The following is a 92,247-nucleotide window of genomic DNA, read 5'->3' on the forward strand; positions in this document are numbered from 1 at the left end:
GTACGGCGACTCCTGCTGCCCGCCGCCGTAGCCGCCCTGCTGCGAGTAACCCTGCTGGTACTGCTGCTGGTACTGCTGGGCGGGCCAGTCGTCCTGCTGCCCCTGCTGCCCCTGTGGTCCCTGCGGTCCCCTGCGATCGCTCATCCGTCGGCCCCTCCGGGATCAGGTCCGGTGCGGCGCGTAGAGCGCCCGCTTGTCGATGTAGCGGACCACGCCGTCCGGGACGAGGTACCAGACCGGTTCGCCCTTGGCGACCCGGTTGCGGCAGTCCGTGGAGGAGATGGCCAGCGCCGGGACCTCCACCAGGGAGACCCCGCCCACCGGAAGCCCGGCGTCCGACAGAGTGTGCCCCGGCCGGGTGCAACCGATGAAGTGGGCGAGCGAGAAGAGCTCGTCGGAGTCCCGCCAGGAGAGGATCTGGGCGAGCGCGTCGGCGCCGGTGATGAAGAAGAGGTCGGCGTCCGGGTGCAGCGCGCGCAGGTCGCGCAGGGTGTCGACGGTGTACGTCGGGCCCTCGCGGTCGATGTCGATCCGGCTGACCGAGAACTGCGGGTTCTCCGCGGTGGCGATGACCGTCATCAGGTAGCGGTCCTCGGCGGGGGTGACGTGGCGGTCGCTCTTCTGCCAGGGCTGTCCGGTCGGGACGAAGATCACCTCGTCCAGGTGGAACGCGCTGGCGACCTCACTGGCGGCGACGAGGTGTCCGTGGTGGATCGGGTCGAAGGTTCCGCCCATCACACCGAGGCGCCTCTTCACCGGCGCCGACCCGCCGGGGTTCCCGGTCTGCTCTCCCATGGCGCCACACCTTACGCGACGCCCGTTACGGTGCGGGAACAGCCGGGGGCCGGGCCTCCGGGGCACGCGAACGGGAGCGGCCGGCGGCTCCGCCGGACGCTCCCCGTGCCGTCGGCCACCGCTCCCCGCCCCGGGAGCCGACGGCCCCCGCCGAGGCCCGACGGCCCCTGCCGAGGCCCGGCGGTGCGGTGCCCGTCGAGGCCCGGCGGTGCGTCGAGGCCTAGCGGTCCTTGTTGAAGCGGGTCGTCACGAAGAGCAGCAGCAGAAGGACGAACAGCGCGGCGCCACCCGTCAGGTACGGGTTGAGGCTGTCGTGGTTGCCCCCCTCGCCCTCGTTCGCGAGGAGGTTAAGGACGGGGAGTGCGGCGGCAGTGCTCATGGTCGGCGGGACCTTCTCGGCTCGGGTGGCGGGCAGGAGGTTTGTCGGGCCGGTGAGGGCCCACCTGTCATCGTACGGGGGGTTACACCGCAACCGCTCGGCGGCCCACCGCGTCTGAACCGCCGTGAGCCCGGTGCCCGCACACGGCCGTCCGGCCGGTCCGCCGGCAGCCGGTCAGCTGTTGCGGCCGGCCCGCAGCAGGAGCCAGGCGAGCAGGCCGACCCCGACGAACGAGGCCACCACGATGATCCGCAGGAAGAGCCCTGGGCCGTCCTCCCCGGAGATCGGGGTGGCCAGGCTGACAAGGGCTTCGGTGGACATCTGCGGGCTCCTCGGACTGCTCGGTGCCGCGGCCAGGTCTGGCTCGGCTCTCCCGGACATTCAGGGTAGACCGGCCTCACACCGGCGCCGCCCACCGCCCCCCGGCCCCGGGCGCGCGTCGCCGGACGGGACCCCCGGCGGCCGTTCCCGGCCCGCTCCGGGCGTTCGCGGGGACGAGTACGCAACCGCGGACGTTGCAGAGACAGTCGTTGCAGGCGAAGACCAGCGGGGGCCGGCCAGCGGCCGGGGCCGCCGTCGACCAGGAGGGACCCACACATGACCGACACGACCGCGAAGACCCCGAGCCGTCGCCGCCAGCGGTTCCCGGAGATCTCCACCCGGGCCTGGGAGCATCCGGCGGACCGCTCGGCGCTGGTCGCGCTGCGCAAGCTGACCGGCTTCGACGACGTGCTGAAGAAGCTCGCCGGCCTGGTGTCCGAGCGCTCGATCCGCCTGATGTTCCTGGCCACCGCCGTGAAGACCTCGGAGCGCCAGTTCCCCGAGCTGTACGACATGGTCCGTGACGCCGCCTACGTGCTCGACCTCGAACAGGTCCCGGACCTCTACGTCACCCAGGACCCGGCGGTCAACGCGTTCTGCATCGGCATCGACACGCCGATCATCGTGGTCACCAGCGGCCTGGTGGAGCTCCTGGACGAGGAGGAGCTGCGCTCGGTGATCGGCCACGAGGTCGGCCACGCGATGTCCGGCCACGCGGTCTACCGGACGATGCTGCTCATCCTCACCAACATCGCCGCCCGGATCGCCTGGGTGCCGCTCGGCAACCTGGCGATCATGGCCATCGTCACCGCGCTCAAGGAGTGGTTCCGCAAGGCCGAGCTCTCCAGCGACCGGGCCGGCCTGCTGGCCGGGCAGGACCTCCAGGCGTCCATGCGGGCCCTGATGAAGCTGGCCGGCGGCCACAACCTGGCCGAGATGAACGTCGACGCCTTCCTTGAGCAGGCCGAGGAGTACGAGAAGGCCGGGGACCTCCGCGACGGCGTGCTCAAGCTGCTCCAGGTGCTGCCGCAGAGCCACCCGTTCGCGGTGGTCCGGGTCGCCCAGCTGAAGAAGTGGGCGGAGGGCGAGGAGTACCGCTCGATCCTGGCCGGTGCCTACCCGCGGCGCACCGACGACTCCGACACCTCGGTCGGCGACCAGTGGAAGGCGGCCGCCGACCACTACACGACCACGGTGAAGGAGAGCAAGGACCCGCTGATGGGCCTGATCCGCGACGTCGCGGGCGGTGCGGCCACCGTCGGCGGCAAGCTCCGCGACACCTTCACCGGCGCCGCCCGCAACGGCAACGGCAGCACGGGCAACGGCAGCGGCAGCACCGGCAACGGCGACGGCTCCCGCGACGGGAGCTGAGCCGCTCCCCCACCCGTAGGACGCGCCCTCGCGACGCGCCCGCACGGCGCCGCACGGGACGCGCCCGCGTGACGGCCCCCGGCGGCTCGCCTCAGCTCCCCGCCAGCACCCCGCACACCTGCCACGCGGGCCGGGCGTGGTTGCCCGGGTCGACGGCCGGCGGCCCGGTGGGCGGCACCGCGGGCTCCGCACCCGCCAGCACCGGCAGGACGAAGCCGGCCAGCGAGCCGTCGCACGGCGCCGGCCCGGCCTGCAGCACCGAGTCCACCAGCCGCAGCCGCGCCGAGGCCAGGTCGGTCCGGTCGAACTCGAAGGTCAGCTGCCGCCGCACGGTCTCCAGGGTGACCGGCGCGCCGCTCGGCGCCCCGGCCGCCTTCAGCGCGTAGACGAAGGTGTGGTCGGTGGTGATCTGCAGCGTCCCGCTGTCCGCCTCGTCGATCCGCATCGCGCCCGCGACCTTCACGGTGTCGGCGGCCAGCGCGACCTGCGCCGGGTCGAAGCGGACCAGCCAGCCGGTCAGCGCGTGGTGCCGGTCGTCGGTCGGCTGGGCGACACTGGCGTCGAACTGGGCCTGCTCGCCGGGGGTGACGAAGGCCCGCACGTCGGAGGTCGCGCCCTGCACCAAGGTGGCGGGCGCGAGCGAGGAGGCGACCAGGTAGCGCTGGACGGTGTCGAGCGCCTTGGTCACCTCCACCCGCGTGAAGTGCCCGGTGGCGGTCCCGGTCGGCGTCCCGAGCCCGACCGCGCCGTCGCTGTAGCCGGGCGGCAGTCCGGCGAACGGGTTGGCCGGGTCGGCGACCGCCCGGACCCCCGAAGCCGGGCTCAACGCCACCAGGCTGACGGTCAGTTGGCTTCCCTCGGGCCGGGCGGTGGGGCGGGTCGGCGAGCTGACGCCGAAGTAGACGGCGGCCGCGAAGGCCAGCAGGATCACCAGCAGCAGCGCGAGCGCCTGCCGGGGCACGGTGCCCAGCGGACCGAGCCGGACCTTGGGCCGGGTGGCCCGGCCGTACGCGCCGGCCAGCCGCTCCCGGGCCGACAGTTCCTGGATCCGGGCAGCCCGGACGAACGATTCGTCGAAGACGACGGACCGGTACTCGTCATCGTTTCCGGAACCACCCTCGGGCACACCCTCCGGAGGCTCTCGCGGGTCACCCATGACACCAGGGTAAGCCGCATCATCGCCCCGCCACGAGGCCTCTGACACAGATCACCGGAAGCTCTCCGTGACCGTTGGCGGCCGCCCCGGGGCGCGCTCGGCCCGGGCCCCGCCGGTCGGCGGTTCAGCCCGCCGGAGCGGTCACCACCAGCGACGGCTCGGCCGGTGACGGCGACGGGTCGTTCCCCGGGCTGCTGCTGCCGGACTCGGGCCTCCGGGGGGCGCCACCGGCACCGCCCACACCCTGGTAGACGGCAGCGACCGCGACGGCGATCAGGCCCACGCCCATGATCACAGCGAGCACCCAGGCCACCGGCCGGTGCCAGCGCTGCTGGGCGACGTAACGGCCGCGCCGGGCACCGAGCGGGTCGAACCCGGTCCGGCCCCAGCGGCGCGACTTCCGCCCGGCGGCCCGGCCGGGGCCGGTCCACGGGTCGGGGTAGCGGTGGTCGTCGTCGAGTCCGCTCGGGTACGGGCGGAGCTCCAGCGGCACCCCGTCTCCGGCCGGGGCCTCGTAGCCCCAGGCCGGACCGGCCGCGTCCGGCTCGAACCGGGCCTCGGCGGCGGCGAGCTGCCGCTCCTTGGCCGTCGGCTCGTGCACGGCGGCGGACCGTACGAAGGCCTCATCGAAGACCACGGTGGCGAACTCGTCGTCCGCACCACCGTGGTCGGCGCCGTCGGGGTACGGCAAGCCCCCCACATCCTCAGCCACGGATTCAGCGTATTACCGGGAGGGCGATTTGTCTGTGGCTCCTCCCAGTTGGTCCATCACCCGTGTGACGCGGGCCGCCCCGGGCGGCCCGGCGGGGCCGCCCGGGGGCCGGTCAGCCGGCGTCGGCCGCGCCGCCCACGGTCTGCGTCGCCTCGCCCCGCACGTGCCCGTCACCAGTGACGATGTACTTGGTGCTGGTCAGCTCCGGCAGGCCCATCGGGCCGCGGGCGTGCAGCTTCTGGGTGGAGATGCCGATCTCGGCACCGAAGCCGAACTCACCGCCGTCGGTGAACCGGGTGGAGGCGTTGACGGCCACCGTGGTCGAGTCGACCAGCTGGGTGAAACGCCGGGCGGCGGCCTGCGAGGTGGTGACGATCGCCTCGGTGTGGCCGGAGGACCAGCGGCGGATGTGCGCGACGGCGGCGTCCAGCGAGGGCACCACGGCGGCCGCCAGGTCGTAGGACAGGTACTCGGCCCCCCAGTCCTCGTCGGTGGCGGGCAGCACGGTGGCGGCCGAGCCCTCGGCGGCCTTGAGGACCGCCTCGTCGCCGTGCACGGTGACCCCCGCCTCGGCGAGCGCCGCCAGGGCGAGCGGCAGGAAGTCGTCGGCGACGTCCTGGTGGACCAGCAGGGTCTCCGCCGAGTTGCAGACGCTGACCCGCTGCGCCTTGGAGTTGAGCAGGATCCCGACGGCCATCGCGAGGTCCGTCCGCGCGTCCACGTAGACGTGGCAGTTGCCGGTACCGGTCTCGATCACCGGAACGGTCGAACCCTCGACGACGGTGCGGATCAGCGAGGCGCCGCCGCGCGGGATCAGCACGTCGACGAGACCGCGGGCACGCATCAGCTCCCGGACGGAGTCCCGGCTCTCGCCCGGCACCAGCTGGACGGCGTCGGCGGGCAGCCCCGCCCCGGCGACGGCGTCGCGCAGGACGGCGACCAGCGCGGTGTTGGACCGGTAGGCGGAGGCCGATCCGCGCAGCAGCACCGCGTTGCCGGACTTCAGGCAGAGCGCGGCGGCGTCCACGGTGACGTTCGGGCGGGCCTCGTAGATGATGCCGACCACACCGAGCGGCACCCGGACCTGGCGCACGTCCAGGCCGTTGGGCAGGGTGTAGCCGCGGATCACCTCGCCGACCGGGTCGGGCAGGCCCGCCACGTCGCGGACGTCGGAGGCGATCGCGGCGATCCGCTCGTCGGTGAGGGTCAGCCGGTCGATCACCGACTCGGCGGTACCGGCGGCCCGGGCCCGGGCGACGTCCTCGGCGTTGGCCGCGGTGATCTCGCCGGCGCGGGCCACCAGGGCGTCCGCGATCGCCTGCAGCGCGGCGTCCTTCGCCCTGCGCGGCAGTGGGGCGAGGTCGGCGGCGGCCTCCCTGGCACGGCGCGCTACGGCGAGAACGGGGCTGTCGGCGGTGGCGGGATCGCTGCTCATGCGCCAAGGGTAGCGACTGCCCGGACGCCGCCCGCCGGGTATTTCGCCCGGTGAGACGGCACCCGCACCGCCCGCCCGGCCCGAGCGCGCCGGGCCCCCGGGAGGAGCCCGCCGGGGCTCAGTAGGGGTGGACCCCGCCCAGGTGCGGCTGCGCACCGCCGAACCCCTCGGCCACCCGCTTGTGGTACGTCGCCCGGTCCACCACCTCCAGGCCGACGATCTCCCACGGCGGCAGGTTGGCGGTCACCTTGTGCTCGCCCCAGAGCCGCAGCGCGATCGCCGCCGCGTCGTGCAGGTCCCGGGCCTGCTCCCAGTACCGGATCTCCGCGTGGTCGGCGGCGTAGCGGGCGGTCAGGAAGAACGAGTGGTCGTGCGCCAGCCGCTCCAGCCCGGCCCGCAGTGCGGAGAGCGGCGTGACCTGCCCGGCCACGCTGAGCACCACGTGCCAGAGCCGGGCCTGCTCGGGCACGGCGGGCGGCTCGGTCGCGTCGCGCCGGTCCGGCCGGAGCCGGTGCACCGTACCCGGCCCCTGGGGCGGCGGACCGGCCGGACCGGCGGGAGCGTCGTCCCCGCCGCCGTCGATGCTGCTCAGCCGCCGGCCTGCCGTCCCTCCGGTCAGCGCTGCCTCGCGCCTGCGTTCCACCGGCGGCCTCCTGTTCGGCGATGTCGTGTCGTCGTGCCCGCCGGCCCCGGCCCGACGCGTACGGCTGCGCCCCTCCTCGCCCGCGGCCGGGCGTGCTCCCCGTGCGGAGCCGCCCGTGGCCGACTGGTCGGCCGACCGGCCGGTCAGCCGCGCAGGACGACCAGGTCGTCGCGGTGGACGACCTCCCGCTCGTAGGCGGCGCCGAACTCCTGGGCCAGGTCTCGGGTGGACCGGCCGAGCAGGCGGGGCAACTCCCTCGCATCAAAGTTGACCAGTCCGCGCGCCACGATGTGGCCGTTTTCGGCAAGAAGGTCCACCGGATCGCCCGCGGCGAACTCGCCGTCCACCTTGACGACACCGGCGGGCAGCAGCGAGGCGCCGCCGGAGACGACGGCGCGGACGGCACCGGCGTCGAGGTGCAGGGCGCCGCGCGGGCTGCTGGCGTGGGCCAGCCAGAGCATGCGGTCGGAGGAGCGGCTGCCGGTGCGCAGGAAGAGGGTGCCGGTGGGGCGGCCGGACAGCGCGTCGGCGGCCTGGCTGGCGGCGGTGAGCACCACGGGGATGCCGGCGCCGGTGGCGATCCGGGCCGCCTCGACCTTGGTGACCATGCCTCCGGTGCCGACGCCGGCCTTCCCGGCGCTGCCGATCTCGATGCCGTCCAGGTCGTGCGGGCCGGCGACCTCGGCGATCCGGCTGGTGCCGGGGCGGCTGGGGTCGCCGTCGTAGAGGCCGTCCACGTCGGAGAGGAGGACCAGCAGGTCGGCCCGGACCAGGTGGGCGACCAGCGCGGCCAGCCGGTCGTTGTCACCGAACTTGATTTCGGCGGTGGCGACGGTGTCGTTCTCGTTGACGACCGGCATCGCGCCCATCGCGAGCAGCTGGTCGAGGGTCCGGTAGGCGTTGCGGTAGTGGGCGCGGCGGCTGGCGTCCTCGGCGGTCAGCAGCACCTGGCCGACCCGGATGCCGTAGCGGGCGAAGGAGGCGGTGTAGCGGGCGACCAGCAGGCCCTGGCCGACGCTGGCGGCGGCCTGCTGGCGGGCGAGGTCCTTGGGGCGCCGTTCCAGGCCGAGCGGGGCGAGGCCGGCGGCGATGGCGCCGGAGGAGACGAGGACGACCTCGGGGGCGTCGTCGCGGGCGCGCACCTTGGCGATGGCGTCGACGAGGGCGTCGACGCGGTCGGCGTCGAGGCCGCCGGCCGCCGTGGTGAGTGAGGAGGAACCGACCTTGACGACGATCCGGCGCGCGGTCAGCACCTCCGCCCGCAGGGAGTCCTCGCTCATCTCGCTGTTCGCCTCTCCGGTGTGGTGCGGTTACGGCGGGGCCGGGCCCGGCCGCCACCCCCGCAATCTACGCGATCGGTACGGACCGCCCGCAGCGCGTTCCACCCGCCGGACAGCGGCCGGGCAGCGGGGCGGGCAGCGGTCGGACGGCGGGGCGGGCAGCGGCGAGGGCACCGCCCGGGCCACGGCGCGGGCGGCCGGGCGCAGCCGGAACCCCGTCGACGAGCAGGCCCCCACCGCCCGTTCGGGCGATGGGGGCCTTGTGGTCCGGTACCGGCTCAGTCTTCCTCGTCGTCGCCCTCGATGGCGGCCTGGCGGCCGCTGGAGAGCGCCTCGAAGGCGAGGAACTCGGCCTCGGCGGCGTCCCGGCCCTTCTGCTTCTCGCGGCGGCGGTCGACCGCCGGGCGCGGGTTCTCGAAGCGGTGGTCCTCACCGCGGCGGCCGAGCATCTCCGCACCGGCGGCCATGGTCGGCTCCCAGTCGAAGACGACGGCGTTCTCGTCCGGACCGATGATGACGGTGTCGCCCTCGTGGGCGCCGACCTTCCAGAGCTTGTCCTCGACGCCGAGGCGGGCCAGCCGGTCGGCGAGGTAGCCGACGGCCTCGTCGTTGGAGAAGTCGGTCTGGCGGACCCAGCGCTCCGGCTTGACGCCGCGGATGCGGAAGGCGCCGTCCTCCTCGGTGATGGTGAAGCCGGCGTCGTCGACGGCGGCCGGCCGCAGCACGATCCGGGTCGACTCCTCGATCGGCTTGGCCGCGCGGGCCTCGCCGACGATCTGGGCCAGCGCGAAGCTCAGCTCGCGCAGGCCCTTGCGGGAGGCGGCGGACACCTCGAAGACGCGGTAGCCGCGCTCCTCCAGTGAGGCGCGGGTGAGGTCGGCGATGTCCTGGCCGTCCGGCACGTCGACCTTGTTGAGCGCGACCAGGCGCGGCCGGTCCTCCAGGCCGCCGTACTCGGACAGCTCGGCCTCGATGGTCTCCAGGTCGCTCAGCGGGTCGCGGCCGGGCTCCAGGGTGGCGCAGTCGAGCACGTGCACCAGCACCGAGCAGCGCTCGACGTGCCGCAGGAACTCCAGGCCGAGGCCCCTGCCCTGGCTGGCGCCGGGGATCAGCCCGGGGACGTCGGCGATGGTGTAGACGGTCTCGCCGGCGGTGACCACGCCGAGGTTGGGGATCAGAGTGGTGAACGGGTAGTCCGCGATCTTCGGCTTGGCCGCGGAGAGCACCGAGATCAGCGAGGACTTGCCGGCGCTCGGGTAGCCGACCAGGGCCACGTCGGCGACGGACTTGAGCTCCATGACGATGTCACGGGCGTCACCGGGCTCGCCGAGCAGCGCGAAGCCGGGGGCCTTGCGGCGGGCCGAGGCGAGCGCCGCGTTGCCGAGGCCGCCGCGGCCGCCCTGGGCGGCGACGAAGCTGGTGCCGTGGCCGACCAGGTCGGCGAGCACGTTGCCCTGGCGGTCGAGCACGACGGTGCCGTCCGGCACCGCGAGGACGAGGTCCTGCCCGTCGGCACCGGTGCGGTTGCCGCCGGCGCCGGGCTTGCCGTTGGTCGCCTTGCGCTTGGGCGAGTGGTGGTACTCCAGCAGGGTGGTCACCTGCGCGTCGACGGTGAGGATGACGCTGCCGCCCTCGCCGCCGTTGCCGCCGTCCGGGCCGCCGAGCGGCTTGAACTTCTCCCGGTGCACGGAGGCGCAGCCGTGGCCCCCGTTACCCGCGGCGACGTGGAGCTCGACGCGGTCCACGAAGGTGGTCATGGGGTGTGCCTCCAGTACGAAGAAGTCTGCGGTGCGATGTCGCTACCTGCGGTAAAGCACAGAGGGTGGACCGGAACATTCCGGCCCACCCTCCATTGTGAGTCTGGTGTGACTCAGGCCTCGGTGGCCACGATGTTGACGACCTTGCGGCCGCGGCGGGTGCCGAACTGCACAGCACCGGCGGTCAGCGCGAACAGGGTGTCGTCGCCACCGCGGCCGACACCGGCACCCGGGTGGAAGTGGGTGCCGCGCTGGCGGACGAGGATCTCGCCGGCCGAGACGACCTGGCCGCCGAAGCGCTTCACGCCGAGGCGCTGGGCGTTCGAGTCACGGCCGTTACGGGTAGAGCTTGCGCCCTTCTTGTGTGCCATCTCGCTATCCCCTTACTTGCTGACGGAGTCGATGCTCGTGATCCGCACAGCGGTGTGCTGCTGGCGGTGACCCTGGCGGCGACGGTAACCGGTCTTGTTCTTGTAGCGCAGGATGACGATCTTGTCGCCCTTGGTCTGGTCGACCACCTCGGCGTGAGCCTTCACGCCGGCCAGCACCCACGGGTCGGAGGTGACAGCTTCACCGTCGACGACCAGGATGGTGGAGAGCTCCACCGAGTCACCCGGCTTGGCCTCGATACGGTCGATCTCCAGCACGTCGCCGACGGCGACCTTGTGCTGGCGGCCGCCTGCGCGAACGATCGCGTACATGCGGTACCCACTTTCCTAACTCGGTCGGAGCTCCTGATGCCAGCCACCTGGGTACGGACACAGGGGCCTCTCCCGGGCATCTCTGACGAGGGGCCCGGAAGGTGATGTGCTCGGGAGCAAGGCGTAGACACGCCGATGGTCAAGAATACGGACCGGCCGCCTCTGGGGCAAACCGGCCCGTACGGGCCCGGGACGGACCGTGTCCGTCCCGGGCCGGGCACTACTCGGCCGCCGTATCACCCTCGGCGGCCGCCGCCTTCTTGGCCGCCGCGCTGGTCCGCTTGGTGGCGGTCTTGCGGGCGGTGGTCTTCTTCGCCGCCGTCGTCGTCTTCTTGGCGGCGGCAGCGGTGGTCTTCTTCGCGGCGGTCTTGCGGGCCGCCCGCTTCTTCGGCGCCGGCGCCTCCTCGGCGGGCTCCTCGGTCGCGCCCTCCTCGGCCGTCTCCTGGGCGACCGCCTCGGCGGCCTCCTCGGTGGCAGCCGGCTCGACGGCGGCCGGCTCGACGGCAGCGGACTCGGCGGCAGCGGACTCGGCAACCGGCTCGGTGACCGGGGCCTCCTCGACGGCCTCCTCGACCGGCTTCTCGGCGGCCGCGAGGGCCGACTCCAGCGCCGCCTCGGCCTTGGCCTGCAGCACCACGATCTCCGCCTCGCCCGGCGCCCCGGCCGGGGCCGTGGCCTTGCGCACCGCACGGCGGCGGGTACGCCCGGCGGGCGCCGCGACGGGCGCCGGCTCGACGGCCACCGGGGCCTGCGTGACCGGCTCCACGACGGTCTCGACGACCGGCTCGACCTCGGCGGGAGCCTCGGCCCCCGGCACCTCGATCGCCAGCTGGCCCTCGATCTCCTCGCGCACCGGCGCCTCGAAGGGCTCGACGTCGAACTCCTCGACGACCTCCAGGGCCTCCGCGGCCTCGACGGCCTGCGGCTCCTCGTGGGCCGCGCCGCCCTTGCCCCGGCGGCGGCGCTTGCCGCTGCCCGCGCCGGCCTCGACGGCGACCGCGCCGCCGTTGCCGTGGACGTGGCTGCTCGGCTGCTCCATGTGGACGATCACGCCGCGGCCGTTGCAGTGCACGCACGGCTCGGAGAAGGACTCCAGCAGGCCCTGGCCGACCCGCTTGCGGGTCATCTGCACCAGGCCCAGCGAGGTGACCTCGGCCACCTGGTGCTTGGTCCGGTCCCGGCCCAGGCACTCCAGCAGGCGGCGCAGCACGAGGTCCCGGTTGGACTCCAGGACCATGTCGATGAAGTCGATCACGATGATGCCGCCGAGGTCGCGCAGCCGCAGCTGGCGCACGATCTCCTCGGCCGCCTCGATGTTGTTCCGGGTGACCGTCTCCTCCAGGTTGCCGCCCTGGCCGACGAACTTCCCGGTGTTGACGTCGATGACGACCATCGCCTCGGTGCGGTCGATCACCAGCGAGCCGCCGCTGGGCAGCCAGACCTTGCGGTCCAGCGCCTTCATCAGCTGCTCGTCGATCCGGTAGGTCGCGAAGACGTCCACCTCGGAGGTCCACCGCTGGAGCCGCCCGGCGAGGTCCGGCGCCACGTTGGACACGTAGTCGTGGATGGTGTTCCACGCCTCGGTGCCGGAGACGATGACCTTGGTGAAGTCCTCGTTGAAGATGTCGCGGACGACCCGGACGGTCATGTCCGGCTCGCCGTACAGCAGGGCCGGCGCGTTGCCGCTGGTGGCCTTCTTCTGGATGTCCTCCCACTGCTGCTGCAGCCGCTGGACGTCGCGGGTCAGCTCCTCCTCGGAGGCCCCCTCGGCGGCGGTGCGCACGATGACGCCCGCGTCGTCCGGGACGATCTTCTTGAGGATCTGCTTCAGGCGGGCGCGCTCGTTCTCCGGCAGCTTGCGGGAGATGCCGGTCATCGAGCCCTCGGGCACGTACACCAGGTAGCGGCCGGGCAGCGAGATCTGGCTGGTCAGGCGGGCGCCCTTGTGGCCGATCGGGTCCTTGGAGACCTGCACCAGCACGGACTGGCCGGACTTCAGCACCGACTCGATCCGGCGCGGGCCGCCGTGGCCGCCCAGCGCGCCGAAGTTCACCTCACCGGCGTACAGCACCGCGTTGCGGCCCTTGCCGATGTCGACGAAGGCGGCCTCCATCGACGGCAGCACGTTCTGGACCTTGCCCAGGTAGACGTTGCCGACGTACGAGGTGGCCTGCTCCTTGTTGACGTAGTGCTCGACCAGCACGCCGTCCTCGAGGACGCCGATCTGGGTCCGCTGGCCGTTCTGGCGCACCACCATGACGCGCTCGACCGACTCGCGGCGGGCCAGGAACTCGGCCTCGGTGATGATCGGCACCCGGCGGCGGCCCAGCTCGCGGCCCTCGCGGCGGCGCTGCTTCTTGGCCTCCAGACGGGTGGAGCCCTTGATGGACTGCACCTCGTCCGGGTCGAAGGACGGCTCGCTGGAGCGACGGCGCGGCTCGCGCACCTTCACCACCGTGCGGACGCCGTCCTCGGTGGTCTCGGGGGCCTCGACGGCGCCGGCCTCACCGCTGCGGCGGCGACGGCGACGGCGGCGGCGGGAGGAGGACAGGCCGGCGGCGAGGTCGTCCTCGTCGTCCTCCTCGTCCTCGGCGGCCGCGAGCGCCTCGTCGGCGGCCTTCCCGGCCTCCGTGGTCTCGACCTCGGCCTCCTCGGCCTCACCGCGACGGCGGCGACGGCCACCCCGGCGGCGACGGCGCGACGGACGGCCGTCCTCCCACTCGTCCTCGGCCTCGGGGCCGGTGACGGGGGCCTCGGCGACGGGCGCCTCGACCGGCTCGGCGACGACGGCGCGCTTCTCCGCGACGGGCTTCTCCGCGACGGGCTTCTCGACGACCGGCTTCTCCGCGGCAGGCTTCTCCGCGGCGGCCCTCCGCTGCCGGGACGGGGCCTGCACCCGGACCTGGGTGCGGGTGCGGCGGCGGCGGCCGACTCCGCTGTACTCGAACTCGTCCTCCTCCGCGCGCAGCTGCTCCGGCGCCTCGGCGGCCTCGACCGGGGCCTCGGCCTGGGCGGCCGCCGCGGCAGCCGCGGCGGCGGGCTGCGCCGCGGGCGGGGCGACGTAGGGGGCCGGCTCCTGGAAGACCGGCGCCTGGAAGATCGCGGTGGACGGGCGGACCGCGCGGCGGCGCACCCGGCCGGTGACCGGCTCGGGCTCGGCGACCGGCGCGGGCGCCGCGGCGGGCTCCTCGGCGACGGGCTCCTCGACGGCCGGCTCCTCCTCGGTGACCGGCTCCTCGGCGGCCGGCTCCTCCAGCGGGGCCTCGGCGACCGGGGTCGCCTCGACCACCCGGCGGCGGCGGGCACGGCGGGCCGGCGCGGCGGGCGCCTCCTCCGCCGGGGCCTCGACCGGCTCGGCCTGGGCGGCGGCCGGCTCCTCGACGGCGGGCGTCTCCTCGGCGACCGGCGCCTCGACCGGAGCGGCCTCGGCCTTCTTCCGGGTCCGGCGGGCCCGCGCGGGCTTCTCGGCCTTCTCGGTGACCTGCTCCGCCTGGTCGGCGGAGCTCTCGGCCTTCTCGGTCTTCTCCGCCCTGGCGGCCTTCGCGGCCGGCTTCTCGGCGACCGGGGCCTCCGTCGCGCCGGCGTCCGGCGCGGTGACGACGATCGGGGTCGCCTCGGGCGCCCCGGCGGGCGCCTCGGCCCGCTTGCGGGTCCGGCGGGCGCGCACCGGCTTCTCCGCCGCCGGTTCGGCGGCGGACGGCTCGGCGGCGGGGGCCGGCGTCTCGGCCGGCTTCACCTCGGCCTCGGCCGGGATGACCGTCTCTGCGGCGGCCGCGGCCGCGCCCTGGGGCGTACCGGCCGGGCGGGACACCGCGCGGCGGCGCCGGCGCGGCGGCGCGGCGGACGCGCCCTCGCCACCGGTCACGGCGGTGTCGTTCTGTTCCGTCGCCGCAGACTGCTGCGGATCGGTGTTATCGAGCATGCGGGTGGATCTCCCGTCAGGCCCCCGGGCTCCGCATCCTGGCACGGCGGGGCACCGGTGGCGCCGGCCGGCATCACGATGATGCTCGGGCCGGACCCTTCACGGTGCCGCCGCGCGGACGCGAGGCCGCACAGGGGCTCGTAGTCTCGCTCGGCGCCCCGCACTCGGCGGGGTGTCGAAAGTCTTCTGGTCTGACCAGTCTTCTGAGGTTTTCCCAAGCTGCGCCGTCCCCCAACCCCGGGTGGCTCCCGGACGGGGTCCTCGGGCCCACCGACCATCGGGGTCGGCGGGCCGCAAGAGGCCGGCCTGTGCTTCGACGACGCTCGCTCCCCTGGGGAGCAGCGGGGGCCTGGAGGACCAGCGGGCCCAGTGTGTAACTGGACCCGGCCTCCGCCCGCTAGGCGGACGCGGTTGCGCGCGGCTCGCCGGCCGTCAGAGGGCCGGCCTGGGCCGCGGCGCGGTCGAGCGCCAACGGGTCGGTCACCGTGCCGGTCCCCTCGTCGAGCGGCCCCTGCGCCAGCCTGGTCACCTCTGCGGGGACCGGCGGCGCCAGGTCGGCCGTCGCACGGAGACCGGACAACACGTCGTCGGGTCGTACGGCGGGTGTGGCGTGTCGTACTACCAGGCGCAGTATCGCACAGGGACGCCCGGTCCGAACATCGCGGCCCCCTTCGCCGTCCGTGTCCGCACCGCCGTCGACCTGCGGCGGGGCGATTTCGAGCGCCGCCACCGCGCCGCGCGCGTCGAAGACCCGCACGCCGTTCTTGGTGAGGCGTTCGACCTCGACCCGCTCCTGGGCCAGGAACAGCCCGACCGCGCGCGCCGCGTCCTCCGGCGTGACACCGTCCAGGCGGACCTGCCACTCGGAGGCCTCCAGGCGCTCCACGAAGTTGGGCGTCCGGACCTCGACGGCGTCGATGACGTCCAGACCGGCGGGCAGCGACTCGTCCAGTTGGGCGCGCAGCTGCTCGGGGTCGCGCGCTGCGGCGAGCCCGATCTCCAGGTACTCCGCCTCACTGGCCACGCCGGTCGGCGCGGCGTTGGCGTAGGACACCTTCGGGTGCGGGGTGAAGCCGGCCGAATAGGCCATCGGCACCGCCGACCGGCGCAGGGCGCGCTCGAAGGCGCGCTGGAAGTCACGGTGGCTGGTGAAGCGGAGCCGGCCGCGCTTGGTGTAGCGGAGACGGATCCGCTGCACCGTCGGCGCGGGCGGCGGACCGTCGGGCGTACGGCGTGCCAGGGTCGCTCAGTCCTTAGTCAGTTGTCCCCGTCCGTCGCGGCGGCGGCTTCCCGCCACTGTCCGGACTCTGTCACCTCAAAGGGTACGCGCCCCCGCCACCCCCTCGCTCCGCCCCTGGCCAGGCGCGCAGCCGGTCAGTCCAGCGACCCGGGTTCGGCCAGCCACCTGGCCTTCAGGTCGGTGTGCTGGGCGATGGTCTCGAAGTCCCGGTCGTAGTGCAGCACGGTCAGTCCGTGGTGCATCGCGGTGACGGCGACCAGCAGGTCGGGAATTCCCGCCGACCGGTGGCACCCGTTGGCGACCAACCGCTCCTGGATCGACAGCAGCCGCTGCCACGCGTTGTCCGGCACCACGGCCCACCCGTAGACGTCCGCCAGGGACGCCTTGATCCGCCGGTAGTCGTCCGCGGACCTGGCCGAGTAGAGGATCTCCGCCTCGGTCGGCGGGCACAGGGCGATCCGGCCGGCCAGCAGCACCTCGCCCCAGACGTCGCGCAGACCCGCGCGGAGGATCCGCACGTGCGCCGACTTGTCGATCAGGAACTGTTCAGCACCGGCCATTCAGCGCCACGCCTCTTCTTCGAAGCCCGGGTCCAGCAGCCCGTCGAACGCCCCCTCGTCGGCCATCGCGGTCAGGTGGGCGAGCGCCCGCTCCCGCCGGTAGCGCAGTCCGACCTGCTCCAGGGCGGCGTTGACGGTGTCCTTCTTGGTCTTCGTGCCGAGTACCTCGGCAGCCAGGGCGAGGGCTTCTTCATTGATATCGATCATCGTCTTGGCCACTTTGTACACCGCCACTTCTCAATATCAAATTGACAACCAGAAGCATACTATATCGAATATGTTTCGGAATATGGAAGTGCCCCCATCGGATGTATCCGATGGGGGCACTTCCATATATCCGGTTACTTGACCACGGTCAGTGGCAGCAGCTTCTTGCCGGTGGGGCCGATCTGGATACTGGTGTCCATCTGGGGACACACCCCGCAGTCGAAGCAGGGGGTCCAGCGGCAGTCGTCGACCTCGACCTCCTCCAGGGCGTCCTGCCAGTCCTCCCAGAGCCAGTCCTTGTCGAGGCCGCTGTCCAGGTGGTCCCAGGGCAGCACCTCCTCGTAGGTGCGCTCACGGGTGGTGTACCAGTCGACGTCGACGCCGGTGCCGGCCAGGCCCTTCTCGGCGGAGGCCATCCAGCGGTCGTACGAGAAGTGCTCGCGCCAGCCGTCGAAGCGGCCGCCGTCCTCGTAGACCGCCCGGATGACGGCGCCGATCCGGCGGTCGCCGCGGGAGAGCAGGCCCTCGACGATGCCGGGCTTGCCGTCGTGGTAGCGGTAGCCGATGTTCTTGCCGTACTTGCGGTCGCCGCGGATGGAGTCGCGCAGCTTGGCGAGGCGGGCGTCGGTGGCCTCGGCGGACAGCTGCGGGGCCCACTGGAACGGGGTGTGCGGCTTGGGCACGAACCCGCCGATGGAGACGGTGCAGCGGATGTCGTTCTGGCCGGTGACCTCGCGGCCCTTCTGGATGACGTTCTTCGCCATCTCCCCGATCTGGAGCACGTCCTCGTCGGTCTCGGTGGGCAGGCCGCACATGAAGTACAGCTTCACCTGGCGCCAGCCGTTGCCGTAGGCGGTGGCGACGGTGCGGATGAGGTCCTCCTCCGACACCATCTTGTTGATCACCTTGCGCATGCGCTCACTGCCGCCCTCGGGGGCGAAGGTGAGGCCGGAGCGGCGGCCGTTGCGGCTCAGCTCGTTGGCGAGGTCGATGTTGAAGGCGTCGACGCGGGTGGACGGCAGCGACAGGCCGATCTTGTCCTCGGCGTAGCGGTCGGCGAGGCCCTTGGCGACGTCGGCGATCTCGGTGTGGTCGGCGGAGGAGAGCGACAGCAGGCCGACCTCCTCGAAGCCGGTGGCCTTCAGCCCGCGCTCCACCATCTCGCCGATGCCGGTGATGCTTCGCTCCCGCACGGGGCGCGTGATCATGCCGGCCTGGCAGAAGCGGCAGCCGCGGGTGCAGCCGCGGAAGATCTCGACGGACATCCGCTCGTGCACGGTCTCGGCGAGCGGGACGAGCGGCTGCTTGGGGTAGGGCCACTCGTCGAGGTCCATGACGGTGTGCTTGGAGACCCGCCACGGCACGCCGGGAGCGTTGGGCACGACGCGGGCGATCCGGCCGTCGGGCAGGTACTCGACGTCGTAGAAGGCGGGCACGTACACGCCGCCGGTGCGCGCCAGGCGCAGCAGCAGTTCCTCGCGCCCGCCGGGGCGGCCCTCCTCCTTCCAGGCCCTGATGATCTTGGTCATGTCGAGCACGGCCTGCTCGCCGTCGCCGATCACGGCGCAGTCGATGAACTCCGCGATCGGCTCGGGGTTGAACGCGGCGTGGCCGCCGGCCAGCACGATCGGGTCGTCGTCGCCCCGGTCCCGGGCGTTCAGCGGGATGCCGGCCAGGTCGAGGGCGGTGAGCATGTTGGTGTAGCCGAGCTCGGTGGAGAAGGAGAGCCCGAACACGTCGAAGGCGCGCACCGGGCGGTGGGCGTCGACGGTGAACTGGGGGACGCCGTGCTCGCGCATCAGGGCCTCCAGGTCCGGCCAGACGCTGTAGGTGCGCTCGGCCAGCACGCCCTCCTGCTCGTTGAGCACCTCGTAGAGGATCATGACGCCCTGGTTGGGCAGGCCGACCTCGTAGGCGTCGGGATACATCAGCGCCCAGCGGACGTCGCAGGCGTCCCAGTCCTTGACGGTCGAGTTGAGCTCGCCGCCGACGTACTGGATCGGCTTCTGGACGTGCGGGAGGAGGGCCTCCAGGCGTGGGAAGACCGATTCGACAGTCATGTACTAGGAACCCTTACGACGTTTGACGACCGCCGCGCGCACTGCTGGCGACGGCTTGGAGGGGTGACCCTCAAGGGTAGCCGAATCGCGACGGGCTCTTTCCGGCCCGCACGGGGCCGACGCCCGGGCGGCCGGGGCCGCCCCGGCAGGTGAACGCCGCCCGACGGTGCGGCGTCGGCGGTGGTTGACACGCTCGGAGGCCGCGTGCGGTACTGGCAAGGCTCTGCCGGAGGGTCCTGTACGCCGTCGAGGCAAGGGAGTTGACCATGCACAAGGCAACCGGCCCCGGCCTCGCGCTCGGGACCGCGGTCCTCCCGCCCGGTGCCGCGGGCGGTTGATCCGCCCCGGCGGACCGGCACCGGCCGCGGCGAGGCCGCCCCGCGCACGGTAGCCGGACGGCCCGCCCGGGTATGCCCCCGCAGAGCGGGCTCCTCGCAGCACCTTCACCTCACCACTTCATCACCTCACCGCAGCACCGCCGTCACTCCCCGCAGCACCCGCAGCATCCGCAGCACCTCTCCGCGGACCGAACCCCCGCGGACCGAACCCCGCAGCAAAAGCCCCACCGCAGACCCCCGCCCAGCCCCCCGCAGCAGAGCCCCGAGGACAGCCCCCGAGGACAGGCCATACCGCCGCCCGCGCACGGGCGTGCCCGAGGACAGGAGAGCCATGACCGACACGGGCCCACGGGTACGCCGGATCGGACCACCGCGCCAGGACGCCGAGGGCTACCCGACGGTGGCCCGCGCGGTGTCGGCCGCCCACCGGCTGGCCCGCCGCCACCCCGACCGCTGCCGCGTCCGCGAGGTGGGCCGCTCCCGCGCCGGCCGGCCGCTGGTCCTGCTCTCCGTCGACGACGGGGAGCACGCCGTGCTGGCGGTCGGCGGCCCGCACCCGAACGAGCCGGTGGGCGTGGCCGCCGCGGTCCGGCTGGCCGAGCGGGTGCTGGAGCTGCCGCCCCGCCCCGGGGCCGGCTGGCACGTGCTGCTCTGCCTGGACCCGGACGGCGCCGCCCTCAACGAGGGCTGGCTGCACGGCCCGCTCACCCCGGCCCGGCACTACGAGCACTTCTTCCGACCCGCGTTCGACGAGCAGCCCGAGCTGCCGCCGGCGCCGGACGGCGACCGCCTGCCGATGCCCGAGAGCCGGGTGCTGACCGGCCTGATCGACGAGCTGCGCCCGGTCCTGCAGTGCTCGCTGCACGGTGTGGACTTCGGCGGCGCGTTCGTGCAGCTGACCCGGCCGCTGCCGGGGCTGGCCGAGGGGTTCGCGCGCTCGGTGGCGCGGGCCGGTATCCCGCTGGACGTCGACTCCTACGACGCGGTCGGCTGGGACAGCCCGGCTCCCGGCGCGTACGTGATGCCGGCGCCGGGCGGCGGTTCGCAGGCGCTGCCGGACCGTCCGGAGCTGTCCACCTGGTCGTACGCGGGCCGGTACGGCGGGGTGACGGCCGTGCTGGAGGTGCCGATGTGGGCGATCGACGCGGTCGGCGACTCCCGCCCGCACCCGAACGCGCGCGCCGCCGTACGGGCCGCCGCCCGCACCCTGGGCGACCGGGTGGAGGAGCTGGTCGGGCTGCTGCCGCAGGTGCCGCCGCACGCCGGGGTGGCGTACGGGCCGCTGTTGCGCTCGATCGAGTTCAACCTGGACGTCTGCCCACTGCTGCTGGAGGAGTGGCGGACGGAGTGGTCGGAGGCGCCGCTGTCGGTGTCCCGGGTGACGACCGCCCGGATCGTCGCGGAGCGGCTGCCGCTGCGGGTCGCCTCGATGCTGCTGCGGCTGCTCGCGGACTCCGGCGGCCCCGCGGCGGACGCGGCCCGGGCGCGGGCCCGGGCCATCGTCGCGGCGAGCCTGGACGGCCTGCACCGGCTGGGCGCCCGCTGGGTGCCGGTCGACGCCCAGGTGTCCCACCAGGCCCGGGCGGCGCTGGCCGCCGCCGAGCTCCTGCTGCCGGTCTGACCGCCCGCCCGGCCGGTCAGGGCCGGGCGGCCAGCGGTCCCAGGAAGGGCTCGGCCAGGCCGGCCAGCCGGTGTTCCCCCTCGGGGGTCGGGTGCAGGCCGTCCGCGTACAGCCCGTCCGCCTCGGCGACCGGCAGCACGTCCCGGCCGTCGACCAGGTGCAGCCGGCGGTCGCCCAGCCGCTGGAGCACCCGGACGGCCGTGGCGGTCAGGTCCCGGACGTCCGCGAGGGTCAGTCCGGCCGCGTTGGCCACCCGCTCGCGCTCCACCGAGGGCAGTGCGGCGATCACGGCGACCGGCGTGTCCGGGTGCCCGTCCCGGATCGTCTCGACGAAGCCGCAGACGGCGGGGCCCCAGCTGCGGGCGGTGAAGGCGGAGCGGATGTAGGCGTTGGTGCCGATCTCCAGGGTGACCAGGTCGGCGGGGGTGTCCCGGATCACCCGGGCGACCAGCGGGTCCAGGTAGGCCTCGCCGGCGAACCCGAGGTTGCGCAGCCGCCAGCCGAGGCGGCGGGCGAGCAGTGCCGTCCAGCTCGCGGAGGGCCCGTCGGGGAACATCGCGTGGGTCAGCGAGCTGCCGTAGGCGATCCAGCGCGGGCCGGCGCGGTCGACGGGCGCCAGCAGCCGGTGGCCGCGCAGGCCGACCGCGGCGAGCCGGGTGAGGGACAGGTGCGGCAGCCAGACCGCCACCTCCACCGGGCGGCCCGGCAGCGCCAGGTCGAGCCGGTGGCGGCCGGGCCCGAGGCGGCGCCGGTGGACGATGACGCCGTCGGCGAGGACGTCCAGCGGCGCGCCGCCCGGCTCGGCGTCCAGGTCCAGCAGCAGTGCGGCGGCGTCGGTGCGGACGGCGAAGCGGACTCCGGCCGGGAGCCGGGCGAGCCGGACGAAGTTGTCCGAGAGCGCGGTGCCGAGTCGTTCCTGCGGGATCCGCAGGGGCAGGACGGTGCCGCCGGCCCGTTCGAAGCCGCAGACGCCGTCCCAGCCGAGCCGCCGGTCCGCGGGGTCGAGCCACTCCTCCCCCGCCGTGCCGCCGTCCGCCGCGGCCGTTCCCCCGCCACGGCCGCCCGCCGCGTCCGCACCGTCTCCTCCGGCCATCCCGACCCCCCAAATTGATCTGACTGTCAACAATCTGATGCTCGATCAAGTACGCTCGGAACGTAGCAGCGAAAATCATCTACCGTCAAACAATCTCCGGGGAGCGTTATGCTGGCCGTCCACCACCGAAGGAGTCCCGATGGCCGGCGCCCCCCGGACCCCCCGCCTCGCCTCCCCGAGCCGGGCGGACGACAGCGGCGAGCGCCGGCGGTACTTCGCCGCGCTCACCCAGGACCGCCCCGACATCGCGCTCTGCCGGGCCACCACCGCGGTCGCCCGGTCCATCGACGAGCAGCTCTCCGGAGCACCCCTGACGGTGGCCCAGCACCTCGTGCTCAAGATGCTCGACGCCGTCGGCAGCTGCACCCAGCAGGAGCTCAGCGAGCAGCTGCGGATCGACCGCAGCGTGATGGTCGGCTGCGTGGACGCCCTGGAGGACGCCGGCCTGGTCCGCCGCGAGCGCCACCCCCGGGACCGCCGCGCCTACGCCGTCACCCCGACCCCCGACGGGGCCGCCGCCCTGGCCGACGCCGAGCGCGCCATCGCCCCCGTCCTGGACCACGCCTTCGCCGCGCTCACCCCGGGCGAACGGGAGACCCTGGTCCGCCTCACCCGCAAGCTCCTCGACGTCCCGCCGGCCGACTGAGGCCCCGCCCCGCGCGGCCGGCCCGTCCGACCCCGGAGGCCACGGCCGTGCCGCACCCCGACCTGACCGCAGAACAGCTCCTCACCACGACCCGCGCCGTGCGCAAGCGGCTCGACCTCACCCGGCCGGTCGGCCGGGACCTGGTCGAGGAGTGCCTGGCCCTCGCCACCCAGGCCCCCACCGGCCGCAACCGCCAGCGCTGGGACTTCGTGGTCGTCACCGACCCGGCCCGGCGCGCCGCCCTCGCCGACCTCTACCGGCTCGGCCTGGTCCACCCCCGCCAGGCGGTCGTCCGCACCGGCCTGGACCGCACCACCGAGGACACCGCCCGGCGGCTGCGCCTCGCCGAGAGCGCCCAGCACCTCTTCGACCACCTGCACGAGGTACCGGTCCTGGTGGTGCCCTGCGTCCGGATCGAGGGCCGGCACGAACTCGGCACGCACGTCGGCCAGGCCAACGCCTGGGGCTCGATCCTCCCCGCCACCTGGCAGTTCATGCTGGCCGCCCGCTCCCGGGGCCTCGGCACCGCCTGGACCACCCCGCACCTGCACTACGAGCGCGAGGCCGCCGAACTGCTCGGCATCCCCTACGAGACGGTGGCCCAGGTCGCACTCGTCCCGCTCGCCCACACCATCGGCACCGACTTCCGCCCCGGGCCGCGCGTCCCCACCGACCGGATCGCGCACTGGGACGCCTGGTAGCCCCCGGAACGCCGACGGGGCCGGCCCGGGGACACCCCCGGACCGGCCCCGCCGCCGGCACTGCACCGGCACTCCGGCGACACTCCGCCGGCACTGCGCCGTAACGCCCTCAGGCCGCTATCGGCCGCTGGCTCTGCACCGCCTGCAACAACCCGATCGCCACCCAGGTCGAGAACATCGACGACCCTCCGTAGGAGACGAACGGCAGCGGGATGCCGGCCACCGGCATGATGCCCAGGCACATCCCTATGTTCTCGAACCCCTGGAACGCGAACCAGGCGACGACCCCGGCCGCCACGATCGTGCCGTACAGGTCGGTGGCCTGCCGGGCGATCCGGCAGGCCCGCCAGAGCACCACACCGAGCAGCACGATGATCGCCATCGCCCCGAGGAAGCCGAGCTCCTCGCCGGCCACCGTGAAGACGAAGTCGGTCTGCTGCTCCGGCACGAACTGCCCGGTGGTCTGCGTCCCGTGGAACAGCCCCTTGCCGGTCAGCCCGCCCGAGCCGATCGCGATCCGCGCCTGGGCGGTGTTGTAGCCGACGCCGGACGGGTCGAGCGCCGGGTTGGCGAAGGCCGCGAACCGGTCGATCTGGTACTTGCTCAGCACCCCGAGCTTCCAGATCGCCACGCAGCCGCCGACGCCCGCCAGGATCAGCCCGAACACCCAGCGGTTGGCCGCGCCGGAGGCAAGCAGGATGCCGAGCACGATGACCGCCATGACCATCACCGAGCCGGCGTCCGGCATCAGCATCACGATCGCCATCGGCAGCGTCGCCCAGACCAGCCCGCGGAACACCGCCCGGTTCGCCGGGAACTCCCGCTCCCCCGCGTCCACCTGCTCGGACAGCACGACCGCCATCACCAGCACGATCGCCAGCTTGGCGAACTCGGCCGGCTGCACCGAGAAGCCGCCGCCCAACTGGATCCAGGAGTGCTGGCCGTTGATGGTCGAGCCGAGCGGGCTCAGCGTCGCCAGCAGCAGCACGATGACGCCGGCGTACAGGAACGGCACCACCGTCCGGAACCGCCGGCTCCCTATCGCTATCACCACCGCGCACAGCACGGCGCCGATCATGACGTTGGTCAGGTGCCGGTACAGGAAGTACTGCGGGTCCCCGTGGGTGAGCGAGTCCCGCCCGCGGGTGGCCGACCAGACGAGCAGCGAGCTGCCCAGCGAGAGGACCACCGCGGCCAGCAGCAGTATCCAGTCGATCCGCCAGAGCGGGGAGTCCTTGGCGAGCGACCTGGGGACCCCGCCGCGCTGCGGGACGAGCCGCAGCTGGCGGTACGAGCCGTAGAAGGTCATGCCCGGCCCCTTCCGGTGGAGCGGGTGGGTTCGACGGCCGCGGGCGCCGCGACGGGCACCACGACCTCCCCGGCCGGCCGCGCCGGGTCCAGGAAGACCCGCGGCGCGGCGCCGGTCACCCCGGGGTCGCCGGGCTCCCCGGCGGGCGTCCCGCCGAACGAGGCCTGCTTGATGATCGCGGTGCCGTCGGCGTTGAACTTCGGCAGCTCGGCCTGCGGCGTGGTCAGCAGGGCCTTGCCGTTGTCGATGTTGCCCTTGTCGTCGACGCCGTAGAGCGCCTGGTAGATCCGGCGGACGGAGTCGCCGGAGCCGCCGGAGCCGGTGCCGCCCTGGCTTATCGTCATCACGACCGCGTAGTCGCGGCTGTAGGTGGTCAGGTACGAGGTGGTCTGCTTGCCCTCGACCTCGGCGGTGCCGGTCTTGGCGTGCAGCTCGATCTTGCCCTGCGGCCAGCCGGCGCCGGTGAACTTCCACGCGGCGGTACCGGTCGACACGACGCCCTTGGTGGCCTCGTCGATGTACTGCAGGGTCTTGGCGTCGGTCGGCAGCTTGCCGTCCTCGTGCGGGGCGATCTCGCGGACCAGCTCGCCGCCCGGGCTTATCACCGCCTTGGCGACGGTCGGCCGCCAGAGCGTGCCGCCGTTGGCCAGCGCCGAGTAGATCCGCGCCATCTGCAGCGGGGTGACGAGGGTGTCGCCCTGCCCGATCGCGTAGTTGACGGCGTCACCGGCGCGCAGCACGTAGCCGTCGACGCAGTTCTCCTTGGCGATCAGGTCGGCGTACTCCTTGCCGCCCTTCTCGGCCTGCTTGCACCAGGCGTCCTTGTTGTTGTCGTAGAAGGACTGCTTCCACTGCCGGTCGGGCACCCGGCCGGTGGCCTCGGAGGGCAGGTCGATGCCGGTCTTGGCGCCGAGGCCGAACTGGTGGGCGGTCTTGTAGAACCAGTCGCCGGTGTCCTTCTTCGGCTTGATGCCGCCGTCGGCCAGCCACTGGTCGTAGGCGAGGCCGTAGAAGACGGTGTCGCAGGAGACCTCCAGCGCCTGGGCGAGGGTGATCGAGCCGTGGCCCTGGCTCTCGAAGTTCTTGAACTCGCGGCCGCCGATGGTCATGCTGCTCGGGCACGGGTAGTTGCCGTTGAGCGCGTAGCCGGCCTGGGCGGCGGCCGCGGTGGAGACCACCTTGAAGGTGGAGCCGGGGGCGGACTGACCCTGTATGGCCCGGTTCAGCAGCGGGTAGTTGGACTCCTTGTTGGTCAGCCCCTGGTAGTCCTTGCCGGAGATGCCGCCCTGCCAGATGTTCGGGTCGTAGCTGGGGGCGCTGGCCATCGCGATGATCCGGCCGGTCTTGACGTCCATCACGACCGCGGCGCCGGAGTCCGCCTCGTAGTTGCGCTTGGTGTTCTTGTCCCAGGTCTTGCGGGCGTCCGCCATCGCCTGCGCCAGGTTGTCCTCGACGACCTTCTGCACCCTGGCGTCGATGCTGGTCACCAGGTTGTTGCCGGTCTGCGGGGCGGCCTTGTCGGCGGTGCCGATCACCCGGCCGAGGTTGTCGACCTCCAGCTTGGTGATGCCGGCGGTGCCGCGCAGGTCGCGGTCGTACACCGACTCCAGTCCGGCCCGGCCGATCTGGTCGGCCGGCAGGTAGCGGTCGAGTCCGGCCTTGTCGGCGGTCTTGGAGACCTCCTCGTCGGTGACCGGCGAGAGGTAGCCGAGCACCTGGGCCATGTTGGCGCCCTCGACGCCGGTGTAGTGGCGTACGGCGGTGGGCTGCGCGGTCACCCCGGGGAAGTCCTCGCGGCGCTCCATCATCTGCATCGCCTGCTGGGTGGTCGCCTCCTTGGTGACCGGGATCGGCTGGTAGGGCGATCCGTTCCAGCAGGGCTGCGGGGTCTTGGGGTCGCAGAGCCGGACCTTCTCCTGGACGTCCTTGGCCGGCATGCCGAGCACCTCGGCGAGCCGGGTCAGCACCGCCTTGCCGCCGTCCTTCTGCTGGAGCAGCGAGGTGCGGCTGACCGAGACCACCAGCTTGGTCTCGTTGCCGGCGAGGATGCGGCCGGAGGCGTCCAGGATCTCGCCGCGGACGGCCGGTTCGACGACCTCGCGGATGTGGTTGCCGGTCGCCTTGGCGGTGTACTCCTTGGCGTTGCGGATCTGGAGGTACCAGAGCCGTCCGCCGAGGGTGGCGAGCAGCGACAGCACCAGGATCTGCAGGACCACCAGACGGATCGTCACCCGCCGGGTTCGGCCGGTCTCGGGGATGTTGCTCACGTCTCGTGCGCTCCAGGAAATCGCGAGGGCGGGCTGGTCGGGTCGGGGGCCGGGGCCGGGGCCGGGGCCGGGCTACGGGCGCTTGCCGGCGCCGAGCAGGCGCTTCTTCTTGTAGCCCGGGCCGGAGGAGGCCTCGCGGGTGGTGCGGTAGCGGGCCAGGGTGCCGAGGCCCGGGCCGCCCTCGTCGTCGCCGGGGCCGGCGGCGGCCACCGGGTCCTTCCCGAAGCGGCGGCCGAGCGCCATCACGGCGGGCACCACGAACGGGGCCAGCAGCAGGTCGTAGAGCAGCGCGGTCAGCACCAGCGAGCCGAGCCCGACGTGCCGGGCGGCGGTGTCGCCGACCAGGGCGCCGACCATCGCGTACAGCAGGGTGGAGGCGATCGCGGCGACGGAGACCACGAGCAGCGCGCTGGAGACCGAGCGCTGCCGGCCGTGCTCGGGGCGGAGCAGTCCGGCGGCGTAGCCCATCAGGCAGAGCACCAGCGCGTACCGGCCGATGGCGTGGTCGGACGGCGGGGCGACGTCGGCGAGCAGGCCGGCCGCGAAGCCGACCAGGCAGCCGCCGGTCGGCCCGTAGACCATGGCCAGGCCGACCACCACGAGCAGCAGTATGTCCGGGGTGGCCCCGGGGAGCTGCAGTCGGCCGAAGACGCTGACCTGGAGGATCAGGCCGAACAGGATCAGGGCGGCGGAGACGGGGATGCGGGCGAGGCGCATGGCTCAGTTCCCCCCATTGGGCTTGGCGGGCGGGACGGCGGCCGGGGCCGCGGGGGCGGCCGGCGCCGCGGGGGCCTGGCCCTGGCCGGCCGGCGCGGGGGCGGGCGGCAGGACGGCGTCCCGCGGATCGGTGCGCGGCGGGACGACGACCACGCCGACCAGGTCGAGCCGGGTGAACTGGACGAACGGCTCGACCAGGATCGTCTTGGTGAGCTGGCCGGGGTTGGCCTCGACCTGGACCACCTTGCCGATCGGGACGCCGGGCACGAACGGGCGGCCGCTCTGCGATCCGAAGGTGACCAGCCGGTCGCCCTCCTTCACCTGGGCCTTGCCGTTGAGGAGCGAGACCTTCATGGCGCTGCTGCCGCCGCCGGAGGCGAAGCCGATCTCGCCGGTGCCCTCCAGCCGGGTGCCGGCGGAGAAGCCGGGGTCGGAGGCGAGCAGCACGGTGGCGGTGGTCGGGGCGACGGTGGTGATCCGGCCGACCAGTCCCTGGCCGTTGATCACGGTCATGTCCCGGGTGAGCCCGTCGTCGCTGCCGGCGTCGATGGTGATGGTCCAGGAGAAGCCCTGGGCCGGGCCGATCGCGATGGTCTGGGCGGCCTTGACGGTGTACCCGCCGGCGCCCGCCGTGCGCAGCAGGTCGTCCAGTTGCTTGGTGCGCCCGCCGGCCATGTCGGAGGAGGCCAGCTTCTGCCGCAGTTCGGTGTTCTCGTTGGCGAGCTGGTCGGTGCGGCCGCTGTCGGCGGCGGCGTCGCGGAAGGCCCGGACGGTGTCGGCGACCGGGTCGACGGCGGTGGCCGCGCCCCGTTCGACGGGGCCGAGGACGGAGGCCGCGGCGCGTCGGGCGCCGCCGAGCGGGGAGCTATCACCGCCCTTGATGTCGACGGTGATCAGCGCGAAGGCGACGGCCACCAGCAGGATGAGCAGCAGCCGGCTCTCTCGTGTGTCCCTCACGGTGCTGGTGCTGCCCCTTCGTGCCTGGCCCCGCCGCCCGGGCTGTGGACCCGGGCGGGGGCCCGTTCAGTTCGGCTGACGTTTCGGTTCTGCTAACGGCGCGGTGCGGCGTCGAGTACCTGCTGGAGGGCCTCGAACTCCTCGACGCACTTGCCGGATCCGAGTGCGACGGAGTCCAGCGGGTTCTCGGCGATGTGGATCGGCATGCCGGTCTCCCGGCGGAGCCGCTCGTCCAGGCCGCGGAGCAGGGCGCCGCCGCCGGTGAGGACGATGCCCCGGTCCATGACGTCGCCGGCGAGCTCGGGCGGGCACTGGTCGAGGGTGGTCTTGACCGCGTCGATGATCGAGTTGACCGGCTCGTCGATGGCCTCGCGGACCTCGGCGGCGGAGATGACGACGGTCTTGGGCAGGCCGCTGACCAGGTCGCGGCCGCGGATCTCGGCGTGCTCGTCCTTCTCGCCCTCCAGGCCGAAGGCGGAGCCGATGCTCATCTTGATCTGCTCGGCGCTGCGCTCGCCCAGGAGCAGCGAGTACTCCTTCTTGATGTGCTGGACGATGGCGTTGTCCAGTTCGTCGCCGGCGACCCGGATGGACTGCGCGGTGACGATGCCGCCGAGGGAGATGACGGCGACCTCGGTGGTGCCGCCGCCGATGTCGACGACCATGTTGCCGGTGGGCTCGTGGACCGGCAGGCCGGCGCCGATCGCGGCGGCCATCGGCTCCTCGATGATGTGCACCTGGCGGCAGCCGGCCTGCAGGGAGGCCTCGATGACGGCGCGGCGCTCGACGCCGGTGATGCCGGAGGGGACGCAGACGACGACCCGGGGGCGGGCCAGGAAGCGGCGCCGGTGGATCTTGAGGATGAAGTAGCGGAGCATCCGCTCGGTGATCTCGAAGTCGGCGATCACGCCGTCCTTGAGCGGGCGGATCGCGACGATGTTGCCCGGGGTACGTCCGATCATCTTCTTGGCCTCGGAGCCGACGGCCAGGATCCCCCCGGTGTTGGTGTTGACCGCGACCACCGACGGCTCGTTGAGGACGATCCCCTTGCCCCTGACGTACACCAGCGTGTTGGCAGTTCCGAGGTCGATCGCCAAGTCGCGGCCGATGAACGACAGGTTGCTCGCCATGGGGTGTGGGTGCCTTCCCGGGCTCGGTGTCATGGAGGTGGACGGAATGCGCGCGCCCACGCTTGGGCGGAGACCAGCTGAGCTGCCTTACCGGGCCCTTGAGTCGCGTCCATCGTAGTCACGCCGACCGGCACGGACGTCGACGTGGGGCATACCGTCCATTGTCCGGAGCGTGATCGCTTCTCCGGGCATTGGGACGCCGTGTCGGCCCCCCTGGTTCCCTATTTCCCGATAAGAATGCCCCGGCCGGGCCAATGGTCCCGACCGGGGCGTCCGAAGGTCCCGGAGCCCGTCCGGATCAGACGTGGGCCGGGAAGAAGATCTTGATCTCGCGCTCCGCGGACTCGGTCGAGTCGGAGGCGTGGATCAGGTTCTCGCGGGTGATGGTCGCGTAGTCGCCGCGGATGGTGCCGGCCCCGGCCTCCAGCGGGTTGGTGGCGCCGGCCAGCATGCGGATGCCGGCGACGACCTCCTCGCCCTCGACGATCAGGGCGATGGACGGGCCCGAGGTCATGAACTCCAGCAGCGGCTCGTAGAACGGGCGGCCGACGTGCTCCGCGTAGTGCTGCTCCAGCGTCGCCCGGTCGAAGGTGCGCAGCTCGACGGCGCCGAGGCGCCAGCCGGCCTTGCGCTCGATGCGGCTGATGATCTCGCCGGCCAGGCCGCGCTTGACGGCGTCGGGCTTGAGCAGGACGAGAGTGCGCTGGGACACGGTGCATCTCCTGGGAAAGATCGGTACGGCTCGCACGCCGGTTCGACGTGCGGAGTGCGACTACCGCAGAGGTTACCTTGCGTGAGCAGGTGCCCCGGCCGCCCCTCGGGCGCCGTCGTTCAGACCGCCGGAGCCGGTGCCGCGGCCGCCCTGGCGGCCTTGATCTCGTCGATCTTCCGGCCGTAGTGGACCGAGCACCACCAGAGGCCGGCGAAGACGACTCCGAGCCCGAACATGGTCGGCAGGACGAAGCCGCTGGCGATCAGTCCGATCTGCAGCGCCCAGCCGACCGGGACCGCTCCGGGCCGGTTGATCATGCCGCAGAGCAGTACGCAGAGTGCCATCGCGACGCCGCTGACGGTCCAGACGGTGGCCGTGGGGACGTCCGAGAGCTGCATGGCCACCAGGCCGGCGAACATGATCAGCAGAGCCTCGCCGATCAGCGTCGAGGAACAGAGCGTCCTCATCGTCACTTCCTCCCGAGCAGCAGGCGGGCCTCGCCCACCGTGATGACCGAACCGGTGACCAGCACCCCGGCGCCGCCGAGGTCGCCCTCCTCCTCGGCCAGGGTGACGGCGGCGGCGATGGCGTCGTCGAGCCGGGGCTCGACCTGGACGCGGTCCTCGCCGAAGATCTCGACCGCGAGCGCGGCCAGCGCGTCCACGTCCATCGCGCGGTGGGTGGAGTTCCGGGTGATGACGACCTCGGCCAGGAGCGGCTCGAAGGCCTCCAGCAGTCCGGCCACGTCCTTGTCGCCACTGGTGCCGACCACGCCGACCAGCCGGGTGAAGCCGAAGGACTCGCCGATCGCGGCCACCGTGGCGTGGGCGCCGTCCGGGTTGTGCGCGGCGTCCAGGAGGATGGTCGGGCTGCGGCGGACGACCTCCAGGCGGCCCGGCGAGGCGACGCCGGAGAACGCCTGCCGCACCTTGTCCACGTCCAGCTGTCCGCCGCGGGCGCCGCCGACGCCGAAGAAGGCCTCGACCGCCGCGAGCGCGAGCGCGGCGTTCTGCGCCTGGTGGGCGCCGTGCAGCGGGATGAAGACCTCCTCGTACTCCTCGCCGCCGAGCCCGCGCAGCGTCACCAGCTGGCCGCCGATGGCAACCTCACGGCGGATCACACCGAACTCCATGCCCTCGCGGGCCACGGTGGCGTCCACCTCGACGGCGCGCCGCAGGATCGTCTCGGCGGCGTCGAGCTGCTGCTGGGCGACGACCGCGATGGAGCCCGGCTTGACGATCCCGGACTTCTCGACCGCGATCTCGCCGGTGGTCCCGCCCAGCTTGTCGGTGTGGTCCAGGCCGATCGGGGTGATCACCGCGACGGCGGCGTCGATGACGTTGGTGGCGTCCCAGGAGCCGCCCATGCCGACCTCGATCACGCCGACGTCCACCGGGGCGTCGGCGAAGGCCGCGTACGCCATGCCGGTCAGCACCTCGAAGAAGGACATCGCGACCGGCTCGCGCTCGTCGACCATCCGCACGTAGGGCTCGATGTCCCGGTAGACCTCGACGAACCGCTCGGGGCCGATCGGGGCGCCGTCCAGGCTGATCCGCTCGGTGACGGACTCCACGTGCGGGCTGGTGTAGCGGCCGGTGCGCAGCTCGAAGGTGTTGAGCAGCTGCTCGATCATCCGGGCGGTGGAGGTCTTGCCGTTGGTGCCGGTGATGTGGATGGAGGGGAAGGACCGCTGGGGCTGGCCCAGGATGTCCATCAGCGCCTCGATCCGGTCGAGCGAGGGCTCCAGCTTGTTCTCCGGCCAGCGCTTGGAGAGTTCCACCTCGACGTCGCGCAGGGCGTCGTCGGCGGTGCCGTCGGCGGGGCGGAGGGTGTACGGGTTCGGGTCGGCCTTGTCGCTCACGACCACAGTCTACGGAGCTGCGCCCGGCGCTCCCCACGGGGTGAGAACGACCACTTTGCCCAGGCTTGGTCGTTTTCTGCGTTTACTATCGATTTAGCGACATCAGGCCGCAATGGAGCAGCGATTCGCATCTCAGGGAGACAAATCACCTTTGATCATGAGGAGCACAGCGCCATGCCCGACGCCCTGCGCGGTTTCATCGAGCTCCGCCGCGACAGCATCGTCTGGTTCGCCGGACTCGTCTCACTGGCACTGCTGCTCTACATGGCCCTCGTCTTCGGGCGCTTCCTGCTCTACTGGGCCGGCTCCCGGCACGCCTTCCGGCACAACACCCCCGGCGAGCCGGGCGACCCGTCCGCCTTCCGGTGGCACCTGGTGATCCCCTGCCGCGACGAGGAGGCGGTGGTCGCCCAGACCCTGGCCGGCCTGCGGGCCGTCGCCCCCGCCGCCCACCTCTGGGTGATCGACGACGACAGCGAGGACGCCACCCGCGAACTGGTGCTCGCCGCCGCCGCGCACGACGACCGGATCCACCTCGTCCAGCGCCGCCGCCCGCACGCCCGGATCGGCAAGGGCGCCGCCCTCAACGCCGCCTACCGCGAGATCTCCGCCGGGCTGCCCGCCGGCACCGACCGCTCCCGGATCGTCCTCGGCGTGGTCGACGCCGACGGACAGCTCGACCCCGGCACCCTCGAACAGGTCTGCAACGACCGGGCACTCGGCCGCACCGACACCGGCGCCGTGCAGATCGGCGTCCGGATGCGCAACGCCGACGACGAACGGCCGTTGCCCGGCCGCGGCCGGCTCGCCAACGCCTTCGCCCGCGCCCTGGTCCGGATGCAGGACGTCGAGTTCCAGGCCAACAACGCCGGCATGCAGCTGCTGCGCCGCCGCACCGGCAGCGTCGGCCTCGGCGGCAACGGCCAGTTCGTCCGGCTCACCGCCCTCGACTCGCTGACCGCCGAGGAGGGCCGGGCCGGCCGGCCGTGGCCGGAGCGCGCCCTGCTGGAGGACTACGAGTCCGGCCTGGACCTGCGGCTGGCCGGCTGGCGGCTCACCCACGTCACCGAGGCCGCCGTCTCCCAGGAGGCCCTGGTCTCCGGCCGGCGCTTCCTCACCCAGCGCACCCGCTGGGCCCAGGGCAACATGCAGTGCCTGCGCTACACCGGCCGGATCCTGCGCTCCCCGCACTACCGCCCCGCCGGCAAGGCCGAGGTGCTCTACACCTTCCTCCAGCCGGTGGTCTGCGTGCTGCTGGTCGTGCTCACCCCGCTGTCGATCGCGATCACCGCGGCCGGGCTGGTGCTCTTCCCCGAGGAGACCGCCGAGTTCCAGCTCCGCTTCGGCCCCTGGATGCTGCTCGCCTTCGTGCTCGCCACCCTGCCGATGGTCTTCTGGGGCTTCGCCTACCGCCGGCTCGTCCACCCCGACCGCAGCCGGCTCACCGGACTGCTCTGGGGCGTCCTTGTCTGGCTCTACGCCTACCACCTGTTCGTGGTCGCCGCCCGGGCGGCCGTCCGGCTGGTGCTCGGCCGCAACGGCTGGGCCAAGACCAGGCGCAACGCCGAGAAGGTCGCGCTCGGCGCCCCCACCGCCCTCGAATCCTGACCCGACCGGCCCGCCCGGCCCGACCGACCGGCCCGCCAGCCCGGCCCGACCCCGGAGTTCCCGTCATGACCCTGTGCCTCCCGCCGCAGCCCGCCGCCCGCCCGCTCGCCCCCGGCAGCGTCGCCGTCGTCCTCGGCACCCGCCCCGAGCTGGTCAAGCTCGCCCCGCTGATCCACGAGCTCGGTCCGGCCACCCGGCTGGTCCACACCGGCCAGCACTGGGACGAGGCGATGTCCGGCAGCTTCCTGCGCGACCTCGGCCTGCCCCGGCCCGAACTGCTCACCGGCGTCGGCGGCCGCCCCCGCGCCGGGCAGATCGCCCAGTCGCTCGGCCAGCTCGACGCCGCCTTCGCCGAGGACCGCCCGGCCGCCGTCGTCGTCCAGGGCGACACCAACGCCACCCTGGCCGGCGCGCTCGCCGCCAACGCCCGGGAGATCCCGCTGGTCCACGTCGAGGCCGGACTGCGCAGCTTCGACCGGGCGATGCCGGAGGAGCACAACCGGGTGATGGTCGACCACGTCTCCGACCTGCTCTGCGCCGCCACCACCGACAACGCCGCCAACCTGCGCGCCGAATCGCTGGCCGAGGAACGGATCGCGCTCACCGGCAACACCGTGGTCGAGGTGGTCCGCCGCCGACTGCCCGAGGCCGACGCCCGGGCCGCGCTGCTCGCCCGGCACGGTGTCGAGGAGGACGGCTACGTGCTGGCCACCGTGCACCGGCCGGAGAACACCGACACCGCCGAGGCGCTCGGCGCCGTCCTCGCCGAACTGGACCGGATCGCCCGGGCCGGCACCCCGGTGCTGTTCCCGATGCACCCGCGCACCCGGGCCGCCGTCGAGCGGTTCGGCCTGGACGCCCTGCTGGAGCGGCTGGCCGTCACCGGACCGGTCGGCTACGCCGACTTCCTCGGCCTGGCCCGGCACGCCGCACTGCTGGTCTCCGACTCCGGCGGGGTGCAGGAGGAGTGCACCGTGCTCGGCCGCCCGCTGCTGGTCGTCCGCCGCTCCACCGAACGCCCGGAGGCGGTCGACGCCGGCTTCGCCGCGCTCGTCCGGCCGGGCGGGGAACTCGGCGGCCTGGCCCGCGCCTGGCTGGCCGACACCCCCGAACGGCTCGCCCGGTTGGCGGCCACCCCGAGCCCCTACGGTGACGGACTCGCCTCCGCCCGGATCGCCGGGCTGACCGCGCGGCTGACATCGCCGCAGGTCCCGGCCGCCGCCTGACCGTCCTCTTGACAGGCGGATTGGTCTACTCCACCTTGTGAGGCAAGTCTCCTTCCCCGACAGGGACTTGAGTTGTCGGTAGCTCCCACACGCGCACCATCGACACCCGGACGGCTCTCCCCCACGTGAGCCGACGGCCTCCCCCACAGGAGATGGAGTCATGCCACCTGCCCACAACCGGCGCCCACGCGCCGTCCACTCCCTGCTCGCCGGAGCCAGCGCCATCGCGGTGGGACTGAGCGGCCTGGTCCTGGCCGGCGGCACCGGCGCGCACGCCGCCGCCGACGTCGTGGAACTGGTCACCAACGGCGGCTTCGAGGACGCCGACCACCTCGGCGGCTGGACCTGTTCCTCCGGCGCCACCGAGACCACCACGGTGCACTCCGGCTCGGCCGCACTGCGCTCGACCCCCGGCAACAGCGCCACCGGCGAGTGCAGCCAGACCGTCACCGTGAAGCCCTCCTCGACGTACACGCTGAGCAGCTGGGTCCAGGGCTCGTACGTCTACCTCGGCGCCCGCGGCACCGGCGGCACCGACCCGAGCACCTGGACCCCCGGCGGGACCGGCTGGTCCAAGCTCAGCACCACCTTCACCACCGGGGCGAGCACCACCAGCGTCACCGTCTACCTGCACGGCTGGTACGGGCAGCCCGCCTTCCTGGCCGACGACGTCTCGCTGCAGGGCCCCGGCGACCCGAAGCCCTCCCCCACTGCCACCACTCCGACCCCGACCCCCACCGACACGCCGACCCCGACCGACACCCCCACGCCCACCGACACCCCGACCCGCCCCGGGCCCAAGCACCTGCTCACCGGCTACTGGCAGAACTTCGACAACAACGCCACCGTGCAGCGGATCAGCGACGTGCCGGCCGCGTACGACATCATCGCGGTCTCCTTCGCGGACGCCACCAGCACGCCCGGCGGGCTCAGCTTCACCCTGGACCCGGTGCTCTCCTCCCGGCTCGGCGGCTACACCGAGGCGCAGTTCAAGGCCGACATCGCGGCCAAGAAGGCGGCCGGCAAGAAGGTGATCCTCTCGGTCGGCGGCCAGAACGGCACGGTCTCGGTGAACAGCTCCGCCTCCGCGACCAACTTCTCCAACACCGCCTGGTCGCTGATGCAGAACTACGGCTTCGACGGGATCGACATCGACCTGGAGAACGGCGTCAGCGCCACCTACATGGGCCAGGCGCTGCACAGCCTGGCGGCGAAGGCCGGCAAGGGCTTCGTGCTCACCATGGCGCCGCAGACCATCGACATGCAGTCGACCGGGATGGAGTACTTCAAGCTGGCGCTGAACGTGAAGGACATCCTCACCATCGTCAACATGCAGTACTACAACTCCGGCGCCATGCTGGGCTGCGACGGCCAGGTCTACTCCCAGGGGACCGTCAACTTCCTCACCGCGCTGGCCTGCATCCAGCTCAAGAACGGGCTGCGGCCCGACCAGGTGGGGCTCGGCGTCCCGGCCTCCACCAGCGCCGCGGGCGGCGGGTACGTCAGCCCGAGCGTGGTCAACAACGCGCTGGACTGCCTGGCCACCGGCACCGGCTGCGGCACCTTCAAGCCCGACACCAAGTGGCCCGGGATCGGCGGGGCCATGACCTGGTCGACCAACTGGGACGCCAAGGCGGGCGGCGGGATCGCCTCCACCGTCGGCTCGCACCTGCACGCGATGCCGTAGCCGGCCCGGCCGGCGGGCCCGGGCCGGGGTTCAGACCCCGGCCCGGGCCTCCGGGATCTCGGCGCCGGCACCACCGTGCCGGCGCCGCAGCTCGGCGGTGATCCCGGCCAGCTCGCCCTCCGGCAGCAGCGGCAGCATCATCGCCACGCCCTGGAGCAGGCCGCCCAGCAGGAACGTGGTGTCCGCGGTCGCCGCGACCAGGCCGCGGACCTCGGCCACCTCACCGGCCGCGACCGCCTCGATCAGCCGGGCCGCGTCCGCGCTCTCCTCGTCCACCGCCACCGCGCCGGTGTCCTGCGGGGCGCGCCGGGCCATCGCGCGGAGCACCCGGTCGCCCACCTCGGGGGCGTAGGCCTTGCGGACCGCCTCGGCGGCGATCCAGGCCAGCAGGGTGGTCACCTCGCGCTCGGCGTGCTCCTCGAACAGCCGGTCCAGCGCGTGGTCGAACGCGAGCTGGTTTCCGTGCCGGAATGCGAGCAGCAGCGCCGCCGCCCTCGCCTTGGCCTCCTCGACCACCTCGGCAGGCAGTTCGTCGGCCAACTCCTCGGTCACCACCACGCCACGCCCTCCCGTCGTCCCTCGGCTCTGCGGAACTCGAAGCACACCGTACACATCCGACCTGCCAACTCACGCGAACGCGCGCGGGCAAGAGCGGAAGGAATTCGGGCGGAATAGGACCTCACCCGGTCCAGGATGAATATTCGCCGGAAGGGAGCAATGGGATTGGGCTATTGGGACGCACGATTACCCGACCTCCGGAAAAGCGGAGGAGCCGCACCCCGCGTCGGCGGGGTACGGCTCCTCGGGATCCGCGTCCGGATCAGCCCTGCGGCAGCGCCGCGAGCTGGGCGGTGATCCGGGCGATGTCGGCCCCGGCGGCCTCCTGACGGGCCCGGATCTTGGCGACCACGTCGTCCGGCGCCTTGGCCAGGAAGGCCTCGTTGCCGAGCTTGGCGCTCGTCTGGGCCTTCTCCTTCTCGGCGGCCGCGAGGTCCTTGGCGAGGCGCTTGCGCTCCGCCGCGACGTCGATGGTGCCGGAGAGGTCGAGCGCCACGGTGGCACCGGCGACCGGCAGCGAGGCGGTGGCCGCGAAGCCCTCCTCCGGGACGGTCAGCCGCAGCAGCGACCGGATCGCGTCCTCGTGGACGGCCAGCACGGTGCCGTCCAGCTCCAGCCGGGCCGGGACCCGCTGCGCCGGCTGGAGGCCCTGGTCCGAACGGAACCGGCGGACCTCGGTGACCACCTGCTGGAGCGTGGCGACCTCGGCCTCGGCGTCGGCGTCCCGGAAGCCGCCGTCCTTCGGCCACTCGGCGACGACCAGCGACTCGGCACCGGTGAGCGCCGTCCAGAGCGCCTCGGTGACGAACGGGACGACGGGGTGGAGCAGCCGCAGGGTGACGTCCAGGACCTCACCGAGCACCCGGCGCGAGGCGTCGGCCTGCGCGCCGCCCTTGGCCAGGGTGGTCTTGGAGAGCTCGACGTACCAGTCGAAGACCTCGTCCCACGCGAAGTGGTAGAGCGCGTCCGAGGCCTTGGCGAACTCGTAGTCGTCGTACAGCGCGTCGGCCTCGGCCACGGTCGCGTTCAACCGCGAGAGGATCCACCGGTCGACCGCGGTCAGCTGCTCCGGCGCGGGCAGCGGGCCCTCGACGGTGGCGCCGTTCATCAGCGCGAAGCGGGTCGCGTTCCAGATCTTGTTGCAGAAGTTGCGCGAGCCCTTGACCCAGTCCTCGCCGATCGGCACGTCGGCGCCCGGGTTGGCGCCGCGGGCCAGCGTGAAGCGGACGGCGTCGGCGCCGTAGGCGTCCATCCAGTCCAGCGGGTCGACGGCGGTGCCGGACGACTTCGACATCTTCTTGCCGAACTCGTCGCGGACCAGGCCGGTCAGGGCGACCGTCTTGAACGGCTCCTGGCCGTCCATCGCGTACAGGCCGAACATCATCATCCGGGCGACCCAGAAGAAGATGATGTCGTGCCCGGTGACCAGGACGTCGGTGGAGTAGAACTTCTCCAGGTCCGGGGTCTGCTCCGGCCAGCCGAGCGTGGAGAACGGCCACAGGCCGGAGGAGAACCAGGTGTCCAGGACGTCCGGGTCCTGGTGCCAGCCCTCACCGGTCGGCGGCTGCTCGTCCGGTCCGACGCAGACGACCTCGCCGTCCGGGCCGTACCAGACCGGGATCCGGTGGCCCCACCACAGCTGGCGCGAGATGCACCAGTCGTACATGTTGTCGACCCAGTCGAAGTAGCGGCGCTCCAGCTCCTTCGGGTGGATCTCCACCTTGCCGTCGCGGACCGCGTCGCCGGCCGCCTGCGCCAGCGGGGCGACCTTGACCCACCACTGCAGCGACAGCCGCGGCTCGACCACCGTGTGGCAGCGCGAGCAGTGGCCGACGGAGTGCATGTACGGACGCTTCTCGGCGACGATCCGGCCCTGCTCGCGCAGCGCGCCGACGACGGCCGAGCGGGCCTCCAGCCGGTCCAGGCCGAGGAACGGGCCGTGCACGGTGATGACACCGCGCTCGTCCATGACGCTCAGGTTCGGCAGGTCGTGGCGCTGGCCGATGGCGAAGTCGTTCGGGTCGTGCGCGGGGGTCACCTTGACGGCGCCGGTGCCGAACTCCGGGTCGACGTGCTCGTCGGCGACGACCGGGATCTCCCGGTCGGTCAGCGGCAGCTTGATGGTCCGGCCGACCAGGTGCCGGTACCGCTCGTCCTCCGGGTGGACGGCCACGGCGGTGTCACCCAGCATCGTCTCGGCCCGGGTGGTGGCGACGACGATCGAGTCCTCGCCGTCCCCGTAGCGGATCGAGACCAGCTCGCCGGGAACCTCCTCGTGCTCCACCTCGATGTCGGAGAGCGCGGTCAGACAGCGCGGACACCAGTTGATGATGCGCTCGGCCCGGTAGATCAGGCCGTCGTCGAAGAGCCGCTTGAAGATGGTCTGGACGGCCTGCGACAGGCCCTCGTCCATGGTGAACCGCTCGCGCGACCAGTCGACGCCGTCGCCGAGGCGGCGCATCTGGCCGAGGATCCGGCCGCCGTAGTTCTCCTTCCACTCCCAGACCTTCTCGACGAAGGCCTCGCGGCCCAGGTCGTGGCGGGAGAGGCCGGACTCGGCGAGCTGCTGCTCCACCTTGTTCTGGGTGGCGATGCCGGCGTGGTCCATGCCGGGCAGCCAGAGCACCTCGAAGCCCTGCATGCGCTTGCGCCGGGTCAGCGCGTCCATCAGCGTGTGCTGGAACGCGTGGCCCAGGTGCAGCGCACCGGTGACGTTCGGCGGGGGGATGACGATCGTGTACGGGGGCTTGTCGCTCTTGGCGTCGGCGGTGAAGTAACCGCGCTCTACCCAGCGCTCGTACAGCTCGCCCTCTACGTCCGCCGGAGTGTAGGTCGTCGGGAGGGTGGCTGCTTCGTCCCCGGCGGGCGTGCTCGCGGGGCGCTGGTTCGTGGTGTCGGTCACGACGGACAGTTTACGTAACCCGGGAGGCGGGTTACGAACCGCTTTCCCTCCGGGGCGCCGCGCGACCGGCCCGGACACGCGCCGGGGCCCCGGAACCGTGACGGTTCCGGGGCCCCGGCGGACGGCCCGCGGTGTCAGGCGCTCTTGTCGCGCCGCTCCCGCTTGATCATGTCGCGCGGCACCAGGGTGGGGATGGCGTGCTTGGAGACGACGTCCCCGGTCACCACCACACGGGCGACGTCCTGGCGCGAGGGCACCTCGTACATCACGGACATCAGCACCTCCTCCATGATGGCCCGCAGCCCGCGCGCGCCGGTGCCGCGCAGGATCGCCTGGTCGGCGATCGCCTCCAGCGCGTCCCGGGAGAACTCCAGCTCCACGCCGTCCAGTTCGAAGAGCTTCCGGTACTGCTTGACCAGCGCGTTCTTCGGCTCGGTGAGGATCTGCAGGAGCGCCTCGCGGTCCAGGTTGTGCACGCTGGTGATCACCGGGAGGCGGCCGATGAACTCCGGGATCATGCCGAACTTGACCAGGTCCTCCGGCATCACCTGACGGAAGTGGTCGCTCGCGTCCAGCTCCCGCTTGGAGCGGATGGTGGCGCCGAAGCCGATGCCCTTGGCACCCGCCCGGCCCTCGATGATCCGCTCCAGACCGGCGAACGCACCGCCCACGATGAACAGCACGTTGGTGGTGTCGATCTGGATGAACTCCTGGTGCGGGTGCTTGCGGCCCCCCTGCGGCGGCACCGAGGCGGTGGTGCCCTCCAGGATCTTCAGCAGCGCCTGCTGCACGCCCTCGCCGGAGACGTCCCGGGTGATCGACGGGTTCTCGCTCTTCCGGGCGACCTTGTCGATCTCGTCGATGTAGATGATCCCGGTCTCGGCCTTCTTGACGTCGTAGTCGGCCGCCTGGATCAGCTTCAGCAGGATGTTCTCGACGTCCTCGCCGACGTACCCGGCCTCGGTCAGCGCGGTGGCGTCGGCGATCGCGAACGGCACGTTCAGCATCCGGGCCAGGGTCTGCGCGAGCAGCGTCTTGCCGGAGCCGGTCGGCCCGAGCAGCAGGATGTTGGACTTCGCCAGCTCGATGGCGTCCTCGCGGCCGTTGCCGCCGCTGCGGCCGGCCTCACCCGCCTGGACCCGCTTGTAGTGGTTGTAGACGGCCACCGACAGCGCCTTCTTGGCGAGGTCCTGGCCGACCACGTACTGGTCCAGGAACTCGTAGATCTCGCGGGGCTTCGGCAGCTCCTCGAAGCGCACCTCGGAGGTCTCGGCGAGCTCCTCCTCGATGATCTCGTTGCACAGGTCGATGCACTCGTCGCAGATGTACACGCCTGGGCCGGCGATCAGCTTCTTCACCTGCTTCTGCGACTTGCCGCAGAACGAGCACTTGAGCAGGTCGCCACCGTCTCCGATGCGTGCCACGAGGTGCTTCCCCTTCGCCAGGGGCCCCGCGGGGGTTCCGGGGCCTGGTGCTGTGGACCGTCGACGCCGACGGCGAATCGGTCTCGCTATCCGACGGTACTCTGCCGAGCCGTCGATTCCGTCCTCTTCGCCGGGTCTGCCCTACGCCCTGGGCGAATTGATACCGAACAGATGCCGTCGCAGGGGCCGCCGGTGTGCCGGGGGCGGGGCGCGCGGACCCGGCCGCGCGCCCCGCCCCCGGCCCCTCCCCGCGCCGGACGGCGGGTGGAGGGGGTGCCGACCTCAGGAGGTCAGCGACGCCTTGCGGGTGGAGATGACCAGGTCGACCAGACCGTACTCGACGGCCTCCTCGGCCGTCAGGATCTTGTCGCGCTCGATGTCGTCGCGGACCTGCTCCACCGACTTGTTGGAGTGCTTCGACAGCATCTCCTCCAGCTGCTCGCGCATCCGGAAGATCTCCCGGGCCTGGATCTCCAGGTCGGAGACCTGGCCGCGGCCGGTCTCGGTGTACGGCTGGTGGATCAGGATGCGGGCGTTCGGCAGCGCCATCCGCTTGCCGGGGGTGCCGGCCGCCAGCAGGACGGCCGCCGCCGAGGCCGCCTGGCCCATGCAGACGGTGGTGATGTCCGGCTTGACGTACTGCATGGTGTCGTAGATGGCCGTCAGGGCCGTGAACGAGCCACCGGGCGAGTTGATGTACATCTGGATCTCGCGGTCCGGGTCCATCGACTCCAGGCAGAGCAGCTGCGCCATGATGTCGTTGGCCGACACGTCGTCCACCTGCGAGCCGAGGAAGATGATGCGCTCCTCGAACAGCTTGGCGTACGGGTCGTACTCGCGGATGCCCTGCGAGGTGCGCTCGACGAACCGCGGGACGATGTAGCGGCCCTCGGCTCGCATGTCCTCGACGCGCGCCTTGGCACTGGAGAGGCTGGGGATGTTCATGGGGGTTCTTGTCCTCCGGAGCGTTGTGGCTGTGGTCTCGTGGGCCAGGCTCAGGCGCCCGTGCCGCCGCCGCCGGGGACGTCCGCGGCGCTGTGCATGATCGCGTCGATCAGCCCGTACTCCAGGGCCTCCTCCGGCGTGAACCAGCGGTCGCGGTCGGAGTCCGACGTGATCTGCTCGAAGGACTGGCCGCTGTGGAAGGCGATCAGCTCGGACATCCGCTTCTTGGTGCGGAGCAGCTGCTCGGCCTGGATGCGGATGTCGGTGGCCGAGCCGCCGAGGCCGGCGGAGGGCTGGTGCATCAGGATGTTGGCGTTGGGCAGCGAGAAGCGCTTGCCCTTGGCACCGGCGGTCAGCAGGAACTGGCCCATCGAGGCGGCCATGCCCATCGCGATGGTGACGACGTCGTTCTTGATGTACTGCATGGTGTCGTAGATCGCCATGCCGGCCGAGATCGAGCCGCCCGGGGAGTTGATGTAGAGGAAGATGTCCTTGTCCGGGTCCGCGGCCAGCAGCAGCAGCTGGGCGGTGATCTTGTTGGCGATGTCGTCGTCGACCTGCTGACCGAGGAAGATGATCCGCTCGTTGAGCAGCCGGTTGTAGACCTGGTCGCCGAGGCCGCCCAGCACGTCACCAGCGGCGGCGTGCGGCGCCATCGGGCCGGGCATCTGCATCTGCGGGTACGTCACTTAGCCACCTGCTCAGTCGATTTGGACGGTCGCTCCGCGGCCGTCACGGTGTCGCACAGCTTCCGGGTATCACGTCGTGATTGTTGCTGTCCATGGACCCTAACGCGCAGGCCGGGCCGCAGAATCCCTCACGCAGAACTGTTCGCTGTGAGCGCAGGGTTCACGCCCGGTGGCCTCCCGGGGCCGGGAACACGGCGGGGGTGCGCCGGGGTGCCGCCGGGAACACAGCGGGCCCGGACACCGTACGGCGTCCGGGCCCGCTGTCGCGCCTCAGGGCGACCGGGGAGGTCAGGCCTCGGTCTTCTCCTCGGCCTCGGCCTCGGCGGCCGGGGCCTCGACGGTCTCGGCCGACTCGTCGGCCTCGTCGTCGTCGAAGTTGATCTCGTTGCCCTCGGTGTCGACGACCTTGGCGGCCTCGACCACGGTGGCCAGCGCCTTGCCGCGGGCGACCTCGCCGACCAGCAGCGGCACCTGGCCACCCTGGACGACCTGCTGGGCGAACTGGTCCGGGGTCAGGCCCGAACCGGCGGCACGGCGGATGAGGTGCTCGGTCAGCTCCTCCTGGGAGACGTTGAGCTCCTCGTCGGCGACGATCTGGTCCAGGACGAACTGGGTCTTGATGCCCTTCTTCGCCTGCTCCTCCAGCTCACCGAGGTACTCCTCCTCCGACTTGCCCTGGGTCTCCAGGTAGGTCGCGAGGTTGAGGCCCATCGGCTCCAGCTGGTGGTGCTCCAGGTTGTGCTTGCGGGTCTCGATCTCGTCCTTGAGGAGCTTCTCCGGGAACTCGATCTCGACCAGGCCGAGCAGCGCGTCCAGCACCTTCTCCTGGGCCTGGGTGGCCTGGTCGTACTCCTTCATGCGCTCCAGGCGCTTGCGGGAGTCGGCGCGGAGGTCCTCCAGGGTGTCGAACTCGCTGGCCAGCTGGGCGAACTCGTCGTCCAGCTCGGGCAGCTCCTTCTCCTGGACGGCGGTGACGGTGACGGTGACCTCGGAGGTCTTGCCCGCCTGGGTGCCGCCCTTGAGCTCGGTGGAGAAGGTGGCGGTGCCACCGGCCTCCAGGCCGATGACGGCGTCGTCGATGCCGTCGATCAGGCGGCCGGAGCCGATCTCGTAGCTGACGCCGGCGGCGGTGCCGTCCTCCGGCACCTCGCCGTCGACCTTGGCCTCGAGGTCGACGACCACGGTGTCGCCGGCGGCCGCGGCGCGCTCGACGTCCTTGACCGAGGAGAAGCGCTCGCGCAGCTGCTCCAGGGACTTGTCGATGTCCTCGTCGGAGACCGCGATGGGGTCGACGGTGACCTCGATGGTCGAGAAGTCCGGAAGGGTGATCTCCGGACGGATGTCCACCTCGGCGGTGAACTTCAGGTCGCCGCCATCGGCGATCTTCTCGACACCCTCGATGTTGGTGATGTCGGGCTGGCCGAGGACCTCGATCTTGCCCTCGTCGACGGCCTGCGTGTAGAAGCGCGGCAGGGCGTCGTTGACGGCCTCTTCCAGCACGGCACCACGGCCGAAGCGCTGGTCGATGACCCGGTTCGGGATCTTGCCCTTACGGAAGCCCGGGACCGAGACCTGCTGGTTGATCTTCTTGTACGCCGCGTCGAGGCTGGGCTTGAGCTCCTCGAAGGGCACCTCGACGGTGAGTCGAACCCGGGTCGGGTTCAGAGTCTCGACGGCGCTCTTCACGGTTAGGTCTCCTATGGGCTTGCGGTCAGGTTGCCTCCGCCTTCCCCGGGCCGCCGGCCTGGGCCGGTTGCGGGCGGGTCGGGCGAGACGGGCGATGGGCGGTTGGAGCTGCATCTCCCGTGGGGGGGTGGACGGTGAGCGTGACTCCTCGCCCTCGTGCGGTCGACCTGGGTGGACGCCGCAGGGACTACCGCCAGCGCCCCATCCTACCGGTACCACGAAAGGCGGACGCCAGGACGCCGCCGTCGGGGACCCCTCAGGCGGTCCCGGCGGGTTCCGGGGCGGGCTCGGGGGCGTCCCCGGCGGCACCCCGGGCGGGGGCCGGGCGCATGGTCGCGGCAGCGTCGGAGTCCCGTACCAGCAGGGCGATCAAGGCCGCCAGCAGGGCCAGCGCGGCGGCCGTGAGGAAGGCCGCGCGGTAGGCGGCGAGGTTCGCCACGGGCGTACCCGAGGCGTCCGCGGCGAACGGTCCGACGGCGGTGAGGACGGTGCCGAGGACGGCGACGCCGAGCGCCGAGCCCAGCTGGCGCTGGGCGTTGTAGAGGGTGGAGGCGGCGCCGGTGGCGGCCGGGGAGACGGTGGCGAACGCGGCGGTCTGCGAGGGCATGAAGACGTGCGCCATCGCGAAACCGGTGACGAAGAGCAGTGCCCGGACGGCCCAGAGGTTGCTCTCCGGCCCGATCGTGGCCATCAGGGCCAGGCACCCGGCCACCACGGCGGCGCCGGCGGTGAGGATCCGGCGCGGGCCGAAGCGCGGGTAGAGCCGGCCCGCCACCTGGGAGGCGAGCATCACACCGAGCGCCTCCGGGAACACCATCAGACCGCTGTGCAGGGCGTCCATGCCGAGCGCGTCCTGCATCAGCAGCGGGAAGAGGTAGAGCATGCCGAGGAAGGCGGCGCCGGAGAAGAGCGAGAGCAGGTTGGTGGTGCGGAATATCCGGTCCCGGAAGAGCCGCAGGTCGAGCATCGGCTCGGGGCGGCGCAGCTCGACCGCGACCAGGGCGACGAGCGCGGTCAGGCCGCCGAGCGCCGTGACGAGGATCCGCGCGCTCCCCCAGCCCTCCGAAGCGCCCTCGGAGAGCGCGTACATCGTGGCGCCGAAGCCGGTGGCGGAGAGCAGGAAGCCGGCCGCGTCGAAGCGGCCGACCCGCTCGGCGCGGTAGTCGGGCAGGAGGAGCAGGCCGAAGACGAGCGCGGCGAGGCCGACCGGCACGTTGACGATGAAGACCCAGTGCCAGGACCAGCCGTCCACCAGCCAGCCGCCGAGCACCGGGCCGGCGGCGGGGGCGACGGCGGTGGGCAGCATCAGGACCCGGGTGGCGCGCATCCGCTCCTCCTGGGGGAAGGCCCGGAAGAGCATGGTCATCCCGACCGGGGTGAGCAGGCCGCCGGCCGCGCCCTGGAGGATCCGGTAGAGGGTGAGCGAGGTCATCGAGTCGGCGGCGCCGCAGAGCAGCGAGGCGAGGGTGAACAGGGCCAGCGAGAGGAGGAAGACCCGGCGGGTGCCGTACCGGTCGCCGAGCCAGCCGGAGAGCGGGACGAAGACGGCGAGGCTGACCAGGTAGCCGACGTTGATCACGCCGACACCGGCCGGGTCGGTGCCGAACTCGCGGCCGATCGCGGGCAGCGCCACGTTGACGATCGTGGTGTCCATGATCGACATGAACAGTGCGGCGACGAAGACGACGCCGACCGCGATCTTGGGGTTGATCCGCGTCGGGCTGCGCATCGGGGACTCCTGGATTGGTGAAAAATCAACCACCCACGATGCCGGACGGGACCCGGAAACGACAACAGGGCCCCGCCTAGGACGAGACCCTGCGCACTGTCGGGGTGACCGGATTCGAACCGACGGCCTTCCGCTCCCAAAGCGGACGCGCTACCAAACTGCGCCACACCCCGTGGTGCCGAGAGGAAGCGTACACGCCGGGCCCTGCCGGTTCGGCGAGATATTCCGAGGCCCGGAAACGAATGTGGTGTGCACGCAGCCGACCGGACCAGGTACGCTGTTCCCGACCTTCCGTCCTGCAACGGCCGGGGGATCGCGCGGGCGTAGCTCAATGGTAGAGCCCTAGTCTTCCAAACTAGTCACGCGAGTTCGATTCTCGTCGCCCGCTCCGCAGTCCGGCCCCGGAACGATGTCCGCATCGTTCCGGGGCCGTTCGCGTTTCCGCGGCGGCGCCCGACCGGGCGTCAGAGGCCCAGCCGGGCGGCCCGGGCGGCGGCCCGGTCGAGCAGCCGGTGGACGTCGGCCTCCCGGGTGGCGGGCCGGTCGTTGTACTCGTCCGGGGAGTTCACCGGGCGCCCCGTGGCGTGCAGCACCTCCATCAGCTGGACCCGGGCGGTGCGCACGGTGGCCGGCGTGCCGAACCCGTGGGCGAGGACGGCGGCCTGGGCGCCGAGCAGGCAGACCCGGCCGGCCGTGTCCCACATCGCGCCCTGCAGCCAGCCGTGGGCGGCGATGTACCGGGAGGCGAGCCCGAGGTGCTCGGCGGCGGTCACCGGCGCGGGGCGGGCCGGGCGGCGGAGCACCCGGTCCAGCAGGGTGGCCCGGGGCGCCCGGTGGCCGTCGTGCCAGGGGCGGGGCACCGAGCCGAGCGGGCAGACGTACGGGACCGGCGTGCGCGCCGGGGCGGGCAGCGAGGCCAGGTACGCCTCGACCTCGGCGACCAGGCCGGAGCCGTCCGCGGTCAGCAGGTCCAGGGTGAGCAGGGGCGCCGGAGGAGGCGTCAGTTCGGTGCGGGGCATGCGGGTTCTCCCGGCGGGGCCGATGGTGTCCGCTACCCAAAATGGTGCAAAAGGTTCATTCCCGCGACCTGAGCCCACCGCCGGGCGGCGCGGACCCGGCCCCGGGGCCGCACCGGCGCGGTTTCCCGGGGAGCCTCCGGGCCGATAGCCTCGGCGGCGTTCGAAAGCGGTTCGACGGCGGTTCGCGACGTTCGAAGCCCCAGAGTGGAGGAGTCCCCGTGCGCCCCCAGGACCGACTGGCCGTCATACAGCGATCCGTGGTCCGGGAGATGGGGCGCCTCGGGCAGGAGTTCACCGTCGACGGCGAGGTGGTGCGCGGCCCGGGGACGACCGCGGTGGCCGTCCGGGAGCACCCGGGGGGCGAGGGCGCCGGCCACGTCGACCTGGGCTACGTGCTGGAGCTGGGCCGGGCGGACGCACCGGTGGTCTGGGACTGCACGGCCGGCCTCGGCAAGACCGAGGAGGAGAAGCTCGACAGCGCGGTGCGGATGTGGGCGACCACCACCGCCTCGGCGCTGGTCGAGCTGCGCGAGGGCCTCGGCCGGCACGCCGACCACGCCGACCACGCCGAGCTGCCCGGCTGGCACGCCGTCCAGGGGCCGGCGGCGGTGTTCGGCTTCGGCAACGAGCGGCTGGCCGGCTGGCTGGCCGAGCACCGGGTGCTGCCGGCGCTGGCGTCCGCGCTGCTGCCCGTGCTGGGCGGGCCGGACGGACGGCGGCCGCACGGGGTCAAGCTGTTCCTGGGCGGCAAGGCCGGGGACGACGTCGCCGAGGTCCGGGTCGACGGCGAGGTCTCCGAGGCGGCCTCGGCGGCGCTGCGCGCGCTGGACTGGCCGCGCGGCGAACGACTCTGCTGGGCGCGGCTGTTCGTGGTGCTGACGGCACGGGACACGGCGGTGCCGACGGCCGCGCCGGCTGCTGCCGGCGAGGTCGTGGCGGCCCGGCCGGCGGCCGTGGCGGCGGCACGCACGCGGGGTCTGTTCGCCCGCTGGCGACAGGCGAGACGGGCCGACCGCTGACGGACGGCCGTCACTCGCCCGGGCCGGCTCGCGCCCGGGCGGTGCCGGAGGCCCGCGTCGGGCGGCGGGCTCCGGTCGGCGGGCGTCGTCGGCCGGCTCGGGTCAGCTGGCGATGTTGGAGATGGACTTGGCGATCTGGGCCAGGAAGTCCTGGATCGGCTTGGCGGCCGTGCTCTGGTTGAGCATGAAGCCGAACAGGGCGGCCAGGATGAAGTGTCCGGTCTTCAGCTGCTTGTTGCGGATGAAGATGAAGCAGATGATGCCGAACAGGACCAGCGCGGAGACGGAGAGTGCCACCCGGACTCACTTCCTCGTTTCGTATCGGGGTGCCACCGGCTGACAGCCCCTGCGAAGCCGGACCCCGGCCTGTCCGACGGTCCCGAGGCGGAACAGCAGATCGCCCGGCACGTCGAGGCCGGAGGAGGAGCCCGGTACGGCCGCACGGTGCCCGTCGTGCCGCATGTGACGCCCCCCATCCCCCGAATCCTGAACAGTCCCGCCCGGACTCAGTGTGGTCGACCGTGCCGATTGCGTAAAGGTCTGACTGTCAGCCGAACGCCGATATCCTGCGATGCGAGACGAGTTTCCGCCGACCGAGACGATAGCCGAGACGTTCTGACGAATCGTCGGCGGGGCACCGCTGAGCGGCCGGGAAACGTCCGGGGAGGCGGACCGGAACCCACTGGTCCGCTCTGCCGCCGGGGCGCCGGAATTGGCCGAAGATCAGCTCCCAGGCTTGACAGCAGCTGCCGTTGGCATGTGCCGCCGCGCAACCGCCCCCGGGGCGGCACCCCGCCCCGCACCGACCCCGCACCGACCCCGTCCCGGGACTGCCCCGGGACCCCGCGACGGGTCGTCAGTCGCGCCAGAGCAGCAGCACCGCACGGTCGTCGTTGATGTCCCGGGCGACCGTCTCGATCAGCCGGGAGGCCGCGCCGCCGCCGGCGCCCGGGCCGCTGCCCGGCACCAGCCGGTCCGCCTCGCCCATCAGCCGGTCCATCCCCTCGGAGAGGTCCCGGCCGGGCGCCTCGACCATGCCGTCGGTGCAGAGCAGCAGGACGTCGCCGCGGTTCAGCCGACCGTGCACGCCCTCGAACTTCGCGCCGTCGTAGATGCCGAGCGCCGGGCCGTCCGCGGCCTCCTTGAGCTCCCAGCGGCCGGCCCCGGCCAGCCGCTGCATGCCGGGCAGGTGGCCGGCCGAGAGCAGCTCGTACTCGCCGGTGTCCAGGTCCAGCACCAGGTGGACGGCGGTCGCGAAGCCCTCCTCCCAGGACTGCCGGAGCAGGTAGCCGTTGGCGGCGGGCAGGAAGTCGTGCGCGGGCAGCGAGCCGAGCAGCCCGCCGAAGGCACCGGAGAGCAGCAGCGCCCGGGAGCCGGCGTCCATCCCCTTGCCGGAGACGTCCGCGAGGACGACCTCCAGCACCCGCCGGCCCGGCCCGGTCCGGTCGGCGACCACGAAGTCGCCCGAGAAGGACTGCCCGCCGGCCGGGCGCAGCGCCATGTCGGCGTGCCAGCCGTCCGGCAGCTTGGGCACCCGGCTCTGCACGCGCAGCCGCTCGCGCAGGTCGAAGAGCATGGTCGAGCCGCCCCACCAGGGCACGCCGACCCGGCTGCGGAACTGGGCCAGCAGCAGGCCGCCGACCCCGGCCGCGCCGACCACCAGGGCGGCGCCGGGGGTGACCCCGTAGGTGTAGGACTCGGGGTGGTCGCTGGCCACCCGCTGCCCGGTGTGGATCACCGACTCGGCGGAGAGGCCGAGCGCGGCCAGCGCGTACAGCACCACCAGGGAGCCGGGGCGCAGCAGCAGGGCGGCGGCCAGGATCGGCAGGACCAGGGCGGTGGGCGGGGCCCAGGCGGGCCACCAGATGTTGAGCAGGATCAGCAGCGGCACCAGCAGCGCGAGCGCGCAGAGCACCGGCCAGTCGGCGGCGCCGCCGCGGAAGTAGTCGACCCCGGCTGTGCGCAGCCTTCGGCGGACCCGGCGGAGCCTCTTGCGCAACCGGGCCGTCACGGGGTCGGACGCCGGAGCGGCGCCGGGCCTCGTCGCAGTCGTCTGGGGCGGTGCGCCCGGCGGTCTGCCAGCCATGGGGACCGACCATATCCAGCGCCCCCGGTCGGCGTCGACGGCCCGGACGCGGCGGGCGTCGCCGTGGCGCGGGCGCGTCAGCGGGTTTCGGCCGATTGCGGCGGGCGGCGGCCGGTGCGTCAGGAGGCGTACGCCGGTTGGGCGTACGAACCGCCCGCGCGGCGCACGCGCCCCGCGCGCGGGCGACTCGGAGCGCCGCGCACCGGGGTGCGCGCTGTGGCCGATCACACAGGGGCGCACGGCCCCGGCAACGCGGCGACCGGCCGCGCCTGCGGGGCGCGGCCGGTCGCCGGGAGGGTCGTGGGAGGGGACGGGCGGGAGGGTCAGCCCTCCTGCTGCGGGTGGTGGGCCGGGATCGGCGGGAGCTCACCGGTGATCTCGTAGACGCTCAGCATGTCGATCCGGCGGGTGTGCCGCTCGTCACCGCTGTACGGGGTGTTGAGGAAGACCTCGACGAACTTGGTGGCCTCCTCCTGGGTGTGCATGCGGCCACCGATGGAGATCACGTTGGCGTTGTTGTGCTCGCGGCCGAGCGCGGCGGTCTGCTCGCTCCAGGCCAGCGCCGCACGGACGCCCTTGACCTTGTTGGCGGCGATCGCCTCGCCGTTGCCCGAACCGCCGATCACGATGCCCAGCGCCTCCCCGTCCGAGGCCGTGCGCTCGGCGGCGCGCAGGCAGAACGGCGGGTAGTCGTCGAGGGCGTCGTAGATGTGCGGCCCGCAGTCGACCGGCTCGTGGCCGGCCTCCTTCAGCCACTCCACGAGGTGGTTCTTGAGTTCGTATCCGGCATGGTCGGAGCCCAGGTACACGCGCATGACCATGAGTGTGGCATGCGCGCGGACCCGGGCTCCGCAGGGGGCCGGACGAGCCGGACGGAACCGGCAGGTCGGTCGTGGGGCGCGCGCCTACCGGCGGCCGGCCAGCTTCCACGCGAGCGGGAGGGCGCCGACCGCGAGCGCCGCCTTCAGGGCGTCGCCGACCAGGTACGGGTAGAGGCCGAGCTCGGCGGCGCGGGCCAGCGGCACGTCCAGCGCGAACGCCAGGTACGGGACGCCGACGGCGTAGATGGCGAGGCTGCCGAGGACCATCGCGGCGGCGGTGCGCAGCGGGGAGCGGTCGGCGCCGCGGCGGGCCAGCGCGCCGACCAGGCCGGCGGCCAGCACGAAGCCGATCGGGTAGCCGAGCGAGGGGATCGACCAGCCGGAGGCGCTCTGGGCGAACCACGGGAGCCCCGCCATGCCGGCCAGCAGGTAGAGGGCGAGCGAGGCGATGCCGCGGCGGGCCCCGAGCGCGGTGCCGACCAGCAGGGCGGCGAAGGTCTGGCCGGTGACCGGCACCGGGGAGCCGGGGACGTTCACCGACAGCTGGGCGGCCAGGCCGGTGAGCGCGGCGCCGCCGGCCACCAGGGCCAGGTCGCGGGCCTGGGCGCCGAACCGGGTGCCGGCGGCGGGCAGCAGGTCGGCGAGGACGGCGCGGTTCAGGGTCGGGGTACCGGCGGTCGGGGTGCTGGCGGTGGCCATCGGGGTCTTCTCCTCGGTTTCGTCCGTTCAGGTGAGTGAACACCTGTGAACCTACGCGTCGATCACGCCGAACACCGTCAGGGATCCGGACAAAGCCCCGGCCGCCCGCCTTGTCGGGTCCGGCCTCCCCCCGCGACGGATCGTGACGCCCTCCGGCGGTCTGCGTCACGATCCGGTCCGCATATTGGTCCGGTTCCGGGCATCCTTGGCATGGACAGCCTTGTCACCGGATATTGGGCAACTCGCACCGCATGTCGAACAGTCTGGATCCCACCCTCATGGCCCGTACCTCCGCGCCCCCGGCGCCCGGGACCGCCACCGCTCCCCCGTCCGGCGGCCAGCAGCTCTCCCACGGACTCAAGCAGCGCCACCTCTCGATGATCGCGCTCGGCGGGGTCATCGGCGCCGGCCTCTTCGTCGGCTCCGGCGCGGGCATCGCGGCGGCCGGGCCGGCGATCATCCTGGCCTTCGTGCTCTCCGGCCTGCTGGTCATGCTGATCATGCGGATGCTCGGCGAGATGTCGGCGGCCCGCCCGGCCTCCGGCTCCTTCTCCGTGCACGCCGAGAAGGAGATCGGGCCCTGGGCCGGGATCACCGCCGGCTGGATGTACTGGGTGATGCTCTGCTGCGGCGTCGCCGCCGAGGCCACCGCCGCCGGGCACATCGTCAACGGCTGGATCCCGGGTGTCTCCTCCTGGGTCTGGGTCGGCCTGTTCATGGTCTTCTTCTGCGCCAGCAACCTCACCGCGGTGAAGAACTTCGGCGAGTTCGAGTTCTGGTTCGCCGCCGTCAAGGTCGCCGCGATCGTCGCCTTCCTGGTGCTCGGCGGGCTCGGCGTCGCCGGGGTGCTCGGCCCGGGCGCCCCCGGCACCGCCAACCTCACCGGCCAGGGCGGCTTCCTGCCCAACGGGACCAGTGGGCTGATCGTCGGCCTGCTCGCCTCCGTCTTCGCCTACGGCGGACTGGAGACCGTCACCATCGCGGCCGCCGAGTCCGAGGACCCCAGGAAGAACGTCGCCAACGCCGTGCGCACCGCGGTCTGGCGGATCGCGGTCTTCTACATCGGCTCGATGGCGCTGGTCGTCACCCTGGTCTCCTGGAAGGACCCGTCGGTCGTCGAGAACGGCCCCTACGTCACCGTGCTGCAGCACCTGGGCGTGCCCGGCGCCGGGACGATCATGGAGGCCGTGGTGCTGATCGCGCTGCTCTCCGCGATGAACGCCAACATCTACGGCTCCTCCCGGATGGCCTACTCGCTCGTCTCCCGCGGCCAGGGCCCCAAGGCGCTCGCCAAGGTCAGCGGCGGAGTGCCGCGCCTGGCCGTGATCGCCTCCTGCCTGTTCGGCTTCGCGGCGGTGCTGGCCTCCAAGTTCTGGCCCGACACCGTCTTCACCTGGCTGATGAACACCACCGGCGTCGCCATCCTGGTGGTCTGGCTCTTCATCTGCTGCGTCCAGCTGCGGATGCGCCGCCGGCTGGAGCGCGAGGCGCCCGAGCTGCTCACCGTGAAGATGTGGGGCTTCCCGTACCTGACCTGGATCGCGATGGCCGCCGTGGCCGGCATCCTCGCCCTGATGACCACCACCGAGGGCAACCGGCAGCAGCTGTACGCGGCCGGCGTGCTGGTCGCGCTGCTCAGCGCGGCCGGCCTGGTCAAGCAGCGCCGGGACGCCGCCCGCGGCTGACCCGCGGGGCGTCCGGCAGGCCCGGACACGACGGAGGGGCCCGGTACCGCGCTCGCGGCGGTACCGGGCCCCTCCGTCGTCCACGGGGTGCCGGCTACTACGGGGTGCCGGCTACTCGAAGGACGGGCTCGCCGTACGGGTCCGCTTGATCTCGTAGAAGCCCGGCGTGCCGGCGACCAGCAGGGTGCCGTCCCAGAGCCGGGCCGCCGCCTCGCCGCGCGGGATCGGGGTGACCACCGGGCCGAAGAAGGCCACCCGCTCGCCGTCCGCGCCCTCGACCGCGATCACCGGGGTGCCGACGTCCTCGCCGACCAGGGTGATGCCCTCCTTGTGCGAGGCCCGCAGGGCCTCGTCGTACGCGTCGGTGGACGCCGCGTCCGCCAGCCCCGCCGGCAGGCCCGCCGCGACCAGCGCCGCCTCTATGGTCTCCCGGTTCTGCGGCAGGCCCTCGTTGTGGAAACGGGTGCCCAGCTCGGTGTAGAGCCGGCCCAGCACCTCGTCGCCGTGCTGCTGCGCGGCCGCGATGCAGACCCGCACCGCGCCCCAGGCGTTGTCCAGCAGCTCCCGGTACTGCTGCGGCAGGTCACGGTTCTCGTTCAGCACGGACAGGCTCATGACGTGCCAGTTCACGTCCACCGGACGGAGCTGCTGCACCTCGATCAGCCAGCGGGACGTCATCCACGCCCACGGGCAGGCCGGGTCGAACCAGAAGTCGGCGGTCTTGCGCTCAGCGGCAGTCGTCACGGCTGTCGTCCTTCGAGAGAGATCCGGAAGTGGGTGGTACGGGCCCGCACGGGGCACCCCACCCTGCGCCAACACCCGCCCGCCACCGCTGATTCCGGGCCGTCGCCCCGAGTTGTGCAATGGTACCGGCGCGGGGGGCGTGAAAGGATGCCCCCGCAGCACCACAGCGCGCCGCACCAACCGCACCGCCGAAGACCGCACCACCGTGCGAGCCGGACAAAGGAGTACCGCCGTGCCGGGCAAGAACCTGAGCCGCGACGAAGCCCAGCAGCGGGCCAGCATCCTGGGCGTGGACGACTACCGGGTCCGGCTGGACGTGACCTCGGCCACCGATCCCGCGGCCGCGACCTTCCGTTCCACCACCACCATCGCGTTCCGCTGCGCCGAGCCCGGGTCGTCGACCTTCCTCGACCTGCTCGCCACGGGCGTCCGCGCCGTCACCCTCAACGGCCGCGACCTCGACCCGGCCACCGCCTTCGACGGCGCCCGGGTGCACATCGACGGCCTCGCCGCGGAGAACGTCCTCACCGTCGACGCCGACTGCTCCTACAGCCGCACCGGCGAGGGCCTGCACCGGTTCACCGACCCGGTCGACGGCGAGACCTACCTCTACACCCACTACGAGCCGGCCGACGCCCGCCGGGTCTTCGCCACCTTCGAGCAGCCCGACCTGAAGGCGCCGTTCGCCTTCACCGTCACCGCGCCGGCCGCCTGGAACGTCTGGTCCAACGCCCCGCACGAGAACGTCACCGAGGACGGCGCCGCGCGCACCTGGGAGTTCGCGCCGACCCAGCCGATCTCCACCTACCTCACCGCCGTGGTCGCCGGCCCGTACCACGTCGCGCGCGACCACTACAGCCGCACCCTCGCCGACGGCACCGTGCTGGAGATCCCGCTCTCCGCGATGTGCCGCCGCTCGCTCGCCCCCTACTTCGACTCCGACGAGATCCTCGGCGTCACCAAGCTCGGGCTCGACTTCTTCCACGAGCAGTTCGACTACCCGTACCCCTTCGGCAAGTACGACCAGGCCTTCGTCCCCGAGTACAACATCGGCGCGATGGAGAACCCCGGCTGCGTCACCTTCCGCGAGGAGTTCATCTTCCGTTCCAGGGTCACCGACGCCGCCTACGAGGGCCGGGCCAACGTGATCCTGCACGAGATGGCCCACATGTGGTTCGGCGACCTGGTCACCATGCGCTGGTGGGACGACCTGTGGCTGAAGGAGTCCTTCGCCGACTTCATGGGCTCCTACGGCCTGGTCGGCGCCCGCACCCGCTACTCCGGCGCCTGGGTCACCTTCGCCAACCAGCGCAAGGCCTGGGCCTACCGGCAGGACCAGTTCCCCACCACCCACCCGATCACCGCGGACATCCGCGACCTCGAGGACGCCAAGCTCAACTTCGACGGCATCACCTACGCCAAGGGCGCCTCGGTGCTCAAGCAGCTGGTGGCCTACGCCGGTTCGGAGGCGTTCTTCGAGGGCGCCCGCCGCTACTTCAAGCGGCACGCCTTCGGCAACACCGAACTCGCCGACCTGCTGGACATCCTGGAGGAGACCAGCGGCCGCGACCTCAAGTCCTGGGCCGCCGCCTGGCTGCAGACCGCCGGCGTGAACGCGCTCACCCCCGAGGTCACCGTCGACGCCGAGGGCCGGATCACCGAACTCGCCATCCACCAGGACGGCGAGGTGCTCCGCCCGCACCGGATCGCGGTCGGCCTCTACGACCGGGACGCCGACGGCGCCCTCGTCCGCACCCGGCGGATCGAGCTCGACGTCACCGAGGCCCGCACCGTGGTCGCCGAGGCCACCGGCCTCGCCCGGCCCGCGCTCGTCCTGCTCAACGACGACGACCTCACGTACTGCAAGATCCGCTTCGACGCCGAGTCGCTGGAGACGCTGCGCGCCGGCCTCGGCGACGTCAAGGACGACCTGGCCCGCGCGCTCGGCTGGTCCGCGGTCTGGAACCTCACCCGCGACGCCCTGATGCCGGCCCGCGACTACATCGCGCTCGTCCTGCGGTTCGCCGGCCAGGAGGCCAACATCGGCGTCCTGCAGTCGCTGCACACCCAGGCCAAGAGCGCCGTCGACCTGTACGCCGACCCGGCCTGGCGCGGCGAGGGCGGCCGGCTGCTCGCCGACGGCGCGCTCCGCGAACTGCGCGCCGCCGCCCCCGGCAGCGACCACCAGCTGGCCTGGGCCCGGTTCCTGGCCCAGACCGCCAACGGCTCCGAGCACCTCGGCCTGGTCCGCGGCCTGCTCGCCGGCACCGCCCGGATCGACGGGCTGGAGGTCGACCAGGAGCTGCGCTGGGCACTCTGGCTGGCGCTCTCCGCGGCCGGCCAGGCCTCCGACGAGGAGCTGGCCGAGGAGCTCGCGGCCGACCACACCGCCAGCGGCCGGCGCCAGCACACCCAGTGCCTGGCCGCCCGGCCGACCCCGGAGGCCAAGGCCGCCGCCTGGTCCGCCGTGATCGACTCGGACGAGCTGCCCAACGCCCTGGTCGAGGCCAACATCGCCGGCTTCGGGCTGCCCGGGCACCGCGACCTCACCGCGCTCTACGCCGCGCCCTACTTCAAGCTGCTGGAGCGGATCTGGGCCGACCGCACCATCGAGATCGCGATGCGGATCGTCGGCGGCTTCTTCCCGCAGGCGCAGGTGGGCGAGGCGACGCTGGCCGAGGCGGACGGCTGGCTGGCCGGGCACCCGGACGCGGCGCCCGCGCTGCGCCGGCTGGTGCTGGAGCGCCGGGACGACCTGGCCCGGGCGCTGCGGGCGCAGGACTGCGACCGGGCCTGACGGCCGGGGCGGCCGGCCCGGCGACGGGCCCGCCGGCACAGCGAACGGGCAGGGCCCGCCACGGCATCCGTCGTGGCGGGCCCTGCCCGTTGCGCCTGCGGCCCGCTCCGGCCGCGCGCGGGCCGTCAGTTGCCGCGCAGGCCGCGGTCCAGGGCGGCGATCGCGCTGCCCTTCGCGTCGTCGCCGTCCAGCGACCAGACCATCACCCCGGCCAGGTCGTTCCACCGCGCGTACCGGGCCTTCTCGGTGAGCACCTCGGCCGAGTCGTAGCTGTAGAAGGTGGATCCGTCGTACCGCCAGGACGCGCCGTGGTCGCGGTCCACGTGGGTGGTGCCGGGCAGCGCGTTGATCTCCTTGTAGGAGAGGTCCGGCACGGTGCCGGTGGCCTTCTGGTACAGGCCGTGGCGGGCGCCGGCCGGCACGCCGGTCCAGCCGTGGCCGTAGAACGGCGCGCCGAGGACGGTCTGCTGGGAGGGCAGACCGCGCCGGGCGTAGTGGTCGACGGCCTTGTCCGCGCTGCGCTGCCGCGCGTCCGCGTCGGTCGGGTCGGAGTAGAGGTTGGCCTGGTGGTTGGCCGGGCCCTTGCCCTCCCACGGACCGTGCAGGTCGTAGGTCATCAGGTTGAGCCAGTCGACGGACTTCGCGAGCTCGGGCAGCTCCAGCCGGTCCGCGACGGTCTCGTTGGCGGCGACGGCGGCGGTCAGCAGGTAGTGCTCGTTCTTGCCCTTGCCCTTTCCGTTGCCCTTTCCGTTGCCGTTGCCGTTGCCGTTCCTGCCGCCCAGCTCGTCCAGCTGCCTGCGGAACTCCGCCATCAGCAGGGTGAAGTTGCGGCCGTCCTCGGGGCGGACCACGTTGCCGGCGTCACCGCCGCCGCCCGGGTACTCCCAGTCGACGTCGATGCCGTCGAAGACGCCCGCGGCCGCGCCCGCGCCGCCCTCCGGGGAACCGGCGAGCTGCGGCACGTCGCCCTTGAGGTAGAGGTCGATGCAGGAGGAGACGAACTTCCTGCGCGCCTCGTCGGTGGCGGCGGCGTCCGAGAAGTACTTGGACCAGCTCCAGCCGCCCAGCGAGATCACCGCCCTGAGCTGCGGGTTCTTCGCCTTGAGCTTGCGCAGTTGGTTGAAGTGGCCCTTGAGCTTCTGGTCGGGCGCGTCGGCCACGCCGTCCACCGACTCGGCGGCGGAGAAGGCGCGCTGGTAGTCGTTGTGGGCGTCGCCCTGGCCGGCGTCGTTGGTCTCGAAGCAGGTGCCGTCGGCCGAGACGTTGCCGAAGGCGTAGTTGACGACCGTGAGCTTCCCGGCCTGGCCGGACTCCTGCACCCGCTTCGCGGAGCTGTCGGCGCCCCACTGGGTGAAGTAGCCGACCCGCTGTCCCTTGAGGGCGGGGCCGTGCCGCTCCCCGGCGGCGTTGGCGGTCGCGGGGGCGGCGAGCAGCGCGGCGACGGTGGCGGCGGCGAGCAGGGCGGAGGTGCGAGTGGGCATACCGGACCTATTCTCTGAAGCAGCGTCAATTGGTCTGGACCAGCTGGCATAGAGGTTTAGTCCATCGCACCGCGCCCGCACAAGGGGACGGGCCGGGGCGGGGCAGCATGCAAAAGAGGCCGGACCGCGGGAACGCGGTCCGGCCTCTCGGCGGCTGTCGGAGGATCAGCCGTTGATCAGGCTGCGCAGCACGTACTGCAGGATGCCGCCGTTGCGGTAGTAGTCCGCCTCGCCGGGGGTGTCGATGCGGACGACCGCGTCGAACTCGACGTCACCGGCGACGACCTTGACGGTCTGCGGGGTGCGGCCCTCGTTGAGCTCGGTCACGCCGGTGAAGGAGAAGGTCTCCTCGCCGGTCAGGCCGAGGGACTCGGCGTTCTGGCCCTCCGGGAACTGCAGCGGGAGGACGCCCATGCCGATCAGGTTCGAGCGGTGGATGCGCTCGTAGGACTCGGCGATGACGGCCTTCACGCCCAGCAGCGCGGTGCCCTTGGCGGCCCAGTCGCGGGACGAGCCCGAGCCGTACTCCTTGCCGGCCAGGACGACCAGCGGGATGCCGGCGGCCTGGTAGTTCTGCGAGGCGTCGTAGATGAACGACACCGGCGCGTCGGCCTGGGTGAAGTCGCGGGTGTAGCCGCCCTCGGTGCCCGGCGCGATCTGGTTGCGCAGGCGGATGTTGGCGAAGGTGCCGCGGATCATCACCTCGTGGTTGCCACGGCGCGAGCCGTACGAGTTGAAGTCGCGCTTCTCCACACCGTTGGCGGTCAGGTACTGCGCCGCCGGGGTGCCCGGCTTGATGTTGCCGGCCGGGGAGATGTGGTCGGTGGTGACCGAGTCGCCCAGCTTGGCCAGGACGCGGGCGCCGGCGATGTCGGTCACCGGGCTCGGGGTCTTGGCCATGCCCTCGAAGTACGGGGGCTTGCGGACGTAGGTGGACTCGGCGTCCCACTCGAAGGTGTTGCCGGTCGGGACCGGGAGCGACTGCCAGCGGTGGTCGCCGGCGAAGACGTCCTGGTAGCCCTTGTCGAACATGGCCTCGTCGATGGAGCCGGCGACGGTGTCGGCGACCTCCTTCTCCGACGGCCAGATGTCGGCGAGGAACACGTCGTTGCCGTCGGCGTCCTGGCCCAGGGCGTCGCGGGTGATGTCGATGTTCATGTTGCCGGCGAGGGCGTAGGCGACCACCAGCGGCGGGGACGCCAGGTAGTTCATCTTCACGTCCGGGTTGATCCGGCCCTCGAAGTTGCGGTTGCCGGAGAGCACCGAGACGACCGCGAGGTCGGCCTCGTTCACCGCGGCCGAGACCTCCTCGGGCAGCGGGCCCGAGTTGCCGATGCAGGTGACGCAGCCGTAGCCGACCAGGTTGAAGCCCAGCTTCTCCATGTACGGGAGCAGGCCGGCCTTCTCGTAGTAGTCCATGACGACCTTGGAGCCGGGCGCCAGGGTGGTCTTGACCCAGGGCTTGACGCGCAGGCCCTTCTCCACGGCCTTCTTCGCCAGCAGGGCGGCGCCCAGCATGACGGAGGGGTTGGAGGTGTTGGTGCAGGAGGTGATCGAGGCGATCACGACCGCGCCGTTGTCGATCTCGTAGGACGAGCCGTCGGGGGCGGTGACGGTGGTCGGCTTGGAGGCCTCGGCGGAGTAGGTCGGCAGCGCCTCGGCGAACTTCTCGGCGGCCTCGGCCAGGATCACGCGGTCCTGCGGGCGCTTCGGGCCGGAGATCGACGGGACGACGGTGGAGACGTCCAGCTCCAGGTACTCGGAGTAGACCGGCTCGACCGACGGGTCGTGCCAGAGGCCCTGCTCCTTGGCGTACGCCTCGACCAGGGCGAGCTGCTGCTCGTCGCGGCCGGTGAGCTTCAGGTAGTTGATGGTCTCGGCGTCGATCGGGAAGATCGCACAGGTCGAGCCGAACTCCGGCGACATGTTGCCGATGGTGGCGCGGTTCGCCAGCGGGATCGCGGTGACGCCCTCGCCGTAGAACTCGACGAACTTGCCGACCACACCGTGCTTGCGCAGCATCTCGGTGATGGTGAGCACCAGGTCGGTGGCGGTGGTGCCGGCCGGCAGCTGGCCGTTGAGCTTGAAGCCGACCACGCGCGGGATCAGCATGGAGACCGGCTGGCCGAGCATCGCGGCCTCGGCCTCGATGCCGCCGACGCCCCAGCCCAGCACGCCCAGGCCGTTGACCATGGTGGTGTGCGAGTCGGTGCCGACGCAGGTGTCCGGGTAGGCCTGGCCGCCGCGGACCATGACGGTGCGGGCCAGGTGCTCGATGTTCACCTGGTGGACGATGCCGGTGCCGGGCGGGACGACCTTGAACTCGTCGAACGCGGTCTGGCCCCAGCGCAGGAACTGGTAGCGCTCCTTGTTGCGGCCGTACTCGATCTCGACGTTCTGGACGAAGGCGTCCGGGGTGCCGAACTTGTCGGCGATGACGGAGTGGTCGATGACCAGCTCGGCCGGGGCCAGCGGGTTGATCTTGGCCGGGTCGCCGCCCAGCTCCTTGACGGCCTCACGCATGGTGGCGAGGTCGACCACGCACGGCACGCCGGTGAAGTCCTGCATGATCACGCGGGCCGGCGTGAACTGGATCTCCTGGCTCGGCTGGGCGTCGGCGTCCCAGTTGCCGAGGGCGCGGATGTGGTCGGCGGTGATGTTGGCGCCGTCCTCGGTGCGGAGCAGGTTCTCCAGCAGCACCTTGAGGCTGTACGGCAGCCGCTCGGAACCCTCGACGGCGGAGAGCTTGAAGATCTCGTACGACTCGTCGCCCACCTGCAGCGAGCTGCGGGCGTCGAAGCTGTTCGCGGACACGACTGACTCCTTCTAGGTGCTTCGTGCGGTATTCCGGCCGCCACGGTGGTAAGGTCAGCCTTACTTAGGCTTACCTTGCCCGCACCGCCGGTGAGCGCCTCTCGGCAAGTATCTTGATGTCGAGATATATCGTAAAGGGCAGTTATCTCGATGTCGAGATAAACCATAGTGCATGGCGTCGGCTCCGCCACGTCGGCACCACGCCCCGGACGCCCCCGCCGCGCACATCTCCTCGCGCCCGCCCGTAACACGATCCCCGGGCTCACGCGTCTAACCATGCGCAGAGGGGCGAACGGGCCCCCAACCAGGGGAGTCCGAGGGGCGGGGCAGCGTGATCGGGACAACACGACGGGCCGAGGAGTCCGCGGAGTTCGAGACCTTCGCGCACAGCCGGGGGCACCACCTCTTCCGGACCGCACTCCTGCTCTGCGGCGACTGGCACCTCGCCGAGGACCTCACCCAGGTCACCCTCGCCAAGCTCTTCGCCGCCTGGACCAGGGTCCGCCGGGCCGAGAACCAGGACGCCTACGCCCGCAGCGTGCTCGTCCGCAGCTACCTCTCCCACCGGCGGCTGCGGCGCACCGCCGAACGACCCGCCCTCCGCGAACTACCGGAACCACCCGCCGGCCCCGCACCCGCCGGCGACCCGGCGCTGCGGGTCACCCTGCTCGCCGCACTCGCCGAACTGCCGCCCCGGGACCGGGCCGTCCTGGTGCTGCGCTACTGGGAGGACCGCAGCGTCGAGGAGACCGCCGCCGAACTCGGCGTCAGCACCGGGGCGGTGCGCAGCCAGGCGCTGCGCGCCCTCGGGCGGCTGCGCGGCGTGCTCGGACCGCAGGCCTCCGAACAGCTCACCGCCCCCTGAAGAGGGTGGGCCGGAGCCGCTCGGCCGTCCGGTCGGCGCCGCACGGGGTTCGGCGCCGACCGGTGGCCGGGTCACGCCCGCCCGCTCCCTCCTCGCTCTCCCCTCGCTCTCCCATGGCGCTCCCCCTTGCTCACCCCTGCTCACCCTTGCTCACCCTTGCTCACCCCTCGCTCTCCCCTGCTCCAGGACACCTCAGCCGGAAGGAACCGACGAAGCACATGGACACCCAGGACGACACACTCGAACCGGACGGCCGACAGCTGTCCAGCACCTTCGACCGGGCCGTCGGCGGCATCGGCCCGGACCTCGGCCCGCTGATCGCCGCCGCCGCCGGACGCGGCCGGGCGATCCGGCGGCGGCGCCGTGCCACCGTCACCGGCGCGGTCGCCGCGGTCACCCTGCTGGCCGTCGGCGCCGCGGTCGCCGTCCGGCCGGGCGACGGACCGTCGGCGGTCACGGCCACCGCACCGACCCAGGGCGGCTCGCCGGCCCCGAGCGCCTCCGCGTACCCCACGCCGGTGCAGAAGCCCGACGACGGCCCGGAGCGCCTGCAGTACGGCACCGGGGCCGACGCCGGAAGGATCGCGCTGACCGGCCACGCCGCCGCCCTCGCCCTCGCCGACGCCCTGCCGCCCGGCGGGACCCTCTCGGGGTTCACCGGCTACTCCTCGCTCGTCGGCCTGACGGGCACCGAGCCGGCCAACGTGGTCGCCCGAGGCAGCCTCTACTACGACGACGGCAACGGACCGGCCCTCGTCCGCGTCGAGGTCCACGGCGGCGTCGGCGCGCACTTCCGGCCCGGCTACTACGAGCCCGGCCCCGGCTCGGACCCGTCCTTCACCGGCTACGACAACGTCTACGACTGCGAGCGGGTCAACCGCGGCGGCCAGTACGACCAGTGCTCCGGCACCGTCCTCCCGGACGGCGGCCACCTGCTGCTCACCGAGTCGAGCAGCGCCGATTACGTCTCGCGCGCGGCCGACCTGCTGCGGCCCGACAACACCCGGGTCAGGGTCACGGTGGCCAACACGGCCGAGGTCGCCGGGTCCGCAAAGGTCAAGCCGGTCCGCAAGGGGCTGCCGCTGACCCTGGAGCAGGTCAGGTGGCTGGCGGCGGCACCCTCCTTCCAGGAGTGGATCACCGCGGAGACCGCGCAGCGGGCCGAGCAGGCGATCCGGCCCTTCCACTACGACGACCCGGGCCGCGGCGCACCGTCCTCGGCGCCTTCCACCGGCTCCGCGGCGGGCACGGCCGGGGGCAGCACGGCCGGGGGCAAGGCCGGGGGCACCGCCGCGGCGTCCGGCGGCACCGTCCCACCCGCCGGGTGAGCGCGCCGCCCCGGTACCGTGGCCGGTGACCGACACCGGCACAGGGGCCGGTGGACGCCGGAACGGGCCGGGGGCCGACTGATGATCGTGGTGGACGCGTCCGCGCTGGTGCTCGCACTGGCCGACGAGGGCGAGCGCGGGGCCGCCGCCCGGGCCGAACTGGCCGCGGACGGCGAGTGGGTGGCGCCCGAGCACGTCGTCATCGAGGTGATGCAGTCGCTCCGCGGCCTCTACCTGGCCCGCGAGCTCACCGCCGAGCGGGTGGGCGAGATCGCCGCCGAGCTGCCCGGCCTCGCGATCCGCAAGGTGCCGGTCGGGCCGCTGCTCGGCCGGATCTGGGAACTCAAGGACAACCTCACCCCGGACGACGCCGCGTACGTGGCGGTGGCCGAGCAGTACGGGGTGCCGCTGGTCACGGCGGACCTGCGGCTGATGCGGGCCAGCGGGCCGCGGTGCGAGATCCGGGGGATCCGGCGGTCGGACGGGGCCACCGGGTAGCGCGCGGCCGGCAGCCGGGCGCGGTCGGGCACGGCCGCACGCACCGCCGGGCGGTCGGATAGGCGGACGAACGATCGGGCGGATGCGCGGACGGTCGGGCAGTCGGGCGGATGCGCGGGCGGTCGGATGGGTGGCCCGCGGGGCGTGTCCGGGGGCGGCGGGCGCCGTTGAGCAGGGCGTCCGCCCTGCCGCGCCCCCTCCGGGGAGGCACGCCCAGCCAGAGAAGGCCCGCCGATGTCCGCTCCGCTCGCCGCCGCCCTGCTCCCGCTCGCCCTGCTGGCACCCGCCGCCGTACCGGTCTCGGCCACCGAGGCCGACTTCGACCCCGCCACGGCCTTCGTCCCGCCGACCGCGATCAGCCACGCGCCCGACCTGGTCCCGTACGGCTCACACGTCCGGGTGGTGGTCGACCGCTCGGCGCCCGGGCGGACCGTCCTGACCATGAGCGTGACCGGGGTCGCCGCCGACCGCGAGTTCCCGGTCCACCTGCACACCGGCCCGTGCGGGGCGGACCCCGCCGCGTCCGGCCCGCACTACCAGGACGCGGTGGACCCGGTCCGCCCGTCCACCGATCCCGCCTACGCCAACGACCGCAACGAGCTGCGGCTCGCCCTGCGCACCGACGGGCGCGGCGACGGCACCGCCGCGGCGGTGGTGGCCTGGCAGCCCCGGCCGGGCGAGGCCCGCTCGCTGGTCCTGCACGCGGGCGGCCCGGCCGACGCGGAGGGACGGCGCAGCACGGACGGGCGGCACGGCACGGACGGGCGGCACGCCGTGCACGGCCACGACGGGCACGGCGACGACGGGCACAGCCGGCACGGCGCGAACGACCGGGTCGCCTGCGTCAAGCTGGAAGACCTCTAGGACGCACCCCGCGGCGCCTCCGGCGCCCGTCAGGACCCGAGGGTCGCGACCAGGACGGCCTTGATGGTGTGCAGGCGGTTCTCCGCCTGGTCGAAGACGACGGAGTGCTCCGACTCGAACAGCTCGTCGGTGCACTCCAGCTCCGCCATGCCGGTCTCCTCGAACAGCTGCCGCCCCACCACCGTGCCGAGGTCGTGGAAGGCGGGCAGGCAGTGCAGGAACTTCACCGCCGGGTTGCCGGTGGCCCGCACCGTCGCCATCGACACCTGGTACGGCTTGAGCAGCGCGACCCGCTCGGCCCAGACCTCCTTGGGCTCGCCCATCGAGACCCAGACGTCGGTGTAGAGGAAGTCGGCGCCGGCCACGCCCTCGGCGACGTCCTCGGTGAGGGTGAGCCGGGCACCGGTGCTCTCGGCGAGCGTCCGGGCGGCCTTCTGCACGTCCTCCGCCGGCCAGAGCGAACGCGGCGCGACGATCCGGACGTCCATGCCGAGCAGCGCACCGGTGACCAGCAGCGAGTTGCCCATGTTCGAGCGGGCGTCACCGAGGTAGGCCAGCGTCACCTCGGCGAGCGGCTTGGTGGTGTGCTCGGTGACCGTCAGCACGTCGGCGAGCAGCTGGGTGGGGTGCCACTCGTCGGTGAGGCCGTTCCAGACCGGCACCCCGGCGTGGGCGGCCAGTTCCTCGACCACCGCCTGGCCGTGCCCGCGGTACTCGATGCCGTCGAACATCCGGCCGAGCACCCGGGCGGTGTCCTTGATCGACTCCTTGTGGCCGATCTGGGAGCCGCTCGGGTCCAGGTAGGTGGTGGTGGCGCCCTGGTCGTGGGCGGCGACCTCGAAGGCACAACGGGTCCGGGTCGAGGTCTTCTCGAAGATCAGCGCGATGTTCCGGCCCCGCAGCCTGGGCTGCTCGATGCCCGCGTACTTCGCCGCCTTGAGCTGGGCGGCGAGGTCCACCAGGAAGCGGAACTCCTGGGGCGTGAAATCGAGCTCCTTGAGGAAGTGCCGGTTCCGGAGGTTGAACGCCATGCCAGGCTCCTGGGGTGACGGGTCGGGCGGAAAGCAGCAACTCTATACGATGCTCGGAATTTCTATTCAATGGTCGGGGGTTCCGGACCGGAGGGGCCGCAGCCGCGCGACCGGGCACTCCGACCCACCATTGAACGGCTGAGCAGGCCGGATCGGCGCCCGCACACGCCACCCGCGGCACCCGCCGTGCACGGGAGGCACTCCCGGCACCGACGAACCTTCCCGCGCCCGACACCGGCTGTTCGGTGTTCCGTGGGCTCGGAGCAGGGGTACGCACCGCCGCGCGGGAGCCGACGGCGGGGGCCGTGCAACCGGGCTGTAACCGGGGCTACAACCGGGGGTCGACCGGCTCCGCCTCCAGCGCCAGAACCGCGAACACCGGCTCGTGCACCCGCCAGAGCGGCTCGCCACCGGCCAGCCGGTCCAACGCCTCCAGACCGAGCGCGTACTCGCGCAGCGCCAGCAAGCGCTTCAGTCCGAGCGCCCCGCCGCGCTGCCGCTCCGGCTGCCCGGGGGACTCCGGGCCGTGGAGCAGCCGCAGGTACTCCCGGCCGCGGACCTTCACCGCCGGCTGCACCAGCCCGCCCGGCCGGCCCTCCCCCGCCGCGCCCCGCACCGGCGACGCCGGCGGTCCGACCACCATGCCCGGCGCACCGCCCGCCCCGGTCAGCTCCTCCCACCACGCCACCGCCGCGGCCGTCGACGCCTCGTCCCCGGTGTCCACCGCCAGCCGGGCGGTCGGGTACAGGACGGGGCCGGCCGCACCGCCGACCCGGTCCACCGGACCTGCCCCGGTTCCCGCCGCCGGTCCGGCCCCGACCGTGGATCCGGCGGCGCGGTCCGCCTCGACCAGGCGGTCGATCCAGGCCAGCTGCTCCTCGCGCGGACGGGTCGCCAGGTTCGCGCCCTCGGCGGCCAGTACCCGGAACGGCGCCAGCCGGACACCCGGCGCCCCCTGCGCAGCGCGCGCGTACCGGCGGTGCGCCGCGGTGTACGCCCGCACGTCCGCCGCCCCGCGACGCCGGCGGTCGGCCAGCGCGCCGACGTCCAACCCGCGGTCCGCCGCCCGCTCCAGCGCGGCGAGCACCGACGGCAGCGCCGCACCCGCCGCCGCGCCGACCGCCGCCCGGCCGCGGTGCGGCGAAGGCCCGTCGTCCGTCGCCGGCCGGGCCGCCAGGCTCGCGTCCAGCAGCAGCCAGCCGGTGCCCAGCTCCTCGAAGAGCCCCGCCCGCTCCGCCGCCGCCCGCACCCGGCCGAGCACCGCGGCGCACTCCTCGCCGCCGAGTAGCGCCCCGCCCGTCCGCGACCAGACCGCCCCCGGACCGGCCGGACCGAACCGCCGCGCCAGCGCCGCGTCGTCCCGGGAGACCAGCACCACCGCGCGGGAGCCCGGGTGCCACTCCTCGCACAGGACGTGCCGGACCCCGTCCGCGCGGTACCCGGCGAAGACCTCGTCCGGGTGCTCCCGGTACCCCGGGCGGTGCGCGGCCGGTCCCGGCGGCACCGCGGGCGGCAGGTGGACCAGCAGCCGGGGGTCGACCGCCGACCGGCTCATCGTCTCCAGCGCCGCCGCCGCGCTCTCCTCCCGGACGGCGACCGGACCGAGCAGCGCCGTCTCCACCACCCGGCGGCCCGCCACGTCGGCCAGGTCCAGCGGACGGCCCTCCCGCCCGCCCGGCGCGGCGCTGAGCAGCGGCCGGCCCGGCGCGTACCACTGCCGCTCGGCCCCGACGGTGACCAGCTCGCGCTCCGGGTAGCGCAGCGCGGTCAGTTCCCCGCCGAAGACGCAGCCGGTGTCCAGGCAGACCGTGTTGTGCAGGAAGCTCGCCACCGGCAGCGGCGTGTGCCCGTAGACCACCATCGCCCGCCCCCGGTACTCCTCCGCCCACGGGTGACGCACCGGCAGGCCGTACTCGTCGGTCTCACCGGTCGTCTCCCCGTACAGCGCGTGCGAGCGGACCCGGCCGGAGGAGCGGCCGTGGTAGCGCTCCGGCAGGCCCGCGTGGCAGACCACCAGGGCGCCGCCGTCCAGCAGGTAGTGGTCGGTCAGGCCGCGGATGAACTCCCGGACCTCGCCGCGGAACCCCTCCGGCTCGGACTCCAGCTGTTCGAGGGACTCGCGCAGGCCGTGCGAGGGGTTGACCCGCTCGCCGTCCAGCGCCCGCGCGAGCTTCTGCTCGTGGTTGCCCGACACGCAGAGCGCGTGCCCGGCCGCCACCATGCCCATCACCAGCCGCAGCACGCCCGGCGTGTCCGGGCCGCGGTCGACCAGGTCGCCGACGAAGACCGCCGTCCGGCCGACCGGCGGCACCGCGTCCACCGGTCGGCCCGCCCCGTCGCGGACGATCCGGTAGCCGAGACGGGAGAGCAGCGACTCCAGCTCGGCACGGCAGCCGTGGACGTCGCCGACCAGGTCGAACGGGCCGGTCCGGTCACGCAGGTCGGAGCGCCGCTTCGCCCGCACCACCTCGGCGGCCGCGACCTCGTCCGCGCCACGCAGCACGTGCACCCGGCGGAACCCCTCCTTCGCCAGACCGGCCAGGGACGCCTTCAACTCGCGGTGCTGGCGCGGGATCACGTACGCGGGCAGCTCGCGGTCCTCGCGGAGCCGGGTGCGCTCGGCGCAGACGCCCGGCGGCACGTCCAGCACGATCGCCACCGGCCGGACGTCGTGCTCGCGGGCGATCGCGACCAGCCGCTTGCGGGCCTCCGCCTGGACGTTGGTGGCGTCCACCACCGTCAGCCGACCGGCGGCGAGGCGCTTGCCGACGATGTAGTGCAGGACGTCGAACGCGTCGGCGGAGGCGGACTGGTCGTTCTCGTCGTCGGCCACCAGCGCGCGGCAGGTGTCGGAGGAGACCACCTCGGTGGGACGGAAGTGGCGGCGGGCGAAGGTGGACTTTCCCGCACCGCTGGTGCCGATCAGCACGACGAGGGAGGCCTCGGTCACCGTCACGGTCGTGCCCGTTGCCGTGCCCGTGGGGGTGCCCGTCGCGGTGCCCGTTGTCGTTGTCGTTGCCGTTGCCTTTGATGCGGGAGCGGGGGGCGGAGGGCCGGGGTTCGTCTCGCCGTCGGTCATCGGGGCTCGCCTCCACCGGGGGTCGGGGTACCGCGTCCGAAGAGGGCCGGCCCGGCCGGGGCCGCCACCGTGACGGTGTAGCCGTGCTCGGCCGCCACCCGTTCCGCCCAGGTGCGGAGGCCGGGACCGCCGGCCGGCGCGGTGACGACGACCGCCGCCGGACGCACCGCCCCGAACACCGCGTGCTCCAGGGCCGGCCGCCGGGCCGGATCCGCCTGCAGGACCGTACGGGCGTCGAGCACCACCGCGTCGAAGCCCTTCAGCCGGGCGTCCGCGTACATCAGCGCGCCCTGCACCAGTCTGACCCGGGTCGTCCGCCGGGTGGCCGCCCACTCCGGCAGAGGCTCCGACGTGCGCTCCAGACCGAGGCGGTGCGCGGCCTCGGCCAGCACCCGCAGCGAGGTGTCCACGCCCAGCAGCTCGGTGAACCGGCCCGCCGCCAGCAGCAGGGCGATCAGTCCGCCCCGGCCGCAGCCGAGAACCACCACCCGGGCGGCCCGGACCTCGCGCAGCGCGGCCAGGACCGCCGCCCCGGCCGTCTCGGCCGCCCCGGCACCGGCGGCGGCGGCGTGCTCGGCATGACCGAGGCCGTCGGTGCTTCCGGCGGGGGCGGTGCCGGCGGTGGAGCCGGTGGGGTCGGTGGGGCCGGTGGAGCCGGCGAGGTCGGGGGCCGGTCCGCGGCGGGTCAGGCTACGGAGGATCAGCTCGCGTTCGGGGTGCGCGGCCGACCAGCCCTCATCGGCGGCGAGCAGCTTCTCGACCCCCTCCGGCAGCACCCGGTGCTCCGTGCCGCCGTCCAGCACGGGCAGCAGCACGGCCAGTTGCCAGAGCGCGTCGGCCGGGCGGACGGCCGAGGCCTCCAGTACGAGCCGGACGTACGGCGACTCGCCCCACTCGGGGAACTCCTCGTCCAGCGCGATCGCCACCGCCTCGACCCGCCAGCCCAGCGGCTCGAACAGACGCCGCGCCAGGGCCGCACCGCCGACCCCGCCCGTACCGCCGTCGGCGTCACCGCCGCCGTCCGCACGGACGGCGGGCAGCTCGATCCGCAGCGGAAGGGCGCACCCGTCCGCACCGGGGCCCTCCATCGCCGACCGGAACACGGCCCGCAGTACTGCCGCGAACCGTGAGGACACGGCGTAGCGGAGGTCGTCGGCGCCCCGGGCGTCCGTGACGTCCGGCGCGGCGGTGCGCTCGCCTCCCCGCGCCTTGCGGGCCGGCGCCGCCGCATCGCCCTCCAGCAGCAGAACGGCCGTACAGCGATCGTCCTCCGCCTCCGGGAAGAAGACGTGCGCCTCGCCGTACGCGGTCGCGACCCGCTGGACCGCCTCCGACGGCCGGTGCAGCAGGCGCGCCAGGTCGGTGGCCTGGCTTCCGGCGGTGCCGGTGGTGGAGATCGACATGAACACCCGTCCGAGTATCGCCCAGCTCCAGGCCGTCGGACAGCCGGTTTCCGCCGGGCGCCGGAGCCTCCGCCGTACTGTCCGGCCGGTGAGCGTGTTCGGCACCGGGGGCCCGCATTCGTTAACGTGCACGATGTGACTGCAGATTCCACCACCTCCGTGAGCGGCGCCGTTGCCGCCGGTCTGGCCACCGTCGCCGCCGACGGCACCATCCTCGACACCTGGTACCCGGCCCCCGCGCTGGCCGAGCGGCCCGGCCCGGCCGGGACCGTCCTCCTGACCGCCGAACAGGCCGAGGCCGAGCTGGGCGCCGGCGCCGCCGAGGCGCTGCGGGCCGACGCGCGCCGCGGCGTCGACGTGGTCGCCGTGCGCACCACCATCGCCTCGCTGGACGAGAAGCCGATCGACGCGCACGACGCCTACCTGCGCCTGCACCTGCTCAGCCACCGCCTGGTGCGGCCGCACGGCCAGAACCTCGACGGCATCTTCGGGCTGCTCGCCAACGTGGCGTGGACCAGCATCGGCCCGGTGCCGGTGGAGAAGGTCGAGCAGGCCCGGCTGGCCGTGCGCGCCCAGGGCGGCCAGCTCGCCGTGTACGGGATCGACAAGTTCCCGCGGATGACCGACTACGTCGCGCCGTCCGGCGTGCGCATCGCCCACGCGGACCGTGTCCGGCTCGGCGCGCACCTGGCCGTCGGCACCACCGTGATGCACGAGGGCTTCGTCAACTTCAACGCCGGCACGCTGGGCACCTCCATGGTCGAGGGCCGGATCAGCGCGGGCGTCGTGGTCGGCGACCACAGCGACATCGGCGGCGGCGCCTCGATCATGGGCACCCTGTCGGGCGGCGGCAAGCAGGTCGTCTCGGTCGGTGAGCGCTGCCTGCTCGGCGCCAACGCGGGCATCGGCATCTCGCTCGGCAGCGACTGCGTCGTCGAGGCCGGCCTCTACGTCACCGCCGGCACCCGGGTGACCACCCCGGACGGCACCGTGGCCAAGGCCGTCGAGCTGTCCGGGCAGGACAACCTGCTCTTCCGCCGCAACTCCCAGACCGGCGCGGTCGAGGTCATCGCCCGTTCCGGCTCCTGGGGCGGCCTCAACGCCGACCTCCACGCCCACAACTGACACCCGGGGCTCCGGTCCCGTCCCCCTTGCGTGGGTGCGGCCCGCTTCCGTGAATGCGGGCCGCACCCGCTGGGGGTGTTCGAAGGGCCCCCGTGCCGCTGCTGCGGCGCCGGGGCCCTTCGCCTGTGTGCCGGTGCTCCGCTCGGTACGTGCTCCACTGCACGGGCGGCGGTCGCCCGGACTTAGCCCAGGTGGCAGCGCCGCGGCAAGCCGAGGTCACCCGGGAGGCTGACCTCCACCGCCGGTTGGACCGCATCGGGTGGTCGTCGGTGACCCCCGCTTCAGGGAGTTCGTTGGTTGCAGCGGCGGAAGCGTGTCAGGCCACCGCCAACAGCGTCACACCGCACCACCGATCCGAAGAGGTCCCCTCATGTCCGAGCCCTGGTCCGAGCCCTGGTCCGAGGCGTCCGCCGCCCCGCCGCAGCACCCCGCCGACGACGGGCCGGCGGTGCCCGCCATCCCGAAGAGCCTGTTGGAGCAGATGCAGGAACTGCTCGCCTCGGTCACCGCGGACCTCGCCGACCTGCAGTCCGCCGGCGCTCGCGCCACCGCACCCGCCGGAGCCCCCGAGAGCGGCGAGTCGGCCGCCACCCGCTGACCCGGCGCCCTGACCGATCCGTCCGCCGCTCCCGCCGCCCTGCCCGGCGGGTCGAGCCGGAGCACCAGTAACCGCTCCCCCCGCCCGGCCGCGGGCGCGGGGAGCCCCGGGCCGCTCCCCTCCCGCGCACCCTCCTCTTCCGCTCCCCACCCCGCCGCGCTCTCGTCCTCGTCGGGCGGCCCGCCCTCACCCGTCATCCTCCCGACGGCCCGCAGCAGTCGGCCGACGAGATCGGTGCACTCCGCCCCGGCGTCGACCCCGTCGATGCACGTCCAGTAGAGGCTCTCGGTGTCGGCTCCGCAGGCCAGCACCACCAGCGTCTCCCCGACGTCCCGCAGCAGCCCGCCGAGTTCACCCAGGGCCGGGCCCGGCTCGCCGAGTTCGGTGAGCCGCCCCGCCCTGCCGCCGAGGCCGAAGGCCGACATCGCCGACGCGTCGCCCGTCGACTGGTCCAGGCAGCCTGCCGCATGGGCCGCCGACTCGGCCAACTGCTGGCCGAGTCCGGCGAGTTCACCGTCCTCCGACTCGGAGAACCGGGCGCCCACCGCCTCGGTGAGCAGCGCCGCCTGCCGTGCCTCGGCCAGCACGTCCGGGACGTTCCTGGTCTCCGCCAGGGCGTGCCGGGCCGTCTTGATCAGTCGCAGCGCCTCCATGTGCGGCCACCCTTCCGTCGCTCGCGGGCGCCCTGCCCGCGGTCACGGCGAAAGCGTGCGCCGAAACGGGAGGATCCGCGCTCGACGGCCGGAAAGCTGTGGACAACCCGGGGGCTGTGGAGAACTTTCGTCCCTCACACGGGCGAGGAACCGCTCTCGGGGTTGACGTCACCGCCCTTTTCGGCCGCTCCGGGTGCCGGGAAGCGCAGCTCGTTCCGCTCGATCTTGGCCGCCAGCGCCGTCAGCGGGTCGACCCCGACGGCGGTGCAGAACTGGAGGAGGTAGGCGAGCACGTCGGCCACCTCGTCCCGCACCCGGTGCGCGCGGTCCGGGTCGGTCATCACCGCCGACGCCTGCTCGGGTGTGAGCCACTGGAAGATCTCCAGCAGCTCACCGGCCTCCACGGTCAGCGCCGACGCCAGGTTCTTGGGGGTGTGGAAGGGCTCCCAGCGGCGCGCCGCGGCGAACTCCGCCAACCGCTGCCGCAGCCCCTCCAGGGTCGGGGCCGCGGACTCCGTCTCTCGTTCGTTCATCCGCCCAGGTCTACCGCACTGCCACCCGGTGCACCTGCGGCGGGCACCCCGGATCCGCCCGCCCTCGGCCCGGCCGCCGCCGATCCGCCCGCCCCGGACACCGCCGCCCCGGCGGAGGACGCCCCCGGGAAGACCGCCGCAGGGACGGGCCCCGCGCCCCGCGCGCCCTGGGCCGGCACCCGGGCCGTCTCGGCGCGCAGCACGGTGTGCCCGGAGTCCGGGTCCCGCCGGCACTCCACCAGCGCGGCCCCGGGCGGCAGTTCGCCGGGGCCGCCGAGCGCCTCCCGGGCGGCGGCCGGCTCCTGGAGGGTGGCGAGCACCCGCAGCTGGTTGCGCCCGGACATGTCCCGGGCGAGCCGCAGCAGCGAGGCGGTCTGCTCGGTGCCGAGACCGGCGCCGAGGTCCTCGGCGAGCACGGTGAGCTGCCGGTGCGCCCACGGCACCTCGGCGGCCGCGTCGAGGTCGAGCACCCCGGCGCCGGTGAGCAGCACGGCGGAGAAGGCGAGGTGGCGGAGCATGCCGTCGGAGGCCTGGTCGGCGCCGGTGCGGCCGAGGACGCCTTCGTCGAAGACGGCGAGCACCCGCTGGTCCGCGCCGGTGCCGCGGTGGGCGAGGTCGAGGCCGAGCAGCGGGTGCGGCGCGGCGGTCTGGACGACGCGCAGCAGCTGGCCGTAGCGGCGGCCGCACTCGTTGCTGAGCCGGGCGATGACGGCGGAGATGTTGGCGGCGGTGCTGAGCAGCCGGGCGTGCGGGTCGGGGCGGGCCCAGCCGCGCATCAGGGCGGGCACGGGGCGGACGGGGAAGACCTCGCGGAGCGCGGTGAGGAGTTGTTCGGCCGCGGCCAGGACCTTCCGCTCACCGGGTGAGGATCCGGCGACGCGCAGCGGGATCTGGGCGGTGATCAGGGCGCCGCTGGGGAAGGGCGCGCGGATGTCGCCCTGCCGGGTGTCGTTGTGCCAGCTGACGTTGATCCGCCGGTTCCGGAGGTCCTGTTCGCCGGTCTCGACGAGGGTCCGGCCGTCGAGGGTGAGCTGTTCCCGGGCGATCCGGACGGGTCCGTCGGTGCGGACGACGATCTCCAGGCCGATGGGGCCGGCGGCGGAGCGGACGGTGCAGCCGAGGATGACGGCGTTGCGGCCGTGCGGGACGCAGCCGTCCAGGCCGCCGCGGACGGGGGCGGCGAGCGGGCCGGTGGCGCCGGGCAGGCCGTCGAGGGAGTCGGCGATCTCCTCGCCGAGGGCGAGCCGGGAGAGTACGGCGAGGGCGTCGAGCGCGTTGGACTTGCCGACGCCGGCGGGCCCGTACAGGACGGTGAGGGGCGCGAGTGGCAGGACCGCGCGCCGGTAGGACTTGAACGAGGTGAGCCGGACCTCCTCGACGGTCGGCCGCCGGACGTCCGGCGGGCCGGGCTCCGGGGTGCGCTGCTGGGGGTGGGCCGGCACGGCGGGCCGGGTGGCGTCGCGGTTCACCCGTCGGACGTTAGCCGCCGGTCGGGCGGCAGAAACGTGCCTGCCCTGCAGATTCATCCCATCGGGGTCGCACCGCGGGCCCGGCACCGGCGGTTCCGGTCCCCGGCCCGTCCTGCGGCGCCACCGCCCCCGGACGTCAGGCCGGGCGCCGTCCCCGGGGCGGCGCGTCCCGAGCGCCGGGCCCGGACGTCGGCACCGGCCGGGATCTCAGCGCCGGTAGGCGGCGACGGTGACGGAGGCGGTCACCTCGACGGGGTCGGGCAGCGCGGCGAGCCGCTCCGCCAGCAGCCCCGGGTCGGTGTGCCAGGCACTCGGGCCCATGCCCACCACGGTCCGCACGTCCCCGGCCGAGAGCCGCAGCGTGAACTCGACCTCGCGCTGCCCGGCGGGCGTCAGATAGGGCCCGAGCTTCTCGTCGATCCGGCGCTGCTTCTCCTCGTCGACCGAGAGCAGGCCGAGTGCGGCGACGAGTTCGCGCAGGTGGCGCGGGGTGGGCGAGACCAGCAGCAGGGTTCCGCCGGGGCGCAGCACGCGGCGGATCTCGGGACCGTTGCGCGGTGCGAAGACGTTGAGCACCAGCCCGGCGGAGGCGTCCAGCAGCGGCAGCGGCCGCCAGGCGTCGCAGACCACGGCGCCGATCCGGGGGTGGGCCTTGGCGGCGCGGCGCAGCGCGTACTTGGAGATGTCGAGGGCGGCGCCGGGCCGGCCGGGCAGGGCGTCGAGGACGTGGGCGAGGTAGTGGCCGGTGCCGGCGCCGAGGTCGGCGACGAGTCCTTCGGGGGCGGCGGCGGTGGCGGCGGCGGCGAGGGCGTCGGCGATCGGCCGGTAGTGGCCGGCGGCGAGGAAGTCGCTGCGCGCGGCGACCATGTCGGCGGTGTCGCCGGTGCCGGTGTGGGCGTCGCCGGCGAGCAGGCTGACGTAGCCCTGTTTGGCGAGGTCGTGGCTGTGCCCGCCGGGGCAGCGCAGTGTGCGCCCGTCGAGGGTGAGCGCCTGCGCGCAGTGCGGGCAGGCCAGGTAGGGCTCGATGTCCTGCAGCAAGGGTCCGTCTTCTCTCGCCATCCGGTCGCGTGGTCCGGCCGGAGGGGCCAGCCTAACGACCGGCGCCGCCCGGGCCCGCATCCGCCGGACCGGCCGTCCGGGGGCCGTCCGCCCCGGGACCGGTCCGGGCGTCGAGCGACCCCGGGCCGACGGCCCCCGGCCCGGCTCCGCTGCCGGCTCCGCTGCCGACTCCGACTCCGGATCCGGCCGGTCGCTGCGCCGGGACGGTTCGCGGACCCGCGCCGCCGACCCGTAGGGCGAGCGCGGCCAGCGCCTCGGGCGCGCCGGCCTGGCCCCGGATGCCGGGGAAGGCGTTGACGTCGACGACGACCGGTTCGGCGGGGCCGTCCAGCAGGTCGACGCCGTACACGTCGAGGCCGAACACCTCGCCGACCCGGAGCGCGAGCAGGGCACGGTCGGCGGGCAGCTCGGCGGGGCCGAACGCGCCTCCGCCGTGGGGGAGTTCAAGGGTGTCCGGGTCGGCGAGCTCGGAGCGCCGGCGGGCGCAGAACACCTGTCCGGCGACGACCCACAGCTTCTGGTCCCAGCCGGTGCTCGCCAGGTAGGGCTGGACGACGACGGGTTCGCCGGGCCACTGCTCGGCGAGGGCGTGCAGCCGGGCCACGTCGTCGACCCGGGCCACGAGGTCGTGGCGGCGGCTGTGGCGGCTCTTGACGACGAAGGGGAAGCCGGGGACCGGCGCGGCGGGTCCGGTCCCCGCCGCCGGTTCGCCCGGCCGGTCGAGCAGCGCGATCAGCTCGGCCGGGTCGGCGGCGGTGCGGGTGGCCGCGAACGGCAGACCGGCCCGGATCGCGAGGTCGGCCATGGCGGTGCGGTCCTGGCAGAGCTCGGTGGCGGCGGCCGGGTTGACGACGGGTGCGCCGCGCTCCTCCAGGTGGTGGGCGAGTGCCAGGCCCTGCGGGGTGTGGGCCTTGAGCAGGTAGACGTCGGCGAGCGGGCCGGGGCCGAGCCGTTCGGCCGGTGCGCCGGGGCCGGCGGCGGGGTCGAGGCTCTCGACCCGGTGGCCGGCGGCGGTCAGCAGTGCGGCGGTGGCGGCGAGCAGCGGGTGGTCCGGGGCGGAGGTGAGCAGGCAGATCCTCATATCGCGCCGCCGACGCCCGCCGCGCCGACGCCCGCGCCCACGGCGCCGCCGCCCTGGACGGGCAGCCGCACCGGCTCCGGTCCGCCGCCGACCGTCACCCCGGGCTCGGCCGCCAGCGGCCCGCCGACCAGGCCCGCCGCGGCCAGGTCCGCCGTCCCCAGGGCCGCCGGCGCGGTGACGGCCGTACCGGTCCTGGCCAACCGCAGCACGGCCCGCGCGACCCGCGCGACCGCGTCGGGCACCTGCCGGAAGCTGGGGAAGTCGTTGATGTCGACGACCACCGGCCCGTCCGGCCCGAGCAGCACGTCGACCCCGTAGAGGTCGAGCCCGAACACCTCCCCGACCTGCCCCGCGATCCGCGCGACCTCGGCGGCGAGCGGCACCTGCCGCTCCCGCACCCCCTGGTCGGGGTTGAGCGGGGAGCGGCGCTCGGTGGCGTACAGCTCGCCGTCGACGCAGTACACCTTGAGGTCCGTGCCGGAGTTGGGCACGTAGGGCTGGGCGATCAGCAGGCCCTCGCCGGCCAGCAGGGGGCCGAGTTCGGCGAGGTGGCCGGGGTCGCGGACGAACCGCACGGCCCGCCCGGAGCTGCCGTCGGCGGGCTTGACGACCAGCGGGTACTCGGCGGCCGGGATCTCGGCGAGCCGTTCCCAGCGGGCGGCCGCGTAGGTGACGGGGACGGGCAGGCCCCGGGTGCGGGCGATCACCGATGCGAGGGCCTTGTCGCGGACGCCGCGGATGGAGCGGGCGTCGTTGACGGTGGTGAGGCCGACGGCGGCGGCCGCCTCCAGCAGGGTGAGGCCGGGGCCGCCGGAGACGGTTTTGAGCACCCAGGCGTCATGGCTCCCGGCCCGGACCGCCTCGGAGACGGCCATCAGCGAGTCGCCGGGGCGCAGCACGTCCACCCGGTGCCCCCACCCGGTGAGTTGGCGCACGACGTCGAGCGGCATGCCGTCGTGCCGGTAGTGCTCCTCCACCAGAAAGCAGAGCTTCATGAGCCTGTCCATCCCCCTCGCTTCACCCAGCGCGGACGTCCGCCGTTCCCGTCCGGCAGAGCTGTAAAGGCCCCAGGATGCCACGCGGCCCGCACGCAAGATCGCCCGGCCTGTAAGCGTTCGGCAACAATCGCGCCGAAATGCCCGGGCCGGGCCGCGGCAGGCGGCTCCCGGGCCTTTCCCCCGAAGGGCCGGACGCATGCGCACCGACTGCCGGGGCGGCTGCTCCGGCCCCGCAAATACCGTGGCAGGAACGCGGCAGCCCTGCTTGGATGCACGGCGTGACTTCTGCTGATCATGACTCCGCCGCCCCCGCCCCGCGCGCCCTCCTCGACGAGATCGAGCGCTACTACGACTCCGTCCCGCGCGCCGCCGCCCGCGTCGAGGACTTCGGGCCGCTCAGCCTCTTCGTCCGCGAGGGCGCGGGCTGGCCGTACTACGCCCGGCCCGCGCTGGGCCACGACGGCCCGGCCGCCACCGCGGGGGACGTCCGCCGGGTGCTGGAGCGCCAGCGCGAGCTGGGGCTCCCGGAGGCCTTCGAGTGGGTGGCCGAGCACGACCCGCAGCTGCGCGCGGCGGTGGAGGAGGCCGGGCTGGTGGTGCACGAGCACCCGCTGCTGGTGCTGGGTCCGGAGGACGGGCCCGGCGCGGACGGCGGAGCGGACGGCGCTCCCTCCGACGGGGCCGCCGACGGGACGGCCGACGGGACGGCCGACGGGACGGCCGACGCCGTGTCGGTCCGGGTGCTGGCCGCCGACGATCCGGCGCTGGCGGCCGCGGTGGCCGTCCCGCACCTGGCGTTCGGCGAGCCCGGCACCGGCCTGGGGAGCGCCGGCCCGAAGGAACTGGCGGCACTGGCACTGGAGTTGGCGGCCGACGGCACGGCGGCACGGACCGCGGGACGGATCGCCTCGGGGCACACCGCGGTCGCTGCCGCCTTCCAGGACGGGACGCCGCTCTGCGCGGGCCAGCACAACCCGGTGGGCACGGTCACCGAGGTGGCCGGCGTCGGAACCCTCCCGACGGCGCGCCGGCGCGGCCTCGGTCTCGCGGTCACCACAGCGCTGGTCGCGCACGCGCGGGCCACCGGCGTGCGGACGGTCTTCCTGTCCGCCGCCGACGAGGACGTGGCCCGGATCTACCGCCGGGCGGGCTTCCGCCCCTTCGCCACCGCGCTGATCGCCGAGCCCGCCCGGCCGGAGGCGGCCGCCACCGGCGCTTCCGGTGCCGAGACGGCCGCCTCCGCCGAGGACGGGGCCGCGGAGAACGGCGCCGCGGGGAGCGGAGCCGGGGAGAACGGCGCCGCCGAGAACGGGGCCCCCGCCGTGTGACCCCGGGACCACGTGCGCCCCCGGGACCCCTCAGTCCGAGTCCTCGTCCTCCTCACCGCTGACGCCCTCACCCTCGGCCTCGTCCACCACCCACGCGGCCAGCCGGTCCGCCACCCCGGAGACGCTCAGCCGCCCCTCGCGGATGGCCCGGGCGAGGCTGCGCACCTCGCGGGCGGTGGTCGCGACCGTGCAGCCGCTGGCCACCAGGTAGGCGTAGGCGACGGCGGTGGCGAACAGTTCGTTGGTCTTCTCCAGGGCCGGCACCCGGATCAGCTGGTGCATCAGGGCGGCGGCCCGGTCCTGCGGTTCGGGGTAGACGGCGATGTCGAAGATCTCGGCCTGGTGCCGGGAGACCGCCGCGAGCAGCGATCCGTAGTCGGTGACCTGCGGGTCACCGGGCGTGTACTGCTCGGCGGTCATGAGCAGCCACGAGAGGTCGACCTCCAGGTTCAACGGCGCACGTCCTGGAGGTCGGCCCCGCCGCGCTGCTCGCCGAACTCGGCCAGGAAGGCCGTCTCGTACTCCTTCATGAACTGCGCGGCCGCGTCGACGAAGACCCGCCCGGCCTCGCCCATGTCCTGCTGGACCAGGCGTTCGATGTACTGGTTCATGCTGATCCCCTGCTGTTCCGCCCGTTCCCGGGCCATCTCCGCGGTGGTGGCGTCCACCCGGACGTTCAGCTGTTTCTTACCCATGAACCTCAAGCTAGCGCCGAAGTGCTAGCGCAACAAGGGCGCGCGCACGCACTCCGCACGCGGGCGGCGACGCGCGGGCGCCCACGGAGAGTGAGACTTGAAGAGTTCTTCACCTTCGGAGAACCTGAAGTGCCCTGAGCATTCCCTGGAGCGGCACCGACCGGTGTGGAGGCCGGCAATGACAGCCATGTTCGACCAGGAGCTGCGCGAGCAGCTCACCCAGGCCCGCAAGGAACTCGCGGCCGCCCGGGCCGAGGGGGACGCCGACGGCGTCCAGGCGTACGAAGGCCGGATCGCCGGGCTGATCCGGCTCGCCGCCCAGCACGGCATCACCCTGCCGCACGGCGTCGAGGAGGAGGAGCAGAACCTGCGCTGAGCCCCCGCCGCGCGCCCGGCGGCCCGGACGACCCCCAGGACGGACGACGGAGGCGGTGCCCGGAAGACCCGGGCACCGCCTCCGTCACGTTCGCGCGCGCCGTCCGGCCCGCGCAGGACGCCTACGCGTCCCCGGCCGGCTCCAGGATCGCCACGCACTCGAAGTGGTGCGTCATCGGGAACAGGTCGAAGGCCCGCAGCGAGACCGGCCGGTAGCCGCCCTCGCGGAAGAACGCCAGGTCCCGGGCGAGTGCCGCCGGGTCGCAGGCCACGTACGCGATCCGGCGGGCACCGAGCCCGGCCAGGTGCGCGACGGTCTCCCGCCCGGCGCCCGCGCGCGGCGGGTCGAGGACGATCAGGTCGGTGGCGGTGATGCCGGTGCGCGGCAGCAGCGTCTCCACCCGGTCGCACTCGATCCGGACGTTGTCCAGCGCCGCCAGGTTGTGCCGGGCGTCGGCCACCGCCTGCTTGGCGGACTCGATGCCGAGCACCGCGCCGTCCTCGCCGACCCGGTCGGCCAGCGCACCGGCGAACAGGCCCACGCCGCAGTACAGGTCGAGCGCGTTCTCGCCCCACTGCGGGTCCAGGCCGTCCAGCACCGCGTCGACCAGGGTCTCCGGGGCCTCCGGGTGGATCTGCCAGAAGCCGCCGTTGCTGACCCGCCAGGTCCGCCCGGCCGCGCGCTCGCGGACGAAGTTGCGGCCGTGCACCCGGTGGGGGTCGCCCTGCTCGTCCACCCTGGTGATCGAGACCGGCTGGTCCAGCTCCACCAGCGGCAGCTGGGCGCCCGGCGCCGGGGTGAGCACCACCTGACGGTCGGAGGACCCGGACGCGGCGATCGCCTCGACCGAGACGACGCCCGGCCAGTCGCGGGACTCGATGCCCAGTTCGGTGACGCCCGCAGACGCGATCAGGCAGCGGTCGACCGGCTGGATGTCGTGCGAGCGGTGCTTGCGCAGTCCGACCTTGCCGGTGGCCGGGTCGACGGCGTACTGCACCCGGGTGCGCCAGGCGGGCACCTCGCCGGCCGGCAGCTTGCCGCCGACCGGTTCGACGCTGCCGTCCCAGCCCGCCTCGGCCGGGGTCAGGCCGGCCAGCTTGGCCAGCTGCTCGGTGAGCACCTGCACCTTGAGCTTGCGCTGCCCGCCGGGGGTCACGTGCTGCCAGTCGCAGCCGCCGCACTTGCCGGGCCCCGCGAACGGGCACGGCGGGGCGATCCGGTCCTTGGCCGGCTCCAGCACCTCGACCGCGTCGGCCCGCAGGAACCGGGACTTGGTGGTCCCGTCGGTGACCTGGACGATCACCCTCTCACCCGGCAGCGTGTGCCGGACGAACAGCACCCGGCCCTCGTGCCGGGCCACGCAGTGCCCGCCGCCGTGCGCCACCGGGCCGACCTCGACCTCGTAGCGCTCGCCGACCAGCGGGTCGCCGCCGGGGCCCCTGGGCGCGGCCTCGGCCCGCGGCGCGCGGGTCGTGGAGCGCAGCGCGCGCGGCGGCCGCACCGCCTGCTTGCGCGGGCGCGCACCACCCTTCGGCTGCTCCGCCCGTGCCTCCCGGCGCTCGGACTTCTCCGACCGCTCGGCACGCTCGGCACGCTCCGGGCGCTCGGACCTCTCCGGCCGCTCCGGGGCGCGCTCCTCCGGCGCGAGCGGCGCCGTCTGCGCGGTGAAGCCCTCGCGGTCGGTGGCCGCCGGCCGGGACGGCTTGCCCCAGCGCGGCCGGGCGACCTGGCCGGGCTTGCCGGCGCCGCCCTTGCGGGAGCCCTTGCCGGAGGCACCGGACCGGGAACCACCAGACGAGCCGGACGAACGGGACGGGGTGTTGCGGGTCACTGGGAGGAGTCCTTGCTGCTGTCAGCGGGGGCGGCGGTCGTGCCGTCGGGCTTTGCGGAGACCTCCGACTTTACGGCCTTCGGCGCCCTCGGCTCACCTCGGCGGACGGCACCCGGCGCCGACCAGGCCTTCTGCGGCTTGCGCCGCTCGGACGACTCCAGCTGCCACGGCACCGAGGTCACCATCACCCCGGGCTTGAACAGCAGCCGGCCCTTGAGCCGCAGCGCGCTCTGGTTGTGCAGCAGGTGCTCGTACCAGTGGCCGACCACGTACTCGGGGATGTAGACCGAGACCACGTCGCGCGGGCTGCTGCGGCGCAGGTTCTTCACGTAGTCCAGCACCGGGCCGGTGATCTCGCGGAACGGCGAGTCCAGCACCTTGAGCGGCACCTCGATGCCCCGCTCGTCCCACTCCTCGCGCAGCGCCGCGGTGTCCGCCGGGTCGACGTTGACGGTCACCGCCTCCAGCGTGTGCGCGCGGGCCAGGCGCGCGTAGGCCAGGGCCCGCAGCGCCGGCTTGTGCAGCTTGGAGACCAGGACGATGGCGTGCACCCGGGTGGGCAGCACCACGTCGTCCGGCTCCTCGGCGGCGACCAGCTCCGCGGAGACCCGGTCGTAGTGCCGGCGGATCGCCTTCATCATCACGAACAGCACCACCATCGCGGCGATCGCGATCCAGGCGTGGCTGATCTTGGTGGCGAGCACCACGATGAGCACGGCCATGGTCATCACCAGGCCGAAGGTGTTGATCGCCCGGCTGCGCTGCATGTGCCGGCGCTTGGCCTGGTCGGTCTCGGTGCGCAGCAGCCTGGTCCAGTGCCGGATCATGCCGGACTGGCTCATGTTGAAGGACACGAAGACGCCGACGATGTACAGCTGGATCAGCCGGGTCGGGTCCGCGTCGAAGGCGATGATGAACAGGATCGCGGCCAGCGCCAGCAGGATGATGCCGTTGGAGAAGGCCAGCCGGTCGCCGCGGGTGTGCAGCTGGCGCGGCAGGTAGCGGTCCTGGGCGAGGATCGAGCCGAGCACCGGGAACCCGTTGAAGGCGGTGTTGGCGGCCAGCACCAGGATCAGGCCGGTGACGGCGGCGACGAAGTAGAAGCCGGGCGTGAAGTTCGAGAAGACGGCCTCGCTGATCTGCGCCAGCGCGGTCTTCTGGTGGTAGTCGCCCGGGGCCCCGCCCAGCTGGTGCTCGGGCTCCTCGGCCATCTGGACGCCGGTGAGCCGGGCCAGCCAGATGATGCCCATGAACATCACGACGGCGATGGACGCCATCATCAGCAGGGTGGTCGCCGCGTTCTTGCTCTTCGGCTTGCGGAACGCGGGCACGCCGTTGGAGATCGCCTCCACGCCGGTGAGCGCGGCACAGCCCGAGGAGAACGCCTTCAGCAGCAGGAACACCATCGCGAACCCGGCCAGCGACTCGTTCCCGGCGGTCGGCTGCAGGTGGAAGCCCGCACTCTCGGCGGGCATGTCCTGGCCCAGGCCGAAGTGCCGGACCACGCCGTACACCACCATGCCGAGCACGCCCACCATGAAGGCGTACGTCGGGACGGCGAAGGCCGAGCCGGACTCCCGGACGCCGCGCAGGTTCATGCCCATCAGCACGATCACCACGACGACGGACAGGGTCAGCTCGTGGCCGCGCAGCGCGGGCACCGCCGAGACCACGTTGGCCACGCCGGAGGTGGTGGAGACCGCCACGGTCAGGATGTAGTCGACCATCAGCGCACTGGCGACCACCAGGCCCGAGTTGGGGCCGTGGTTCACGGTGGCGACCTCGTAGTCGCCGCCACCGCTCGGGTACGCGTGCACGTTCTGCCGGTACGAGGCCACCACGGCGAGCATCACGATGGCGACGACGACGCCGATCTGCCACGAGAAGTGGATGGCCGAGGCACCCGCCAGGGAGAGGGTCAGCAGGATCTCCTCGGGCGCGTACGCGACCGAGGAGAGCGCGTCCGAGGCGAAGACGGGCAGCGCGATGCGCTTGGGGAGCAGCGTCTCCCCGAGCTTGTCGCTGCGCAACGCACGCCCGATCAGGATGCGTTTCGGTAGGTCAGTCGGCATAGGCACGTTAAGGAATCGTAGGGGTAGTCGGCCGCCGGGTCCGACGGACATCCCCCCCTTCGTCGCGACTGTGTTCGGTGGACCGGCTAGCGTGTCGGATACGAGCAGGCGGGCAACACTCAGGTTGTCGTACCGAGCCACACGAGGACGCCCACCCCGGACACCGGGGCGGGGAAACGGAGAAGAGCGGTGTTTGCGCAGGTCAAGGCCCCAACGGGACGGGTGAGGTAGCGCCGGTGCACATCGTCATCATGGGCTGCGGCCGGGTGGGCTCCGCCCTCGCCCGAGCGCTGGAGAAACAGGGCCACTCGGTCGCCGTGGTGGACCAGGACCCGACGGCCTTCCGCCGGCTGGGTGCCGGGTTCAACGGCCGCCGGGTGACCGGCGTCGGCTTCGACCAGGACACCCTGCGTGAGGCCGGCATCGAGGAGGCGGGCGCCTTCGCCGCCGTCTCCAGCGGTGACAACTCCAACATCATCGCCGCGCGGGTGGCCCGGGAGAACTTCGGCGTCGAGAACGTCGCGGCCCGGATCTACGACCCGCGGCGCGCCGAGGTCTACCAGCGCCTGGGCATCCCCACCGTGGCCACCGTCCGCTGGACGGCCGACCAGATGCTGCGCCGGCTGCTGCCGAGCGGCGCCGAGCCGCTCTGGCAGGACCCGAGCGGCGCCGTCCAGCTCGCCGAGGTCGCCTACAACCCGGAGTGGGTCGGCCACCGGCTGAGCGCGCTGGAGGAGGCCTCCGGCTCCCGGGTGTCGTTCGTCACCCGGCTCGGCGAGGGCGTCCTGCCCACGTCCCAGATGGTCGTGCAGGAAGGCGACCTGGTGCACGTGATGCTGCGCCGGGCCGACCTGACGGCGGTCGAGGCCGCGTTCGCGCAGGGCCCGGAGAAGGAGGGTCACTGATGCGAGTCGCCATTGCCGGAGCCGGCGCCGTCGGCCGTTCGATCGCGGGCGAGCTGCTGGAGAACGGCCACGAGGTCCTGCTGATCGACAAGAACCCGAACTCCATCTCGGTGGAGCGGGTGCCCATGGCGGAGTGGCTGCTGGCCGACGCCTGCGAGATCACCTCCCTGGACGAGGCCGCCCTGCAGCGCTGCCACGTCGTGATCGCCGCGACCGGTGACGACAAGGTCAACCTGGTCGTGTCGCTCCTCGCGAAGACCGAGTACGGCGTGCCGCGCGTGGTCGCCCGGGTGAACAACCCCAAGAACGAGTGGCTCTTCAACGAGTCCTGGGGCGTGGACGTCGCCGTCTCCACCCCGCGCCTGATGTCCGCCCTGGTCGAGGAGGCGGTGAGCGTCGGCGACCTGGTCCGGCTGATGCGCTTCAGCCAGGGCAACGCCAACCTGGTCGAGCTGACCCTCGCCGCCGACACCGAGCTGGTCGGCACCCGGGTCGGCGACGTGCCGTGGCCGCCGGACACCGCGCTCGTGACGATCATCCGCGAGGGCCGGGTCCTGGTCCCCCGCAAGGACGACACCCTGGAGGGCGGCGACGAGCTGCTCTTCGTCGCGGCCCAGGAGCGCGAGGAGGAGCTGGAGAACCTGCTCTCCGCCACCTCCGGCGCCCAGTAGCACCCGCGGACGACGCCGAGGGGCCCGTACTCGTTGCGAGTACGGGCCCCTCGGTCGTCCGGTCCGCGTGCCGGCGCGCTACTGCCCCGGCGAGGACGGCCCGTGCGGTCGGGCCTGCGGCTGGACGTGTGCCTGGACGTGCGGCTGGACCTGTGGCTGGGCCTCGTACACCCCGGCCTCCTGGCCCACCCGCTCCGCCGGACGGGCCGGCTCCTCGTCGTCCAGCTGCGCCTTGATCGGCGGCGGCGCCTTCAGCAGGATCTGCCAGGTCACGTACATCGCCAGCAGCAGCGGCGGGATGCCCAGAGCGACCTTGAGCCAGCCCAGCAGGTTGACGTTGTGGGTGAAGTACAGCGGGAAGAGGATCAGGGGCTTGATGCCCATGATCACCACCCAGGCCCAGGTGGCCTTGGTGTAGGCGGCCAGCCGGCCCGGGTTCTCCTTGCGCCAGGTGAACATCTCACCGGTGACCGGGCCCAGCATCAGGCCGATCAGCGGCCAGCGGACCAGTGCCGAGACGGCCAGCCCCACGCAGTAGCCGACGTTCCAGAGCAGGCCGGGCAGGTAGAAGTTCTCCGCCTTGCCGGTCTTCATCGAGATCCAGGCGCCGATGGCGACCCCGAACACCCCGCTGAAGGCGTGCTGGACGGTCTCCCGCTTGGCCAGCCGGGCCACCACGAACAGCGCGCTCAGCGCCAGCGCGGCCCAGGCGGCGGCCGGCACCTTGTGCGTGATGTTGTACGTGACGATGAAGACCAGGCCGGGCAGGGTCATGTCGACCATGCCCCGGATCCCGCCGAACGCCTTCATCACGGTGTCGGCGGCCTCCCGCGAGGCCGCCGCCTGGCGGGCCGCCTCGTCGTCGCCGCCCGGGGCGACCTCGACCACACCGAGCTGGGCGGCGGGTTCGCCGCCGGGCTGGTTGCTCACGCTCATTCGCTCCCGTGTCCGACCGGACGCAGCTCGTAGCGGGGGTTGAACAGCACCCGGCGCCCGCGCGCGTGACTGATCCGGCCGCTGGCGACCAGCCGGCGACCGGGTTCGATACCCGTGATGGAGCGGCGCCCGAGCCAGACCACGTCCAGCGCCTCGGTGCCGTCGAAGAGCTCCGCCTCCAGGGCGGGCACGCCGGCCCGCGGGCGGAGCGTCACGGTACGCAGTGTGCCGGCCACGGTGACCAGTTGGCGGTCCCCGCAGCTGGCGATCGGAGTGCAGCCCGTCTCCGCGGCGCTCTCCTGGCGCAGCTCCTCCGCCTGCAGCTCCTCCGCGGAGGAGGTCAGCCGGCTGAGCATGCGGCGGAAGCGCCCCTGCGGCTGGCCGCTGCTGTTGTCACCACTCATGTCGGAAGGGTACCGGTTTCCGGGGCCCCGGCGGCAGGCCGCGGAAGCCGCCGGGGCCCGCCCGGGGCGGCCGGGAGGCCCTGGACGGGCCGCGGCTCCGGCCCCGGGACAGGGCCCCGGCCGTCAGCTCTCGAAGCGGTAGCCCATGCCCGGCTCGGTGATGAAGTGGCGCGGGTGCGAGGGGTCGCGCTCCAGCTTCCGGCGGAGCTGGGCGAGGTAGACCCGCAGGTAGTTGGTCTCGGTGCGGTAGGCCGGGCCCCAGACCTCCTGGAGCAGCTGGGTCTGGCTCACCAGTCGGCCCGCGTTGCGGACCAGCACCTCCAGCAGGTGCCACTCGGTCGGGGTGAGGCGGATGTCGGCGCCGTCCCGGTTCACCTTCTTCGCCGCCAGGTCGACGGTGAAGCCGTCGGTGACCACCAGGGAGTCGTCCTCCCCCGCGACCGGCTCGGCCCGGCGGACGGCGGCCCGCATCCGGGCGAGCAGCTCGTCCATGCCGAAGGGCTTGGTGACGTAGTCGTCGGCACCCGCGTCCAGGGCCTCGACCTTCTCGTCGGAGGCGTGCCGGGCGGAGAGCACGATGATCGGCACCCGGGTCCAGCCGCGCAGGCCCCTGATCACCTCGACGCCGTCCATGTCGGGCAGGCCGAGGTCGAGGACGACGACGTCGGGATGGCGGGCGGCGGCGAGTTCCAGGGCGCTCGCGCCGTCATGCGCCGCGTCGACCTCGTACTTGCGGGCCTTGAGGTTGATCACCAGCGCGCGGACGATCTGCGGTTCGTCGTCCACGACGAGGACCCGGGTCATGCGGGCTCCGCCTTTCGGGCTGTCGGATCGGAAGTGGTCGTGTGTGGCAGGAGTGATCATGCGGGGGCCGGGTTGACGGTCGGCGTCTCCGGCTCGGGCGGCGAGTCCGGCTCGGGCAGCGTCTCCGGCTCGGGCGGCGAGTCCGGCTCGGGCGGGCGGTCGACGGCGGGCAGGGTGACGACCATGGTCAGCCCGCCGCCCGGGGTGTCCTCGGCGGTCACGGTGCCGTCCATCGCCTCGACGAAGCCGCGCGCCACGGCCAGCCCCAGGCCCACCCCGGCACCGCGCGGCGCGTCCCCGTACCGCTGGAACGGCGCGAAGATCCGCTCCTTGGCGTCCTCCGGCACCCCCGGCCCCCGGTCGACGATCCGCAGCTCGACCCGGGCCCGGCCGCCCGCCGGGTGCAGCGCGTCCGCCTTGACCAGCACCTTCACCCCGGCCGGGCTGTACTTGACGGCGTTCTCGATCAGGTTGGCGAGCGAGCGCTCCAGCAGCCCGCCGTCGGCCCGGATCATCGGCAGGGTCTCCGGGACCTCCAGCCGGACGGCCTCCGGCGGCACGCCGCCGAGCGCGAACGGCACCACCTCGTCCAGGTCGGTCTCCTGGATCAGCGGGGTGACCGTCCCGGTCTGCAGCCGGCTCATGTCGAGCAGGTTGTTGATCAGGTGGTCGAGCCGGTCAGCCCCGGCCTCGATACCGGCCAGCAGCTCCGCCTCGTCCTCCTCGTCCCACTCGACGTCCACCGAGCGGAGCGAGCTGACCGAGGCCTTGATGCCGGCGAGCGGGGTGCGCAGGTCGTGCGAGACGGCGGCCAGCAGGGCGGTCCGGATCCGGTTCCCCTCGGCCTCCCGGCGGGCGGCGGCCGCCTCACCGGCCAGCCGGCGGCGCTCCAGCACCACGGCGGCCTGGGCGGCGAACGCGCCGAGCAGCCGCCGGTCCTCGGCGGGAAGCACCCGGCCGCGCAGCGCCAGCGCCAGCGTGTCGCCGACCGGCACGTCCACGTCCGCGGACTCCGGCCGCTCCGGCGGGCGCGGGCCGGCCGTCGCCACCGGCTGCCACGGACCGACCGGGTCGGCCCGCTCCAGGAACGCCGCCGACTCCTGCTGGAAGGTTTCCCGGACCTGCTCCAGCAGGGCCGTCAGCACCCCGTCCCCGCTCGGTGCCCCGCGCAGCACCGTGCCGGCCAGCGCGCCGAGCGTCTGCGCCTCGGTCTGGCTGCGGGCCGCCTGGTGGGTGCGCCGGGCGGCGAGGTCGACCACCGAGGCCACCGCGATGGCGACGGCGGTGAATATCGCCACCGCCATGATGTTCTGCGGCGAGGAGATGGTGAAGGTGTGGATCGGCGGAGCGAAGTAGTAGTTGAGCGCCGACGAGCCGACCAGGGCCGAGGCGACGGCCGGGTAGAGCCCGCCCACCAGGGCCGCGCAGACCGTCAGCGACAGGAAGAGCAGCATGTCGGTGGACAGCCCCAGGCCCTCGACGTTGGTCAGCACCAGCGCCAGCAGCGGCGGCCCGGCCAGGCCGATCAGCCAGCCCGCGACCGCCCGGGTCCGGCCCAGGTCGGTCACCCGGCGGATCGGGATCCGCCCCCGGCCCTTCGCGGCCTGCTCGTGCGTGACGATGTGGACGTCGATGTCGGCGGCCGCCCGGGTCACCGTGGTGCCCACCCCCGGGCCGTAGAGGTACTGCCAGGCCGGCCGACGGCTGGTGCCGAGCACGATCTGGGTGGCGTTCACCCCGCGCGCGAAGTCCAGCAACCCGGCGGCGGGGTCGTCGCCGAGCACCGCGTGGTACGAGCCGCCGAGGCTCTCCACCAGCGCCCGCTGCTCGATCAGCGCCTGCGACGACCCGGAGCCCGAACCGGCCAGGCCGTCCGAACGGGAGATGTGGACGGCCAGCAGCTCGCCACCCGAACCACGGGCCGCGATCCGGGCCGCCCGGCGGATCAGCGTCGCCCCCTCCGGCCCCCCGGTCAGGCCGACCACGATCCGCTCGCGCGCCTGCCAGGTGCCCTGGATGCCCTGCTCGGCCCGGTACTTCTGGAGGTACTCGTCCACCCGGTCGGCCGTCCACAGCAGCGCCAGCTCGCGCAGCGCGGTCAGGTTCCCGGGCCGGAAGTAGTTGGCCAGCGACGCGTCGATCCGCTCCGGCGCGTACACGTTGCCGTGCGCGAGACGGCGCCGCAGGGCCTGGGGCGACATGTCGACCAGCTCGATCTGGTCGGCACGGCGGACCACCTCGTCCGGCAGGGTCTCGCGCTGCCGGACCCCCGTGATGCCCTCGACGACGTCGCCGAGCGACGCCAGGTGCTGGATGTTGACGGTCGAGACGACGTCGATCCCGGCCGCGAGCAGTTCCTCGACGTCCTGCCACCGCTTCGTGTTGCGGCACCCCGGCACGTTGGTGTGCGCGAGCTCGTCCACCAGCGCCACCTGCGGCCGGCGCGCCAGCACCGCGTCCAGGTCCATCTCGGTGAACGCGGCCCCGCGGTGCGTGAGGTCCCGTCGGGGCAGCACCTCCAGGCCGGCGACCTGCGCCGCGGTGTGCGTCCGCCCGTGGTCCTCGACGAACGCCACCACGACGTCCGTCCCCCGCGCCGACCGCCGGTGCGCCTCGGCGAGCATGGCGTACGTCTTGCCGACCCCGGGCGCCGCCCCGAGGTAGATCCGTAGCCTGCCGCGTCCCATGAGCACCATTCTTGATCCGGCCCAGCCCGGGGACCACCCCGGACACCTGTTCCCCTCGCCTTCGAGACTACGGCGCGAGCTGCGGATTTCCGCTGATCGAGCCCCTGAACAGGCAGTTTTAGCGCCATTTTGACGGCGCGGCGCCCCGGTGCGGGGCGGGCAGCCGACGGCGGCCCGGAATGGGCCGGCGATACCGGTCGGCGATCGGCCGCACAACGCAAAGAACCCCCGTCCGGATCCCGGACGGGGGTTCTTTGTGAATGATTGTTCGGCGGCGTCCTACTCTCCCACAGGGTCCCCCCTGCAGTACCATCGGCGCTGTGAGGCTTAGCTTCCGGGTTCGGAATGTAACCGGGCGTTTCCCTCACGCTATGACCACCGAAACACTATGAAACTGTCAACCGCACCCACACCGTGACCAGACGTGTGGGGGTCGTTGTTTCAGAACAACACAGTGGACGCGAGCAACTGAGGACAAGCCCTCGGCCTATTAGTACCGGTCAACTCCACCCCTCACAGGGCTTCCATATCCGGCCTATCAACCCAGTCGTCTACTGGGAGCCTTACCCTCTCAAGGAGGTGGGAGTGCTCATCTCGAAGCAGGCTTCCCGCTTAGATGCTTTCAGCGGTTATCCCTCCCGAACGTAGCCAACCAGCCATGCCCTTGGCAGAACAACTGGCACACCAGAGGTTCGTCCGTCCCGGTCCTCTCGTACTAGGGACAGCCCTTCTCAACACTCCTACGCGCACAGCGGATAGGGACCGAACTGTCTCACGACGTTCTAAACCCAGCTCGCGTACCGCTTTAATGGGCGAACAGCCCAACCCTTGGGACCTACTCCAGCCCCAGGATGCGACGAGCCGACATCGAGGTGCCAAACCATCCCGTCGATATGGACTCTTGGGGAAGATCAGCCTGTTATCCCCGGGGTACCTTTTATCCGTTGAGCGACGGCGCTTCCACAAGCCACCGCCGGATCACTAGTCCCGACTTTCGTCCCTGCTCGACCCGTCAGTCTCACAGTCAAGCTCCCTTGTGCACTTACACTCAACACCTGATTGCCAACCAGGCTGAGGGAACCTTTGGGCGCCTCCGTTACCCTTTAGGAGGCAACCGCCCCAGTTAAACTACCCACCAGACACTGTCCCTGATCCGGATCACGGACCCAGGTTAGACATCCAGCACGACCAGAGTGGTATTTCAACGACGACTCCACAACAACTGGCGTTGCTGCTTCAAAGTCTCCCACCTATCCTACACAAGCCGAACCGAACACCAATATCAAGCTATAGTAAAGGTCCCGGGGTCTTTCCGTCCTGCTGCGCGAAACGAGCATCTTTACTCGTAATGCAATTTCACCGGGCCTATGGTTGAGACAGTCGAGAAGTCGTTACGCCATTCGTGCAGGTCGGAACTTACCCGACAAGGAATTTCGCTACCTTA

The 92,247-nt window shown here is 73.1% G+C and carries 76 protein-coding genes, 2 tRNA genes and 2 rRNA genes; 20 read left to right on the forward strand and 60 right to left on the reverse strand.

Going from position 1 to position 92,247, the window contains the following annotated elements; genetic code table 11:
• Window positions 1-162: 162 nt before the first annotated feature.
• The 3 genes from nadD to AC067J_RS03420 all read right to left on the reverse strand — a co-directional run bounded on the left by nadD (window position 163) and on the right by AC067J_RS03420 (window position 1,495).
• Window positions 163-795 carry a nicotinate-nucleotide adenylyltransferase gene (gene nadD / locus AC067J_RS03410; protein WP_478296267.1) on the reverse strand — a complete coding sequence of 211 codons (633 nt, stop codon included), beginning with the start codon at window positions 793-795 and terminating at the stop codon, window positions 163-165.
• Window positions 796-1,015: 220 nt separating this feature from the next.
• Window positions 1,016-1,174, reverse strand: coding sequence for a hypothetical protein (locus AC067J_RS03415; protein WP_327676842.1), 159 nt, complete (start codon window positions 1,172-1,174; stop codon window positions 1,016-1,018).
• 174 nt (window positions 1,175-1,348) lie between these two features.
• On the reverse strand, window positions 1,349-1,495 hold the full coding sequence (locus AC067J_RS03420; RefSeq protein WP_478296268.1) for a hypothetical protein: 147 nt from the start codon (window positions 1,493-1,495) through the stop codon (window positions 1,349-1,351).
• A gap of 276 nt (window positions 1,496-1,771) precedes the next feature.
• On the opposite strand from AC067J_RS03420, the gene AC067J_RS03425 reads away from it, so the two are divergent.
• On the forward strand, window positions 1,772-2,866 hold the full coding sequence (locus AC067J_RS03425) for a M48 family metallopeptidase (RefSeq protein ID WP_478296269.1): 1,095 nt from the start codon (window positions 1,772-1,774) through the stop codon (window positions 2,864-2,866).
• Window positions 2,867-2,957: 91 nt separating this feature from the next.
• Here the strand turns inward: AC067J_RS03425 and AC067J_RS03430 are convergent, their stop codons facing one another.
• The 13 genes from AC067J_RS03430 to AC067J_RS03490 all read right to left on the reverse strand — a co-directional run bounded on the left by AC067J_RS03430 (window position 2,958) and on the right by AC067J_RS03490 (window position 18,539).
• On the reverse strand, window positions 2,958-4,022 hold the full coding sequence (locus tag AC067J_RS03430; RefSeq protein WP_478296271.1) for an SCO2583 family membrane protein: 1,065 nt from the start codon (window positions 4,020-4,022) through the stop codon (window positions 2,958-2,960).
• A 124-nt stretch (window positions 4,023-4,146) separates the two neighbouring features.
• Window positions 4,147-4,734: an SCO2584 family spore wall biosynthesis protein gene (locus tag AC067J_RS03435; protein WP_478296272.1), complete on the reverse strand. Its 588-nt coding sequence runs from the start codon at window positions 4,732-4,734 to the stop codon at window positions 4,147-4,149.
• A gap of 112 nt (window positions 4,735-4,846) precedes the next feature.
• Complete coding sequence (locus AC067J_RS03440; RefSeq protein ID WP_478296274.1) at window positions 4,847-6,169, reverse strand: glutamate-5-semialdehyde dehydrogenase; 1,323 nt, start codon at window positions 6,167-6,169, stop codon at window positions 4,847-4,849.
• Window positions 6,170-6,287: 118 nt separating this feature from the next.
• Complete coding sequence (locus AC067J_RS03445; protein ID WP_478296275.1) at window positions 6,288-6,812, reverse strand: hypothetical protein; 525 nt, start codon at window positions 6,810-6,812, stop codon at window positions 6,288-6,290.
• Between the two features lie 143 nt (window positions 6,813-6,955).
• Window positions 6,956-8,092 carry a glutamate 5-kinase gene (gene proB / locus AC067J_RS03450; RefSeq protein WP_327676856.1) on the reverse strand — a complete coding sequence of 379 codons (1,137 nt, stop codon included), beginning with the start codon at window positions 8,090-8,092 and terminating at the stop codon, window positions 6,956-6,958.
• 278 nt (window positions 8,093-8,370) lie between these two features.
• On the reverse strand, window positions 8,371-9,849 hold the full coding sequence (obgE, locus tag AC067J_RS03455; protein ID WP_478296276.1) for a GTPase ObgE: 1,479 nt from the start codon (window positions 9,847-9,849) through the stop codon (window positions 8,371-8,373).
• Window positions 9,850-9,962: 113 nt separating this feature from the next.
• Window positions 9,963-10,220, reverse strand: a complete 258-nt coding sequence (rpmA, locus tag AC067J_RS03460; RefSeq protein WP_209416555.1) for a 50S ribosomal protein L27 — start codon at window positions 10,218-10,220, stop codon at window positions 9,963-9,965.
• A gap of 12 nt (window positions 10,221-10,232) precedes the next feature.
• Window positions 10,233-10,550: a 50S ribosomal protein L21 gene (gene rplU, locus AC067J_RS03465; RefSeq protein WP_030397424.1), complete on the reverse strand. Its 318-nt coding sequence runs from the start codon at window positions 10,548-10,550 to the stop codon at window positions 10,233-10,235.
• 220 nt (window positions 10,551-10,770) lie between these two features.
• Complete coding sequence (locus AC067J_RS03470) at window positions 10,771-14,472, reverse strand: Rne/Rng family ribonuclease (RefSeq protein ID WP_478296277.1); 3,702 nt, start codon at window positions 14,470-14,472, stop codon at window positions 10,771-10,773.
• 397 nt (window positions 14,473-14,869) lie between these two features.
• A complete protein-coding gene (locus AC067J_RS03475; protein WP_478296278.1) occupies window positions 14,870-15,670 on the reverse strand; it encodes a TIGR03936 family radical SAM-associated protein in 801 nt (266 codons plus the stop codon).
• 176 nt (window positions 15,671-15,846) lie between these two features.
• Window positions 15,847-16,272 (reverse strand): PIN domain-containing protein, encoded by a 426-nt coding sequence (locus tag AC067J_RS03480; RefSeq protein ID WP_478296279.1) that lies wholly within the window; start codon window positions 16,270-16,272, stop codon window positions 15,847-15,849.
• Window positions 16,273-16,479 (reverse strand): type II toxin-antitoxin system VapB family antitoxin, encoded by a 207-nt coding sequence (locus AC067J_RS03485; RefSeq protein WP_478296280.1) that lies wholly within the window; start codon window positions 16,477-16,479, stop codon window positions 16,273-16,275.
• A 134-nt stretch (window positions 16,480-16,613) separates the two neighbouring features.
• Window positions 16,614-18,539, reverse strand: coding sequence for a TIGR03960 family B12-binding radical SAM protein (locus tag AC067J_RS03490; RefSeq protein WP_478296281.1), 1,926 nt, complete (start codon window positions 18,537-18,539; stop codon window positions 16,614-16,616).
• A 669-nt stretch (window positions 18,540-19,208) separates the two neighbouring features.
• Here AC067J_RS03490 and AC067J_RS03495 point away from each other — a divergent pair.
• Window positions 19,209-20,498 (forward strand): M14 family zinc carboxypeptidase, encoded by a 1,290-nt coding sequence (locus tag AC067J_RS03495; RefSeq protein WP_478296282.1) that lies wholly within the window; start codon window positions 19,209-19,211, stop codon window positions 20,496-20,498.
• 16 nt (window positions 20,499-20,514) lie between these two features.
• On the opposite strand, the gene AC067J_RS03500 is transcribed toward AC067J_RS03495, so the two are convergent.
• Window positions 20,515-21,591, reverse strand: coding sequence for a GDSL-type esterase/lipase family protein (locus AC067J_RS03500; protein ID WP_478296283.1), 1,077 nt, complete (start codon window positions 21,589-21,591; stop codon window positions 20,515-20,517).
• A gap of 139 nt (window positions 21,592-21,730) precedes the next feature.
• Between AC067J_RS03500 and AC067J_RS03505 the strand changes: the two genes are divergently transcribed.
• Both AC067J_RS03505 and AC067J_RS03510 read left to right on the forward strand, forming a co-directional pair.
• Entirely contained in the window at window positions 21,731-22,237 is a 507-nt protein-coding gene (locus tag AC067J_RS03505) for a MarR family winged helix-turn-helix transcriptional regulator (RefSeq protein WP_478296285.1), read from the forward strand.
• Between the two features lie 47 nt (window positions 22,238-22,284).
• Complete coding sequence (locus AC067J_RS03510) at window positions 22,285-22,938, forward strand: nitroreductase family protein (protein ID WP_478296286.1); 654 nt, start codon at window positions 22,285-22,287, stop codon at window positions 22,936-22,938.
• Between the two features lie 109 nt (window positions 22,939-23,047).
• Here the strand turns inward: AC067J_RS03510 and rodA are convergent, their stop codons facing one another.
• The 8 genes from rodA to folC all read right to left on the reverse strand — a co-directional run bounded on the left by rodA (window position 23,048) and on the right by folC (window position 31,891).
• Window positions 23,048-24,247, reverse strand: a complete 1,200-nt coding sequence (rodA, locus tag AC067J_RS03515; protein WP_478296287.1) for a rod shape-determining protein RodA — start codon at window positions 24,245-24,247, stop codon at window positions 23,048-23,050.
• Entirely contained in the window at window positions 24,244-26,514 is a 2,271-nt protein-coding gene (gene mrdA / locus AC067J_RS03520) for a penicillin-binding protein 2 (protein ID WP_478296288.1), read from the reverse strand. The genes rodA and mrdA overlap by 4 nt, the downstream gene beginning before the upstream one ends.
• A gap of 72 nt (window positions 26,515-26,586) precedes the next feature.
• Complete coding sequence (gene mreD / locus AC067J_RS03525) at window positions 26,587-27,231, reverse strand: rod shape-determining protein MreD (RefSeq protein WP_478296290.1); 645 nt, start codon at window positions 27,229-27,231, stop codon at window positions 26,587-26,589.
• Between the two features lie 3 nt (window positions 27,232-27,234).
• Window positions 27,235-28,188, reverse strand: coding sequence for a rod shape-determining protein MreC (gene mreC, locus AC067J_RS03530; protein ID WP_478296291.1), 954 nt, complete (start codon window positions 28,186-28,188; stop codon window positions 27,235-27,237).
• Window positions 28,189-28,280: 92 nt separating this feature from the next.
• A complete protein-coding gene (locus tag AC067J_RS03535; RefSeq protein WP_327683829.1) occupies window positions 28,281-29,306 on the reverse strand; it encodes a rod shape-determining protein in 1,026 nt (341 codons plus the stop codon).
• A 310-nt stretch (window positions 29,307-29,616) separates the two neighbouring features.
• A complete protein-coding gene (gene ndk, locus AC067J_RS03540; RefSeq protein WP_478296292.1) occupies window positions 29,617-30,030 on the reverse strand; it encodes a nucleoside-diphosphate kinase in 414 nt (137 codons plus the stop codon).
• 119 nt (window positions 30,031-30,149) lie between these two features.
• The gene (locus tag AC067J_RS03545; RefSeq protein WP_478296293.1) at window positions 30,150-30,497 is read right to left on the reverse strand and encodes a DUF4233 domain-containing protein; all 348 of its coding nucleotides are present in this window, start codon (window positions 30,495-30,497) and stop codon (window positions 30,150-30,152) included.
• A 2-nt stretch (window positions 30,498-30,499) separates the two neighbouring features.
• Window positions 30,500-31,891: a bifunctional tetrahydrofolate synthase/dihydrofolate synthase gene (folC, locus tag AC067J_RS03550; protein ID WP_478296294.1), complete on the reverse strand. Its 1,392-nt coding sequence runs from the start codon at window positions 31,889-31,891 to the stop codon at window positions 30,500-30,502.
• 174 nt (window positions 31,892-32,065) lie between these two features.
• On the opposite strand from folC, the gene AC067J_RS03555 reads away from it, so the two are divergent.
• The 3 genes from AC067J_RS03555 to AC067J_RS03565 all read left to right on the forward strand — a co-directional run bounded on the left by AC067J_RS03555 (window position 32,066) and on the right by AC067J_RS03565 (window position 36,412).
• Window positions 32,066-33,499, forward strand: coding sequence for a glycosyltransferase (locus AC067J_RS03555; RefSeq protein ID WP_478296295.1), 1,434 nt, complete (start codon window positions 32,066-32,068; stop codon window positions 33,497-33,499).
• 65 nt (window positions 33,500-33,564) lie between these two features.
• Complete coding sequence (wecB, locus tag AC067J_RS03560; protein WP_478296296.1) at window positions 33,565-34,725, forward strand: non-hydrolyzing UDP-N-acetylglucosamine 2-epimerase; 1,161 nt, start codon at window positions 33,565-33,567, stop codon at window positions 34,723-34,725.
• A gap of 160 nt (window positions 34,726-34,885) precedes the next feature.
• Entirely contained in the window at window positions 34,886-36,412 is a 1,527-nt protein-coding gene (locus AC067J_RS03565; protein WP_478296298.1) for a chitinase, read from the forward strand.
• 30 nt (window positions 36,413-36,442) lie between these two features.
• On the opposite strand, the gene AC067J_RS03570 is transcribed toward AC067J_RS03565, so the two are convergent.
• The 8 genes from AC067J_RS03570 to AC067J_RS03605 all read right to left on the reverse strand — a co-directional run bounded on the left by AC067J_RS03570 (window position 36,443) and on the right by AC067J_RS03605 (window position 46,518).
• Window positions 36,443-36,970: a hypothetical protein gene (locus tag AC067J_RS03570; protein ID WP_478296299.1), complete on the reverse strand. Its 528-nt coding sequence runs from the start codon at window positions 36,968-36,970 to the stop codon at window positions 36,443-36,445.
• Window positions 36,971-37,232: 262 nt separating this feature from the next.
• Window positions 37,233-39,872, reverse strand: a complete 2,640-nt coding sequence (locus tag AC067J_RS03575; protein WP_478296300.1) for a valine--tRNA ligase — start codon at window positions 39,870-39,872, stop codon at window positions 37,233-37,235.
• 134 nt (window positions 39,873-40,006) lie between these two features.
• Entirely contained in the window at window positions 40,007-41,296 is a 1,290-nt protein-coding gene (gene clpX / locus AC067J_RS03580) for an ATP-dependent Clp protease ATP-binding subunit ClpX (protein WP_327676901.1), read from the reverse strand.
• Between the two features lie 282 nt (window positions 41,297-41,578).
• Window positions 41,579-42,241, reverse strand: coding sequence for an ATP-dependent Clp protease proteolytic subunit (locus tag AC067J_RS03585; protein ID WP_327676905.1), 663 nt, complete (start codon window positions 42,239-42,241; stop codon window positions 41,579-41,581).
• Window positions 42,242-42,291: 50 nt separating this feature from the next.
• The gene (locus AC067J_RS03590; protein WP_478296364.1) at window positions 42,292-42,909 is read right to left on the reverse strand and encodes an ATP-dependent Clp protease proteolytic subunit; all 618 of its coding nucleotides are present in this window, start codon (window positions 42,907-42,909) and stop codon (window positions 42,292-42,294) included.
• A 309-nt stretch (window positions 42,910-43,218) separates the two neighbouring features.
• Window positions 43,219-44,616 carry a trigger factor gene (gene tig, locus AC067J_RS03595; RefSeq protein ID WP_478296301.1) on the reverse strand — a complete coding sequence of 466 codons (1,398 nt, stop codon included), beginning with the start codon at window positions 44,614-44,616 and terminating at the stop codon, window positions 43,219-43,221.
• Between the two features lie 256 nt (window positions 44,617-44,872).
• Window positions 44,873-46,345, reverse strand: a complete 1,473-nt coding sequence (locus tag AC067J_RS03600; protein WP_478296302.1) for a DHA2 family efflux MFS transporter permease subunit — start codon at window positions 46,343-46,345, stop codon at window positions 44,873-44,875.
• Window positions 46,346-46,444: 99 nt separating this feature from the next.
• Window positions 46,445-46,518 (reverse strand) — tRNA-Pro (locus AC067J_RS03605).
• Between the two features lie 144 nt (window positions 46,519-46,662).
• Between AC067J_RS03605 and AC067J_RS03610 the strand changes: the two genes are divergently transcribed.
• Window positions 46,663-46,733, forward strand: a tRNA-Gly gene (locus tag AC067J_RS03610).
• Window positions 46,734-46,809: 76 nt separating this feature from the next.
• Here the strand turns inward: AC067J_RS03610 and AC067J_RS03615 are convergent.
• Entirely contained in the window at window positions 46,810-47,364 is a 555-nt protein-coding gene (locus tag AC067J_RS03615) for a DUF6197 family protein (RefSeq protein WP_478296303.1), read from the reverse strand.
• Between the two features lie 218 nt (window positions 47,365-47,582).
• Here AC067J_RS03615 and AC067J_RS03620 point away from each other — a divergent pair, with 218 nt between their 5' ends.
• On the forward strand, window positions 47,583-48,383 hold the full coding sequence (locus tag AC067J_RS03620) for a DUF6348 family protein (protein WP_478296305.1): 801 nt from the start codon (window positions 47,583-47,585) through the stop codon (window positions 48,381-48,383).
• Between the two features lie 102 nt (window positions 48,384-48,485).
• Here AC067J_RS03620 and AC067J_RS03625 read toward each other — a convergent pair whose 3' ends face one another.
• The 4 genes from AC067J_RS03625 to AC067J_RS03640 form a co-directional block, all read right to left on the reverse strand.
• Window positions 48,486-48,680, reverse strand: a complete 195-nt coding sequence (locus tag AC067J_RS03625) for a hypothetical protein (protein ID WP_478296306.1) — start codon at window positions 48,678-48,680, stop codon at window positions 48,486-48,488.
• Window positions 48,681-49,239: 559 nt separating this feature from the next.
• Window positions 49,240-50,469: a PP2C family protein-serine/threonine phosphatase gene (locus AC067J_RS03630; RefSeq protein ID WP_478296308.1), complete on the reverse strand. Its 1,230-nt coding sequence runs from the start codon at window positions 50,467-50,469 to the stop codon at window positions 49,240-49,242.
• 323 nt (window positions 50,470-50,792) lie between these two features.
• The gene (locus AC067J_RS03635; protein ID WP_478296309.1) at window positions 50,793-51,284 is read right to left on the reverse strand and encodes a ribose-5-phosphate isomerase; all 492 of its coding nucleotides are present in this window, start codon (window positions 51,282-51,284) and stop codon (window positions 50,793-50,795) included.
• A 90-nt stretch (window positions 51,285-51,374) separates the two neighbouring features.
• Window positions 51,375-51,989 carry a biotin transporter BioY gene (locus AC067J_RS03640; RefSeq protein WP_478296310.1) on the reverse strand — a complete coding sequence of 205 codons (615 nt, stop codon included), beginning with the start codon at window positions 51,987-51,989 and terminating at the stop codon, window positions 51,375-51,377.
• 278 nt (window positions 51,990-52,267) lie between these two features.
• Between AC067J_RS03640 and AC067J_RS03645 the strand changes: the two genes are divergently transcribed.
• Window positions 52,268-53,674: an amino acid permease gene (locus tag AC067J_RS03645; protein WP_478296365.1), complete on the forward strand. Its 1,407-nt coding sequence runs from the start codon at window positions 52,268-52,270 to the stop codon at window positions 53,672-53,674.
• 111 nt (window positions 53,675-53,785) lie between these two features.
• Here the strand turns inward: AC067J_RS03645 and AC067J_RS03650 are convergent, their stop codons facing one another.
• The gene (locus AC067J_RS03650; RefSeq protein ID WP_478296311.1) at window positions 53,786-54,418 is read right to left on the reverse strand and encodes a mycothiol-dependent nitroreductase Rv2466c family protein; all 633 of its coding nucleotides are present in this window, start codon (window positions 54,416-54,418) and stop codon (window positions 53,786-53,788) included.
• Between the two features lie 232 nt (window positions 54,419-54,650).
• On the opposite strand from AC067J_RS03650, the gene pepN reads away from it, so the two are divergent.
• Window positions 54,651-57,215, forward strand: a complete 2,565-nt coding sequence (pepN, locus tag AC067J_RS03655) for an aminopeptidase N (RefSeq protein ID WP_478296312.1) — start codon at window positions 54,651-54,653, stop codon at window positions 57,213-57,215.
• A 125-nt stretch (window positions 57,216-57,340) separates the two neighbouring features.
• Here pepN and AC067J_RS03660 read toward each other — a convergent pair whose 3' ends face one another.
• Window positions 57,341-58,696, reverse strand: a complete 1,356-nt coding sequence (locus tag AC067J_RS03660; RefSeq protein ID WP_478296313.1) for a glycoside hydrolase family 18 protein — start codon at window positions 58,694-58,696, stop codon at window positions 57,341-57,343.
• A 165-nt stretch (window positions 58,697-58,861) separates the two neighbouring features.
• Window positions 58,862-61,510, reverse strand: a complete 2,649-nt coding sequence (gene acnA, locus AC067J_RS03665) for an aconitate hydratase AcnA (RefSeq protein WP_478296314.1) — start codon at window positions 61,508-61,510, stop codon at window positions 58,862-58,864.
• Between the two features lie 331 nt (window positions 61,511-61,841).
• On the opposite strand from acnA, the gene AC067J_RS03670 reads away from it, so the two are divergent.
• The 4 genes from AC067J_RS03670 (at window position 61,842) to AC067J_RS03685 (ending at window position 65,065) form a co-directional block, all read left to right on the forward strand.
• Window positions 61,842-62,375, forward strand: coding sequence for a SigE family RNA polymerase sigma factor (locus AC067J_RS03670; protein ID WP_478296315.1), 534 nt, complete (start codon window positions 61,842-61,844; stop codon window positions 62,373-62,375).
• Between the two features lie 218 nt (window positions 62,376-62,593).
• A complete protein-coding gene (locus tag AC067J_RS03675) occupies window positions 62,594-63,703 on the forward strand; it encodes a hypothetical protein (RefSeq protein WP_478296316.1) in 1,110 nt (369 codons plus the stop codon).
• A gap of 81 nt (window positions 63,704-63,784) precedes the next feature.
• The gene (locus AC067J_RS03680; protein ID WP_478296317.1) at window positions 63,785-64,201 is read left to right on the forward strand and encodes a type II toxin-antitoxin system VapC family toxin; all 417 of its coding nucleotides are present in this window, start codon (window positions 63,785-63,787) and stop codon (window positions 64,199-64,201) included.
• A gap of 234 nt (window positions 64,202-64,435) precedes the next feature.
• Window positions 64,436-65,065: a superoxide dismutase family protein gene (locus tag AC067J_RS03685; protein WP_478296318.1), complete on the forward strand. Its 630-nt coding sequence runs from the start codon at window positions 64,436-64,438 to the stop codon at window positions 65,063-65,065.
• Window positions 65,066-65,094: 29 nt separating this feature from the next.
• Here the strand turns inward: AC067J_RS03685 and argF are convergent, their stop codons facing one another.
• The 3 genes from argF to AC067J_RS03700 form a co-directional block, all read right to left on the reverse strand.
• On the reverse strand, window positions 65,095-66,096 hold the full coding sequence (gene argF / locus AC067J_RS03690; protein ID WP_478296319.1) for an ornithine carbamoyltransferase: 1,002 nt from the start codon (window positions 66,094-66,096) through the stop codon (window positions 65,095-65,097).
• Between the two features lie 328 nt (window positions 66,097-66,424).
• Window positions 66,425-69,175, reverse strand: coding sequence for a polynucleotide kinase-phosphatase (locus AC067J_RS03695; protein ID WP_478296320.1), 2,751 nt, complete (start codon window positions 69,173-69,175; stop codon window positions 66,425-66,427).
• Window positions 69,172-70,578: a 3' terminal RNA ribose 2'-O-methyltransferase Hen1 gene (locus tag AC067J_RS03700; RefSeq protein WP_478296321.1), complete on the reverse strand. Its 1,407-nt coding sequence runs from the start codon at window positions 70,576-70,578 to the stop codon at window positions 69,172-69,174. Before AC067J_RS03700 ends, AC067J_RS03695 begins: the two co-directional genes overlap by 4 nt.
• Window positions 70,579-70,713: 135 nt before the next feature.
• Between AC067J_RS03700 and dapD the strand changes: the two genes are divergently transcribed.
• Window positions 70,714-71,703, forward strand: a complete 990-nt coding sequence (gene dapD, locus AC067J_RS03705) for a 2,3,4,5-tetrahydropyridine-2,6-dicarboxylate N-succinyltransferase (protein ID WP_478296322.1) — start codon at window positions 70,714-70,716, stop codon at window positions 71,701-71,703.
• Between the two features lie 336 nt (window positions 71,704-72,039).
• On the opposite strand, the gene AC067J_RS03710 is transcribed toward dapD, so the two are convergent.
• From AC067J_RS03710 to AC067J_RS03735, 6 genes are all read right to left on the reverse strand, one after another.
• Window positions 72,040-72,954 (reverse strand): DUF6099 family protein, encoded by a 915-nt coding sequence (locus tag AC067J_RS03710; protein WP_478296323.1) that lies wholly within the window; start codon window positions 72,952-72,954, stop codon window positions 72,040-72,042.
• A 134-nt stretch (window positions 72,955-73,088) separates the two neighbouring features.
• Entirely contained in the window at window positions 73,089-73,487 is a 399-nt protein-coding gene (locus tag AC067J_RS03715; RefSeq protein WP_478296324.1) for a nucleotide pyrophosphohydrolase, read from the reverse strand.
• Window positions 73,484-74,956 (reverse strand): AAA family ATPase, encoded by a 1,473-nt coding sequence (locus tag AC067J_RS03720; RefSeq protein WP_478296325.1) that lies wholly within the window; start codon window positions 74,954-74,956, stop codon window positions 73,484-73,486. The genes AC067J_RS03715 and AC067J_RS03720 overlap by 4 nt, the downstream gene beginning before the upstream one ends.
• A gap of 207 nt (window positions 74,957-75,163) precedes the next feature.
• On the reverse strand, window positions 75,164-75,994 hold the full coding sequence (locus AC067J_RS03725) for a putative RNA methyltransferase (protein ID WP_478296326.1): 831 nt from the start codon (window positions 75,992-75,994) through the stop codon (window positions 75,164-75,166).
• Window positions 75,995-76,046: 52 nt separating this feature from the next.
• The gene (locus tag AC067J_RS03730; protein WP_478296327.1) at window positions 76,047-77,096 is read right to left on the reverse strand and encodes an ATP-grasp domain-containing protein; all 1,050 of its coding nucleotides are present in this window, start codon (window positions 77,094-77,096) and stop codon (window positions 76,047-76,049) included.
• A complete protein-coding gene (locus tag AC067J_RS03735) occupies window positions 77,093-78,091 on the reverse strand; it encodes an ATP-grasp domain-containing protein (protein ID WP_478296328.1) in 999 nt (332 codons plus the stop codon). Before AC067J_RS03735 ends, AC067J_RS03730 begins: the two co-directional genes overlap by 4 nt.
• Before the next feature lie 281 nt (window positions 78,092-78,372).
• Between AC067J_RS03735 and AC067J_RS03740 the strand changes: the two genes are divergently transcribed.
• On the forward strand, window positions 78,373-79,422 hold the full coding sequence (locus tag AC067J_RS03740) for a GNAT family N-acetyltransferase (protein ID WP_478296329.1): 1,050 nt from the start codon (window positions 78,373-78,375) through the stop codon (window positions 79,420-79,422).
• A 30-nt stretch (window positions 79,423-79,452) separates the two neighbouring features.
• Here AC067J_RS03740 and AC067J_RS03745 read toward each other — a convergent pair whose 3' ends face one another.
• Window positions 79,453-79,875, reverse strand: a complete 423-nt coding sequence (locus AC067J_RS03745; protein WP_478296330.1) for a fic family toxin-antitoxin system, toxin component — start codon at window positions 79,873-79,875, stop codon at window positions 79,453-79,455.
• Complete coding sequence (locus AC067J_RS03750) at window positions 79,872-80,117, reverse strand: toxin-antitoxin system HicB family antitoxin (protein WP_344332776.1); 246 nt, start codon at window positions 80,115-80,117, stop codon at window positions 79,872-79,874. Before AC067J_RS03750 ends, AC067J_RS03745 begins: the two co-directional genes overlap by 4 nt.
• 178 nt (window positions 80,118-80,295) lie before the next feature.
• Between AC067J_RS03750 and AC067J_RS03755 the strand changes: the two genes are divergently transcribed.
• Window positions 80,296-80,493: a hypothetical protein gene (locus AC067J_RS03755; protein WP_478296331.1), complete on the forward strand. Its 198-nt coding sequence runs from the start codon at window positions 80,296-80,298 to the stop codon at window positions 80,491-80,493.
• Window positions 80,494-80,614: 121 nt separating this feature from the next.
• Here AC067J_RS03755 and AC067J_RS03760 read toward each other — a convergent pair whose 3' ends face one another.
• Together AC067J_RS03760 and AC067J_RS03765 are read right to left on the reverse strand one after the other, a co-directional pair.
• Window positions 80,615-81,913, reverse strand: a complete 1,299-nt coding sequence (locus AC067J_RS03760; protein ID WP_478296366.1) for a class I SAM-dependent RNA methyltransferase — start codon at window positions 81,911-81,913, stop codon at window positions 80,615-80,617.
• A gap of 407 nt (window positions 81,914-82,320) precedes the next feature.
• A complete protein-coding gene (locus AC067J_RS03765; protein WP_478296367.1) occupies window positions 82,321-84,396 on the reverse strand; it encodes an APC family permease in 2,076 nt (691 codons plus the stop codon).
• A 236-nt stretch (window positions 84,397-84,632) separates the two neighbouring features.
• Here AC067J_RS03765 and AC067J_RS03770 point away from each other — a divergent pair, with 236 nt between their 5' ends.
• Window positions 84,633-85,301 carry a potassium channel family protein gene (locus AC067J_RS03770; protein ID WP_478296332.1) on the forward strand — a complete coding sequence of 223 codons (669 nt, stop codon included), beginning with the start codon at window positions 84,633-84,635 and terminating at the stop codon, window positions 85,299-85,301.
• On the forward strand, window positions 85,301-85,972 hold the full coding sequence (locus AC067J_RS03775; protein WP_327676965.1) for a potassium channel family protein: 672 nt from the start codon (window positions 85,301-85,303) through the stop codon (window positions 85,970-85,972). The genes AC067J_RS03770 and AC067J_RS03775 overlap by 1 nt, the downstream gene beginning before the upstream one ends.
• Window positions 85,973-86,050: 78 nt before the next feature.
• Here the strand turns inward: AC067J_RS03775 and AC067J_RS03780 are convergent, their stop codons facing one another.
• From AC067J_RS03780 to AC067J_RS03805, 6 genes are all read right to left on the reverse strand, one after another.
• Window positions 86,051-86,908: a DUF3159 domain-containing protein gene (locus AC067J_RS03780; RefSeq protein ID WP_478296333.1), complete on the reverse strand. Its 858-nt coding sequence runs from the start codon at window positions 86,906-86,908 to the stop codon at window positions 86,051-86,053.
• A complete protein-coding gene (locus AC067J_RS03785; protein ID WP_478296334.1) occupies window positions 86,905-87,312 on the reverse strand; it encodes an OB-fold nucleic acid binding domain-containing protein in 408 nt (135 codons plus the stop codon). The genes AC067J_RS03780 and AC067J_RS03785 overlap by 4 nt, the downstream gene beginning before the upstream one ends.
• A 123-nt stretch (window positions 87,313-87,435) precedes the next feature.
• On the reverse strand, window positions 87,436-88,116 hold the full coding sequence (locus tag AC067J_RS03790; RefSeq protein ID WP_327676971.1) for a response regulator: 681 nt from the start codon (window positions 88,114-88,116) through the stop codon (window positions 87,436-87,438).
• A gap of 56 nt (window positions 88,117-88,172) precedes the next feature.
• Window positions 88,173-90,803, reverse strand: a complete 2,631-nt coding sequence (locus AC067J_RS03795; protein WP_478296335.1) for an ATP-binding protein — start codon at window positions 90,801-90,803, stop codon at window positions 88,173-88,175.
• 266 nt (window positions 90,804-91,069) lie between these two features.
• Window positions 91,070-91,186: ribosomal RNA gene (gene rrf, locus AC067J_RS03800) — 5S ribosomal RNA — on the reverse strand.
• 87 nt (window positions 91,187-91,273) lie between these two features.
• Window positions 91,274-92,247, reverse strand: a 23S ribosomal RNA gene (locus AC067J_RS03805); the annotation flags it as partial.

It is taken from the genome of Kitasatospora sp. NPDC042419, from assembly GCF_056437345.1.

Coding starts and splice junctions, on each gene's coding strand:
- AC067J_RS03785 (WP_478296334.1), bottom strand. CDS start 87,312: ATGAGTGGTGACAACAGCAGCGGCCAGCCGCAGGGGCGCTTCCGCCGC.
- AC067J_RS03565 (WP_478296298.1), top strand. CDS start 34,886: ATGCCACCTGCCCACAACCGGCGCCCACGCGCCGTCCACTCCCTGCTC.
- AC067J_RS03600 (WP_478296302.1), bottom strand. CDS start 46,345: ATGCGCAGCCCGACGCGGATCAACCCCAAGATCGCGGTCGGCGTCGTC.
- AC067J_RS03585 (WP_327676905.1), bottom strand. CDS start 42,241: ATGAACATCCCCAGCCTCTCCAGTGCCAAGGCGCGCGTCGAGGACATG.
- rodA (WP_478296287.1), bottom strand. CDS start 24,247: ATGACCTTCTACGGCTCGTACCGCCAGCTGCGGCTCGTCCCGCAGCGC.
- AC067J_RS03615 (WP_478296303.1), bottom strand. CDS start 47,364: ATGCCCCGCACCGAACTGACGCCTCCTCCGGCGCCCCTGCTCACCCTG.
- AC067J_RS03695 (WP_478296320.1), bottom strand. CDS start 69,175: ATGACCGACGGCGAGACGAACCCCGGCCCTCCGCCCCCCGCTCCCGCA.
- AC067J_RS03750 (WP_344332776.1), bottom strand. CDS start 80,117: ATGGGTAAGAAACAGCTGAACGTCCGGGTGGACGCCACCACCGCGGAG.
- AC067J_RS03505 (WP_478296285.1), top strand. CDS start 21,731: ATGGCCGGCGCCCCCCGGACCCCCCGCCTCGCCTCCCCGAGCCGGGCG.
- AC067J_RS03480 (WP_478296279.1), bottom strand. CDS start 16,272: ATGGCCGGTGCTGAACAGTTCCTGATCGACAAGTCGGCGCACGTGCGG.
- AC067J_RS03775 (WP_327676965.1), top strand. CDS start 85,301: ATGCGAGTCGCCATTGCCGGAGCCGGCGCCGTCGGCCGTTCGATCGCG.
- AC067J_RS03440 (WP_478296274.1), bottom strand. CDS start 6,169: ATGAGCAGCGATCCCGCCACCGCCGACAGCCCCGTTCTCGCCGTAGCG.
- AC067J_RS03755 (WP_478296331.1), top strand. CDS start 80,296: ATGACAGCCATGTTCGACCAGGAGCTGCGCGAGCAGCTCACCCAGGCC.
- AC067J_RS03630 (WP_478296308.1), bottom strand. CDS start 50,469: ATGGCTGGCAGACCGCCGGGCGCACCGCCCCAGACGACTGCGACGAGG.
- nadD (WP_478296267.1), bottom strand. CDS start 795: ATGGGAGAGCAGACCGGGAACCCCGGCGGGTCGGCGCCGGTGAAGAGG.
- AC067J_RS03545 (WP_478296293.1), bottom strand. CDS start 30,497: ATGAGGACGCTCTGTTCCTCGACGCTGATCGGCGAGGCTCTGCTGATC.
- AC067J_RS03680 (WP_478296317.1), top strand. CDS start 63,785: ATGATCGTGGTGGACGCGTCCGCGCTGGTGCTCGCACTGGCCGACGAG.
- AC067J_RS03710 (WP_478296323.1), bottom strand. CDS start 72,954: ATGGAGGCGCTGCGACTGATCAAGACGGCCCGGCACGCCCTGGCGGAG.
- AC067J_RS03730 (WP_478296327.1), bottom strand. CDS start 77,096: ATGAGGATCTGCCTGCTCACCTCCGCCCCGGACCACCCGCTGCTCGCC.
- wecB (WP_478296296.1), top strand. CDS start 33,565: ATGACCCTGTGCCTCCCGCCGCAGCCCGCCGCCCGCCCGCTCGCCCCC.
- argF (WP_478296319.1), bottom strand. CDS start 66,096: ATGGCGTTCAACCTCCGGAACCGGCACTTCCTCAAGGAGCTCGATTTC.
- AC067J_RS03425 (WP_478296269.1), top strand. CDS start 1,772: ATGACCGACACGACCGCGAAGACCCCGAGCCGTCGCCGCCAGCGGTTC.
- AC067J_RS03485 (WP_478296280.1), bottom strand. CDS start 16,479: ATGATCGATATCAATGAAGAAGCCCTCGCCCTGGCTGCCGAGGTACTC.
- proB (WP_327676856.1), bottom strand. CDS start 8,092: ATGAGCGAGGACTCCCTGCGGGCGGAGGTGCTGACCGCGCGCCGGATC.
- AC067J_RS03420 (WP_478296268.1), bottom strand. CDS start 1,495: ATGTCCACCGAAGCCCTTGTCAGCCTGGCCACCCCGATCTCCGGGGAG.
- AC067J_RS03675 (WP_478296316.1), top strand. CDS start 62,594: ATGGACACCCAGGACGACACACTCGAACCGGACGGCCGACAGCTGTCC.
- AC067J_RS03765 (WP_478296367.1), bottom strand. CDS start 84,396: ATGCCGACTGACCTACCGAAACGCATCCTGATCGGGCGTGCGTTGCGC.
- AC067J_RS03715 (WP_478296324.1), bottom strand. CDS start 73,487: ATGAACGAACGAGAGACGGAGTCCGCGGCCCCGACCCTGGAGGGGCTG.
- AC067J_RS03640 (WP_478296310.1), bottom strand. CDS start 51,989: ATGGCCACCGCCAGCACCCCGACCGCCGGTACCCCGACCCTGAACCGC.
- AC067J_RS03660 (WP_478296313.1), bottom strand. CDS start 58,696: ATGCCCACTCGCACCTCCGCCCTGCTCGCCGCCGCCACCGTCGCCGCG.
- AC067J_RS03555 (WP_478296295.1), top strand. CDS start 32,066: ATGCCCGACGCCCTGCGCGGTTTCATCGAGCTCCGCCGCGACAGCATC.
- AC067J_RS03490 (WP_478296281.1), bottom strand. CDS start 18,539: ATGACTGTCGAATCGGTCTTCCCACGCCTGGAGGCCCTCCTCCCGCAC.
- AC067J_RS03430 (WP_478296271.1), bottom strand. CDS start 4,022: ATGGGTGACCCGCGAGAGCCTCCGGAGGGTGTGCCCGAGGGTGGTTCC.
- AC067J_RS03635 (WP_478296309.1), bottom strand. CDS start 51,284: ATGCGCGTGTACCTGGGCTCCGACCATGCCGGATACGAACTCAAGAAC.
- AC067J_RS03795 (WP_478296335.1), bottom strand. CDS start 90,803: ATGGGACGCGGCAGGCTACGGATCTACCTCGGGGCGGCGCCCGGGGTC.
- AC067J_RS03685 (WP_478296318.1), top strand. CDS start 64,436: ATGTCCGCTCCGCTCGCCGCCGCCCTGCTCCCGCTCGCCCTGCTGGCA.
- AC067J_RS03700 (WP_478296321.1), bottom strand. CDS start 70,578: ATGTCGATCTCCACCACCGGCACCGCCGGAAGCCAGGCCACCGACCTG.
- mreD (WP_478296290.1), bottom strand. CDS start 27,231: ATGCGCCTCGCCCGCATCCCCGTCTCCGCCGCCCTGATCCTGTTCGGC.
- AC067J_RS03495 (WP_478296282.1), top strand. CDS start 19,209: ATGACCGACACGGGCCCACGGGTACGCCGGATCGGACCACCGCGCCAG.
- AC067J_RS03735 (WP_478296328.1), bottom strand. CDS start 78,091: ATGAAGCTCTGCTTTCTGGTGGAGGAGCACTACCGGCACGACGGCATG.
- AC067J_RS03500 (WP_478296283.1), bottom strand. CDS start 21,591: ATGGCCGGAGGAGACGGTGCGGACGCGGCGGGCGGCCGTGGCGGGGGA.
- AC067J_RS03415 (WP_327676842.1), bottom strand. CDS start 1,174: ATGAGCACTGCCGCCGCACTCCCCGTCCTTAACCTCCTCGCGAACGAG.
- AC067J_RS03780 (WP_478296333.1), bottom strand. CDS start 86,908: ATGAGCGTGAGCAACCAGCCCGGCGGCGAACCCGCCGCCCAGCTCGGT.
- rplU (WP_030397424.1), bottom strand. CDS start 10,550: ATGTACGCGATCGTTCGCGCAGGCGGCCGCCAGCACAAGGTCGCCGTC.
- AC067J_RS03645 (WP_478296365.1), top strand. CDS start 52,268: ATGGCCCGTACCTCCGCGCCCCCGGCGCCCGGGACCGCCACCGCTCCC.
- AC067J_RS03470 (WP_478296277.1), bottom strand. CDS start 14,472: ATGCTCGATAACACCGATCCGCAGCAGTCTGCGGCGACGGAACAGAAC.
- obgE (WP_478296276.1), bottom strand. CDS start 9,849: ATGACCACCTTCGTGGACCGCGTCGAGCTCCACGTCGCCGCGGGTAAC.
- AC067J_RS03590 (WP_478296364.1), bottom strand. CDS start 42,909: ATGCCCGGCCCGATGGCGCCGCACGCCGCCGCTGGTGACGTGCTGGGC.
- AC067J_RS03790 (WP_327676971.1), bottom strand. CDS start 88,116: ATGACCCGGGTCCTCGTCGTGGACGACGAACCGCAGATCGTCCGCGCG.
- rpmA (WP_209416555.1), bottom strand. CDS start 10,220: ATGGCACACAAGAAGGGCGCAAGCTCTACCCGTAACGGCCGTGACTCG.